At 49.0% G+C, this 115,343-nt stretch carries 99 protein-coding genes, 3 tRNA genes and 1 other RNA gene (1 of these 103 running past the window's edge); 90 read left to right on the top strand and 13 right to left on the bottom strand.

Annotation, left to right across the window (positions count from 1 at the left end; genetic code table 11):
- Both DWY89_RS08890 and brnQ read right to left on the bottom strand, forming a co-directional pair.
- On the bottom strand, positions 1–186 hold the 5' portion of the coding sequence (locus DWY89_RS08890; protein ID WP_118524596.1) for an ABC transporter substrate-binding protein. Its footprint begins 831 nt before the window's first position; the window shows 186 of its 1,017 coding nt (coding positions 1–186); its start codon is at positions 184–186; its stop codon lies beyond the left edge, outside the window.
- A 28-nt stretch (positions 187–214) separates the two neighbouring features.
- Positions 215–1,600 (bottom strand): branched-chain amino acid transport system II carrier protein, encoded by a 1,386-nt coding sequence (gene brnQ / locus DWY89_RS08885; protein WP_118523516.1) that lies wholly within the window; start codon positions 1,598–1,600, stop codon positions 215–217.
- Positions 1,601–1,875: 275 nt separating this feature from the next.
- Between brnQ and DWY89_RS08880 the strand changes: the two genes are divergently transcribed.
- The 9 genes from DWY89_RS08880 (at position 1,876) to DWY89_RS08840 (ending at position 13,910) form a co-directional block, all read left to right on the top strand.
- A complete protein-coding gene (locus DWY89_RS08880) occupies positions 1,876–2,778 on the top strand; it encodes a LysR family transcriptional regulator (RefSeq protein WP_022359822.1) in 903 nt (300 codons plus the stop codon).
- A gap of 92 nt (positions 2,779–2,870) precedes the next feature.
- Positions 2,871–4,286, top strand: coding sequence for a Wadjet anti-phage system protein JetA family protein (locus tag DWY89_RS08875; RefSeq protein ID WP_118524595.1), 1,416 nt, complete (start codon positions 2,871–2,873; stop codon positions 4,284–4,286).
- A gap of 3 nt (positions 4,287–4,289) precedes the next feature.
- Positions 4,290–4,976 carry a DUF4194 domain-containing protein gene (locus tag DWY89_RS08870; RefSeq protein WP_022359826.1) on the top strand — a complete coding sequence of 229 codons (687 nt, stop codon included), beginning with the start codon at positions 4,290–4,292 and terminating at the stop codon, positions 4,974–4,976.
- Entirely contained in the window at positions 4,951–8,211 is a 3,261-nt protein-coding gene (locus tag DWY89_RS08865; protein ID WP_118524594.1) for an SbcC/MukB-like Walker B domain-containing protein, read from the top strand. Before DWY89_RS08870 ends, DWY89_RS08865 begins: the two co-directional genes overlap by 26 nt.
- Before the next feature lie 16 nt (positions 8,212–8,227).
- Positions 8,228–9,505, top strand: coding sequence for a Wadjet anti-phage system protein JetD domain-containing protein (locus DWY89_RS08860; protein ID WP_118524593.1), 1,278 nt, complete (start codon positions 8,228–8,230; stop codon positions 9,503–9,505).
- Positions 9,506–9,579: 74 nt separating this feature from the next.
- Complete coding sequence (locus tag DWY89_RS08855) at positions 9,580–10,284, top strand: FCD domain-containing protein (RefSeq protein WP_118522137.1); 705 nt, start codon at positions 9,580–9,582, stop codon at positions 10,282–10,284.
- 203 nt (positions 10,285–10,487) lie between these two features.
- On the top strand, positions 10,488–11,276 hold the full coding sequence (locus DWY89_RS08850) for an electron transfer flavoprotein subunit beta/FixA family protein (RefSeq protein WP_022359830.1): 789 nt from the start codon (positions 10,488–10,490) through the stop codon (positions 11,274–11,276).
- Positions 11,277–11,287: 11 nt separating this feature from the next.
- Complete coding sequence (locus tag DWY89_RS08845) at positions 11,288–12,475, top strand: electron transfer flavoprotein subunit alpha/FixB family protein (protein ID WP_118491963.1); 1,188 nt, start codon at positions 11,288–11,290, stop codon at positions 12,473–12,475.
- Positions 12,476–12,503: 28 nt separating this feature from the next.
- On the top strand, positions 12,504–13,910 hold the full coding sequence (locus DWY89_RS08840) for an FAD-linked oxidase C-terminal domain-containing protein (RefSeq protein ID WP_107000143.1): 1,407 nt from the start codon (positions 12,504–12,506) through the stop codon (positions 13,908–13,910).
- A gap of 213 nt (positions 13,911–14,123) precedes the next feature.
- Here DWY89_RS08840 and DWY89_RS08835 read toward each other — a convergent pair whose 3' ends face one another.
- Positions 14,124–14,726: a YcxB family protein gene (locus DWY89_RS08835; protein ID WP_182427276.1), complete on the bottom strand. Its 603-nt coding sequence runs from the start codon at positions 14,724–14,726 to the stop codon at positions 14,124–14,126.
- A 455-nt stretch (positions 14,727–15,181) separates the two neighbouring features.
- On the opposite strand from DWY89_RS08835, the gene dctP reads away from it, so the two are divergent.
- The 14 genes from dctP to nadA all read left to right on the top strand — a co-directional run bounded on the left by dctP (position 15,182) and on the right by nadA (position 31,222).
- Positions 15,182–16,270, top strand: a complete 1,089-nt coding sequence (gene dctP, locus DWY89_RS08830) for a TRAP transporter substrate-binding protein DctP (protein WP_118524592.1) — start codon at positions 15,182–15,184, stop codon at positions 16,268–16,270.
- A 397-nt stretch (positions 16,271–16,667) separates the two neighbouring features.
- Positions 16,668–17,168: a TRAP transporter small permease gene (locus DWY89_RS08825; RefSeq protein ID WP_107000140.1), complete on the top strand. Its 501-nt coding sequence runs from the start codon at positions 16,668–16,670 to the stop codon at positions 17,166–17,168.
- Entirely contained in the window at positions 17,168–18,478 is a 1,311-nt protein-coding gene (locus DWY89_RS08820) for a TRAP transporter large permease (RefSeq protein WP_181357154.1), read from the top strand. Before DWY89_RS08825 ends, DWY89_RS08820 begins: the two co-directional genes overlap by 1 nt.
- Before the next feature lie 198 nt (positions 18,479–18,676).
- The gene (locus DWY89_RS08815) at positions 18,677–19,378 is read left to right on the top strand and encodes an MgtC/SapB family protein (RefSeq protein ID WP_107000139.1); all 702 of its coding nucleotides are present in this window, start codon (positions 18,677–18,679) and stop codon (positions 19,376–19,378) included.
- 125 nt (positions 19,379–19,503) lie between these two features.
- Positions 19,504–20,943, top strand: a complete 1,440-nt coding sequence (locus DWY89_RS08810) for an NAD(P)/FAD-dependent oxidoreductase (RefSeq protein WP_117796434.1) — start codon at positions 19,504–19,506, stop codon at positions 20,941–20,943.
- Between the two features lie 2 nt (positions 20,944–20,945).
- Positions 20,946–22,211, top strand: coding sequence for an FAD-dependent oxidoreductase (locus DWY89_RS08805; protein WP_118522139.1), 1,266 nt, complete (start codon positions 20,946–20,948; stop codon positions 22,209–22,211).
- Positions 22,211–22,573 (top strand): DUF1667 domain-containing protein, encoded by a 363-nt coding sequence (locus DWY89_RS08800; RefSeq protein WP_117796435.1) that lies wholly within the window; start codon positions 22,211–22,213, stop codon positions 22,571–22,573. Before DWY89_RS08805 ends, DWY89_RS08800 begins: the two co-directional genes overlap by 1 nt.
- Positions 22,574–22,793: 220 nt before the next feature.
- Positions 22,794–23,606 (top strand): HAD-IIA family hydrolase, encoded by an 813-nt coding sequence (locus DWY89_RS08795; RefSeq protein ID WP_022359841.1) that lies wholly within the window; start codon positions 22,794–22,796, stop codon positions 23,604–23,606.
- Position 23,607: 1 nt separating this feature from the next.
- Entirely contained in the window at positions 23,608–24,168 is a 561-nt protein-coding gene (locus DWY89_RS08790; RefSeq protein WP_107000135.1) for a glycerol-3-phosphate responsive antiterminator, read from the top strand.
- Between the two features lie 388 nt (positions 24,169–24,556).
- Positions 24,557–26,161 carry a phosphoenolpyruvate carboxykinase (ATP) gene (gene pckA, locus DWY89_RS08785; protein ID WP_118524591.1) on the top strand — a complete coding sequence of 535 codons (1,605 nt, stop codon included), beginning with the start codon at positions 24,557–24,559 and terminating at the stop codon, positions 26,159–26,161.
- Between the two features lie 429 nt (positions 26,162–26,590).
- Positions 26,591–28,135, top strand: coding sequence for a DNA methylase (locus tag DWY89_RS08780; protein ID WP_118524590.1), 1,545 nt, complete (start codon positions 26,591–26,593; stop codon positions 28,133–28,135).
- Positions 28,136–28,684 carry a hypothetical protein gene (locus tag DWY89_RS08775; RefSeq protein ID WP_118524589.1) on the top strand — a complete coding sequence of 183 codons (549 nt, stop codon included), beginning with the start codon at positions 28,136–28,138 and terminating at the stop codon, positions 28,682–28,684.
- Positions 28,685–29,111: 427 nt separating this feature from the next.
- On the top strand, positions 29,112–29,843 hold the full coding sequence (locus tag DWY89_RS08765) for a hypothetical protein (protein ID WP_117796440.1): 732 nt from the start codon (positions 29,112–29,114) through the stop codon (positions 29,841–29,843).
- Positions 29,844–30,310: 467 nt separating this feature from the next.
- A complete protein-coding gene (gene nadA / locus DWY89_RS08760) occupies positions 30,311–31,222 on the top strand; it encodes a quinolinate synthase NadA (protein ID WP_117796479.1) in 912 nt (303 codons plus the stop codon).
- A gap of 123 nt (positions 31,223–31,345) precedes the next feature.
- Here the strand turns inward: nadA and DWY89_RS08755 are convergent, their stop codons facing one another.
- Positions 31,346–31,852 carry a flavin reductase gene (locus DWY89_RS08755; protein WP_107000129.1) on the bottom strand — a complete coding sequence of 169 codons (507 nt, stop codon included), beginning with the start codon at positions 31,850–31,852 and terminating at the stop codon, positions 31,346–31,348.
- A 431-nt stretch (positions 31,853–32,283) separates the two neighbouring features.
- On the opposite strand from DWY89_RS08755, the gene DWY89_RS08750 reads away from it, so the two are divergent.
- The 18 genes from DWY89_RS08750 to DWY89_RS08665 all read left to right on the top strand — a co-directional run bounded on the left by DWY89_RS08750 (position 32,284) and on the right by DWY89_RS08665 (position 52,991).
- Entirely contained in the window at positions 32,284–32,559 is a 276-nt protein-coding gene (locus tag DWY89_RS08750; protein ID WP_107000128.1) for a transcriptional repressor, read from the top strand.
- Positions 32,560–32,736: 177 nt separating this feature from the next.
- A complete protein-coding gene (locus tag DWY89_RS08745; protein WP_022359851.1) occupies positions 32,737–33,051 on the top strand; it encodes a DUF6110 family protein in 315 nt (104 codons plus the stop codon).
- Between the two features lie 105 nt (positions 33,052–33,156).
- The gene (locus DWY89_RS08740; protein WP_118468044.1) at positions 33,157–35,256 is read left to right on the top strand and encodes a heavy metal translocating P-type ATPase; all 2,100 of its coding nucleotides are present in this window, start codon (positions 33,157–33,159) and stop codon (positions 35,254–35,256) included.
- Positions 35,257–35,583: 327 nt separating this feature from the next.
- Positions 35,584–36,525: an aminotransferase class IV gene (locus DWY89_RS08735; protein WP_118468046.1), complete on the top strand. Its 942-nt coding sequence runs from the start codon at positions 35,584–35,586 to the stop codon at positions 36,523–36,525.
- A 127-nt stretch (positions 36,526–36,652) separates the two neighbouring features.
- Entirely contained in the window at positions 36,653–38,062 is a 1,410-nt protein-coding gene (gene nhaC / locus DWY89_RS08730; RefSeq protein WP_118468048.1) for a Na+/H+ antiporter NhaC, read from the top strand.
- Positions 38,063–38,180: 118 nt separating this feature from the next.
- A complete protein-coding gene (locus DWY89_RS08725) occupies positions 38,181–39,521 on the top strand; it encodes a Na+/H+ antiporter NhaC family protein (protein WP_118468049.1) in 1,341 nt (446 codons plus the stop codon).
- A gap of 53 nt (positions 39,522–39,574) precedes the next feature.
- Entirely contained in the window at positions 39,575–40,273 is a 699-nt protein-coding gene (locus DWY89_RS08720) for a FadR/GntR family transcriptional regulator (RefSeq protein WP_118468051.1), read from the top strand.
- A 39-nt stretch (positions 40,274–40,312) separates the two neighbouring features.
- Positions 40,313–41,080: a prolipoprotein diacylglyceryl transferase gene (locus DWY89_RS08715; protein ID WP_117796442.1), complete on the top strand. Its 768-nt coding sequence runs from the start codon at positions 40,313–40,315 to the stop codon at positions 41,078–41,080.
- Between the two features lie 659 nt (positions 41,081–41,739).
- Positions 41,740–42,507, top strand: coding sequence for an adenosylmethionine decarboxylase (gene speD, locus DWY89_RS08710; RefSeq protein WP_118482030.1), 768 nt, complete (start codon positions 41,740–41,742; stop codon positions 42,505–42,507).
- 81 nt (positions 42,508–42,588) lie between these two features.
- Positions 42,589–44,166, top strand: a complete 1,578-nt coding sequence (locus tag DWY89_RS08705; RefSeq protein ID WP_270224102.1) for an aminotransferase class I/II-fold pyridoxal phosphate-dependent enzyme — start codon at positions 42,589–42,591, stop codon at positions 44,164–44,166.
- A 28-nt stretch (positions 44,167–44,194) separates the two neighbouring features.
- Positions 44,195–45,055: a polyamine aminopropyltransferase gene (gene speE, locus DWY89_RS08700; RefSeq protein ID WP_118482031.1), complete on the top strand. Its 861-nt coding sequence runs from the start codon at positions 44,195–44,197 to the stop codon at positions 45,053–45,055.
- A complete protein-coding gene (gene speB, locus DWY89_RS08695; protein ID WP_118524588.1) occupies positions 45,036–45,911 on the top strand; it encodes an agmatinase in 876 nt (291 codons plus the stop codon). The genes speE and speB overlap by 20 nt, the downstream gene beginning before the upstream one ends.
- A gap of 206 nt (positions 45,912–46,117) precedes the next feature.
- Positions 46,118–47,320: a saccharopine dehydrogenase family protein gene (locus DWY89_RS08690; protein ID WP_022360539.1), complete on the top strand. Its 1,203-nt coding sequence runs from the start codon at positions 46,118–46,120 to the stop codon at positions 47,318–47,320.
- A gap of 102 nt (positions 47,321–47,422) precedes the next feature.
- Positions 47,423–48,595, top strand: coding sequence for a carboxynorspermidine decarboxylase (gene nspC, locus DWY89_RS08685; RefSeq protein WP_118523571.1), 1,173 nt, complete (start codon positions 47,423–47,425; stop codon positions 48,593–48,595).
- A gap of 160 nt (positions 48,596–48,755) precedes the next feature.
- Positions 48,756–49,754, top strand: a complete 999-nt coding sequence (gene nudC / locus DWY89_RS08680; protein WP_117796448.1) for an NAD(+) diphosphatase — start codon at positions 48,756–48,758, stop codon at positions 49,752–49,754.
- Positions 49,755–50,014: 260 nt separating this feature from the next.
- On the top strand, positions 50,015–50,515 hold the full coding sequence (gene ilvN, locus DWY89_RS08675; RefSeq protein WP_022360536.1) for an acetolactate synthase small subunit: 501 nt from the start codon (positions 50,015–50,017) through the stop codon (positions 50,513–50,515).
- Between the two features lie 136 nt (positions 50,516–50,651).
- On the top strand, positions 50,652–51,674 hold the full coding sequence (ilvC, locus tag DWY89_RS08670; RefSeq protein WP_107000119.1) for a ketol-acid reductoisomerase: 1,023 nt from the start codon (positions 50,652–50,654) through the stop codon (positions 51,672–51,674).
- Between the two features lie 144 nt (positions 51,675–51,818).
- Positions 51,819–52,991, top strand: a complete 1,173-nt coding sequence (locus DWY89_RS08665) for an acyltransferase family protein (RefSeq protein ID WP_182434545.1) — start codon at positions 51,819–51,821, stop codon at positions 52,989–52,991.
- Between the two features lie 245 nt (positions 52,992–53,236).
- Here DWY89_RS08665 and DWY89_RS08660 read toward each other — a convergent pair whose 3' ends face one another.
- On the bottom strand, positions 53,237–54,121 hold the full coding sequence (locus tag DWY89_RS08660) for a LysR family transcriptional regulator (protein ID WP_118472024.1): 885 nt from the start codon (positions 54,119–54,121) through the stop codon (positions 53,237–53,239).
- Positions 54,122–54,459: 338 nt separating this feature from the next.
- Between DWY89_RS08660 and leuC the strand changes: the two genes are divergently transcribed.
- The 8 genes from leuC to DWY89_RS08620 all read left to right on the top strand — a co-directional run bounded on the left by leuC (position 54,460) and on the right by DWY89_RS08620 (position 63,378).
- The gene (gene leuC, locus DWY89_RS08655) at positions 54,460–55,725 is read left to right on the top strand and encodes a 3-isopropylmalate dehydratase large subunit (protein WP_022359392.1); all 1,266 of its coding nucleotides are present in this window, start codon (positions 54,460–54,462) and stop codon (positions 55,723–55,725) included.
- 183 nt (positions 55,726–55,908) lie between these two features.
- Positions 55,909–56,394, top strand: coding sequence for a 3-isopropylmalate dehydratase small subunit (gene leuD / locus DWY89_RS08650; protein WP_022359393.1), 486 nt, complete (start codon positions 55,909–55,911; stop codon positions 56,392–56,394).
- Between the two features lie 40 nt (positions 56,395–56,434).
- Entirely contained in the window at positions 56,435–56,902 is a 468-nt protein-coding gene (gene ybaK, locus DWY89_RS08645; protein ID WP_117796452.1) for a Cys-tRNA(Pro) deacylase, read from the top strand.
- A 642-nt stretch (positions 56,903–57,544) separates the two neighbouring features.
- Positions 57,545–58,366 carry a cell wall hydrolase gene (locus tag DWY89_RS08640; RefSeq protein ID WP_022359395.1) on the top strand — a complete coding sequence of 274 codons (822 nt, stop codon included), beginning with the start codon at positions 57,545–57,547 and terminating at the stop codon, positions 58,364–58,366.
- A 299-nt stretch (positions 58,367–58,665) separates the two neighbouring features.
- On the top strand, positions 58,666–59,328 hold the full coding sequence (locus DWY89_RS08635) for an HAD family hydrolase (protein WP_118523499.1): 663 nt from the start codon (positions 58,666–58,668) through the stop codon (positions 59,326–59,328).
- Between the two features lie 138 nt (positions 59,329–59,466).
- Positions 59,467–59,647, top strand: a non-coding RNA gene (ssrS, locus tag DWY89_RS08630) — 6S RNA.
- 120 nt (positions 59,648–59,767) lie between these two features.
- Entirely contained in the window at positions 59,768–61,024 is a 1,257-nt protein-coding gene (locus DWY89_RS08625; RefSeq protein ID WP_107000114.1) for an AI-2E family transporter, read from the top strand.
- A 47-nt stretch (positions 61,025–61,071) separates the two neighbouring features.
- Positions 61,072–63,378, top strand: a complete 2,307-nt coding sequence (locus DWY89_RS08620) for a SpoIID/LytB domain-containing protein (protein WP_243022804.1) — start codon at positions 61,072–61,074, stop codon at positions 63,376–63,378.
- Positions 63,379–63,581: 203 nt separating this feature from the next.
- On the opposite strand, the gene DWY89_RS08615 is transcribed toward DWY89_RS08620, so the two are convergent.
- Complete coding sequence (locus tag DWY89_RS08615; RefSeq protein WP_118523498.1) at positions 63,582–64,898, bottom strand: 6-phosphofructokinase; 1,317 nt, start codon at positions 64,896–64,898, stop codon at positions 63,582–63,584.
- A gap of 524 nt (positions 64,899–65,422) precedes the next feature.
- Complete coding sequence (locus tag DWY89_RS08610; protein WP_022358438.1) at positions 65,423–65,875, bottom strand: NUDIX hydrolase; 453 nt, start codon at positions 65,873–65,875, stop codon at positions 65,423–65,425.
- A 358-nt stretch (positions 65,876–66,233) separates the two neighbouring features.
- Between DWY89_RS08610 and DWY89_RS08605 the strand changes: the two genes are divergently transcribed.
- A complete protein-coding gene (locus DWY89_RS08605) occupies positions 66,234–67,775 on the top strand; it encodes a carboxypeptidase M32 (RefSeq protein WP_118524586.1) in 1,542 nt (513 codons plus the stop codon).
- Here DWY89_RS08605 and DWY89_RS08600 read toward each other — a convergent pair.
- Positions 67,711–68,700: a site-specific integrase gene (locus DWY89_RS08600; protein WP_118523497.1), complete on the bottom strand. Its 990-nt coding sequence runs from the start codon at positions 68,698–68,700 to the stop codon at positions 67,711–67,713. The genes DWY89_RS08605 and DWY89_RS08600 overlap by 65 nt on opposite strands.
- A 388-nt stretch (positions 68,701–69,088) precedes the next feature.
- Here DWY89_RS08600 and glmS point away from each other — a divergent pair, with 388 nt between their 5' ends.
- Entirely contained in the window at positions 69,089–70,930 is a 1,842-nt protein-coding gene (glmS, locus tag DWY89_RS08595) for a glutamine--fructose-6-phosphate transaminase (isomerizing) (protein WP_107000109.1), read from the top strand.
- A 203-nt stretch (positions 70,931–71,133) separates the two neighbouring features.
- Here the strand turns inward: glmS and DWY89_RS08590 are convergent, their stop codons facing one another.
- On the bottom strand, positions 71,134–71,673 hold the full coding sequence (locus DWY89_RS08590; protein ID WP_118490586.1) for a DUF4364 family protein: 540 nt from the start codon (positions 71,671–71,673) through the stop codon (positions 71,134–71,136).
- 87 nt (positions 71,674–71,760) lie between these two features.
- Positions 71,761–72,915, bottom strand: a complete 1,155-nt coding sequence (locus tag DWY89_RS08585) for an NADP-dependent malic enzyme (RefSeq protein ID WP_118490588.1) — start codon at positions 72,913–72,915, stop codon at positions 71,761–71,763.
- Between the two features lie 400 nt (positions 72,916–73,315).
- Between DWY89_RS08585 and DWY89_RS08580 the strand changes: the two genes are divergently transcribed.
- The 8 genes from DWY89_RS08580 to DWY89_RS08545 all read left to right on the top strand — a co-directional run bounded on the left by DWY89_RS08580 (position 73,316) and on the right by DWY89_RS08545 (position 82,333).
- Entirely contained in the window at positions 73,316–74,566 is a 1,251-nt protein-coding gene (locus tag DWY89_RS08580; RefSeq protein ID WP_118523496.1) for an argininosuccinate synthase, read from the top strand.
- 129 nt (positions 74,567–74,695) lie between these two features.
- A complete protein-coding gene (argH, locus tag DWY89_RS08575) occupies positions 74,696–76,084 on the top strand; it encodes an argininosuccinate lyase (protein ID WP_107000435.1) in 1,389 nt (462 codons plus the stop codon).
- Between the two features lie 104 nt (positions 76,085–76,188).
- Positions 76,189–77,127, top strand: coding sequence for an N-acetyl-gamma-glutamyl-phosphate reductase (gene argC / locus DWY89_RS08570; RefSeq protein ID WP_118472017.1), 939 nt, complete (start codon positions 76,189–76,191; stop codon positions 77,125–77,127).
- A 249-nt stretch (positions 77,128–77,376) separates the two neighbouring features.
- Positions 77,377–78,585 carry a bifunctional ornithine acetyltransferase/N-acetylglutamate synthase gene (gene argJ / locus DWY89_RS08565; RefSeq protein WP_107000104.1) on the top strand — a complete coding sequence of 403 codons (1,209 nt, stop codon included), beginning with the start codon at positions 77,377–77,379 and terminating at the stop codon, positions 78,583–78,585.
- 17 nt (positions 78,586–78,602) lie between these two features.
- Complete coding sequence (gene argB / locus DWY89_RS08560; protein WP_233430166.1) at positions 78,603–79,451, top strand: acetylglutamate kinase; 849 nt, start codon at positions 78,603–78,605, stop codon at positions 79,449–79,451.
- 31 nt (positions 79,452–79,482) lie between these two features.
- Entirely contained in the window at positions 79,483–80,661 is a 1,179-nt protein-coding gene (locus tag DWY89_RS08555; RefSeq protein WP_118523483.1) for an aspartate aminotransferase family protein, read from the top strand.
- Positions 80,662–80,663: 2 nt separating this feature from the next.
- On the top strand, positions 80,664–81,566 hold the full coding sequence (argF, locus tag DWY89_RS08550) for an ornithine carbamoyltransferase (RefSeq protein WP_022358782.1): 903 nt from the start codon (positions 80,664–80,666) through the stop codon (positions 81,564–81,566).
- A 347-nt stretch (positions 81,567–81,913) separates the two neighbouring features.
- Complete coding sequence (locus tag DWY89_RS08545; RefSeq protein ID WP_107000101.1) at positions 81,914–82,333, top strand: C-GCAxxG-C-C family protein; 420 nt, start codon at positions 81,914–81,916, stop codon at positions 82,331–82,333.
- 184 nt (positions 82,334–82,517) lie between these two features.
- On the opposite strand, the gene DWY89_RS08540 is transcribed toward DWY89_RS08545, so the two are convergent.
- Complete coding sequence (locus tag DWY89_RS08540; RefSeq protein ID WP_022358555.1) at positions 82,518–83,396, bottom strand: MBL fold metallo-hydrolase; 879 nt, start codon at positions 83,394–83,396, stop codon at positions 82,518–82,520.
- A 155-nt stretch (positions 83,397–83,551) separates the two neighbouring features.
- A complete protein-coding gene (gene nhaC, locus DWY89_RS08535) occupies positions 83,552–84,940 on the bottom strand; it encodes a Na+/H+ antiporter NhaC (RefSeq protein ID WP_118523484.1) in 1,389 nt (462 codons plus the stop codon).
- 476 nt (positions 84,941–85,416) lie between these two features.
- Between nhaC (DWY89_RS08535) and DWY89_RS08530 the strand changes: the two genes are divergently transcribed.
- The gene (locus tag DWY89_RS08530) at positions 85,417–86,754 is read left to right on the top strand and encodes an MATE family efflux transporter (RefSeq protein WP_118524162.1); all 1,338 of its coding nucleotides are present in this window, start codon (positions 85,417–85,419) and stop codon (positions 86,752–86,754) included.
- Between the two features lie 133 nt (positions 86,755–86,887).
- A complete protein-coding gene (sigK, locus tag DWY89_RS08525) occupies positions 86,888–87,517 on the top strand; it encodes an RNA polymerase sporulation sigma factor SigK (RefSeq protein WP_022358454.1) in 630 nt (209 codons plus the stop codon).
- Positions 87,518–87,716: 199 nt separating this feature from the next.
- Here sigK and galE read toward each other — a convergent pair whose 3' ends face one another.
- Positions 87,717–88,742 carry a UDP-glucose 4-epimerase GalE gene (gene galE, locus DWY89_RS08520; RefSeq protein ID WP_117795725.1) on the bottom strand — a complete coding sequence of 342 codons (1,026 nt, stop codon included), beginning with the start codon at positions 88,740–88,742 and terminating at the stop codon, positions 87,717–87,719.
- Positions 88,743–89,030: 288 nt separating this feature from the next.
- Between galE and DWY89_RS08515 the strand changes: the two genes are divergently transcribed.
- From DWY89_RS08515 to DWY89_RS08375, 29 genes are all read left to right on the top strand, one after another.
- Positions 89,031–90,653 (top strand): putative DNA modification/repair radical SAM protein, encoded by a 1,623-nt coding sequence (locus DWY89_RS08515; RefSeq protein ID WP_118524585.1) that lies wholly within the window; start codon positions 89,031–89,033, stop codon positions 90,651–90,653.
- 20 nt (positions 90,654–90,673) lie between these two features.
- The gene (locus DWY89_RS08510; RefSeq protein WP_118524164.1) at positions 90,674–91,471 is read left to right on the top strand and encodes a TIGR03915 family putative DNA repair protein; all 798 of its coding nucleotides are present in this window, start codon (positions 90,674–90,676) and stop codon (positions 91,469–91,471) included.
- 329 nt (positions 91,472–91,800) lie between these two features.
- Positions 91,801–92,094, top strand: a complete 294-nt coding sequence (locus DWY89_RS08505) for a hypothetical protein (protein ID WP_107000077.1) — start codon at positions 91,801–91,803, stop codon at positions 92,092–92,094.
- 183 nt (positions 92,095–92,277) lie between these two features.
- Positions 92,278–92,670: a GntR family transcriptional regulator gene (locus tag DWY89_RS08500; protein ID WP_107000076.1), complete on the top strand. Its 393-nt coding sequence runs from the start codon at positions 92,278–92,280 to the stop codon at positions 92,668–92,670.
- Positions 92,657–93,556: an ABC transporter ATP-binding protein gene (locus tag DWY89_RS08495; RefSeq protein ID WP_117795722.1), complete on the top strand. Its 900-nt coding sequence runs from the start codon at positions 92,657–92,659 to the stop codon at positions 93,554–93,556. Before DWY89_RS08500 ends, DWY89_RS08495 begins: the two co-directional genes overlap by 14 nt.
- Positions 93,531–95,948: a DUF6449 domain-containing protein gene (locus DWY89_RS08490; RefSeq protein ID WP_118524584.1), complete on the top strand. Its 2,418-nt coding sequence runs from the start codon at positions 93,531–93,533 to the stop codon at positions 95,946–95,948. The genes DWY89_RS08495 and DWY89_RS08490 overlap by 26 nt, the downstream gene beginning before the upstream one ends.
- Before the next feature lie 249 nt (positions 95,949–96,197).
- Positions 96,198–96,773, top strand: a complete 576-nt coding sequence (locus DWY89_RS08485) for a zinc ribbon domain-containing protein (RefSeq protein ID WP_118468795.1) — start codon at positions 96,198–96,200, stop codon at positions 96,771–96,773.
- Positions 96,774–96,776: 3 nt separating this feature from the next.
- On the top strand, positions 96,777–97,283 hold the full coding sequence (locus tag DWY89_RS08480) for a small multi-drug export protein (protein WP_022358562.1): 507 nt from the start codon (positions 96,777–96,779) through the stop codon (positions 97,281–97,283).
- A gap of 211 nt (positions 97,284–97,494) precedes the next feature.
- Positions 97,495–100,167, top strand: a complete 2,673-nt coding sequence (locus tag DWY89_RS08475; RefSeq protein WP_118468793.1) for a heavy metal translocating P-type ATPase — start codon at positions 97,495–97,497, stop codon at positions 100,165–100,167.
- A 73-nt stretch (positions 100,168–100,240) separates the two neighbouring features.
- Complete coding sequence (locus DWY89_RS08470) at positions 100,241–100,576, top strand: metal-sensing transcriptional repressor (RefSeq protein WP_022358560.1); 336 nt, start codon at positions 100,241–100,243, stop codon at positions 100,574–100,576.
- 130 nt (positions 100,577–100,706) lie between these two features.
- Positions 100,707–100,780: transfer RNA gene (locus tag DWY89_RS08465), tRNA-Pro, on the top strand.
- Between the two features lie 18 nt (positions 100,781–100,798).
- A tRNA-Glu gene (locus tag DWY89_RS08460) sits at positions 100,799–100,870 on the top strand.
- 45 nt (positions 100,871–100,915) lie between these two features.
- A tRNA-Thr gene (locus DWY89_RS08455) sits at positions 100,916–100,988 on the top strand.
- A 297-nt stretch (positions 100,989–101,285) separates the two neighbouring features.
- A complete protein-coding gene (locus tag DWY89_RS08450) occupies positions 101,286–102,629 on the top strand; it encodes a Mur ligase family protein (protein ID WP_118522701.1) in 1,344 nt (447 codons plus the stop codon).
- A gap of 54 nt (positions 102,630–102,683) precedes the next feature.
- The gene (locus DWY89_RS14385) at positions 102,684–102,839 is read left to right on the top strand and encodes a hypothetical protein (RefSeq protein ID WP_022358683.1); all 156 of its coding nucleotides are present in this window, start codon (positions 102,684–102,686) and stop codon (positions 102,837–102,839) included.
- A gap of 6 nt (positions 102,840–102,845) precedes the next feature.
- Positions 102,846–104,267 carry a tetratricopeptide repeat protein gene (locus DWY89_RS08445; RefSeq protein ID WP_243021992.1) on the top strand — a complete coding sequence of 474 codons (1,422 nt, stop codon included), beginning with the start codon at positions 102,846–102,848 and terminating at the stop codon, positions 104,265–104,267.
- A 247-nt stretch (positions 104,268–104,514) separates the two neighbouring features.
- Complete coding sequence (locus tag DWY89_RS08440; protein WP_022358681.1) at positions 104,515–104,862, top strand: anti-sigma factor antagonist; 348 nt, start codon at positions 104,515–104,517, stop codon at positions 104,860–104,862.
- A 142-nt stretch (positions 104,863–105,004) separates the two neighbouring features.
- Complete coding sequence (gene spoIIAB, locus DWY89_RS08435) at positions 105,005–105,463, top strand: anti-sigma F factor (RefSeq protein ID WP_182430738.1); 459 nt, start codon at positions 105,005–105,007, stop codon at positions 105,461–105,463.
- On the top strand, positions 105,456–106,178 hold the full coding sequence (locus tag DWY89_RS08430) for a SigB/SigF/SigG family RNA polymerase sigma factor (protein WP_118468787.1): 723 nt from the start codon (positions 105,456–105,458) through the stop codon (positions 106,176–106,178). Before spoIIAB ends, DWY89_RS08430 begins: the two co-directional genes overlap by 8 nt.
- Positions 106,179–106,298: 120 nt before the next feature.
- Positions 106,299–106,511, top strand: a complete 213-nt coding sequence (locus DWY89_RS08425; RefSeq protein WP_022358678.1) for a hypothetical protein — start codon at positions 106,299–106,301, stop codon at positions 106,509–106,511.
- On the top strand, positions 106,508–107,143 hold the full coding sequence (locus DWY89_RS08420) for a stage V sporulation protein AA (protein WP_118468785.1): 636 nt from the start codon (positions 106,508–106,510) through the stop codon (positions 107,141–107,143). Before DWY89_RS08425 ends, DWY89_RS08420 begins: the two co-directional genes overlap by 4 nt.
- Entirely contained in the window at positions 107,133–107,696 is a 564-nt protein-coding gene (locus DWY89_RS14620) for a stage V sporulation protein AB (RefSeq protein WP_243022803.1), read from the top strand. Before DWY89_RS08420 ends, DWY89_RS14620 begins: the two co-directional genes overlap by 11 nt.
- 15 nt (positions 107,697–107,711) lie before the next feature.
- Positions 107,712–108,161 carry a SpoVA/SpoVAEb family sporulation membrane protein gene (locus tag DWY89_RS08405; protein ID WP_118524111.1) on the top strand — a complete coding sequence of 150 codons (450 nt, stop codon included), beginning with the start codon at positions 107,712–107,714 and terminating at the stop codon, positions 108,159–108,161.
- A gap of 259 nt (positions 108,162–108,420) precedes the next feature.
- Complete coding sequence (gene sufC, locus DWY89_RS08400) at positions 108,421–109,191, top strand: Fe-S cluster assembly ATPase SufC (RefSeq protein WP_107000429.1); 771 nt, start codon at positions 108,421–108,423, stop codon at positions 109,189–109,191.
- A 99-nt stretch (positions 109,192–109,290) separates the two neighbouring features.
- The gene (sufB, locus tag DWY89_RS08395; RefSeq protein WP_118524112.1) at positions 109,291–110,697 is read left to right on the top strand and encodes a Fe-S cluster assembly protein SufB; all 1,407 of its coding nucleotides are present in this window, start codon (positions 109,291–109,293) and stop codon (positions 110,695–110,697) included.
- A gap of 91 nt (positions 110,698–110,788) precedes the next feature.
- Positions 110,789–111,931: a SufD family Fe-S cluster assembly protein gene (locus DWY89_RS08390; protein WP_118524113.1), complete on the top strand. Its 1,143-nt coding sequence runs from the start codon at positions 110,789–110,791 to the stop codon at positions 111,929–111,931.
- A 79-nt stretch (positions 111,932–112,010) separates the two neighbouring features.
- On the top strand, positions 112,011–113,222 hold the full coding sequence (locus DWY89_RS08385; RefSeq protein ID WP_118524114.1) for a SufS family cysteine desulfurase: 1,212 nt from the start codon (positions 112,011–112,013) through the stop codon (positions 113,220–113,222).
- On the top strand, positions 113,212–113,646 hold the full coding sequence (gene sufU, locus DWY89_RS08380) for a Fe-S cluster assembly sulfur transfer protein SufU (protein WP_107000051.1): 435 nt from the start codon (positions 113,212–113,214) through the stop codon (positions 113,644–113,646). The genes DWY89_RS08385 and sufU overlap by 11 nt, the downstream gene beginning before the upstream one ends.
- A 345-nt stretch (positions 113,647–113,991) precedes the next feature.
- On the top strand, positions 113,992–115,215 hold the full coding sequence (locus tag DWY89_RS08375) for a type II secretion system F family protein (RefSeq protein ID WP_118524115.1): 1,224 nt from the start codon (positions 113,992–113,994) through the stop codon (positions 115,213–115,215).
- Positions 115,216–115,343: the final 128 nt, after the last annotated feature.

The raw sequence follows: 115,343 nt of genomic DNA, 5'->3' as shown, positions 1-115,343 counted from the left end.
GCCTTCATCCTTAAAATAGCCCAGCTCGATCGCGGCGTACTGTGGCGCATAAAAAATCGAGTGGGCTACCTCATTGAGTGTGACCGGTTCAAGCGCCCCGTCCGCCTCCTTCGCCTGTCCACACCCGGTCAGGGTGGTAAGCAGAGTGAGCACAGCCAGGGCAGCTGCAAATTTAGTTCGTTTCATGGTTGCCTCCTGCGGTTCGTTCATACTATTAAGATATGGGGAATACAGGAAGGTGTGAGTGGTCTGCTGATTTTTCTTTCTGTCTCCAGAGAAGTCCAATACAAAGCCCGACAAGCGACGGCAGAATCCATCCGAGGTTCAAATCAAACAGCGGAAGCGTATGTCTGGCAAATGCGATGACGGGTTCCAGATGTAGGGCAGACTGCATTTCGTCCGGCAGAGCTGCTAAAAAGTCAAAGATGGAAGCTGCCCAGGAACAAATGGTAACGCAGACATAGACTTTTTTGTTATGCTGGAATGCATTTCCAAGCAGCGCGAGGAGAATCAGCGTGATGGCTGGCGGGTAAATCAGCATCAAAACAGGAACCGAGTAAGTGATGATAGCGGACAGTCCTATATTTGACACAATGAGTGAAAAAAGGGTAAAAACGACCGCCCATGCACGGTAGGAAAGGGCATGGGGAAACAGTTTCACAAAGGTTTCCGCACAGCTCGTTACAAGCCCGATGGAGGTCTTGAGGCAGGCGAACGTGATCGCGATGGCAAGGATCCAGGTGCCCATCCGTCCAAGGTAGTAGTCTGCAATCTGGGAGAGGGCGATGCCGCCGTTTTCTGAAAGTTCGAATTGTCCCAGTGACTGTACTCCAATCAGGATGGTAAGCAGATAGATAAATGCCATCAGAAGCCCAGCCAGCATACCGGAATGCAGAACCTCTTTTGCAATGGTTGAATCTTCCCGCACGCCCATCTGGCGGATAACCGAAATGACCACGATCCCGAATGCGAGTCCGGCAATCGCATCCATGGTTTCATAGCCCTGGGAGAGCGCGGAAAAGAAAGCTCCATTCTGATAAGAGGCATCGGGAACTGCCGCTGAAACCTCGATGCTCGGATGAAGCAGGGCAGTCACAATCAGAACGCCTAGAAACAGAAGAAACAGCGGATTGATGATTTTTCCGATCCAGAGCGTGATGCTGCCTGGACGAATGGAAAATACAAACACCAGCGCAAAGAAGATCAGCGAAAACAAAAACAGCATAGTCTGTTCGGAAAGCTGTGTTCCTAAAAGGGGTCTGATTCCGGCGGTAAAGGAGGTCGTAGCGCACCGCGGAATAGCGAAAAACGGTCCGATTGTCAGGTAGAGCAGACAGGTAAAGAAATAGCTATATCTGTGTCCGACGCGGCGGGACAGATCCTGAAGTCCCTCCGAATGCGTGCTTCCGATCGCGGCAACACCCAGGATCGGAATGCCGACGGCAGTCAGAATAAATCCAATCGCTGCCGGGAGAAACTGGCGTCCGGCAAGCTGACCGAGATGTACCGGAAAAATCAGATTTCCGGCGCCGAAGAACATACCGAATAATGTTCCGGCAACTAAAAGCCGCTGCTTATGGGAAAGACAGGTCTGCGTCATAGATATTCACTCCTTTTACATGAGAATTGAAAGTTACTGTTCACGCATACGTGTCCAGTAACGGAATTTGCCGTGGCTTCGCATTTAAATACGGCAAATTCCTGCTGCCACCACGTTTTCTTACGGCACTTTCGGTTCCAAAAGTGCCTACCCGTGAACAGTAACAATTGAAAACTCTTTTCTAATCATCATTATAAAGCCTTCCTTGTGGTTTGTGAAAATCTAGTTTATAATAGAAATATGACAAAATGTAATATTCTAAAAGGAGGTGCGGCATGGATGCCAAAAAACTGGAAATATTGATGACGGCGGTAGATCTTGGAAGTTTTTCGAAAGCATCCGAGGTAGTTGGCTACACGCAGTCGGGGCTGACCCATCTGGTGGACAGCCTGGAGCGGGAGATTGGATTTCCGTTGATCCGCCGCAGTTACAGCGGCATCGCGCTGACGGAGGCGGGAGAAAACCTGTTGCCGGATATCCGCCAGTTTTTGCAGGCAAATGCCACCCTGGAAAATAAGATTCAGGCGGTGCGGGAACAGCAGGAGGAGTCGATCCGTGTGGCGGCATATGCGAGCATCGCGATGTACTGGATGCCGGAGATTTTATACCGGTTCCGCCGCCTCTGCCCGAAGGTGGACGTTGATCTCCGCATGGTCGATCATGCGCTGGAACCATTTGAATTATTACAGAGCGGAAAGACGGATGTCATTTTTGCGAGCAGACAGAAAGAACCGAAATGCGAGTGGATTCCGCTGTATCATGAACTTTTGTATGCGATTCTGCCAAAGCAGTATCCCTTAAATGGGCGCAAAGAATTTCCGCTGCGTGAATTTGAAGGAAAAGATTTCCTGATGCCTTACGGGCGGTTTGACATCGATGTACACGCCGCATTTGCAAAAGAGGGAGTCAGGGCAAAGGAGCAGTCCGTCTATGTGGATGACGAGACGGTGATCCGCATGGTGGGAAAAGGACTGGGCATTTCAATGATGTCTGAACTGATGATCCGCGGAAATACGGAAGATGTCTACTGCGTTCCGGTTTCCCCGACCTGCATCCGGGAAATAGGAATGGGTATGAAGCCGGGGACGGAGGAGAATGGGAGCATTGCAAAGCTGAGAGAATGTGTGATGCAGTTTGTGAGCACGTTAAACAAAGGCGGAAACGTCTCTTTGAAATAACCGGAATCACAGACCAAACAGTCCCAGCCTTGCCATTTTCCCAGTATAGAGTATATAATTAAATACAGATAAATATATGGAAGGAATACACCGTGAACATAAATAAAAACCTTTTTGACGCTCTCCCAATCGGCTTTTTCAACTGCCTGGCAAGCGGCAGCAGCAACCGCATTTATTCGGACTGTCTTCTGCTCATTTATCATGAGTATGACCGGGAGATCACCTACCGCATTGCCCGCAGCCGCATCCGGGATGCGCTTGCCATCTATCTTCTGGAAAATCACATTGATTATTTGGACGATGAGATGACAACCGACCGGAATTACAACCAGCTTGCCAATTCCGTGATCCGCAAATTCTGCTCGAAAGAGGTCGGATGGCTGGAGGAGGACACGGACGATGCGACGTATGAGAAGCATATCATGATGACGGAGCAGGGCGTCTTTCTGGCAGAATTTCTCCAGAAGATGATGAAGCCGGAGTGGGAAGAATTTTCAAGTTATATTTTCAATATTTATAATATTTTGCAGAATCCCGACCAGTGGGAACCGGATATCTATGTCAATGCGCTGCGCTCGGTCTACCGCAACGCGAAACAGCTCTCCGGTGCGCTCAAGCGCCTGGCGACCTTTATCAAAAAAATCATCGAGCGGATGGTGCGCGAGGAAAGCCTGGAAAGTCTGACCGAGAATGTCCTCGAATACTGTGAGGGCGATTTTATCCGCGAGTACGCGCGTCTGACGAAACAGCAGAATATTCATATGTACCGTTCCTTTATCCGGTCAAAGCTGGAAGCGATGCAGAACCGGCAGGAGCTGTTTGAGGGCCTGGTGGCGGGATGCGCGAAGGAAGAAGAACTGGAACACATTGAGGCGGAGAATAAGGTGCTGGATATGCTCCAGACGATTCTGCAGTTTTTCTCAGTCGATTACGACCAGATCATGCGGGATATCAAGCATAAAATTAATATCTATTTACAGATTGCGATTGGACGGGCGAGATTTCTTCAAAACCGGGACAGCGATGTGCGCGGGCATGTCGAGCAGACGATCCGCGTGATTGCAGCGGAGATGAACACACTCGGTTGGAAGGAAGAACTGCCGGAGTCGATGAACGGGTTGTTTTTGCTGGAAAATAATGAGTTTATCGATACCGACTCGATCCGCTATCCGCGACGGGAGCAGATGATCCGCGAGGCAACCTATGCGGAGCTGGAAGAAATGACACAGGAGGACATCGATCGTGCGAGGGAGGCACAGGAGAGGGAGGCAGAGAACCCGTATTCGAAGGATAAGATGAAGAATTATCTGGAGGCGCTTTTAGGAGATCGGACGGAGATATCCAGCGAGGAGGTTCCGATGAAGAGCAAGCGGGATCTTTTAAGCGCGCTCTCGGCGGTTGCATATGGTTCGGAAAATGGGTATGAGATACAGGCGGAGGATGGTTATCTGGAAACGCAGCAGATGCTTCTGCGGCGCTTTAAAATCGAACGCCGGAAGGAGAAATAAAACATGGGATTTGAAGAAATATGGAATGAATATACATCCTCTGAGAAGGACATGTTCCAGAAAAGTGTCAGGCGTCTTCTGAAGCAGACCTTTATCGTGCGCGATCGTGACGAGGACAGCAAAAAGGCGTACTATTTTGTCTCCAAGCGTTCGGAACCATTTTCAGCGTACCTGGGATATATCGGATACGATATTGTGATTGACCGGGAAAATGGCGTGATTATGCTGCAGAACTGCCGGGATCTCGGCGAGAATGGAAAACTGCAGATCAACCATGTGACACTCAAAAAGATGGAGAGTGTGGTTTTATGCTGCCTCTGGACTCTCTATGCGGACCGAGTGCGTTCTGGAAATCTTTCGAAAAATATTGAGATTTCGGTGACCGATCTGCGCTATGAGATGGAAAAATACGGCATTCGGGATCAGATTGACAAGAGCAGTTTTGCATCGATTCTGACGCTGTTTACCAAATATCAGCTTCTGCAGGTGATTGGAAAGCTCGGCGAGGAGGACTGCCGGATCTGTCTTTATCCGTCGATGCAGTTTGTGCTGGAACCACAGGAGTTTGGCAAATTTGTGGAAAATGTCAACCGGCGGATGCAGGAAAAGTGGAGCCGTGAGGACGAATGGGAAACGGAGCTGACAAAAGAGGAGGAAGACGGCGATGAAGAATCAGACGATCATGAATAGGAAATCGGCGAAAAAACTTTTGATGGTCCAGTGGTCGCGTTTCCAGAATGTCTGTATCGAGCTGGAAGGTTCGACCCTGGTGACCGGTGTCAACGGAAGCGGAAAATCGACGGTGCTTGATGCGATGACCTATCTCCTGACGGGCAACACGCAGTTTAACAAGGCGGCGAAGGACCGAGACCGGACGGTGCTTGGCTATGTGCGCGGCGACACGCGCAGTAATGGCGAGGCGCGTTATTTGAGAAATGGCAGCGTTGTCAGCTATATTGCGATGGAATTTTCCGATCCGACGCTGGGAGTGCCGCTCACGGTCGGAGTATGCATTGAGTCTCCAAGTGAGTCTGGCAAGCCGGTCAGCAGTTGGTTTATCTGTCCTGGGGCGGCGATTGACGATATCGATTTTACACGGATTGAGGGAAATGCACTCCGCATCACGCCGAAAAATGAGCTGACAGTGAATGGCGAGGCGATGAAGCTTTCCTCTTTTATGGGACGGGACCGCGGCACGGAGGCGGTACTCCGGGCACTGGGACTCCGCGTGGACGCAGTCAAATACCGGACAAAGCTTCTGAAAATGATGGCATTTAACCCGGAAAATAATATCGACCAGTTTATTCAGGACTGTGTCCTGGAACCGGGAAAAGTTCAGTCGCTGGAGGAACTGCGCGAGCAGAAGCGCCAGTTTGAGCGCCTGCGGGAACTCTATGAGAGTCTCAGACAGGGCAAAATCCAGCTCGAAGAGGTGCTTCGCCAGAGTGATGAATACGAGAAGAAAAAGCGGGTACTCCGCATCCGGGAGCTGATGCTTTCGTATCAGGCGCTCCGGGAGAAGGAAGAGGAAGAAAAGCAGACGAAAAACCGTTATCAGGCTTTAAAAGACCAGTACGGGCGCCTGACCGAGCGGGCGGGAGAGCTCGCAAGACAGCAGGAAGCCGCACAGGAACGCCTGCGAATTGCAGAAAATAACGATATGGTCAAGGGAATGCAGGAAAGCCTGGATTCCCTGAAACGCCAGATCGAGGAAGCGGATCGTGAGAAAAAGAACTGGGAGGACAAGCTGGCGCAGATTTTGAAATTGAAGAAGAAGATAAGCGCGCTTATCAAGCTTCTGGAAGCAGATCTTCCGTCCTTATCCTCGGAAAACACCTATCTGGAGACACTGGAACAGGCGGATGGGGAGACGGCGAAGAAGCGGGAGGCGTTTGACGCATTCCGCGAGAAGGTGCACCGTCAGGACGGCATCTATGAGGAAAATAAGATCCACCTGCAGGATCAGTGTAAAGAGCGCGAAAAAGAGATAGGGGCGCTGCAGGAGAAGATCCGCCGTCTGGAATCGAATATCCTTGTGTTCCCGGCGGAGGTGGAAAATGCCCGGAATAAGATTCAGAGAGGGTTGGAAAAACAGGGTATCCAGACCGAGGTCCACATTTTTGCCGAATTGGTCCAGGAGGTGACCGCTCCGGAGTGGAGAAAGGCGGTTGAGACATTTCTGGGAAGAAAGCGTTTCTATATCATCGTGGACGGCGCGCACTGCCATAAGGCGATGCAGATTTTACAGAAAGAGCGGATCTATGATGGAAATGTCGTGATCACGGATAAGCTTCCGGAAACAGAGGCGGTGGAAGGTTCCGCGGCGGAGATTCTGCGGATCCCGAACGTCTATGCGAGACGTTACGCCAATTATCTGTTAAACGGCATTCATCTCTGTGAAAACCTGGAAGAGCTGCATGAATACCCGAAGGGCGGACTCATGCGGGATGGCATGCTGGCGAAGAGCTATGCGGTTGCGATGATGGATATGAGACGGACCGAGCTGTGTCTCGGCGCAGACGCGATCCGCTGCCAGCTGGAACAGTCCAGAAAAGAACTGGAAGAATTACAGGTGGTTCAGCGGGCCGATAAAGAGGCACTTTCACAGGTTATCAAATACCGTGATGCGATCAAGGAGATCGACTGGGACGGCGGACACTACGATTTCGGCGCGGCATATGGGCTGAAGGACTGCAAAAAGCGCAGGGACAGCCTGGTAAAGGATCGCGAGGAGATCGAGGCAAATCCGGACTTTACCGCAGTCCTGAAAGAGCTGGAGACGGCGGGACGGCTGGCACGCGAGGCAAATGAGAGTGTGAACCAGAACCAGAGTGAGCTTGGCGGCTGTAAGAATGATTTAAAGGGCTGCGAAGGAACACTGAGCCGTATCAGCACGGAGATCTATTTATGCCAGAAGGCATATGAGGAAAAATGCCTTGTCAACATGGAACTCAAAGAGGCGATGCTGGAGGAATATAACCGCGAAAGCGAGAAGCGCGGCACGATCCGCGTGACGACACAGCTTTCCATCGACAAGAGCAAAAATATGCTGGCAGAGCGGGAGCGCCAGCTGGAGGACGCACAGCTGGCGTATTGCCGCCTGGCGGGAATCGACGTCGGAAAGCGCGGCATCGGTTACATCCCGTGGTACCGGGAAGAATACCGGAACCTGGCGCACGTCAAGGTGGAGGAAGCCCAGCAGAAGCTGCAGGAGCAGGCAAGACGGCTGGAGAGCGCGTTTATGAACGATTTCGTGGCGGAGATTGACGAGAATGTCCGCGAGGCAAAACGTGAGATGGACGCGATCAACCGCGAACTGCGCCATATGCCGTTTGGCAACGATACCTACAAGTTTGTGATGAAAGAAAAGCCAGACCGCGCTCTCTTCTTCCGCATCTGCAGGCGTCTGGAAAAATATATGAGTTCCCCGCAGGTCTATATGAATTCGGCGCGCGACGACGAGGAGATGGAGAATGATATTCAGGAGTTTATGAGTATCATTCTGGCGGAAGAAGATGAGTGGGAATACACGGATTACAGGAGATATTTCTCTTACGATATGGAGATCAGCAGCCGTCAGGGGCAGACCGAGATCACGGCAGAGTTATCGAAAAAACAGGGTTCCGCCAGCAACGGAGAGAAGCAGACCCCGTATTTCATCATTCTGGCGGCGAGTCTTTTGCAGTGCTATCCGGCAAACACCTGCTGCGCCCGTCTGGCATTCATCGACGAGGCATTCTCGGCGCTGTCGAGAGAGCGGATCGAGCAGATGGTCCGTTATTTCGAAGAGAATCACTTCCAGGTATTCTATGCAGCCCCGCCGGAGAAGATCAACAGTATCGGTCAGTTCATCGATTCAACCGTCAGCCTCATCGTGACAGGACGGTATACGAATGCGGTAGAAGGATTGGTGAAGCAGGCATAGGGAAAGAGGAGAAAAAATGGCGGATCGGAAAGAGTGGAAAGAACAGCTTTTAAGTAAATTGCTGGATCAATACGAAAAAAGCGTCACCTATGTCGGTGAAAATAAGGTAAAACAAGTGTTTTCGGTCAAACCATCCGATATTTTCAAGGGCTACAACAAAGATTTTCTCCCGCCGGAACAGCTTTTCCAGGAAAAAGAATTTGAACGACTGATCCGTCAGATGGAATCGGAGGGACTTATTCATGTAGTTCCTCCGAATACTGGTATTCTCCGTCAGATCTGTGCTGTCCCGGAACGTTGGGAAGATTACTATGCCTGCCTGAACCGGACAGAAAAGAATATTCTAAAAAAACGGCTGGAAGAGGTTTATCATCGCTTCTGCCAATGCGATTTATTGGAGGCATATGGAAAAGAAAAGCTTCAGACACTGAAAAACAGCCGTGCGAGAAAGCTGGATGAAAAGAAGGTAGAAAAAGAGATAACCGAGGCAGAAGCTATCTGGAATCTGGTGCAATTTTTAAAAGAAAATCAGGAAAAGCATAGAACTACGCTGGAGCGGGAAATGTCAGAGGCAGTTCTGCATGACAGTAAACAGTGGGAAAAGATATACCGGAAAAAGGTGTGTGGAATTTTGGAGCACACGGGGCGGTATGATGAACCGCTTGCGGAGCTGGAAGAAGAACGGGAGCGGCAAACGGCGCTTCTGGAGGAATTTTACATTTATTCCAATCCGGCGTATATCTATCTGAAAGGGGATGCGCGGATCTGCCTTGAAGACGGACGCGAACTTCGGATTTATCACGATCTGCCGATGTCGATCCCTTTTGAGACATTCCAGAAGGCAAAAAGCATCCAGATCCGGGATGCGGCGCTGATGACGGTGGAAAATCTGACCTCGTTTCATCGGCTGGAGCGGGAACATATATTTTACCTGTTTCTGAGTGGTTACCATACCCGCACGAAACAGGCGCTTTTGCAGCGGATCGCCAGAGAAAATCCGGGACTTTCCTGGTATCATTTTGGAGATCTCGATCCAGACGGTCTGGCGATCGCGGGGCATCTGATCCGAAAGACGGGACTGCCGTTTCAGCTGTGCGCGATGGGTGTGCAGGAATTGCAGCGGTTTCAGACATATGCGAAGCCATTGGAAGCACCCGATCGGGCGAAGGCGGAAGCAATGATAAAACAGGGCAGCAGCTATGCGGGAATATTGCGGTATATGCTGGAGCACAACTGTAAATTGGAGCAGGAGATTATAAGCTGGCAGGAGACGAGATTGGAGAGTTTTCTGTAAAAAGAATCTTTTCGGTTCAATCCGGATTTTTATATATGATATGATAAAGACAAAGTGAAAGGAATGCAGCGTCTATGGAAAAACAGGAAAAAGCCTACAAAGGCGTCATCGAATATTTCAAGAACCGCATCATGGCGGGCGAGCTGCGTCCGGGGGAGAAGCTTCCTCCGGAGCGGGAGATTGCGCAGATGCTGGAAGTCAGCCGCAATTCCGTCCGGGAAGCGCTGCGGATCATGGATATGACGGGAGTGATTTCCTCCCAGCAGGGCTCGGGGAATTACATCACTTGTGAATTTCAGAAAAGCATTGCGGAGACGATGGGGATGATGTTTGCTATGTCCCAGATTAATTATCAGCAGATCAGCCAGATCCGCTATGCGCTGGAACAGCAGGCGTTTGCCCTGGCGGTTGAACATGCGTCGGAGAGCCAGATGGACGCGCTGGAAGAACTGGTAAAGCGTCTTGACCGGAGCATGGACGAGCAGGAAAACGCCCGGATTGACAAACAGATCCATTTTACACTGGCGCTGGCGTCGGGAAATGTGCTGCTGCTCAATATTTTAGAGGCGTGTTCCGGCGTGATCGATACCTTCATCCGGAATATGCGCGCGGAAATTCTGCGGACAAAAGAGGCGAAAGAAGCACTGAATCTCTGTCACCGGCAGATTGCGGAAGCGCTGCGGAACAAAGATAATGCAGCGGGGAAGGATGCACTGGACCGGCATTTCCGGATGATAGATGAAATTTTGGAAAAAAATGAAAAAACACATTCTATGTGAAAAGATAAACAATCGTTGACAACCAGAACGCAGCCCACTATACTAACGAATAAAGAAAATTGGTTCTACCAAAATTCTTTTTCTTTTCAATAAATTGGTAGAACCAATATGCGGATTAAAAATTCTTTAAAATTTGTGAGGACCTGAAGAGCATCCATCATTTAAAGATTTTTACAAAGCATCCATATGAAGGAGGAAACAGAATGAAGATTCTTGTCTGTATCAAACAGGTACCGGAAAGCAATAAAGTAGAAGTCGATCCGGTTACCGGCGTGCTGAAACGAGACGGCGCGGCTTCGAAGATGAACCCATACGATCTGTACGCGCTGGAGACGGCGTTCCGGATCCGGGAAGAAGTGGGCGGAAGTGTTCACGTCATTTCCATGGGACCGCCGCAGGCGCAGCAGGTGATCCGCGAGGCATTTGCGATGGGCGCGGACGGCGGAACGCTTTTATCGGATCGCAAATTTGGCGGTGCGGATGTACTGGCGACCAGCTATACACTTGCGCAGGGCATCAAGAGCTGCGGCGATTTTGACCTGATCCTCTGCGGCAAACAGACAACGGACGGCGACACCGCGCAGGTTGGTCCGGAGATCTCCGAGTGGCTGAATATCCCGAGTGTGGCAGATGTTGTCAAGATCAATCAGATTGATGAGGACGGCATCACCGTCAGCATGGATCTGCCGGAAGAGGTCGAAGTGGCGAAAGTGCAGTTTCCGTGTCTCTTAGCCGTTGACAAGGACATTTTTCAGCCAAGACTTCCTTCGTATGTCCGGAAAATGAACACGAAAGACCGTGAAATCCGGATTCTTTCCCTGGCGGATATGGACGATAAAGACGCGATGCACTATGGACTCAATGGTTCCCCGACGCAGGTTCAGCGCATTTTTCCACCGGCTGTCAATGACAAAAAGGAAATGTGGGACGGAAGCGGCGAAGAGCTGGCAGACCGGCTGTATCAGAAGATCGTGGATATGAAATTCGTGTAGGAGGTGGAAGCATGGCTGAGTTAATCATACATCAGGACAAAATCCCGGATAATCAGGAACTTATCAAGCTCTGTCCGTTCGGGGCGATGGAAGAAAAGGACGGAAAGGTGACGATCAGCGCCGCCTGTAAAATGTGCCGTCTCTGCGTGAGAAAAGGTCCGAAGGGCGCGGTTGAATATGTAGAAGACGCGGTAAAACCAAGCGTCGATAAGAGTGCATGGAAGGGCATTGCCGTTTACGTAGATCACGTGGATGGAAAGGTGCATCCGGTTACATTGGAACTTCTTGGAAAAGCGAGAGAACTTTCCAAGGTAACGGGACATCCGGTTTACGCCCTGTTTATGGGAAATGGAATCGAAGCGGCTGCACACGAACTGCTTCATTATAATGTAGATAAAGTATTCGTCTATGATGCACCGGAACTGGCACGTTTCCAGATCGAGCCGTACACGGCTGTTTTTGAAAACTTCATCCAGACAGTAAAACCATCGTCTATTCTCGTCGGTGCGACCACGGTCGGCAGACAGCTGGCGCCGCGTGTGGCTGCCCGTATGAAGACAGGTCTGACCGCGGATTGTACGATCCTGGAAATGGATGAAAATACTGATTTATCCCAGATCCGACCGGCTTTTGGCGGCAATATCATGGCGCACATCAAGACCCCGAACCACCGTCCGCAGATGGCGACCGTGCGCTATAAGATCATGAACGCACCGGAGCGTGCCGAGAAAGAGAGCGGTGAGATTGTGGTCTGTACAATTGAGAAGGAAAAACTGCTTTCCCACGTGAGGGTTCTGGATATCGTAGAAAAGCCGAAGGAAACCTTTATCGAAAATGCTGATGTCCTGGTGGTAGCCGGACGAGGCGTGAAGAAGCCGGAAGATTTGAAAATGCTGGAAAAACTGGCAGATCTGCTGGGAGGTCAGCTTGCCTGCACCCGTCCAATGGTGGAAGCCGGATGGCTGGATGCCAAGTGCCAGATCGGTCTGAGTGGCCGTACGGTCCGCCCAAAACTCATCATCACCTGCGGCGTGTCCGGTGCGGTCCAGTTTACTGCCGGCATGAATCACGCGGAGACGATCGTCGCGATCAATAAAGATCCGAAAGCGCCGATTTTCAAGACGGCACATTACTGCCTGACTGGTGATCTCTATGAGATTCTCCCGAGACTGATTGAGAAGATTGAGATGGGAAGATAAAGATTCACAGGAAGGAGAGCAGGATATCATGGGAAATTACAAGAAAATAGATAAAGATGATATTTTATATATAAAAAACACAATTCAGGATGACGAGCGTGTCCTCGTAGGTGAAAATATCAATGAAGAGTACAGCCACGATGAGCTGAGCGGCACCAGCAGTTATCCGGATGTGGTGGTAAAGGCAAAATCAGCCGAAGAGATCGCGGCGATCATGAAATATGCATACGAAAATACGATTCCGGTGACACCGAGGGGCGCCGGAACGGGTCTGGTTGGTTCTTCGGTTCCGATGGAACATGGCATCATGATCGATACCACCCTGATGAACCAGATTCTCGAATTGGACGAGGAAAACCTGACGGTCACGGTGGAACCGGGCGTCCTTTTGATGGAATTGTCCGCCTATGTAGAAGATCACGATTTCTTCTACCCGCCGGATCCGGGTGAGAAATCAGCGACCATCGGCGGCAACATCAGCACGAATGCGGGCGGTATGCGTGCGGTCAAATACGGTGTGACGAGAGACTATGTCATGGGGCTGGAAGTGGTTCTGCCGGATGGCACGATCACTCAGTTTGGAGGCAAAGTCGTAAAGAATAGTTCAGGCTATGACTTGAAAGATCTGATTATTGGTTCCGAGGGAACGCTTGGCTTTATTACCAAGGCGATCTTAAAGCTTCTGCCGCTTCCGAAGCGTGTCATCAGCCTTCTGATTCCGTTCCCAACACTGAAACAGGCGATCGACACCGTCCCGGTTATCATCAAATCTAAGACGATCCCGACCGCGATCGAGTTCATGCAGCGGGAAGTGATTGAAGACGCCGAGGAGTATTTAGGAAAAGCGTTCCCGGATAAACAGTCGGATGCGTATCTGCTTTTGAAATTTGATGGTAATTCCACCCAGGAGATCGAAGAAGCGTATGACAAGGTGGCCAAACTCTGCCTGGAACAGGGCGCACTGGACGTGCTGATTTCCGATACCCAGGAGCGTGAGGAATCCATCTGGAAAGCCAGAGGCGCTTTCCTGGAGGCAATCAAGGGATCCACGACTTACATGGATGAGGTCGATATGGTTGTTCCGAGAAGTCGCGTCAATGAGATGGTAACGTATCTGCACGATCTCCACAATGAGATTGATATCCGTATCAAGAGCTTCGGTCATGCGGGCGACGGAAATCTGCACGCGTACATCCTGAAAGACGATTTGAGTGATGAAGAGTGGGAAAAACGGATGTCTGCTGCAATGGAGAAGATCTATCAGAAAGCCCATGAACTCGAAGGTCAGGTGTCCGGCGAGCACGGCATCGGATATGCGAAAAAGCCGTATTTAAGAGAATCCCTGCCGGAGAAGAACCTGGATCTGATGAACGGAATCAAGAAAGTGTTTGATCCGAAGAATATTCTGAATCCGCATAAGGTGGCGCAGAGATAGAAGAAAATAACTGCATTGATATTTTTTAGCCACAAGTGTTGCAAAAACGTTTGAGCACCACGCGGTAAGGCTGATTCTAGGAACTGCAGAAGATTTTTGGCAGAAAAACAGAATAGAACAGCAGGTTTTTGAGAAAGCCACGATCTGAATCAAAGAGTTCAAATCGTGGCTTTTTATAGTTGTTGAACTATTTTATAGTTTATATCTATCGACCTATCTTTTCTTCTTCAACGCCTGCATCACCCGAACCAGCGGAATCGTCTTCCTGTAAATCCGTTTCCCACTCTTATTTTCCAAAAATTCCCGAAACGCGCCAATTGCTTTCAAATTCTGGCTCTCATCCGAATTTGAACGGGACCCCGCGCTTGCGTCAATCCCCTTTTTCGGCACCATATACCCGCCGTAGGAATCGCGGAACAGATAGAAATAATCGCGGTCCTCACCCAGCTTTTCAAATTCATTGTAAGCCAGTGTGCTTTCGCGGGTGTTTTTCGGAAGAGAATAGACTTCCAGATGATTTTCACGGAATTCATAGCGGGACGCCGGGAACGGCATGCCGCTTTTTTTGATCTGTTCGGCGAGCTTGTGGGCGGTGTGGTTGGCGGAGCTGTAGGTGCTGGTCGTCAGATAGCAGCCGTAGGCGGCTAAGAGGATGCCCCACCACTCGCTTAGATTGATGATACCTCCGGCGATGAACAGGATGCTTAAAATTGTCCGCGTGATCCGGTTGGAAGCGCAGAAGAGATCGTACTGCATCCGGGACAGGGATTCGAAGGTTTTTTCGTTGTGGTGCATTTCTATCTTATAGTAAATCATGGTAAGCCCTTTCATATAAAAAATCAATCATCACCTATATAAAAACAGTATATAGAAGCATAGAAAATATCTTAAGAAGTAGTATACTGTTTCTTCCCTGTTTCCGCAACTGGATCTGTTAAATCTGTAATGTTGATAAAAAATAAACAAGATTGTTACAAAAATATCACACAAAAATCGACTAAAATCGAGAAAAAATTATATAATTTCGACAAAATAGCTTGCCTAATCGTAAAATAAGTGTTAAAATTAGGTAAAAGATGAATAAAGGACCAAAAGCAGAGACGAAGAGATGCGCCATGGTTAGAAACAGCTGGAAAAGACTGTTTTTTAAAAATGGTGCTATTTTTTTGCCTAAATGCTGAAATGGTAATTTATTTAGAAAGTAGTAGAAACTGTTGATGAACCGGTCAGAAAGATGACTGGGGGAGGTTAAGAAGAAGGAGAGAAAACGTATGAGAAAAGTATTATCAGTAGTACTGGCAGCGACGATGGCGATGAGCCTGGCGGCCTGCGGCGGCAGCGGCGCAAAGACTGACACAAAGACTGACACAAAGGCAGCAGACGCAGGAACGGCAGCAGGTGACGAGGCATCTGCAGATGATTACTACATCACCATCAAGTTTTCCAACGTATTTCAGCCGGCAGAGTGGAACTACAAAGCCAGCGAATATCTGGCAGACCTGGTAAAAGAGAAGACCGATGGTCATATCACTCTGGAGTATTACGGACAGAACCAGCTTGACTGCTACGCGGAGTCTGTAGCACAGGCACACAACGGCGCTGTCTGGATGGGTCTGGAGGAGCCGTCCTACTTTGCTGATTACATCGGCGATTACAACGTATTAGTTGGACCGATGCTTTACAAGAACAATGCAGAGTACAATGCAGTGATGGATTCTGATATTGTAAAAGATCTGAATGCAAAACTGGCAAGCGAGCACAACATCCACGTTCTGGATACACATTATTCGTTCGGATTCAGAAGCGTATGTACGAACAAGGTAGTTGAGAAACCGGCTGACTTAAATGGTCTGATCATGCGTTCGACCGAGTCTCCGCTGTTTGTTAAGACGATTACCTGTCTGGGTGCTACCCCGTCTGCAATGAGCTTTACGGAGTGCTTATCTGCTATGTCCAGTGGTGTTGTTGATGGTTTCGAAGGTTCCATCTCCACCCTGAAGGATACAGGTGCTTATGAGTACACCAAGAAAGTTGCAAACACGAACCACTTCATCGCAACCCGTTGGTTATTCATGGCTGAGGACGTATATCAGTCCATCCCGGAAAAATGGAGAAACATCCTGGATGAGTGCTGTGTAGAAGCTGGTAAGTGGGAGCAGGAAAATGCTGAGAACGACGAAGCTTCCATGATCGAGTTCCTGAAAGACAAAGGCGTTGAGTGGAACGATGTAGATATTGACGCATTCACAGAGGCTTGTGCTCCGGTTTATGACTGGATCGTAGACGAGTACGGCGCAGATCCGGAACTTCATCAGAAACTGGTTGATTTCCTGAATGACTACCGTGCAAAGAACGAATAATGTAGATTGTTCCGAACAAATACAGTATTTTAAAGCAATTATGAAATGGTAAAACGTAACGGTTATCAGAACCGCTGCGGAGAAGAAAGTATATCTGCCCGGGCTGTCAGAACAAAGAAGATTGTCTGAGGTCCGGGCAGACTTCCGACAAACGTATAGTGCCGGAAATATGAAACTGCTGGTAACTGTTCAGTAGGTCTGCGCATTTACTGCGCTGACCGTACGAAAACATGGGCCAGCAGGCAAAAATCCCATTGCCGTAGGCAATTTTTAATGGATTTTTGCGCGTGACTGTGAAGGTACTGAACAGTTACAACTGCTGGAAAGATGGCTGTATGACAGAACAGTCGTCGGTTATGCAAAACTGACTGCCATTATGAATGCATGAGGATAGACTATGGAAAAGAAAAAAATCACACTGGGGTCGGTGCTGGTAAACCTGGATGCAATTATTACCTGCGTGACACTGACACTCTGTACAATCGTTGTAAACGCAAACGTCCTTATGCGCTATTTCCTGAAAAGACCGTTGTATTGGTCGGAAGAGGTCGCTACGGGGCTCTTCGTCTGGACCGTCTTTATTGGAAGCGCATATGCGTACCGTAAGCACGCACATCTGGGCGTAGACATCCTGATCAACATTCTTCCGGAGAAGATAAGAAAAGTTGTTAAGGTTATTATGGATCTTCTGGAGCTTGTTACTCTGATTATGCTGACCAGAACAAGCGTCCAGTATGTGATGAACACGATGGATAAGCTGACGAATACGCTGCGTGTTCCGAGCTGGTATATTTCCGGCGCGGTTCCGATCGGATTTGGGCTTTCACTGATTTTCTGTATTTACTTTTTGGTTAAGGATATTATCAAGGTATTTAAAGGGAAAGGGGGAAATAACTGATGGGACTCGAATTAATTGAACTCGTTCCGATTTTTATGGTATTTATTCTCTATTTCCTGGGAATGCCGATTGTATATGCACTGTTTGGTTCAACCTTCTTTTATTTTACATTTATTGATACAACCAGTAAAAACTGGCTGATCTTACAGAAGGTTATGACCTCTACACAGTCGTTCTCGATGTTAGCGATTCCATTTTTCGTTATGGCTGGTTCCGTCATGAACTACGGCGGCATCAGTGACAAGATGATGGATTTCGCGGAAGTGCTGACCGGTCATATGAAAGGCGGTCTGGCACAGGTAAACGTAGTACTTAGTATGCTGATGGGCGGATGCTCCGGTTCGGCCAACGCAGATTGTGCGATGCAGTCCAAGATGCTGGTTCCGGAGATGGAGAAGAGAGGTTACTCCAAGGCGTTCTCCGCAGCGATCACAGCGGCTTCCTCGGCTGCTACACCGGTTATTCCGCCGGGAGTAAACCTGATCGTTTTTACACTGATTGCACAGATTTCCCTGGGTCGTACGTTTGCGGCTGGTTATATTCCGGGTATTCTGATGGCAATCTCGATGATGATCGTTGTTTCGATTATTGCACATAAGAGAAACTACCCGACCACCCGTGAAAAATTCCCGTCTCTGAAAGAGATCGTGAAACAGGGTATTACCTCTTTCTGGGGTCTGTTCTTCCCATTTGGTATCATCCTGGGAATGCGTTTTGGCATGTTTACCCCGTCTGAGGGCGGTGCGGTAGCCGTTCTTTACTGTATTATTATCGGACGTTTCGTTTACAAGAAACTATCCCTGAAAGAGCATCTGGTTCCGATCCTGCTTGACAGTATCGCCGGTACTTCCAGCGTTGTCCTGATCATGGTTGCAGCGAATGTATTCGGTTACTACATGACCTGGATTAACCTGCCGAGAGTCGTGGCAACTGGTATGTTAAGCCTGACAACCAACAAGTGGCTGTTCCTTATGGCATGCAACGTAATTCTTCTGATTATGGGTATGTTCCTGGAAGGCGGCGCGGCGCTGATGATTATTACACCTCTGCTGCTTCCGGTTGCAAGACAGCTTGGAATCAATGATTACCACTTTGGACTGGTAGCGATCGTTAACATCATGATCGGTGGTATTACACCTCCGTTCGGTTCGATGATGTTCACGACCTGTGGTATCACGGGATGTCCGATCAGTGAGTTCCTGAAGGAAGTATGGCCATTTATCGTGTCCCTTCTGGTTGTTCTTCTGCTTCTGACCTTCTGCCCGTTCTTAATTACATGTGTACCGGATCTTCTGTACGGCGCAGCATAGAAACAGATTGACAAAACGTTAATAAATTGGATATAATAAAGCCTGTGAGATTAAGAGCAGAAAGGCAAACGTAGAAATACGGATGCTTTCTGCTCTTTTTTGTTCCATAAAAGATACCGGTATCGGTCATGGAAGAGTCTTGTGGAGCGAAAAAGAGCTGTGTTCTAGAAGCTTTACGGGCTTGCAGAGGGAGAAAAAATGGCAGTTTGGAAATGGATTGTGGAGACGGCGGCGACCTGGACAGCGGTCGGCATCTGGATTCGCCTGCTGTTTTCGCTGGCGGTGGGAATGTTCATTGGAATTGACCGTGGCCTGAAACGGCGCGGTGCGGGCATCAAGACGCATGTGCTGGTCTGCCTGGGTTCAGCGCTTGTCATGTTGACGAGTGAATATATGTTCCGGACATTTCCATCTGCAAAAGCGGACATGGCGCGGATGGGCGCGCAGGTTATCAGCGGTGTCGGATTTTTAGGGGTTGGCACGATCATGGTAACCGGGCGTAATCAGGTGCGTGGATTGACTACAGCGGCGTGTCTCTGGGTCTGCGCCTGTGAAGGACTGGCAGCCGGTATCGGATTTGTGGACGGTGCGGTTTACGGTCTGATTCTGATTGCGGTTACCTTGAAGCTCCTGACACGTGTGGATACAATGATTCATGAGCATGCAAAGGTGTTCGATTTCTATCTGGAATTTACCAGCAGCCGGTGTGTTGGGGCGTTCATGGATACCATGCGTTCTAAGAATGTGAAAATCGTGTCTTTTGATATTGCCAAGAATAAGTTAAAGGGCGAGGGTCCCTCCGCGACGATGTCGGTGGAAGTGCAGGACAAGTCGCTTCGAAAAACACTTCTGAGCGATATTCAGGCGATGGAGGAGATCCGGTTTGCAGAGGAGCTGTAGCAGCTAAAGGGTTCAGATGGGCTTACGCACGAAATGCAGCAGAAATAGGATGAATTGTCTAAACAAACAGGATAGTTGAAACGAGAGCAAGAAAACATTTAGTATAAATAATGGAGGATCACAGTATGAACGGAAATACATACGACGTAGTGATTATCGGAGGTGGCGTCATCGGCAGCAGCATCGCCAGAGCGCTTTCGAAATATGAGTGCCGCACCGTGCTTCTGGAAAAAGAAGAGGATGTCTGCTCCGGCACATCGAAGGCAAACAGTGCTATCGTCCATGCGGGCTATGACGCAAAGACAGGTTCTTTAAAAGCAAAGCTCAATGTAAAAGGCAACGCCATGATGGGAGATTTATCCAAAGAACTCGATTTTGATTTCAAGCGGAATTCCTCCCTGGTACTCTGCTTCGCGCAGGAGGACCTCCCGGCGCTGCAGGCACTCTATGAGAGAGGCGTGGCAAACGGTGTGCCGGATATTTCCATTCTGACCGGCGATGAGGTCCGCAAGATGGAGCCGAACGTCAGCGGGGAGGTTGTGGCAGCGCTCTATGCACCGACTGGCGGCATCGTATGTCCATTTGGTCTGACGATCGCGCTGGCAGAGAATGCCTGTGATAACGGCGTTGAATTTGTATTCAACACAAAAGCAGAAAAAGTTGAAAAAACGACAGAAGGATACCGTGTGATAACCAACAACGGTGTCTTCGAGACAAAATATGTCGTGAACGCAGCCGGCGTGTATTCTGACGAGATCCACAACATGGTTTCGGAAAAGAAGCTTCACATTGTGCCGCGCCGCGGCGAGTACTGCCTGCTCGATAAAGAGGCAGGCAACCACGTATCAGCGACTGTCTTCCAGCTTCCGGGCAAGTATGGCAAGGGAATCCTCGTCAGCCCGACGATTCACGGAAATCTCTTAGTCGGACCGACCGCGGTGGATCAGGAAGATAAGGACGGAACCTACACGACCGCCGAGGGACTGGCAGAGGCATGTGAGAAGGCAGCCAAGAGTGTCAACAACATTCCGTTCCGTCAGGTCATCACTTCCTTCTCCGGCCTGCGTGCCCATGAGGACGGCGATGATTTCATCATCGGTGAGGCGGAGGACGCACCGGGCTTCTTTGATGCAGCCGGAATCGAGTCTCCGGGACTTTCCTGCGCACCGGCGATCGGTGAATATCTGGCTGGGATGATCGAGGAAAAAGCTGGATTTGGCAAGAATCCGAATTTCAATCCGATCCGCAAGGGCATCGTGAAAGCAGCACGTTTAAATACGGAAGAACGCGCAGAACTGATCCGCAAGAACCCGGCATACGGCGCAATCGTCTGCCGCTGCGAGACAATCAGCGAGGGGGAGATCGTGGATGCGATCACCCGTACACTCGGCGCACGCTCGATGGATGGCATCAAACGGCGCGTCCGTCAGGGTATGGGACGGTGTCAGGCAGGCTTCTGCACTCCGAGAGCGATGGAAATTCTCTCCCGTGAGACGGGAATCCCGATCACAGAGATCTGCAAAAACCGCAAAGGTTCTGAAATGATAAAAGGTGAGGAGGCATAACCATGATTCAGCGTGACATTGTAATTATCGGCGGAGGTCCGGCTGGACTGGCAGCGGCAGCAGCGGCAAAGAAAAGCGGCGCAGAGGATATTCTGATTCTGGAGCGCGACAGCGTGCTGGGCGGTATCTTAAATCAGTGTATCCACAATGGTTTTGGTCTTCATACCTTTAAAGAAGAACTGACCGGACCGGAGTATGCGGCACGTTATGAGGAAGAAGTGAAAAAGCTGGAAATTCCGTACCGCTTAAACAGCATGGTACTGGATATCAATAAAGACAAAGAGATCACAGTCGTAAGCCGCAGCGAGGGACTGGAGCTCATCAAGGCAAAAGCGATTATCCTGGCGATGGGATGCCGCGAACGTCCGAGAGGCGCCCTGAACATTCCGGGGTATCGTCCGGCAGGTATCTACACTGCTGGTACGGCACAGCGTCTCATGAACATCGAGGGACATATGGTCGGTAAAGAGGTTGTCATCCTCGGTTCCGGCGATATCGGACTGATCATGGCGAGACGTATGACACTGGAGGGCGCAAAGGTTAAGGTTGTAGCGGAGCTGATGCCGTATTCGGGCGGTCTGAAGAGAAATATCGTACAGTGCTTAAATGACTTTGATATTCCGTTGAAGTTAAGCCATACGGTTGTGAATATCGAGGGAAAAGAGCGCGTGAAAGGCATTACGCTGGCACAGGTCGGACCGGACCGCAAACCGATTCCGGGTACCGAAGAGCACTATGACTGTGATACGCTTCTGTTATCCTGTGGTCTGATTCCGGAGAATGAGCTGACGAGAAATATGGGCGTGGCGATGAACCCGGTTACCTCCGGCCCAATGGTCAATGACCGTCTGGAAACAGGCATCGAGGGTGTATTTGCCTGCGGCAACGTGCTTCATGTACATGATCTGGTTGACTATGTATCCGAGGAGGCAGCGCTGGCAGGACAGAACGCAGCGAAATATGTGAAATCCGGCGAGACGAAGAAAGGTCACAGCGTGACACTCAAGGCAGAAAATGGCGTCCGCTACACGGTACCGCAGTCGATCGATACCGAGGCGATGGCAGACAAGCTGACGGTTCGTTTCCGTGTGGCAGATGTTTATAAAAACCGCAGCATTTCCGTTTATTTTGACGGAGAGCGTGTGAGCAGCCGCAAAAAACGCGTGCTGGCACCGGGTGAGATGGAGCAGGTAATCCTGACGAAGGAAAGTCTGGAGAAATATCCGGATCTGAAAGAAATAACCATTTGCACGGAGGTGGATGAGTGATGGAAGTAAGAGAACTGACCTGTATCGGATGTCCGCTGGGCTGTCAGCTCACTGTGACGATGGGAAATGACGAGATCAAGGTAGAAGGAAATACATGCCCGCGCGGCGAGGCGTATGCAAAGAAAGAGGTAACCAATCCGACGAGAATCGTTACCTCAACGGTACGCGTCGAGGGCGGCACGATCGAGAGAACAGCGGTCAAGACGGCTTCGGATATCCCGAAGGGCAAAATCTTTGATTGCATGAAGGAGATCCGCGCCGTGAAGGTGGCTGCTCCGGTGCATATCGGGGATGTGATCATTGATGACTGCGCTGGAACTGGGATTGCAGTTGTGGCGAGCAAGAATGTAGAGCGGGCGTAAGGAATCGTGAAGGTGACACCGACAGCCCCGACACAGAATATAGGATGAGAGATGGGAGGTTGTACAGACTCATAGAAAAAGTTTGTGCAGCTTCCCATTTTTGAAATTGAAATATATGAAAAACCTGCTTGCATATTTGGGCAGGATTGGATAAAGTTGTTTTGAAGAAAATCTTTTTTACAGGTACATATTTACAGAGATAAATTACAAGGAGAGAGGCATGGAAAAACGTGAAATTTTAAAGGAGACAGAGCTGTTTGTCCTCGATATGGACGGGACGTTTTATCTGGATACGGATGTGCTCGACGGGGCGTTGGATTTCCTGGAGGAAGTGAAGAAAGCAGGGAAGAGATATGTGTTTTTTACGAATAATTCGTCGAAATCTCCGAAAACATATATTGACAAACTGGCAAAAATGGGGTGTTATATTAAAAGAAATCAGATCATTACATCCGGGGATGTGATGATTCAGTATCTGAAAGAGTATTATCCTGAAAAGAAAGTCTATCTGGTGGGAACGCCGGACCTGGAGGAGAATTTCCGTGAAAATGGCATTCTTCTGACAAGGGAGATGCCGGATGTGGTCGTGATTGGCTTTGATATGACATTGACCTATGAGAAGTTGGAGCGCGCCTGCACGTATATCCGCAACGGCGCTGTGTTCCTGGCAACGCATCTGGATATCAACTGCCCGACGAAGGATGGTTTTATCCCGGACTGCGGCGCAATGTGCGCGGCAATCTCCTTATCGACCGGAAAGGAGCCGAAGTATGTCGGAAAACCATTCAAGGAGACCGTGGATATGGTTCTGGAGATGACCGGGGCAAAGCGCGAGGCAATGTCGTTTGTCGGCGACCGGATCTACACGGATGTGAAAACCGGCGTGGTAAATGGGGCACACGGAATCCTGGTGCTGACCGGCGAGACGAAGCTGGAGGATGTACCGAAGGCGGATGTCGTGCCGGATGCGATTTTCACAGGGCTGAAAGAGATGGGAGAAATACTCAAGACTATGAGAGAAGAGGAAGCATAGAATGACAATGCTTGAATTACTGGAGGAATCTCCGATAATCGCAGCGATTAAGAGCTGGGAAGGGCTGGAAAAAAGTCTTAAATCTGAATGTAAGGTAGTATTTGTGCTGTTTGGCACGATCTGTGATATTGATCAGATTGTAGCGCGCATCAAGGACGCCGGGAAGGTGGCGATCGTCCACGTGGATATGATCCAGGGACTGAGCACCAAGAGGGTGGCGGTCGATTTTATCGCCCACAATACGCGGGCGGACGGTATTATCAGCACAAAAAATACACTGGTGGAGCGCGCGAAGGAGATGGGACTTTATGCGATCCAGAGAACCTTTGTTGTGGATTCGATCGCACTCGATACATTGAAAAAACAGATCGAAATGTTCCGACCGGATGCAGTCGAGATCATGCCGGGGGTGATGCCGAAGATTCTTAAGATCATGCGCGAGTACACCGATATTCCGCTGATCGCCGGGGGACTGCTGTCTGACAAAAAAGATGTGATGGCGGCCTTTGAGGCGGGTACGGATGCCATTTCAGCGACGAATGAAGCGGTGTGGTACGTGTGATTTTAAAACTTAAACGATTTAGACGCTGTGAGTGACAGATATATTTGAAATAATGAAATTGATAAAAAAATATCAATCATTTCGCGATTTCGCTTGATTTTTTACCATGAATGCATTAGAATGATGAAGTAATCTCTTTTGGTAAAAATAGATAAAGAGAAGAAAAGGCGAGTTTTCGCATTGTACAAAATATAAGAACCGTGAAAAGGTAAAGCGGTTGCAAACTATACACATGTACAGTGGGGGACACTGAAATCCCCGGTTCGGTGAGAAATGTCAGACAAAATTTAAGTCGAACGTCCGTGAGACTTGGCGCATGATTCTGGTCAGCGAAGCTGACAATTTCACACAGACGGGAGCCGCCGGATAACAGGAAAGGGGTATTAAGATGGCTAAGATCGATTTAAGCAAGTACGGAATCACAGGAACAACGGAGATTGTTTACAACCCTTCTTATGAGATGCTGTTTGAAGAAGAAACCAAACCGGAGCTGGAGGGCTATGAAAAAGGTCAGGTCAGCGAGCTTGGTGCAGTAAACGTTATGACAGGTATTTATACCGGACGTTCCCCGAAAGACAAATTCATCGTTATGGATGAGAACTCTAAGGACACAGTATGGTGGACTTCAGACGAGTACAAGAACGACAACCATGTAGCATCCAAAGAGACCTGGAACGCAGTAAAGGATATCGCTTTAAATGAGCTCTCCAACAAGAGACTGTTTGTAGTAGATGCTTTCTGTGGCGCAAATAAAGACACCCGTATGGCGATCCGTTTTATTGTGGAGGTTGCTTGGCAGGCTCATTTCGTAAAGAATATGTTCATCGTTCCGACCGACGAAGAACTGGCTAATTTCGAACCGGACTTCGTAGTATACAACGCTTCCAAGGCTAAAGTTGAGAACTACAAAGAGCTTGGATTAAACTCTGAGACAGCTGTTGTCTTCAATATCACAAGCCGCGAGCAGGTTATCATCAACACCTGGTACGGTGGAGAGATGAAGAAAGGTATGTTCTCCATGATGAACTACTACCTTCCGTTAAAGGGCATCGCTGCTATGCACTGCTCCGCTAACACCGACTTAAATGGCGAGAACACCGCTATCTTCTTCGGACTTTCCGGAACTGGCAAGACTACCCTTTCTACCGACCCGAAACGTCTTCTCATCGGTGATGACGAGCACGGCTGGGATGACAACGGTGTATTCAACTTCGAGGGCGGCTGCTATGCGAAGGTTATCAACCTGGATAAAGAGTCTGAGCCGGATATCTACAACGCTATCAGACGTGATGCGCTGCTTGAGAACGTTACCCTGGATGAGAACGGCAAGATCGATTTCGCTGATAAGAGCGTAACCGAGAACACCCGTGTATCCTACCCGATCGATCATATTCAGAATATTGTACGTCCGGTATCCTCTGCACCGGCAGCTAAGAACGTTATCTTCCTGTCTGCAGACGCATTCGGAGTACTTCCGCCGGTATCTATCCTGACACCGGAGCAGACACAGTACTACTTCTTATCCGGATTTACAGCAAAACTGGCTGGTACCGAGCGCGGCATTACCGAGCCGACCCCGACCTTCTCCGCTTGCTTCGGACAGGCTTTCCTGGAGCTGCATCCGACCAAATACGCAGAAGAGCTGGTTAAGAGAATGGAGAAGAGCGGAGCAAAAGCTTACCTCGTAAATACAGGCTGGAACGGAACCGGCAAACGTATCTCCATCAAAGATACCCGTGGTATTATCGACGCTATCTTAAACGGAGATATCCAGAAGGCTCCGACCAAGAAGATCCCGTACTTCAACTTCGAAGTACCGACCGAGCTTCCGGGCGTAGATCCGACTATCCTGGATACCCGCGATACCTATGCAAACGAGGCTGAGTGGGAAGAGAAAGCAAAAGACCTGGCAAGCCGCTTTATCAAGAACTTTGTTAAATACGAAGGCAACGAAGCTGGCAAGGCTCTGGTAAAGGCTGGTCCGCAGTTATAATGCCAGAAATAAATGGTAAATAAATCCAAGAGGTAAACTTGGTAAGATAGAAAACCTCCGGTTTGTTTGGATGAGAAATGTGATTCTCATTCGAATGGACTGGAGGTTTTTTGTTTCATAGGAAATACGTCCTATGAAACCCAAAATGCTCCGCGAGGATGCACACTCGCGCGAAGCAGAAACATGTCGCAAGCGACCGCGCGAGACGCCCGGATGTGCCAAGGCACATTTTTTATTGCTGCTGCAAAACGCATGTTTGGATTTGAGTATTTCGTGAAGCTGATGGTTATGCTATAATAGAAGCACTTAGTGAGTTTTTAACTGGATTTTCATGTGTACGCTCGGAATCTTTCTGTGCTTGATTTTGTGAGATGATTTTTTACCAGTGGCGCTCAAATTTTAAATTCATAGAGAAGGGAGGATCCTGCCATGCAGAAAACAGTTTCCAGGCGCGCGTACATTGCCATTGATTTAAAATCGTTCTACGCATCGGTCGAGTGCATCGAGCGAGGTCTGGATCCGTTGACGACGAATCTGGTCGTGGCGAATCCATCGCGGACGGAGAAAACGATCTGTCTGGCGGTATCGCCGCCGCTGAAATCCTATGGTGTGCCGGGGCGTCCCAGGTTATTTGAGGTGATTCAGCGGATTAGGGAAGTCAATGAGGAACGCCGCAGACGGGCGCCGGGACGCCAGTTCCGGGATAAATCGTGGAGAAATGAAGAATTAAAGGCGGATCCGTCTCTGGCGGTCAGCTATCTGGTTGCGCCGCCGAGAATGGCGCACTATATGAAATGGAGCACGCAGATCTACCAGATTTATCTCCGGTATGTGGCACCGGAGGACATCCATGTGTATTCGATCGACGAGGTATTCATGGATGTTACGGAATATCTGGGAATTTACAAGGTTTCGCCGCGCGAGCTGGCAAAGCGCATCATCCGCACGGTGTTAGAGGAAACGGGCATCACGGCGACGGCGGGGATCGGGACGAATCTGTATCTGTGCAAGGTGGCGATGGATATTGTGGCGAAGCACGTGGAAGCGGACGAGGACGGCGTGCGGATTGCCGAGCTGGATGAGCAAAGCTATCGGGAACTTTTGTGGACGCATGAGCCGCTGACCGATTTCTGGCGGGTTGGACCAGGATATCAGAAGAAACTCTGGCAGGCGGGACTTCGGACGATGGGCGATATTGCGCGTTGTTCACTGGGAAAACCGGGCGAGTTTTACAGCGAGGAACTGCTGTACCAGATGTTCGGCGTCAATGCTGAGCTTCTGATTGACCATGCGTGGGGCTACGAGCCGTGCACGATCGCACAGATACGGGCATACAAGCCGCAGAGCAGCAGCCTGGGCTGCGGGCAGGTGCTTCCCTGTCCGTACACGGCGGATAAGGCGCGGATCGTGGTACAGGAGATGGTTGACGGGATCTCGCTGGAGCTGGTGGAAAAACGGCTGGTGACCGCTCAGCTCGTTCTAACGGTCGGATATGACATCGAAAACCTGACCCGCCCGGAGATACGGAAAGTATACAAGGGACCGGTAACAACCGATCGCTACGGGCGGCGTGTGCCGAAGCATGCACATGGAACGTGGAATCTGCCGCGTGCGACTTCGTCCTCAAGCGAGCTTCTGGAGGCGATGGCGGCTCTGTATGATAAGATTGTCAACCCGGCGCTTCTCATCCGCCGGATGTCGCTCTCGGCATGCCATGTGGTAAATGAGAAAATGGCGAAAGAGCGTGAACAGAAGGAAACATTTGAACAGCTTGATTTGTTTACCGATTACGCAAAAAAGGAAGCAAAAGAGAAGGAAGAACAGAAAAAACGCGAGCGGGAGCGCCGGATGCAGGAAGCGCTTCTGACGATCAAGAAAAAATATGGAAAAAATGCGGTGCTGCGCGGGATGAACTTTGAGGAAGGCGCGACCGCCAAGGAGCGGAACGGGCAGATCGGGGGGCATCAGGCATAGATGGAAGATCAATATAGAGTGAATGAATTTGAAAACTTAAAAAGTGGACGAAGCCAAACCCCAGAAGGGCAGGAAAGTGACGCTCAGCGCCGCTACGGCGATATCCTCGGTCATTCTTACCCATTTCCCTTGCGCCATACACGGATGCCGGTGGAGGACCGGGCGGCGCAGTTCGCCTCGTTTGCGGCACTGAATGGCTATGAGGAGGCGGTAGAGGAGGAAGCGCGCCTGACCGAGCGGGAGATCGATCTGGATGACAGCGTGCGCGAGATGATCAATCAGACGCTTGTAGAAGCGGAGGAGCAGCTGATGCGTGGCGAGACGGTTCGGCTTTCTGTGACCTGGTTTCAGCCGGACGTGCACAAGGAGGGCGGTACTTATCGAACGGCAGCAGGACGATTGAAGAAAATCGACTATTACCAGCAGGTTTTGTGGTTGGCGGAAATAAGGAGTGGAAATCAGCCTGGACTTGAAAATATAGGCGGGGAGATCGCGGTAAATTTTCCACAGATCTGCCGTGTGGAGCTGATAGAAGAGGAAGTGGAGTGAAATGTTACATGGCAGCACAGTTGCTGAAGCTTTGTATGGACCTCCTGACCGGCAAAGGAAAATATCGTTACTGTTTACGGGTAGGCACTTTTGGAACCGAAAGTGCCGTAAGAAAACGTGGTGGCAGCAGGAATTTGCCGTATTTAAATGCGAAGCCACGGCAAATTCCGTTACTGGGCACGTATGCGTGAACAGTAATAAAATATCAGAAATCCGTAAGAAAAAAGCACTTTTACTTTTGAATGAAATAGGGTAGACTGTTAGAACAGAGAAAACCAGATAGAAGAGCTGAATACAGAGTATAAAGAAAAATATTTCACTGGTTTTAGAAACTAAAAAGTGCCTGGGAAGTTTTGAAAAATTTCAGAGAAGTCCCTGGGAACAGATAGGGAGCAGGCATAAGAACAGTCGGAAGGAGATTCAAATTATGAAAAAAAAATCGTTATATATTGCGGGGATTTGTGCAGCACTGTCGGTAGGTGCGCTTGGGTGCGCTTCCAGTGCAAAAGCGGGCGATGAGGAGAATAAGACGGCTGTCGAAGATACGAAGGCAGCTGGGGAGACTACTGCAGCGGAAACCAGCGAGAGTAATACGGTTATCGAGAAAAACGCCCCGTCCGGTCCGGCATCCGGTACAGGAAAGAAGGTTTCATCCGAATTTATTTGTGTTTATGGTCCGGTTTCGGAGGTTACCAGTGATTCCGTCACGATTGACAATCAGTCGGGAATCAGCAGTGCCGGCGAGATGGTGATCACATTTTCACCGGAAACGCCGATTTTTGACGCAGAGACAGGCAATCCGGTCGATATGACCGAGGCGGAGACGGGAACCGTTGTATATGCCTACATCGGGGAGGCGATGACGATGAGCGAGCCGCCTATCACGAACGGACAGCTCTTCTTCGTCCATGTAACCGATGTGAGCGCCGTGCCGGTTTACACAGAGATCGAGTCGGTGAAAAAGAGTGCCGAGAATGATGATACCGTCTATGTGAAAGCAGAGGATGGCGTGACTTATACTATCAGCGCTGAGACACATATTCTGCCGTATTTAACCCGGAACATCGTGACCGCAGACGATCTGGAATCGGGAAAGAAATGCGCGATCTGGGCGGACGCGGAAGGAAAGGTATCGAGACTGGTGCTGTTTCAGCAATAAGGGCGGATGTGCATAAAGCGATAAAATTATAAATATGTCATGTAGATCGGACGGTTTGAACAGTGAAAAACACAGCGAAAAACCGTCCGATTTTTGGTTTGACTTTTTGTTGCACAGTAAAATACATTTGTGAAACAAAAAAATTGCATAAATGCATATTGGCTGCTCTGGTTGAAGCGCCGGAAAAGCAGACGTTCAGTCTGTATGTAGATGAATTGCTATATGACAAGACAGATGTAATAAAAAGTGTCAAAATTTCATTGACACAGCTTTTCTCTTAGAGGTATAATCACAGAAGTTTACCGTGTGGAAGCTATATGGACAGAGAAATATGGCGTGGCAAAGATGTCGGATACATAGTAAAGAAGAAAATGAACCGCAGCTGTCGGAAAAATGGTATGGTTTCTGTCAATCGATGGGGATTCGGAAGCGTGAACAGAGCGGTGAAAAAAGGAGAGGGAAAAGAGATGGATCAGGAGATAAAGCAGCGGATCGAGACATTAAAAAAAGAGAAGGATGCCGTGATTCTGGCACATTATTACGTAGATGGAGAAGTGCAGGAGATTGCCGATTATGTGGGCGATTCGTATTATCTGGCGGAGCTGGCGACGACGGTGCCGCAGAAGACGATCATTTTCTGTGGCGTGTCATTTATGGGCGAGAGTGCGAAGATTTTAAGCCCGGAGAAGACGGTTATCATGGCAGACCGGAGCGCGGACTGTCCGATGGCTCACATGGTTGAGGTGGAGAAGATCCGCGAAGTACGCAAAGAGTATCCGGATGTAGCCGTTGTCTGTTATGTGAACTCGATGGCGGAGATCAAGGCAGAATCGGATGTCTGTGTTACCTCATCGAATGCACTCAAAATCGTGAAAAAACTGCCGAACAAGGATATTTTCTTTATTCCGGATGAGAATCTGGGACGTTTTATCGCAAAAAAAGTGCCGGAGAAACATTTTATTTTCAATGACGGTTTCTGCCATGTACATAAGAGTATTCATGCGGAAGATGTAAAGAAAGCAAAAGAGCTGCATCCGGAGGCAGTTGTGCTGGCGCATCCGGAGTGTACCGGCGATGTGCTGGAGCTGGCAGATTTTGTCGGAAGTACCTCCCAGATTATTGATTATGCGACGAATTCGGATGAGAAAGTCTTCCTGATCTGCACCGAGATGGGCGTGTTCTATGAACTGCTGCAGAAGAACCCGGAGAAGAAGTTTTTCTCCGTAGGTCACCGTCAGTTTTGCCCGAATATGAAGAAGATTCATCTGGACAGCGTACTGCGGGCGCTGGAAAATCCGGAAGAGGAAGTGGAGATGGATGAGGCGATGCGGCAGAGGGCGGTTGGTCCGCTGGCGCGGATGCTGGAATTGGCAAAATAAAGGAATAAATAAAGACACAATATAAACAAATAGACCCAAAAGGATCATTCAAAGGATTCCCACAGAAAATGCTGCAAATCAGCGTTTCCTGTGGGATTTAAATTTTAAATGGAGCGGCTCTGCTTATTCAGCCACAACCGCTTTCACAATCTCCGCAATATACATATCATGATAGTCCTTCTCCGGATAGAACTTGCTGTCAGCGTCCTTATCGATAAAATCTGCCGGATTCATGGATGTGCGGTACATTTTGCGGCAGATGAGGATGGTGTCAGCTTCTTCAAATGCCGGTACGCCGTCGATGAAGACCGGGGTCAGGCCGGCTTCCTTGATTTTGTCGTGGTCACGGCCGGATACGGAGCCGCAGAGTTTGAGGGCATCGCGGTGTCCGTCTTTTAAAAAGCTGACGGAGAAGAGTTCTTCTTTGTCTATAAATTCTTTGGTGTAGCGCTGGGGACGGATATAGCAGGTAACAGCCGGTTTGCCCCAGAATACGCCTGCGCCGCCCCAGCTGGCAGTCATGGTGTTGAATTTATCCTCGGTGCCGGCGGTTAAAAGCATCCAGTCGGAACCGATGCGGGTAAACGGGTTAAAATTTAATTCTTCTGGCTTTATTTCTTTGAAGCTCATCGAAAAATCCTTCCTTTCCTGTCTGAATTGATTATTCTGTGAGTACCTTACCATTATCAGAGAAGAAAATCAAATATATTTTCGAAAATTCATTGACAGATGAGAAAAAAAGAGGTAGTCTTTAAATTAAGGTTAGAGACATCTAACTTGAGTTGCGGCATTCTAACCTGAGTTTGTTCATGCTAATTATGTTTTGTTTTTGATGAAACACAATATAATATGAGCACTTAGTGCGAGTCGTATCTAAGGACTTAATGAGGCTGAGCCAGAGGCAAAAGCGGAATTTAGTACTTGCAAAAAGAGTGGCAAGCAGAGTATGCTATATATTTTAAACGAACAGTTAGTCTGCGCTAATAAAAAGCCGGGTTGTGGACGGAAACGGCAGATGTGCGGAAAAATAATTTAGAAGATATGGAAAGAGAGATGATACGATGCAGCAGAGAGAGCAGATTATCAGCGAACTGAAGAGACGGGGGAAACGGATGACCGATCAAAGAAAGATCATGTTGGATGTGATCCTGGAGGGAAGATGGAGCAGTTGTAAGGAGATCTACTACGAGGCATCCAAGCGCGACCCGGGGATCGGCAAGGCAACGGTGTACCGGATGATTGCAGTGCTGGAAGAAATCGGCGTTTTAAACCGTTGCCGCCAGTATTCTCTGCGGAATGAGGATGAGCTGTCAAGTATAACTTCGGATGCCAGTTGATAAAAAATCTCAATAAGGAAAGTTAGGTTTGACTATCATGGGGGTAAGCTGTTACCATCTACTTGTACCTCAGAAATGAGTCATTAAACGCAGCTATATTCGCATTTGAAATGGAATAAATAGTTTTCAAAAATCATATGTGAATATAATTTAGATAATATCAGAGGAGGAGTAATCATGATGGACATTTTCAAATTAAAAAAATTAGGTTTATTTGCAGGCGGCGTTTTGTTCGGAACAGCAGGTGTTAAGATTCTTGGCAGCGAGGATGCAAAGAAATTTTACGTAAACTGCGTAGCAGCCGGACTTCGTGCACGTGATTGTGTGATGACCACCGCTACCAATATTCAGGAGAACGCTGAGGACATCCTGGCTGAGGCAAAGCAGATCAACGAGGCTCGCGGCTATGAGAGCTTTGGTGAGGATGAGGATTTCAACGAGACTGCTGAGGCAACCGAGGCCGCACCGGAGGCTGAGAAGGCAGAGCAGTAATAGCAACTCCAAGAATACATGAATCTAAATAACAGGGGGGCTGCCGCAAGATAGCATGGGATGCTGTCTCGCGGCAGCTCTTCTATAACCGGAGGAAGATGAATCATGAAATTCATTATAAAGCATGAAATCAAAGGAAGAATCCGTATCAGCCTTGCCCGGAAATTCCATACCGTGCGCGAAGCGGATGTTCTGGAACAGTATCTGCTTGGTCTGGACGGCGTGACGGCGGCTAAGGTGTATGAGCGGACAGCAGATGCGGTTATCTATTATAAGGAGGATCGGGAGGCGGTACTCGTACAGGTAGCGGCGTTTGATGGTCAGATTACCGAAAAACAGGAGATGGCAGTTAAAAGCAGCGGACGCGCCCTGAATCAGGAGTACAAAGAAAAGCTGATTCAGAAGGTACTGACCCGCTTTGCGACGAAGACATTTCTCCCGGCGCCGGTCCGTGCGGTATACACGTCCGTGCAGGCGATCCGTTATATCGTGAAAGGTATCCACTGCCTCGTATTTAAGCGCAAGCTGCATGTGGAGGTGCTGGATGCGACGGCGATCAGTGTTTCCCTTCTGCGCCGCGATTTCAATACGGCTGGCTCCGTTATGTTCCTGCTCGGCGTCGGTGAGCTTCTGGAGGAGTGGACACATAAGAAATCCGTTGGGGATCTGGCGCGGAGCATGTCCTTGAACGTGGAGAAGGTCTGGAAAAAAGTGGACGGGACCGAAGTCCTTGTACCGCTTTCGGATGTTACCGCGGGCGACGAGCTGACCGTCCATATGGGTACAGTGATTCCACTGGATGGTGTCGTAGTAAGCGGCGAGGCGATGGTAAACCAGGCTTCGATGACCGGCGAATCCCAGCCGGTCAGAAAAGAGCCGGGCAGCTATGTTTACGCAGGAACCGCGCTGGAAGAGGGAGAGATTACCTTCAAGGTAGAAAAATCCGCCGGTTCCACCCGTTATGAGCGTATCGTACAGATGATCGAGGATTCGGAGAAGCTCAAATCATCCGTTGAAGGCAAGGCGTCGAACCTGGCAGATGCACTCGTTCCGTGGAGTCTGGGCGGTACCGCGCTTACCTATCTGCTGACCCGCAATGCGACGAAAGCACTGTCGATCCTGATGGTTGATTTCTCCTGTGCACTGAAACTGGCAATGCCGCTTGCAGTCCTGTCTGCGATGCGTGAGGCAAGCCAGCATCACATTACGGTCAAGGGCGGCAAGTTTCTGGAGGCTGTTGCCGAGGCGGAGACGATCGTATTTGACAAGACCGGAACCCTGACCAAGGCAAAACCGGTTGTATCCGATGTAGTATCTTTCAACGGCATGGAGAAGGAAGAACTGCTTCGTATCGCAGCCTGCCTGGAAGAACATTTCCCGCATTCGATGGCAAACGCGGTCGTACAGGAAGCGAAAAAACGTCATCTGGTACATGAGGAGATGCACTCGAGAGTGGATTACATCGTAGCGCACGGTATCGCTACCTATGTGGGCGAAGAACGCGTCGTGATTGGAAGCCACCATTTCGTATTTGAGGATGAGAAGTGCACACTGCCGGAGGATGGAAAAGAGAAGTTTGAGAACCTTCCGGAAAATTGTTCCCATCTTTACATGGCAATCGGCGGACAGCTTGCAGCCGTTATCTGCATCGAGGATCCGCTGCGTGAGGAAGCACCGTCTGTCATCCGCCAGTTAAAAGAGGCTGGATTTAAGCGCATTGTCATGATGACCGGCGACAGCGAGCGGACCGCAGCGGCGATCGCGAAGAGGGTCGGCGTGGATGATTATTTCTCCGAGGTACTTCCGGAGGATAAGGCGCGCTTTGTTGAGGAGGAGAAGGCGAAAGGCCACAAAGTTATCATGATCGGTGACGGCATCAACGATTCACCGGCCCTGTCAGCGGCAGACGCGGGCATCGCAGTCAGCGAGGGCGCGGAGATTGCCAGAGAGATCGCGGATATCACGATCAAGAAAGATTCCCTGGATGAAGTCGTGCTTCTGCGTCATCTGAGCATGGATCTGATGAAACGTGTCCATGGAAACTACCGTTTCGTCATCAGCTTCAACCTAGGTCTGATTCTCTTGGGGGTGGCTGGTATCATCACACCGTCTATGTCGGCGCTGCTGCACAACAGCTCGACACTGGCGATCAGCTTAAAGAGCATGACGAACCTGCTGCCGGAGGAAGAGCGGGAAGAGGCATAAAAATGCGCCCTGCTTAGTTGGCTTTTAATAAAATATAATAAAAATAGACGGGCAGAAAGAATGGAGAGGAAATTTTATTCTTTCTGTCTGTTTTTTTGCGTTGAATTGCGAAAAAGTAAAACTAAATACTAGACTATATTCTGTAAAAATCCAACAATGAATCAAATAACATTAGACACATAAATATGTGTTTATAACAGTTATAAATTTTAATATTGACATACAGGAGAAATGTGATATGATCATAGTGTAAATGGACTTACCAATTTACCATTATACCAAAATGACAATCAGAGAAATAAAAAGATAATTGAAGGAGGAACGGATATGTATAAGTTATCACAGTTGACAGAAGATGGTTCTATTATGTTACACGGACAGAAAATTGCAGATACAATCCTTTATGTAAATGGAGATTTTGTTAAAAAATCAGAAGCCGTTATCTCCGTATATGACAGTGGTTTTCAGCATGGAGATGGCGTATATGAAGGAATCCGTGCATATGGACGAAAAGTATACCGTCTGGATGAGCATATCAAACGTCTGTATGAGTCCTGCTACACGCTGGGAATCGATATAGGAAAGACCAAAGATGAGATGAAGGAAATTGTAAAAGAGCTGATTCGTCGAAATCTGGATGCAGGATTTACTGATTTACATATGCGTTTACAGGTGACGCGCGGATTTAAAGCACAGACAGGTATGCATCCGACTTTAAATGTGACGAATGCGTCGATCGTTATCTGTGTGGATCAGAAACCCCCTATTTTCAATAAAGAGGGAATTACGCTGGTAACAACCTGGCTGAAACGCTATTCCCCGTCTTACATGGATCCGAAGATTCATTGCTGTAACCAGCTGAACCAGATTATGGCGGCGTGTGAGGCAATCCGTCAGGGAGCGGATGAAGCAATTATGCTTGACCAGAATGGTTATGTGGCGGAGACAAACTCTACGAACTTACAGATGATTAAAGATGGAGTATTAATACTTCCGACTTTAGATTCACAGCTTCCGGGAATTACGAGAAAAACAATGATTCAGATAGCAAAAGAGATGGGAATGGAAGTACAGGTAAGAAACGTATCTGTTTCAGAGTATTATAATGCGGATGAGGTATTTATCTGTGGTACAGTCGGAGAAGTGGTTCCGGTTAAAATGATCGATGGAAAGAAGATTGGTACACAGATTCCTGGTCCGATAACAGAAAAGTTTTCACAGGAATATAAGAAGATGACAGAAACGCTGGGAGTGTCGATTGATGATTGAACATCATAAAAGAAAGTGCACTCTGTGAGGGAACGGGTAAAACCGTAAGCGTGAGATTCATATAGGGGTTTATAAAGAGGGATGGTAGAAGAGAAACATATGATTCGAGCGAAAGGACGGAATGAATATGAAAGAGAAAAGAAAACCGGGTTTTGGGGCTGCGATGCTTCCAATATTGGTGATGGCGTTCGTGTTGGGAATTGGTTTTGGAAAGTTCAGACTAAGTGTGGAAGTACTCTTACTTGTTTGTTCCTTCTTTACGGTGCTTTTAGGATTGTTTTATGGAACAACCTGGAATGAGATTGCAGATGCGGTTTCGGAAAAGATAGGAAAGTCATTTATGGCGATTTTTATCTTTGTATTTGTTGGAATGATTATCGGAACCTGGATGTTATCAGGAACAATTCCTATGTTGATTTATTATGGCCTGAAGCTCTTAAATCCACAGCTGTTTCTGATATCGGCTTTTGTGATTACAGTAATTGTTTCTGTGTGTACGGGAACCAGTTTTGGCTCAGTTGGAACCGTCGGGCTGGCACTTATCGGAGTAGCTCAGGGATTGGGCGTTAATCTTCCGGCAGCAGCGGGCGCAATTATTTCAGGTGCTTATTTTGGAGATAAAATGTCACCGCTTTCAGATACGACAAATCTGGCTCCGGTAGCAGCCGGAACCACATTGTTTGAACACATCCGGCATATGTTTTATACGACGGTCCCGGCGGCGCTTGTCTGTTTAGTGGTATATTTTATAGCTGGACGTACTGGAATGGTGGTTTCATCGGTCGATGCATCTGCGGCAAATGAGATGACGGAGGGACTCGCTTCTATTTATCATTTTAATGTGTTTTTATTGCTTCCTCTGGTGGTTGTGCTGGTTGGTTCAGCGATGGGAAAACCAACGATTCCGGTTATGTTTACAGCATCGGTTCTGGCAGGAGTGTTAGCGATTGTATTTCAGGGAGCGACGGTTGCAAAGGTAATTTCGGCAGCATATAGCGGATTTTCTTTATCGATGCTGGGGATTGATCCGGAAACAGTGACAGGAAGCATTAAAATGCTGGTAGAGCGGGGCGGAATGACAAGCATGATGGCAACGGTGCTGAAAGTGCTCTGCGCATTTCTATTTGCAGGTGCTATGAGTGCGGCTGGTTTTATGAATGCAATCTTGGAAAAATTGAAAACATTCGTACACAGTGACGGAACTTTGATTCTGGTAACGGTTATTTCAGTCTTGATTATTGCGCTGATTGTTGGAAATGCATATATTCCGATTTTGATGGGCGGAGAATTGTTCAGTGAGTCCTTTAAGGAAAGAAATCTGGCACCGCAGAATCTTTCCAGAACACTGGAAGATGCAGGAACCTGTTCCATTCCTCTGGTTCCGTGGTCAGCGGGCGGCGCGTATATGTCGGGAACGCTGGGAGTCTCTACGTTCGCATATGCTCCGTGGGCAATCTTTTGTTACGCAGGTTTTTGTTTTGCGGTTCTCTGGGGCTTTACCGGGTTTGGAATCAAGAAATTAAACAAGGATAAATAAGACATTTCATTAAGTAAGTCAAACAGATGTAGGATGGGGAGAGAAAAACTGTTCTACATCTGTTTTTCTAATTAAAAGGGTTATTTGAACATTGCAGTGGAAAAAAGAAACAGGAGGAATGATGGGGGCGGAAAAATTAGATAAAAAACGATCGGGAGCTTTGGTGGGAGGAATTTTCCTGATTCTGGCAGTTCCAGTATGCGGAATCCAAGTACCGGTGCAGGCATTCTTTTTTCTTGCATGGATCTACGTGATTCTGTTTTTAGAAGCAAATTCTTATTCTTGGAATGAGCTTCAGGAAGCAATGGTTCATTCTTGCACAAGGGCAGTTTCACCTATCTTTTTTCTTTTATGTGCAGGAGCGATGACAGGAATATGGAATCTGTCAGGTACGATTCCAGGACTGACGTATACAGGAATTTTGTGGATTCGTCCGGAATGGTATCCGGTCACCGCGTATGCAGGATGCTTTCTGTTTAGTTTTCTGACTGGCAGTGTGTTTAGTTCCTGTGGAACCATGGGAATCCTATTTTTAAATATTGGAACAAGTATGGGATATGAAGAGAAAATAGCAGCAGCTGTTATAATAGCCGGAGCATTTTGCGGCTATGGGATTTCTCCGATGTCGGATTTTGTGAATTTACTTTCATCCAGTGTTGAAATAGAACTGGCGAAAACCTTGAAAGCAGAACGAAATAGTATCATTCCAACTATATGCGTTTGTCTGGCAGGCTGTTTTTATGCGGGATGGAAGAATGCAGAACTGGCAGGAATATCGATACAGGAAAGCAGTAAAATGATTCAAATATTCGGGGAAATGTGCCTGGGAATGCCCGTGTATATACCGGCTGCAGTGGTTCTTATATTTATGTTAATGAGAAAAAACGCCATCCATGCGTTGATGGCAGGCTGCGTGTCCGGGATGGCAGTGGCATTTTTTTACCAGAAATATCGATGGCAGACAATTTTGAATGTTTTATGGAATGGACCGGACCAAGGATCCTATTTTCACAGCGGAGGTATCAGCAGCATGGCTGGGACGGTTCTTTTGTTCCTTTTAGCGTTTAGTTTGTTTGGAATGCTTGAAAAAAGCGGGGCGATCCGATGCATGATGCAGCCGTTGTTTAAGTGGGCAGATACAGAGAAAAAAGGAAATATAGCAGCAATTTTATTTGCTTTTGTAGTAAATGTTTTTTCAGCATCGGCGATGTGTTCCCTGGTGATATCCGTCTCCTGCCTGATGCCGGTGTATGATGAAAAAGGCTGTAAACGGGAGAAAATGATTCATTCGCTCTTTCTGGGCGCTTTATACATGAGTCTTCTGGTCCCGTGGCATTCCAATGTTGTAACGCCGATGGGACTGTTGGGAGTAGCACAGGGAGGCGCTTGTATTTTTTGGATTGTGCCGGTGCTGGAGGTTGTCTGCTATCTATTAACATTTGTTTTTTCACATAAATAATGATATAATCGATAGGCGTTAGGGAACGTAAATCAGCAGGAGGGAGACTGAGAATGTTTCAGCCAATCGAAGAAAATGTTTCAGTATATAAGAAGGTAGTCGCACAGATCCAGGAAATGATCATGCACGGCGAATTAAAAAAAGGTGACCGGCTTCCGCCGGAGCGCCAGTTAGCCGAGATGCTCGGAGTTGGGCGACCGGCGCTCAAGCAGGCGATCAGTGCGCTGGAAGTGCTGGGGATTATCCGCAGCCGTCAGGGAGACGGCAATTATATTACGGCGGACACGGTCGAGGTGATCAATCCGCTGGCAATGCAGTTTTACTTAAAAAACGGCAAGATGGATGATATTCTGGAATTCCGCTATATCATGGAGGTGCAGATGGCGTCGCTTGCGGCCGCCAAGATCACGGAAGAGGAGATAGGGGAGTTTCAGGCGCTGATGGATTCGATGAAAGAGGCGATTGCGGGCGGAGCCGATCTGAAGACGCGCCAGTATTACAATAACCTGTTCCATTTCCGGGTGGTGAACCTTTCTGGAAACCAGCTGATCCGCCTGATTTATTCGAGCATCATGGATCTGGTGTCGGATCAGATCCGCCAGACGGACGGCATGTATTTCTATGAGAGCCATCTGAAGATTTTCGAGGCAATCAAGAACCGGAACCCGAAAGAAGCGGCGTACTATATGGCAGAACACTTCCAGAATAAGTTCCCAAATTATCAGTATTATATGGATGTTCATGCGTTGTAGGAAATTGTAGGAAAGAAGAGAACGGAGGACAAGTATTTCATGAAAAATGACTTATTCACAATCGGCAGCATCACGATCCACGGCTACGGTCTGATGATTGGCATCGGCATTATCGCTGCGTATTACCTGGCAGAGTACCGGGCAAACAAGCGGGGGATGGATGTCGATATGATCCTCTCGATCGCGATCTGCGGTGTTGTATGTGGAATTTTAGGTGCAAAACTTCTGTACTATGTCACAATCTTTGACGAAATTCTGGCAAACCCGAAGAAATTGTTAGATATCAGCGATGGATTTGTTGTGTATGGCGGCATCATCGGCGGCGTGCTGGGCGGCTATGTGCTGAGCCGGATCAAGCATATTTCCTTTTTCCAGTACGCAGATCTGGTCATGCCGTCGGTTGCGCTCGCGCAGGGCTTTGGACGGATCGGCTGTTTTCTGGCTGGCTGCTGCTACGGTATGCCGACCCACAGCCATTTTGCGATCGTGTTCCACGATTCGGACTTTGCTCCGAACAACATTCCCCTGGTTCCGACCCAGCTCATCTCAAGCGGTCTGGATTTTCTGCACTGCCTGCTGCTTCTTTATGCGGCGAAAAAGTGCAAAAAACAGGGGCAGGTGGTATCCCTGTATCTGATCTGCTACAGTCTGGGACGCTTCGTGCTGGAATTCTTCCGGGGGGATTTGAACCGGGGATCGGTCGGATCCCTATCAACTTCACAGTTTATCTCACTGTTTATCTTTGCGGCGGGCGTGGCGATGTTTGTGGTTTGTGGGAAGAGGACAGAAGTACCGTTAGAAAAGTAAAAATTTTTAAATGTCAACCCAAATAAAAATCATTCTTGACATTTTGCCAAAATTGCTGTATGATACCTCTGATATGGAAAATCTTAACATTTTAAGAGTCATCCATGCAAATATATCTGACCACCTGTGAAACAGGGAATGGCCATACGGACAGCCGGGTCAAATGCCGATTGGCAGTGCGAACTGCCCTATTGATTGAGTTAAAAGCTCAATTTTATAAGTTGGTTACTTTACAACCAGTGCTCATGCACATCAACTTGTAAAACGGTCAATAAGAGTGGTAAAAGTAGATATTTGCTATATAGACTCTGAATGTGAGATTTCTGTGGATAAAAAGGTTTTGCAGTATATGCGGTAAATAGAGACAAGGGAAGATTTCGTAGCTATACGGCAGATTTGTAAAAATAGAGTGAAGCAGAAAAAGAACGTTTTGCGGATGATGTGGAGACACGTCATCCGCTTTTTTTCATAGGAAATTACGTCCTATGAAAAAAACGCTCCGCGAGGATGCGCACTCGCGCGAAGCAGAAACATGTCGCAAGCGACCGCGCTCGGCGCGAGAATGTGCCAAGGCACATTCTTTTTTATGTGTAATAGGAAATTCCTTGGAATTTCCTATTACATGATCAACACCATTTATATTTCAGGAGAAGGAAGATATGGATCACAGCGAAAAATTAAAATTATACGGCTTTAATAACCTTACAAAGGCGCTTAGCTTTAATATCTATGATGTCTGTTATGCCAAGACACCGAGGGAGCAGAAGGATTATATTGCCTACATTGATCAGCAGTACAATTCGGAACGTCTGACCCGGATCCTAACGTCGCTGACAGATATGATCGGGGCGCGGGTATTGAGTATTTCCCAGCAGGACTACGATCCGCAGGGGGCTTCGGTCACGCTTCTGATTGCGGAAGGCTCTATGGTGCCGGTGCAGGGGGAGACGCAGGTGGCGCATCTGGACAAGAGCCATGTGACCGTCCATACCTATCCGGAATACCATCCGGAGACCTGTCTGGCGACCTTCCGGGTGGATATCGATGTGGCGACCTGCGGGGAGATCACGCCGCTTTCGACTCTCGATTATCTGATCGGTTCGTTTGATTCGGACATCATCACGATGGACTACCGGGTGCGCGGGTTCACTCGGGATGTGGACGGAAAAAAGCTGTTTATGGATCGTGAGATCCGCTCAATTCAGGATTATATCTCCAAGGAAACGCTGCGGCGCTACGATGTGGTCGATATCAATGTGTACGAGGCGAATCTGTTCCATACCAAGATGATGCTGAAAGAGATCGATCTGCAGAATTATCTGTTTAAGACAGATGTCTATGAACTTCCGCCGACCACCAGGCTCAGTATTATGGACAGCCTGCGGCGGGAGATGATTGAAATTTTCAGCGGAAGAAATGTGTTTTAAAAGAAATGCTTTTTGAGAGGAAAGAGAATGGTTTGACTGGAAAATACCGCGAAAACCAGGGAAATTCGATAGAAGAAACGAATGAGTGATTTTCAGGAGGGACGGCAGATGGAAGAAGAGAGAAGGAATCTGGAGCCGGGCGTCGGACGGAGTGCACGGCGCAGAAAGGAAGCTTCAGGACCGAAAGAAACGGGGGGAGGCAGTCGAAGAGATGACGCGCTGACCCAGGAGCGCGCGCCGATCTATGAGGCGCTGGAAGCATTTCAGAAGATGCGCGTGGTGCCGTTTGATGTGCCGGGGCACAAGAGGGGGCGCGGCAACCCGGAGCTGACGAAACTTTTAGGAGAGACCTGCATGCGGCTGGACGTCAATTCCATGAAGCCGCTCGATAACCTCTGCCATCCGGTGTCCGTCATCGCGGATGCGGAGCAGCTGGCGGCTGAGGCATTCGGGGCGGCACACGCATTCCTGATGGTCGGCGGTACGACATCGGCGGTTCAGAGCATGGTGCTGACGGCAGTCAAGCGGGGCGAGAAGATTATATTGCCGCGAAATGTCCACCGCAGCGTCATGGGCGCCATGGTGCTTGGAGGCGCGGTTCCGGTCTATGTGAATCCGGCGGGTGATAAGAGACTGGGGATTCCTCTTGGAATGCGTGTGGAAGATGTGCGCCGGGCGATCAAGGAAAATCCAGATGCTAAGGCGGTGTTTGTGAATAATCCGACGTATTACGGCATTTGTTCGGATCTGCGCTCGATCGTAAAGCTGGCACATGAGCATGGGATGTTGTGTTTAGCTGATGAGGCACATGGAACCCATTTTTATTTCGGGGAAAATATGCCGGTTTCCGCGATGGCAGCTGGGGCGGATATGGCGGCGGTTTCGATGCACAAATCGGGTGGAAGCCTGACGCAGAGCTCGATTCTTCTGACGGGGCCGGGTATGTCCGCCGGGTATGTCCGCCAGATTATCAATCTGACGCAGACGACGAGCGGTTCCTACCTGCTCCTTTCCAGCCTCGATATCTCCAGACGGAACCTGGCGCTTCGCGGGCGTGAGGCATTTAAGCAGGTGGTGGAGCTGGCGGAGTATGCGAGAACAGAAATCAACCGGATTGGCGGTTATTATGCCTATTCGAAGGAGCTGGTAAACGGCGACAGCATTTATGATTTCGATGTGACCAAACTTTCAATTCACACGCGCGATATCGGGCTGGCGGGGATCGAGGTTTATGATCTTCTCCGGGACGAGTACGATATCCAGGCGGAATTTGGTGATCTGGGAAATATTCTGGCATATCTGTCCATCGGTGACCGGCAGCGGGAGGTAGAGCGCCTGGTCAGCGCACTGGCGGAGATCAAGCGCCGGTTCAGCCGGGATAAATCGACGCTGATGGATTTTGACTATATTGACCCGATCGTGGCGATGTCGCCGCAGGAGGCATTTTATGGAGAAAAAGAATCCCTTCCGATTCGCGAGACAGCCGGGCGTGTGTGCAGTGAGTTTGTCATGTGCTATCCGCCGGGCATCCCGATTCTGACGCCGGGCGAACAGATCACGGAAGAGATCATTGACTACATTGCGTATGCGCTGGAAAAAGGATGTTCAATGACTGGACCGGAGGATCCGGGGATTGAGCGCCTGAATGTGCTGAAATAGATAAGCAGTAGATAGAAAGGGGAAAATTATGAATTTCTGGTTTTCAGAGAATCATACGCCAAATGTAAAACTTTCCATCCGGGTGGATCGCCAGCTTTACAGCGGAAAGAGCGAGTTTCAGCGGATCGATGTCTTTGACTCGCCGGAATTTGGGCGGTTTCTGACTTTGGATGGATATATGATGCTGACGGAAAAGGATGAATTTATCTATCATGAAATGATCACGCATGTGCCGATGGCAGTGCATCCGTTGGTCAAAAAGGTACTGGTAATTGGAGCCGGGGATGGAGGCGTGATCCGGGAGCTGACCCGCTATCCGGAGATCGAGCACATCGACATGGTGGAGATCGACCCGCTGGTGCTGGAGGTCTGCCGGAAATATCTGCCAAAGACAGCGTGCCGTCTCGATGATCCGAGACTCTCGATCCACTATGAGGATGGGCTGAAATATGTCCGCTTTAAGGAAAATGAATACGATCTGATCATCGTGGATTCGACCGACCCGTTTGGACCGGGCGAGGGGCTTTTTACCCGGGAATTTTACGGGAACTGCTATAAGGCATTAAAAGAGGACGGCATCATGGTCAATCAGCATGAAAGCCCGTTTTATGCCGAAGACGCGGAGGCGTGCAAGCGGGCTCATAAGAGGATCGTGGAGTCATTTCCGATCAGCCGCGTCTATCAGGCGCATATCCCGACCTACCCGTCCGGGCACTGGCTGTTTGGATTTGCGTCGAAGAAATACCATCCGTTAAAGAATTTGGATGAGACAAGATGGAACCTGCGGGGACTGGATTGCCGGTATTATACGACGACCCTGCATAAAGGGGCATTTTACCTGCCGGCATATGTGGAGGAGATGTTAGAAGATGTTGAAGGCAAATATTGAGACGTTTCTGGCGTGTGACGCCAGCTATGAGAAGGCGGGGATCGTGCTCTACGGCGCGCCGTTTGACTCGACCACTTCGTACCGCCCGGGCACCCGGTTCGGCTCACGGGCGATCCGCTCGGAATCCTATGGGCTGGAATCGTATTCGCCGTACCAGGATCGTGATCTGACCGATTACGCCGTGTTTGACGCGGGCGATCAGGAGCTCTGCTTTGGCGATGCATCGTTAGCGTTAAAGGATCTGCGGGAGCGGGCGGCGGAGATAGCCGGGGATGGCAAGATCCCATTTATGCTGGGCGGCGAGCACCTGGTGACGCTGGCACCGGTGCAGGCACTGGCAGAGAAATATCCGGATCTGCATATCATCCATTTTGATGCACATACCGATCTGCGGGACGATTATCTGGGCGCGAAACTTTCGCACGCCTGTGTGCTGCGCCGCTGCTGGGAGGTTCTGGGAGATGGCAGGATCACGCAGTTTGGTATCCGCTCCGGCGACCGGGAGGAATGGCGCTGGGGAAAAGAACACGTGACGACGCATCCATTTATCGTGGATATGGAAGTCCTTCAGGAAACTCTTCGGAAACTGGAAGGAAAACCGGTGTATTTTACCCTGGATTTGGATGTGCTGGATCCGAGTGTGTTTCCGGGAACAGGAACGCCGGAACCGGGCGGAATCAGTTTTGAGGAACTTCGACGGGCAGTCACGCAGATCTGCAGTGCAGCTTGGATTGTTGGATGTGATGTGAATGAATTATCCCCGGCGCTGGATGCGTCCGGTGCATCGACGGCGGTGGCGTGCAAGATTGTAAGGGAGATGCTGCTGGCGCTGTTGGGAAATCCAAAGATTAAGTAAGAAATGTTTTTGGCGGGTCCCAAGGTCAAAAATTCTCCTGCAAGCAAGCTTGCGTCGAACTTCTGACCTTTTGACCCTGGTATCATCAAATAAAAGTGTGTGTTTGAGACATGAACTGAAAAGTGTTTGAACAAAAGTAAATGTGAAATTTGGATTATAAAATGGAACAAAAATAGAGTACATTTCAGAATACAGGAGGAAAAAAGATGGGAAAAGCGTTAATTATCGGATGTGGAGGCGTAGCTTCCGTAGCAATTCACAAGTGCTGCCAGAACAGCGAGGCATTTGAGGAGATCTGCATTGCAAGCCGGACGAAGTCCAAATGCGATGCGCTGAAAGAAAAATTAGAGGGAACCACCAAGACGAAGATCCAGACCGCACAGGTGGATGCAAACAACGTGGACGAGCTGATTGCCCTGATTGAGAAATTTAACCCGGATGTGGTGCTGAACCTGGCGCTTCCGTACCAGGATCTGACAATCATGGATGCCTGCCTGGCGACGAAGACCCATTATATCGATACTGCGAACTATGAGCCGGAGGACACGGCAAAATTTGAGTACAAATGGCAGTGGGCATATCGTGAGAAATTTAAAGAGGCGGGCATTACCGCACTGCTGGGAAGCGGCTTTGATCCGGGTGTAACCGGCGTATTTTCAGCGTATGCGCTGAAACATGAGTTTGACGAAATCAACTACATCGACATTCTGGATTGCAACGGCGGCGACCACGGCTATCCGTTTGCAACCAATTTTAACCCGGAGATCAATATCCGGGAGGTGTCGGCAAACGGTTCTTACTGGGAAGATGGACACTGGGTAGAGACGAAACCGATGGAGATCAAGAGAGAGTATGATTTTGACGGCGTCGGCATGAAGGATATGTACCTGCTTCACCATGAGGAGATCGAATCGTTGGCGCTCAATATGCCGGGAATCAAGCGGATCCGCTTCTTCATGACCTTCGGTCAGAGCTACCTGACCCATTTAAAGTGCCTGGAGAATGTCGGCATGACCTCGATCGAGCCGATTATGTACGAAGGAAAAGAGATCGTACCGCTGCAGTTCTTAAAGGCAGTTCTTCCGGATCCGGCATCCCTTGGTCCGCGTACCGTTGGAAAAACAAATATCGGATGCATTTTCCAGGGTAAGAAGGATGGAAAAGAGAAGAAGTATTACTTATATAATATCTGCGATCATCAGGAGTGCTACAAAGAGGTTGGTTCCCAGGCGATCTCCTACACAACCGGTGTACCGGCGATGATCGGCGCGATGCTGGTGATGAATGGAACCTGGCAGAAACCGGGCGTTTATAATATTGAAGAATTTGATCCGGATCCATTTATGGATGCGTTAAATAAATGGGGACTTCCGTGGAAGGAATCCTGGGATCCGGCACTGGTGGATTAAGGTAAAAATGCTTCCATTAAGAAAATGGTTTTATTTTGCGTTTTTTTAGGCGCAGGAAGAGAACGGACACGGAAGATGGAAGAAAGAAAGGAAGGAAAACAGATGCAGGAACGGGAGGCGGCTGGGGTTCTCTGGGACACGGCGGCGATCCGCACACCATTTTATGTGGTGGATGAGACGCTTTTAAAGAAAAATCTGGAAATTTTGAAGGATACGGCAGAGCGGGCTGGATGCCGGATTCTGCTGGCACAGAAAGCATTTTCCATGTATTCGGTCTACCCGCTGATTCGCCAGTATCTGTCGGGAACCGCGGCGAGCGGGCTTTATGAGGCACGGCTTGGAAAAACGGAGTTTGGCGGGGAGACCCATGTGTTTTCTGCCGCCTACCGCCCGGATGAGTTTGATGAGATTTTAAATTATGCCGACCACATCGTTTTTAACACGCCGGGGCAGGTGCTGAAATTCGGTGAAAAAGTAAAAAAAGCCGGAAAACAGGCGGGACTCCGGCTGAACCCGGAGTGTTCCACGCAGGAGGGGCACGCGATCTATGATCCGTGTGCGCCAGGATCCCGCATGGGGACGACTCTTTCGATGCTTTCGGAGGCTGGAAGCTTTGAAGAAACTATCCTTCCGTATCTGGATGGATTCCATATGCATACGCTCTGCGAGCAGAATTCAGATGACCTGGAGACGACGCTGCGGGCAGCGGAGGAGAAGTTTGGAGCCTGGTTTTCAAAGGTAAAATGGTTGAACCTGGGCGGCGGACACCACATTACGAGAGAAGATTATGATCGGGAACGCCTGATCCGTCTGGTGCGCGGGCTGCGCGAAAAATATGGGGTAGAAGTATACCTGGAACCGGGCGAGGCAGTTGTCTTAAACGCAGGATTTCTTGTGACTTCCGTGCTGGAGACGATGGAAAACGGCATGCAGATTGCAATTCTGGATACCTCGGCGGCCTGTCATATGCCGGATGTGCTGGAAATGCCGTACCGTCCGCCGCTTATCGGAGCGGGAGAAGCGGGCGAAAAGCCGTATACGTTCCGCCTGGGCGGACCAACCTGTCTTTCGGGGGACTGCATCGGGGATTATTCGTTTGATGCACCGCTAAAAGAGGGTGGACGGCTGGTGTTTGGCGATATGGCGCTCTATACGATGGTCAAAAATAATACCTTTAATGGAATGCCGCTTCCGTCGATCGTATACCGGCATGAAGATGGGACAGCGGAAGTGGTGCGGGCGTTTGGATATGAGGATTTTGTGGGACGGTTGTAAGTCTGGGGCGAGCCGAGGGATTGTATTTTTTTAATAAAAAGAGTAAAATGAAGAGACTTGCAGAAAGATTACAAAGAATGTCTGCGAGGACAGCCGTTACACAGTATGGAAATAACGGTTGCACAAGTTTTGGAGAATAAAAGGATAGAGAGATAAAGTTATGATACAGGATATCGCACCACATCGCTATGACAATACATACCACATTCAGAAACCTGGAGCACAGGACTACGTCTTCTGCATCCAGAAAAGCCGGATTCTTCTGCGTGAGACCGTGGAGGAACATGTGCTTACTATCCCGCGCCGGGAGGAAATTGAGGCGGCAGTTCCGGAACTGATGGATCGGGCGGTTTATCTCTTTTCGGTTGATGAGAAGCCGTATTTTCTGGTCAGTGTGCCGGAGAAAGAAGCGGAAGAGATTCTGGCAAAGCTAAAAGAAGGTGTTGGTCAGATGCCTGTTTCAGACAAAAATCATATGGAAGCTGGGAAGATGGCTTCTGGTGCACTGGAAGGGGCAGAAAAAGAGCCGGAGCAGCTTTGCTATGCATGGAAAACGTCAACCGACATCCGTGCGATGGAGCCAATGCACCAGGCATTTGCAGCGATCACGGCGGTGCAGCTGTGGCGCTGGAGACAGAGCCGTCAGTTTTGCGGACGCTGCGGGGCAAAGACGCAGGACAGCAAGAACGAGCGGGCGCTCGTCTGCCCGGTCTGCGGTCAGACGGAATATCCAAAGATTTCCCCGGCAGTCATCGTGGCGATCACGAACGGGAACAAACTTCTTATGTCGCGCTACCGCGTCAACCACAGTACCTACCGTGGGTATGCGCTGATCGCTGGATTTGTCGAGATCGGGGAGACATTTGAAGAGACCGTCCGCCGCGAAGTGATGGAGGAAGTCGGGCTGAAAGTTAAAAATATCCGCTATTTCAAGAGTCAGCCGTGGGCGTTTACTGATACGGAGATGATCGGATTTTTTGCAGAACTGGATGGGGATGATAAGATCCGGCTGCAGGAGGATGAGCTTTCTGAGGCAGGCTGGTATACGCGAGAGGAGATCCCGGACGATGCACGCCTCATCAGTGTCGGAACCGAGATGAAGATGTATTTTAAATACGGTCCGGACTGGGAGAAAAAGTGGCAGGAACACCAGAAATGATGTGTTGATATATCGTTAATGTACACAGGTAGGCACTTTTGGAACCGAAAGTGCCGTAAGAAAACGTGGTGGCAGCAGGAATTTGCCGTATTTAAATGCGGAGCCACGGCAAATTCCGTTACTGGGCACGTATGCGTGAACAGTAATGATATAGCTCTGGGGAATACTAGGCATTCCTTTTAATTAGTTGACAAACTGAGAATTGGTTGCTATCATTAAGGCAATACGAACAAGACAGAAGATCAAGGTGGGAAGATTGCATGAGCAGAATTGTGTTATCACTGCTGGTAGATAATACTGCCGGCGTTTTAAGCCGTGTGGCTGGACTTTTCAGCCGCCGCGGATATAATATCGAAAGTCTTACAGTTGGCGTGACCGCGGATCCGAGATACTCCCGTATGACGGTTGTATCGCTGGGCGATCATCAGGTTCTGGAGCAGATTCAGAAGCAGCTTGGAAAACTGGAAGATGTACACGACATAAAGGAACTGCGGGAAGGTCATTCCGTATACCGTGAGCTGATGCTCGTCAAGGTGAGAGCAAATGCAAACCAGCGGATGGCGATTAATGCAATTTCCGAGATTTTCCGTGCGTCGATTGTCGATGTGGGAAAAGATTCTGTCACTGTTATGCTGACAGGCGACCAGTCCAAACAGGACGCGCTGATTAATCTTCTGGAAGATTATGAGATTCTGGAATTAGCCAGAACAGGTCTTACAGGTCTTTCCAGAGGTGCCGATGATATCCGCTATCTGCCATAGTACATCAGTCGATAGACTGGATACAAGGCATTCAACAGGTTTACAAAGTTTGGTCCAAAGACGCACAGAGAGGCGCCGGTCTATGCTTTATAATAAATTTATTTTATTTTTGTTAGATCCAAGGAGGAAATGAAAAATGGCAGCAAAGATTTACTATCAGGAAGATTGTAATTTATCCTTATTAGAAGGACAGAAGATTGCTATTATCGGTTACGGCAGCCAGGGTCATGCACATGCCTTGAACTTAAAAGAGTCCGGATGTGATGTTATCATTGGTCTTTACGAGGGCAGCAAGTCTTGGGCAAAAGCAGAGGCACAGGGATTTAAAGTATACACCGCAGCAGAGGCTGCAAAACAGGCTGATATCATCATGGTCCTGATCAACGATGAGCTTCAGGCAGATATGTACAAGAAAGACATCGAGCCAAACCTGGAAGAGGGCAATATGCTTATGTTCGCTCATGGCTTTAACATCCACTTCGGATGCATCAAACCGCCGAAGAATGTCGATGTAACCATGATCGCTCCGAAGGCACCGGGTCACACTGTAAGAAGTGAGTATCAGGCTGGTAAAGGTACACCGTGCCTGGTAGCAGTAGAGCAGGATTACACAGGCAAGGCACTTGACCGCGCATTGGCTTATGGTCTTGGCATTGGCGGCGCTAGAGCTGGTCTTCTGGAGACTACATTCCGTACCGAGACTGAGACAGACCTCTTCGGTGAGCAGGCAGTTCTTTGCGGCGGTGTTTGCGCTCTGATGCAGGCTGGTTTCGAGACTCTGTGTGAGGCTGGTTATGACCCGAGAAATGCTTACTTCGAGTGTATCCACGAGATGAAGCTGATCGTAGACCTGATTTATCAGTCTGGTTTCGCTGGTATGAGATACTCCATCTCCAACACAGCTGAGTACGGCGATTATGTAACCGGACCGAAGATCGTTACCGCTGAGACAAAGAAAGCTATGAAGAAAATTCTGTCTGATATCCAGGACGGTACCTTTGCAAAAGAGTTCTTACTGGATATGTCCCCGGCAGGTCGTCAGGTACACTTCCAGGCTATGAGAAAGCTTGCTTCCGAGCATCCGTCTGAGAAAGTCGGCGCAGAGATCCGTAAGCTTTACAGCTGGAACAACGAGAACGATAAGCTGATCAACAACTAATCGTTTTTCGAATATAGGAAATCTTATACAGGGCTGCTGCAGGTTTGCAGCGGTCCTGTTTTTTTGTTTCATAGGAAATTCTTTGGAATGTTCTATTACACAAAAAGGCACATTCTTTTTATATGAATGGGAAAGGAAACGCGGATGAAACGCTATGATGACGTAAATATAATCAAGGCATACGCCTGTCTGGCGGTCTTTGGAAGTCACTGGTTCGGTACATTCGGGAGTTGGGGCAGCAATAAGGTAAATGCGCTGATGGAAATAGGACCGCTTCCCCTGCTCCGCTATGGAACCTTCGGGGTTAGTCTTTTTTTGATGATCAGCGGAATGCTGATAGCCGATAAGGTATATTCCGGGCGATTTACTTCGTGGAGTTTAGAGATCCTGCGCCGCTATCTGAAACTGACCTGCCCGTTGACGGTCACATTTCTGCTGGCATATCTATTTTACCGGAGCGGTCTCTTCTACACAGTGCGGGTTGCGCCGCGTCTGGAAAATGAGTGGCTGAGCAACTTTTACAGCTATCTGCCAGGCGGTCTGAAGGCGCTCCGCTATGCCTGGTTTGATACAATCTTCAAGGCTGATTCAACGTACTATGGTCCGTCCTGGATGCTGACCTACACTTTCATGGGAAGTATTCTGACTCTTGTACTTTCATCCGCCCTCCGGGAAGTAGGAACCCGCCAGAAAATTCTGATTCTGGCAGGCGTCGCGGCAGTGCTGATCGGAATGAACAGCTTTTATATCTGCCTGCTTCTGGGAAATGGGATCTGTCTGCTGATGCGGGCAGTTGAGAAGTCCATGAAAGAAAGAGAGCGAAAAGAGAATCTGCTTAAAGATGGAGAAGAAAAATATGGCATTTTTGGTGCTGCCCTCTGGATTTTCAGCATCTGGTTCGTTCGAAAATCTTTCTGGATCGGAACCACATTGGGAGCGCATGGATTTCCAGGCGGACTCGGAACCATGGAATTCTATGGTCATGTTGCTGCATTCCTGATGATTTTAGGCTTCCGTCTCTTCTGGCTCGGCGGTCTGGAGACCTGGCTCCCGGAGACCCTCAAAAAAATTATTCTGTGGATCGGCGAGTATAGCATGGGAATCTTCCTGACACACTGGCTTGTGATTGCCAGCTTTTCCTGTTGGTTTTATAGCATTTATTCTGAGGCGGGAGAGAAGCTGGCGATCGGGGTGAATCTGGTTCTGAGCTGTATTTTAATAGGAATTTGTTCGAAAGTGTATGTCTGGCTGGTAGATGGGAAAATATTTCCATGTGTGTGGAAATGTGCGAAGAATATTTTAAAAGAAAATCGGTAACTGCTCAGTAGGTCTGCGCATTTACTGCGCTGACCGTACGAAAACATGGGCTAGCAGGCAAAAATTCCATTGCCGCAGGCAATTTTTAATGAATTTTTGCGCGTGACTGTGAAGGTACTGAACAGTTACGAAAATTGATAAAAATAGGAACTAAACAGAAAAAGTCCGGCATATGGCAGCTTGACCGCCATGCGCCGGACTTTTTCGTTTCATAGGAAATGACGTCCGTGTTGCCAATTATTTCATTATTCCGAACAAAATTGCACAAAATCATTCATCGTCCGCGTCATCGCCGTCGGATGATAAGCAAATCCAATCGTTCGGTTTCGGATTGGCACTTCCAGCGGGAGTTCGATCAGCGAACCATCCTTTAATTCTTCCCGCACGAACTCGCGGATCACACATCCGATTCCGAGTCCCGTTTTGGCAAATTCAATCAGAAGATCCATCGTCGTCGCCTCTAAAATCTGCTTCGGTTCAATTCCGTGCTCTGCAAAGTACGCGTCAATGTGCGTGCGCGTCATATTGCTACGGTCGAGCAGCAGGATTGTCCCGGATTCGAATGGATCGACATCGGCACCTTCGCGGATCCGCAGATTTTCCAGATACGACCGGGTACAGACAAAGGTGTCCTCGATTCGCATGACTGGGAGAAATGAAAGGCTGCGGCGGTTTTTCGGCTCGGCGATCAGACCGATGTCGAGTTTCTGCTGTTCCAGCATCGAGATTGTGCGTGCAGTGTCCTGACTTTCAATCAAAATGCGGACATGCGGGTACTGCGCGATAAATCCCTTTAAATAAGGAAGAAGAATATATTTGCACAGCGTGTTGCTGACGCCGATCTTGAGCTGTCCGATGTGGAGGTTCTGGATCTGTTTCAGCTCATTTTCACCGCGCTCCAGTGCTTCAAAGGCGGCTTCCACATGCTGAAATAAGACCTGTCCCTCTGCGGTCAGGGAGACACCGCGGGAATTGCGGATAAAAAGTGCCATGCCGAGGCTTTCTTCCAGCTTGCTGATTGATTTGCTGATCGCGGGCTGACTGATAAAAAGTTCCTTGGCGGCGCGGGAAATATTACCGGCGCGTGCAACGGCGTAGAAAATACGGTACTGGGTTAAATGCTGTTCCATAATACTCCTTTATATCTATAAAGTTACTGTTCACGCATACGTGCCCAGTAATGGAATTTGCCGCGGCTTCGCATTTAAATACGGCAAATTCCTGCTGCCACCACGTTTTTTTATGGCACTTTCGGTTCCAAAAGTGCCTACTCGTGAACAGTAACAATATAACTTCGACTCATAGTATCTATTAATAATATATATTTGTATTATAACAGAACCGGTGCTATAATACAAACATAAAAAAGCAAAAGATGGCAGCGGCACCGTTGGAACAGAGTTTTTTCCTATAACAGTAAGGGCATCGGAGCCGTTACCAAGTATGTATATGCAGGAGGAAATAAATCATGGGAATGACAATGACACAGAAGATCCTGGCAGCGCACGCGGGTCTTGCAGAGGTAAAAGCAGGACAGTTGATCGAAGCAGATCTGGATCTGGTTCTTGGAAATGATATCACAACGCCGGTAGCGGTCAATGAGATGAAGAAGATGGACAACCAGACGGTATTCAATCATGACAAAATTGCGCTGGTTATGGATCATTTTATCCCGAATAAGGATATCAAGTCGGCGGAAAACTGCAAATGCTGTCGTGAATTTGCCTGTCGTCATGATATCACCAACTATTTTGACGTAGGAGAGATGGGAATCGAGCATGCACTCCTTCCGGAAAAAGGTCTGGTTGTAGCAGGTGACGCAGTCATCGGTGCGGATTCCCATACCTGTACATACGGCGCACTTGGCGCATTCTCTACAGGTGTCGGCAGTACCGATATGGCAGCTGGCATGGTAACCGGTAAGGCTTGGTTCAAGGTACCGTCCGCGATCAAGTTCAACCTGATCGGCAAACCGGCAAAATGGGTCAGTGGTAAAGATGTCATTCTTCACATTATCGGTATGATCGGCGTAGATGGCGCGCTGTACCGTTCCATGGAGTTTGTTGGCGAGGGCATCAAGAACCTTTCCATGGATGACCGTTTCACGATCTGCAACATGGCGATCGAGGCAGGCGGCAAGAACGGTATCTTTCCGGTTGATGAGAAGACCATCGAGTACTTAAAAGAGCATTCTAAACGTGATTTCAAGGTATATGAGGCAGATCCGGATGCAGAGTATGACGAAGAGTACACCATAGATTTATCCGAGTTAAAGCCGACCGTATCCTTCCCGCACCTTCCGGAGAATACGAGAACGATCGATGAAGTGGGTGACATTGCGATCGATCAGGTTGTCATTGGCTCCTGTACGAACGGACGTATCGAGGATATGCGTATCGCAGCTGAGATCTTAAAGGGCAGAAAAGTGAAAAAAGGTCTGCGCTGCATCGTGATTCCGGCGACACAGGCGATCTATTTACAGTCCATGAAAGAGGGACTTTTAGAGACCTTCATCGAGGCTGGTGCCGTTGTCAGCACTCCGACCTGCGGTCCGTGCCTGGGCGGTTATATGGGTATCCTGGCAGAAGGCGAGAGATGTGTATCCACGACCAACCGTAACTTCGTTGGACGTATGGGACACGTGGATTCTGAGATTTATCTGGCAAGCCCGGCAGTGGCAGCAGCCAGCGCCATTACCGGAAAAGTGAGCGGACCGGCGGAACTGGGACTGTAATAGGCATAAAAGTTTAGGAATAAGTAAAACGGATGTAACTGTTCAGTAGATCTGCGGGTGACTGTGAAGGTGCTGAACAGTTACAAACGGATATTACGGTTCGGGGAAGGGGTTCCTGCAATCGCAGGTGCCGTCTCGTGAATTGGAATAAAATAACAGGATAAATCGCAGGAGGATATAGAAATGAAAGCAAATGGACATGTATTTAAATATGGAGACAATGTAGATACAGACGTTATCATCCCGGCAAGATACTTAAACTCTCCGGATGGCAACGAGCTGGCAAAACATTGTATGGAAGATATTGATAAAGAGTTTGTAAATAAAGTACAGAAGGGTGATATCATCGTAGCAAATAAGAACTTTGGCTGCGGTTCTTCCCGCGAGCATGCGCCGCTGGCAATCAAATGTGCAGGAGTAAGCTGTGTTATTGCTGAGACGTTTGCACGTATTTTCTACCGCAACTCTATTAATATCGGTCTGCCGATCATCGAGTGCCCGGAGGCTGCAAAAGCAATCGCGGCTGGTGATGAGGTAGAGGTTGATTTTGACAGCGGTGTGATTACCGATAAAACCACCGGCCAGAGCTTCCAGGGGCAGGCGTTCCCGGAGTTCATGCAGAAGATCATCACAGCCGGTGGACTGGTAAACTATATCAACCAGAAATAAGAGGAGTGCACTAAATCTGTCTCCAGAAAGGGTTTAGCTTATGACAAAAACAAACGTAATGCGTCTTTTAGACGCGGCTGGAATCGATTATGAAGCAGGCGAGTATGAAGTAGATGAGGACGACTTATCCGGCAGCCATGCGGCGGATATGATGGGGATGGACCATGACACGATGTTCAAAACGCTCGTTTTAAAGGGCGATAAGAACGGCTATCTGGTCTGCTGTATCCCGGTCGATGAGGAGCTGGACCTGAAAAAGGTGGCAAAGGCTTCCAAGGACAAGAAAGTGGAGATGATCCATATGAAGGAACTTCTTCCGCTGACTGGCTATATGCGAGGTGGTTGTTCCCCGATCGGCATGAAAAAGAAGTTCCCTACTTATATAGAAGAAACAGCGCAGATTTTCGACAAAATCAGCATCAGCGCGGGTCAGAGAGGTGTTCAGGTCATTCTGAATCCGGAGGAACTTGCAAAATATGTGGATGCACAGTTTGTAGCGCTGATCTAGAGTGGTAAGAAGTTTGAGTGGCAGTGATCGGACACCGGACAGTGGATTATATGTGTTGGTTTCACATAATCGGAGTCTGTCTGACACCTTTACAGATACCATAATTGTTCTATTACAGTTGACATAAAAAACAGGCGACTTGATTCGCCTGTTTTTTTGACGGGCAGAATTTAACAGAATTGTAAAAAATTAAAAATTTTATACCAGCCAAAGTTTATAAAAATTGGGAAGAAAAAGCAAAAAAGTTTATAAAATGCTCACATAAATATTAAGGAAAAGTTAAATGAGAACGTGATTTGTCACAAAAATGTAAAAAAGACGTTGACTTTGAAGCCGGAAACCACATATAATGTCTCCCGTCACTTGAAGGAAGCGGCACAGGCAGAGAGGATCTGTCGTAACTGTTCACAGGTAGGAATTTTCTGAACTGAAAATTCCGTACGATACAGTTCTGGCAGCAGATTTTGCCGATTTGGAATGCGCAGCATCGGCAAAATCCCGTTGCTGGGCACACGTGTGTGAACAGTAACGATCTGTCCTTAGCTGTCAGAAAAAATCAGACAGCCAAAGAAGATGCCGCAGATGTTAAATGGCAGTCAGACCGGTTTTGGGAGGACTGCACTGATAGAAAGAGGAGAGTGTATGCCAAGCATTGACACATTTCTTCAGACTGCTTATCAGTTTATAAAGGCATTATTTGTCCGTGTGACAAAAAGGATGTACCGGACCGCAGCCGTATTGATGACGGGGGCAGCGGTTGTGACGGTGATAGCATTTAATTCGGTCAGTTTTGGCGGCGTTGGCAAAAATGCAGCCTCGGCACACCGGGAATATCCGGATGATGTGGAACTGACAGAAATGCTGCAGTCAGAAGAAACGACAGAGACAGAGAGCTTATCAGAATTTACGATTCTCGCCTCCAACGAGGAAAGTCAGCATCTACTTGGACAGAGACTGGAGCAGGGGATTCAGGATGAACTTGCGAAGGAAGCTCTGGAAGTAGAGGTAATCGAACGAGAAGTACGAATGCAGACCCAGCAGGCGGCGCAGGAAGCAGAAGAACGGGAGCGCCGGGAACGCGCAGTCATCTCTTACAGCGATGAAGATTACAGTGTTCTGCAGAAAATTGTTCAGGCGGAGGCGGGTGTGTGCGACGACAGGGGAAAGATACTGGTTGCAAATGTAATCATCAACCGGGTGAAAAACAAGAAATTCCCGAACAGCGTTAAAGCCGTTGTGTACGAACCATCCCAGTTCTCACCGGTACTGGATGGAACGATCAACAGCTGTAAGGTAACGCAGCAGACAATTGACTGCGTCAACCGTGCACTGGAAGGCGAGGATTACTCGGGCGGCGCCCTGTACTTCATGAACCGCGGAATCTCTGCTTCCTCCAATGTACGCTGGTTCGATGGCAAGCTGACCTATGTCATGCAGCATGGTGGACATGAATTTTACAAATAAAGAGTGAAACACGTTACTGTTCACGGGTAGGCACTTTTGGAACCGAAAGTGCCGTAAGAAAACGTGGTGGCAGCAGAAATTTGCCGTATTTAAATGCGAAGCCACGACAAATTCCGTTGCTGGGCACGTATGCGTGAACAGTAACTGAAACGCAGAAAAGAAAGATGGCTGGAGAAAAGTTGTCTTTCTTTTTTGCGTAAAATGTATTAGAATGGTCGTAAGCAATGAAAACGTAGTTTTTTCAAGCTGGTGTGCTGCGGAGTAATGCACCGCGGACTACAATAAGGAGAACGAACCATATGAACCATATCATACTATTTGACCTCGACGGAACCCTTACAGATCCGAAGGAAGGCATCACAAAGTCTGTCCAGCATGCGCTGCAGGCATACGGGATCGATGAGCCGGATCTGGATAAACTGTGTCCGTTCATCGGACCGCCGCTGTCGGACAGTTTTAAAGAATATTACGGATTCAGCGAAGCGCAGGCGCGCGAAGCGATTGACCATTTCCACGAATATTTTACGAAACAGGGAATGTTTGAAAACAAAGTCTATCCGGGAATCCGGGAGATGCTGGCACGTTTAAAGGATGCCGGTCTTACGCTGGCGGTGGCAACCTCGAAGCCGGAACCGTTTGCTATTCAGATTCTGGAGCATTTTGATCTGCTTTCCTACTTTACCCTGGTTGGCGGGGCGGATATGGAGGAGATCCGGGTCGGCAAAGGCGATGTGATTGCCTACACGCTGGACCATCTGGGAACAACACCGGAGGAATCGAAGGTTATCATGGTGGGCGACCGGAAACACGATATTATCGGGGCGCATGAAAATCAGCTCCCATGTGCGGCAGTGCTGTATGGATATGGTTCCCGGGAAGAGTTTACGGAAAATGGGGCAGACTACCAGATTGAGACGGTGGAAGAGCTGGGAGATTTTCTGATGAAGTGGGGAGAAGTATAAAAGACAAAAAGGAGTTTCTTAAAAAAGATAGAGAGATGGATAACCTGAACAGTAACAACCTGACCGCATTATCAGAAAATGGAACTTGAAAAAACATCCGACTTGCGGTATAATAGCCGTATCAAAAGAGAATATTTGTAATTCCTGGGATGCTCGACAACTCTTGCTTTTTTTGAACCTACATTTTGACTAACGGGATTCCGATATTTTTAGATGGATGTCAGGCCTCCTCTCGAGTGGAAGACAGAAATCTAAGTGAGGTTGCCCACCTAGCAGCGCTAGGCGTCAATATGGTAAGAGCCGGCATTTTGGGGTTACAAAGGATAAAAGCAGCGAGCAATCGCTGCTTTCTCTGTAAAAGAAAGTGTGTAAAGAAAATGTAACATTTTCCAGAAGCACATTGTAAAATCAGAAAAGAGGAATGGATAAGAACATAAGTATGGAAAAAAGAGATTTCAAAGAATACATTTATATGGGGATGACGGCAGTTTCGGTGATTGCGGTCTGCATACTGCTCTGGTTCAGCATCCAACACTGGGATGTGGTGTCGGCGGGCACCCGCAAGGTTGTGAAAATCCTCGCGCCGATTCTCTGCGGTGCGGTGCTGACGTATCTGACCGCCCCGGCATATAACTGGGTAGCAGGGATCGTGGAAAAGACCCTTGGCTCTGTCACTAAGAATTCCAAATACGTTCGTGGTGCAGCCCGGATGCTTGCGACGGCAGCCTGTCTGGGGCTGGTTATTGTGCTTGTGGTAGGGATGTTCCAGCTTATGATCCCGCAGCTGATCGAGAGTTTGATCGGCATTCAGGATTCATTTCCGCTGTATGTGCAGAATGTGTATGAATGGATTCAGCGTATTTTGAAAAATAATCCGGAGATCGAAAATATGGTTCTGAGCAGTTTTGAAAATAATCTGGCAGTTTTTCAGAACTGGGCGGAGAAATCGTTTACCAACATTGATATGCACCGGATTGGACAGATCGTGACAGGCCTTTCCAGCAGCGTGCTGGGTGTCCTGGAATTTATCAAAAACTGGCTGATCGGTCTGATCGTCATGGTGTATCTGCTAAATATCAAAGATACACTGGCAGCACAGGGAAAGAAGATTGTTTATGGCTGCCTGAATCTAAGACAGGCGAATCTGGTAATCGAGGAGCTCCGGTTTATCAATCAGATGTTCGGCGGCTTCATCATCGGCAAGCTGGTGGATTCCCTCATTATCGGTATTATCTGTTTCATCGGTGTGACGATCTTAAATATGCCGTTCCCGATGCTTTTGAGCGTCATTATCGGTGTGACGAATGTGATACCTTTTTTTGGACCGTTCATCGGTGCGATACCTGCAGCGTTCCTGGTATTCTTAGTCAGTCCGCTCCAGTGTGTGTATTTCCTCATCTGGATTCTGCTTCTGCAGCAGTTTGACGGCAATATTCTGGGACCGAAGATCCTGGGCAATTCGACAGGACTTTCGAGTTTCTGGGTACTGTTTTCGATTCTCTTCTTTGGCGGACTCTTTGGTTTCGTCGGCATGATTATCGCAGTACCGGCATTTGCGGTTATTTATGACTTGATCTCCCGCGCGGTGCACCGGTCGCTGCGGCTTCGGAAATTGCCGATGGAGACAGACGAATACCGGAAGTTAGACCACATTGATGAGAAAACAGGAACGTTTATGGAGTTAAATAAAAAGTGACTGTGAATGAGAAAGGACAGTTAAAAAATAAAGGCGGCTGGAGAAATATGGAAAAGAAAACAGGCAGATCGCGAAAGGCAGTACAGTCTCTGAAACCTAAAAAGCTGGTTTACTGGGCAGTGGCGATTCCGGCTTTTCTGGCACTCCTGCTCTTTGCAATTGTATTTTTGGATCACTCGGATAATGATATTTCACGCGCCATGGCATCGAAAGCTATGGCGTTATCATTTGCAGACCGGGACGACATCGTTGCGTCGCAGGGAGAACACGGAAGCCATTTTGGAACGCCGGATCAGGATGAATGGTATGCCAAATATATTGACTATATGATTGAGGAAGGCTATCTGGAGCCGGGAGACGAGAAGATAAGTAAAAGCTACGCGATGGGCGCACTGACCTATGGCGAAGCGGCATATGCGGCAGATCGCGTTTCAAAAGGGCTTTCGAGTGCCCTGAATGTATCTAAAAATAAATATAAAAAGGCAATGCCGAAGGAAGAATGGTGGCTGTTTTATGAGTCATTCTTAAAAAAGGCAGATTCGGAAAACGCGGTCAAAAAACAGAAGCTGGTGCTTTATGGAACACCGAAAAATGTGAAGGAAGCAGCGGCATGGACGGCATATACGGATCAGGGAACGATGAATTTTGAGGGCGTGTCGCTGGATGCCTGCATCGATCGGAAGATCGAGGTCTATGAGCGTGATGGTTCGATCATCACGCTGTGCGGCGTACAGTCTGAAAAAGTTACATATAAGAATGTCTGGATCGTTCCGGGAGAATCGGGTGGGATGGATGTGTATATTGGCACGATCGTCCGGACATTTCCAGAGGAAGAAAAGCTCAAGGATCGTACCGATGGCGTGCTGGCGGATGTCGAGCTGGATAAGGGCAAGATCCGCAAGCTGTCGCTCAAGGAAGACATGATCGAAGGAAAGGTACTCTCGGTCAAGGATGATACGATCGAGATTGACGGGTACGGAACGCTGAAACTGGACGATGATTTTAAAGTATATAAAACATATGGAGTCGTCAAGGAGCAGAAAAAGCGGGATGTGCTGGTCGGCTATGATCTGGGAAAATTTGTCGTGGCTGGCAAAAAGGTTTGCGCAGCGCTCTTAAATCATGATTTTTCAGCGACGAACATCCGCGTGCTGATCATGAATGATGATTATTCCTCCTTGTTTCACACGAAGGTGGTACTCCAGTCGGACAGCACGATGCATGTGACCTGGGGCGAATCAGAGGAAACTTTGAGCCCGGGAACGAAATTGTCCGTGAGTCCTGGCGATGACCGTCTGAAAGAAGGGCGCATGACGATCACGCTGGAAGACCCGCAGAAGGAGATCCGCATCCTGAGTACCAAGCGGGCGCAGGGAACGCCGTCGTATTTCGGCAGCTTCGAGTTGAGCGAGGAGTCGGATGGACTGCTTCTGATCAATGAGCTGGACGTCGAAGATTACCTGACACGCGTAGTGCCGAGCGAGATGCCATCTAATTATGAGCTGGAGGCGCTCAAGGCGCAGGCAGTTTGCGCACGGACGTATGCCTACCGGCAGATCAAGGCGAATGCCTACAGCCGTTACGGCGCACACGTTGATGACAGCACGAACTATCAGGTGTACAATAATACAGAGAGCAGTGAGCGGACGAATCTGGCAGTCAAGGAGACGGACGGGAAGATTGTATATTACAACGATACCCCGGCGGAAACGTATTATTTTTCAACTTCCTGCGGATATTCGACCGATGGAACGATCTGGGGCGCCAGCAAAGACGAGGTTCCGTATCTGAAAGGGATCGGTTTGACGGAAAAGAAGAAGATTCCGGATTTGACGGACAACGACACATTTCTCAAGTTTATCCAGGGACAGGGTGAGCAGAATTATGATTCCTCGTTCCCGATGTACCGCTGGAAAACAACGATCACGAATAAGAAGCTGCAGCAGAAGGTAGATACCATCGGCGAGATTCAGGGTATTTTTGTGACTTCCCGCGGTACGGGTGGCATCGCCCAGACGGTGCAGATCGTCGGAAGCGAGGGAACCAAGACACTGAAAGGTCAGAGTCAGATCCGGAGTGTCCTCGGCTCGGAATCACTCGTTTATAAGAAAAATGACGGAACCGAATTGACAGGATGGAGTACGCTACCGAGTGCCTTTTTCTCGGTGGATGAAACTGCCAGGGATGAGGAAAAAGACATCCGCACATTTACCATCTGGGGCGGCGGCTACGGTCACGGAGTCGGCATGAGCCAGAACGGCGCACAGGAGATGGCGCGCGAAGGCAAGAATTATGAAGAGATTCTGATGTTCTTTTATGATGGGGTTGAAATTCGGGATTGTGAGGAAGATTAGATTTAGAAGATGGCTGCGCTGAAAGGGCACGGTCAGGATTCCTCCCCAAATGATAAGAGTGTGTGATTGGGGTAAATTAGAAAAAATTCAGGTATTATGTATTATTAAGTAGAAAAGAGACGCATTCGTAAAATGAAAGAAGCGTCTCTTTTTCTGTTGCTTGTATGGATTTCAAGGATGAAGCAGTTATACTGTGTGACGGACTATTTGCGGTACAAATATTTTGGAAGTCCGTTTTCCATAATATGGGAAACGTCCCCTTGGATCAGCGGCTGCGAGTAAGCCAGGAAATCATCGCTGACATCGGTACCGTTTTTCGTGATCCACTCAGCAGGTACTTTCTTTTCCTGATTGCAGATCAGATTGACATCCTTGAGAACTGGATGAATTTTATATACAGTGTTACGATGTTTTACGCATGAAGCGGATGCTGCGCCTAAGTCCGTAGCGTTTGAAACGGCAGCAGCTGCATGAACAGGTTCAGAAGCAGCTGTATCAGTCTCACGCTCAAATGCGACCATCTGTCCAGTGTGACCGTCCAGGGCTGCCTGGACGCCGAAACGACCTGCCATTTCAGCCTCGTTTAAATCAGTACCGGAAACGGTGAGACCGGAGCAGCGCTGGTTGACGTTGAGCTCGACCGAGCGGACCTTGACGCCGAACTGGTTGCGGACATAATTTTCCAGAATTTTTCCGCATCCGGCTAACATTTTGTGACCGAAGGTGTCGACCTGGGCTTCGGTTGAATATTCGCAGATAAAACGACCGCCGTGGTCGCGGATGCCCTCGGAGACGCAGACGATGACATTCGCTGTCTTTTCAAACGCTTTCTTTAAGTCGTCATTAAATTGTGCCAGCTCAAATGGAGCTTCCGGCAGATAGATTAAGAGCGGATTGTCACCGGCTTCCTTGCGTGCTAAGGCAGAGGCAGCCGTCAGCCATCCGGCATGGCGTCCCATGATCTCAACGATGGTGACCGATTTCTGCTGATAGACAGAGGCGTCCAGCGCAATTTCACGGACGGATGCAGCGACATAGCGGGCAGCGCTGCCGTATCCCGGCGTGTGATCGGTCAGGACGAGATCGTTGTCGATCGTCTTGGGAATGCCGATAAAGCGGATCGGGCTTTTGATCTGCGCCGCATAGCGGGAAAGCTTGCTGACGGTGTCCATCGAGTCGTTGCCGCCGATGTAAAAGAAATAGCCGATGTCCAGCCGCTCCAGTTTTTCAAAGAGGACGCGGTAGAAGCTGTCGGAGAGGTTCTCAGGGAGTTTAAAACGGCAGGAACCCAGATACGCCGCCGGAGTCAGGCGAAGAAGTTCCAGATCGTCATCGGAGAGTGTTTCTGAAAGGTTCATATAAGAATCCGCGAGAAAGCCCTCGATTCCATTGATCATACCGTAGACGCAGCCAACAGCATCGCTGTGGCGCGCACCTTCGCAGATAACGCCGTAAAGGCTCCCGTTGATAACCGCGGTCGGTCCGCCGGACTGTCCGACTAAGATGTTTTTCTTGTTCATAAGGTAAATCTCCTTTTTGTGAGGTAAGTACAAGGTTTATGGTATAAAAAGTTTTAGATCAATATAAAAATGTACATAAAATGATTTGCTGGAGTTGTATTTTTCATAGAGGTAAAAATAAATTAAAAAGTACAACTCAAAACGTATCTATTGTAGCGGAAAGAGAGGAAGAAAGCAAGAGAAAAAGGCATATATGATAAATAATATGAAAAGCGGATACTCGGGAAGTAGATAAAGGGCTTATAAAAATTAGGAGATTGATGTATAGAATAGCAGAAACGGGTCATACTGTTAGTATCACAAAAGAGAAATTTTTGAATACTTATCCTCCCCTTTTTAATACCCTGTTCGTTGGCTTTGTGCAGCGGACGGGGTGTTTTTTGTTTCATAGGAAATTACCGAAAAGCCTTTTTTAACAGGAAAACCGCGAATTTTAACCCAGATTAGCTTGCAGAGAAATGGAAGCTGCCGCTCAATCATCTATTTTTGATAATGATTTTGCAACAGCCTCTTTGTTCTTGTGATTAAAAGTATTTCCGATTCCCCCACAAATTTGCCTTTTTCAGATCCAGATACTCATTGTAGGCTTTTTCCAGGATCTGTTTTTCGTTGGAAAATTTCAGAAGGTGGTAGGCTTCGTAAAATTTGTAGTAGCCGGAATCGACGAAGTATTCTTCGCGCTGCGGCTTGCTGTAGTAGCTGTCCGCCATCATCAGATACCAGTGCACGGTCTTTTCGATGGTATCCTGAGGGGTGTTGAAGGTGTACTGGCTTTTGCCAATGTACTTGATGATGGAGGCGGCGACGCCAGTCTCCTCATGAACCTCCCGGAGGGCGGTCTGCTTGAAGTCTTCGCCCGGTTCTACGGTTCCTTTGGGAAGAACCCAGCCTTCGTATTTGTTCCGGTAGTTTTTGTAAAGAACGAGTAATTTTCCCCGAAATATAACCACACCGCCGCAGCTCGTTGCTTCGATCATCTGCAATCCCTCCTGTCCTGGTGTGTGCATGGAAGTTGATTCGTGGCGTATATCCGTGTGCCGGGAACCAGCTTTATGCATATGATTTATACTGGTTTTAGTATACCGCGTTTTGCATGATTATGCAAGATTGGAAAGTCACATAAGGCATCATGAGAAAATCCTGTTACAGTTTGCACAATGTGTGAACTGTAAAAAATCATAAGAAAGATATAAGAAACAGAAGAAAGAAAATCTGGTATGATGAAGATGGAAATGGCTCATATTACAAAAGAATGCAGGCATATGTGCAGCGGAACCTAAAAAATACACAGAATTTGGATGATAGAATTACGAAAAAAAGACAGGAGGCAGGAAAATGGCACAGACAGAACAGAAGAATCAGAATGTAAAAAAACAGTTTGAGGAGCTGCAGTCTCTTTTGGAGCGGGCGATGGCGCTTCAGACGTCGATGGTTTTGTTTGAGTGGGATGATGAGACGCTGGCACCGAAGGGTGCAGCGGAGCATACCGCGCGGGTGATAGGTTCACTTTCGGAGCAGTATCAGGAGATTCTGGCGTCAATGCGTTTTAAGGAGCTGCTGGATGCCTGCCAGAAAGCAGAAAAAGAGAATGCGGGCGTATTTGATGAGGTGCAGTCGGCAATTCTCCGGGAAGCAGCCGAGGAGCAGGAGCGGCTTTCCTGCATTCCGCCGGAGGAATACCGTGCGTATGCAGAACTTACGGCGCGTGCGACGGGAATCTGGACGCGTGCGCGAGAGAAAAATGATTTTGCTTCATTTGCCCCTGTTTTGAAGGAGATTATTTCCTATCAGAAGAAATTTGCGGCGTACCGGGCAAAGCCGGGACAGAAGCTTTACGATGTGATGCTGGATACCTACGAAAAAGGTTTTAATATGGAGATGTTAGATCCATTTTTTGAGCTGATGAAAGGGAAAATCGTGCCGCTTTTGAAAGAATCGGCAGAGCGCTCGAAGACGGTTCCGGACGCCTTTTTATCCGCAGATTATCCGGAGGCGGCGCAGGCAGAGGCGGCGCGTTTCCTAGCAGAGTATGAGGGCTTTGATTTTGACCGGGGAGTACTGGCACTCAGCGCCCATCCGTTTACGACGAATCTGCACAATCATGATGTACGGATCACGACGCATTATCAGAAACGGATTGATTCTTCGATTTTTTCCGTGCTGCATGAGACGGGACATGCTATCTATGAATTTGGCATCCGGGATGACCTGACACAGACGCTGGTGGGGCAGGGAACTTCGATGGGAATGCATGAATGCCAGTCCCGTTTCTTTGAAAATATCGTGGGGCGCAGCCATGCATTCTGGAAACCGATTTATGGAAAAGTGGCGCAGATGTTTGGAAGCCCGCTGACGGAGACGAGTCTGGAGGATTTTCTGGCGGCGGTTAATAGAACCGTTCGGGGGCTGATCCGGACGGAAGCGGATGAGCTTTCTTATCCGCTGCATGTGCTGGTGCGCTATGAAATTGAGAAAATGCTGATTGAGGAGGATCTGGAGGTGGAGAAACTGCCGCAGATCTGGAATGATAAGTATGAAGAATACCTGGGAGTACGCCCGTCCACGGATCGGGAGGGCGTACTGCAGGATATTCACTGGTCACAGGGATCGATCGGCTATTTTCCGTCCTATGCATTAGGAAATGCCTTTGGCGCGCAGATTTATCACCAGATGAAGAAGGAATTGCCGGTAGAAAAACTACTGGAGGCTGGAAACCTGGGAGAAATCCGCGAATATCTGCGGAAAAATATTCACCAGTATGGCAAATTGAAGGACAGCCGTCAGATCCTGCGCGATATGACGGGGGAAGATTTTAATCCGTCATATTATGTGGCATATCTGGAAGAGAAGTATGGACGGCCGGAAAAAGAGCAGTAAGGCGGTCGATCTGTTCTTTCTTGAATTCCAGAGAGGAATGAAAATAGTATTCAAGCGTGACTTTCAAATCGGAGTGTCCCAGAATTTCGCTGAGCGTTTTGGGATCCATGCCATTTGTGATACAGCGGGTGGCAAACGTGTGCCGGATTGCATGAAAATTCAGATAGCGCAGTCCGGCTTGTGATAGAATGCGCTGGTAGTGATTCTGGAAGGTTCGCGGATCCATCGGGGAGCTGGCAGATTGTGACAGCAGAAAATAATCCGGGTGTTCCGGATGAGAATATGGCTGTAGGATCGGCAGAAGGAAAGCGGGCAGGGGAACCAAACGGTTGGAGGAGATGCTTTTGGGACCGGATAAAATGAGTTCTGATTTATGGGTTGTGTCAAGGCGCGTCAGGCGCTGCACCGTGTGTCGGACATGGAGATAGCGATCGGAAAAATGAATATTTTCCCAACGCAGGGCGCAGAGTTCTCCAACCCGCAGCCCTGTATAGAGTCCCAGATAGATGACGGCTTCGGAGACTCCTGTATGGGCAGTTAGATAGTGTTCGAGCTGTTCCTGTTCCTGAAGGGTAAAAACAGGTACTTCAGGGCGCTTTTTTGGAAGACGGGGCGGGAGATAGAGAATGCCGTTTGTCTGCCCGGTTTCATAGGAAAGACGCAGAATGGAGTTGACGAGCAGAAGAATACAGCGGATAGTTCCGTTCCCAAGCGGATGCAGGGAATCCGGGGATAAAAGGGAATTGCGGAATGTCTGAAGCATAGGCAGATCGACCTTTGAAAGCTGGATGGATCTAAAATAAGGGGAGATATAACGGTCTGCCAGATGCCGGTATTTCACATAGGTAGACAGGGCTCGCGCCTGTTTCTGCTTTTCCAGCCAGATGGAAAGAAGATCGTTAAAGTACATTGTTTCGTTTTTCATGATGAAACCTCCTGTATAAAAAATAGTTGTCGTGGACAATCGTTATTTTACAGGCAGATATGCAGAAGAAATATGTGACTGCTTATAGCGGAGGGTTTTAAAATGAGATGTGTCTATATGATGACTGACGAAAATATTACAGCAAATGCTGACAAGAAGATTCTTTTTTGGTATAATGAGACAGAATATGTACATGACTGAGAAGAAAGTCTATATCGAAGGTGCCGGTCAGGCGCTATTTAGGGATAAACGACATATTTTATAGAAGATTCTATTTTGAAGAATCAATAGATTTATCATATTCTTGAGATAGAGATACGAAGGCGGGAGTGTCTGAGGCGATATGATGGCAGCGGCTCGCCTGGTTGGAAAAAGGAGGAATAATTGTATGTGTGGTATCGTAGGATATACAGGAGACCAGCAGGCGGCTCCGATCTTATTAGCGGGTCTGGAGAAGCTTGAATATCGTGGATACGATTCAGCAGGTCTGGCAGTCAGAGACGGAGAACGTGTACCGGAGGTTGTAAAGGCGAAGGGACGTCTGCGCGCGCTGGCAGAGAAAACAGACAATGGACGCGCAATGCGGGGCAACTGCGGTATCGGTCATACCCGCTGGGCGACACACGGGGAGCCGTCTGAGAACAATGCACATCCGCACTGCACGGATGACCGCAGCGTGGTAGCGGTTCACAATGGTATTATCGAAAACTATCAGGAAATTCGCGAAAAACTGATTAAAAATGGATATACGTTTTATTCAGATACTGATACAGAGGTGGCTGTAAAGCTGATCGATCATTATTATAAGAAATACAACGAGGGACCGCTCGATGCGATGGCGCGTGCGATGATGCGTATCCGTGGCACGTATGCACTGGCGGTTATGTTTAAGGATTATCCGGAGGAGATCTTTGTAGCCCGTCAGGATAACCCGATGATCATCGGAGTAGGCGAGGGTGAATCCTTTATCGCGTCGGATGTTCCGCCCCTGCTTCCATATACCCGCAAGGTATACTATATCGGCAATCAGGAATTGGGACGCTTACATAAGGGAGAGGTTACTTTCTATAATATTGATCAGGAAGAGATTCAGAAAGAACTTGTGACGATTGAGTGGGATGCAGAAGCTGCTGAAAAGGGAGGTTATGAGCATTTCATGATTAAGGAGATCCATGAACAGCCGCGTGCGGTTCGGGATACATTAAATTCAGTCATTCGCGATGGTCATATTGACCTGACCGAGGCGGGACTTTCCGATGATGTCATTCGTTCGTTAAAGCGTATTTATATCGTAGCGTGTGGTTCTGCTTACCATGCAGGCGTGGCAGCGCAGTATGTGATCGAAGATCTGGCGCGTATTCCGGTCCGCGTCGAGCTGGCTTCCGAGTTCCGTTACCGGAACCCGATTCTGGAAGAGAACAGTCTGGTTATCATCATCAGCCAGTCGGGCGAGACAGCCGACAGCCTGGCAGCCCTGCGTCTGGCAAAGAGCCAGGGCGTTCCTACGATGGCGATTGTCAATGTAGTAGGTTCCACGATTGCGCGTGAGGCAGATCATATTTTCTACACATTGGCAGGTCCGGAGATTGCGGTGGCGACCACCAAGGCATATAGCACACAGCTGGTTGCCGGATATCTTCTGGGCGTGCAGTTTGCCCATGTGCGCGGTACGATCACAGAAGAAAAATATGAAGAACTCCTTGCAGCCCTGCAGGAACTGCCGGATCAGATCGCGAAGCTGCTCGAAGATGACAAAGAACGCATCCAGTGGTTCGCAGCGAAATATGCCAATGCAAAAGACGTGTTCTTCATCGGCCGCGGCATCGACTACGCAGTCAGCATGGAAGGCAGCCTGAAATTAAAAGAGATCAGCTACATCCATTCCGAAGCGTATGCAGCCGGAGAATTAAAACACGGAACCATCAGCCTGATTGAGGATGGTATCCTCGTAGTCAGCATCCTGACCCAGGAAGCCCTGTATGAGAAGATGATCAGCAACATGGTAGAAGTAAAATGCCGCGGCGCCTACCTCATGGGACTCACAACTGCAGGCAACTACAATATTGAAGACACCGTCGATTTCGCAGTCTATATACCGAAGACTGACGAGCACTTCACACCGAGCTTAGCGGTTGTGCCGCTGCAGCTGCTGGGATATTATGTAAGTGTATCGAAGGGACTGGATGTAGATAAGCCTAGAAACCTGGCGAAGAGTGTTACGGTAGAGTAATAGAGCTTTTTATGGTGTTGTTATAGATCTAGAAAAAGTAATATAAATGGAAAGAAAAGACAAGGTTTGCAAAAAGGCATAAAATGTCAGACGCAGACCTTGTTTTTTGCTTGAAACTAAACAGAAAAAGAGAGTCCTCCGTGTGATTTTGCAATCACGCGGAGGACTCTCTTTTTCGTCTCGTATGCGATTTTTTATCGTCTTTATTTTTTCTCCACCCCATGCTCACTCATCAAAGATTTCATCACATAAGCATAAATCTCTTGGCTTCGATCCTTCCAGTGATTGCACATGATTTCCGCCTGCTCCTTATCCGGAACGGAGATATCGAGATTGACAAGAACGGCTTTTCCTTCCCGCACCTCGCAGTGAACGATGTAGTCCTGATTGGTCGATTTATAGAAATCGGAGATCAGTCCTACCTCGTTTCGCATGCGGAAGCGGTTCTGTTTCAGGTATTCATCCATGTCGCTGACGATGGCAGGAGAGATGTTTTTGCCGAAAAATTCCAGCGTTTCCTCGCCCTCCTTAGTGATCTCATAGCGGGAGCTGTTCCGCATCGTCTCCTTTTTTACCAGACCTGCATCCAGAAGCTCGTTCAAGGCCTTCTGGAGTGTGAAATACGTGGTGTACTCACGATCCAGGAAAAAATTGGAGAGCTGCGCGTTGGTCAGCGGAAAATTGACCTGGTGCAGCATATAGAGATTCATCAGTTTGTAAAGTGTCATCGGTTCAGCCAGCATGGAAAAACTCCTTTATTATTATTTCGTAACTGTGCAAATTTTGTGCGGTTCTTACGGTAAATGCGAGAATCGCTTGAATTGTTACGTTTATTTCTTAATGTGTTCCTTCACAGCCTTGGAAACAGCGTCAGCTACACGCGGATCAAATGCTGCCGGAAGAATGTTCTCGTCGCTCAATTCGCTGTCATCAACCAGAGCAGCAATTGCGTTGGCAGCAGCCAGTTTCATTTCTTCGGTGATAGCGGTTGCGCGTCCTTCCAGAGCGCCGCGGAAGATGCCTGGGAAGATGAGAACGTTGTTGACCTGGTTCGGGAAATCGGAACGTCCGGTTCCTACGACTCTTGCACCAGCAGCTTTTGCCAGATCCGGCATGATCTCCGGTACCGGGTTTGCCATTGCGAAGAGAATGGAATCCTTATTCATGGAAGCAACCATCTCCTGGGAAACGATGCCCGGAGCAGACACGCCTACGAAGATGTCAGCGCCTTTTAATGCATCGGCAAGTGTGCCCGTCTTGTGCTCTAAGTTGGTAACTTCGACCATCTTTTCCTGCATCCAGTTAAGCCCTTCCATGCCCTTGCAGAGCATACCGGTCTTATCACACATGGTGATATGCGGGAATCCGTAGTTTAAGAGCAGTTTGGTAATGGCAACGCCTGCGCTTCCGGCGCCGTTGACAACGACGCGGCAGTCTTCCTTCTTCTTGCCGGTTACTTTCAGGGCGTTGATGATGCCTGCCAGTACGACGATGGCGGTTCCGTGCTGATCATCGTGGAAAACCGGAATGTTTAACAGTTTCTTTAAACGTTCCTCGATCTCAAAGCAGCGCGGTGCGGAGATGTCCTCCAGGTTGATACCGCCGAATGCCGGGGCAATGCGGACAACTGTCTCGATGATCTCCTCGGTGTCCTGTGTGTCGAGGCAGATCGGGAATGCATTGATGCCGCCGAACTCTTTAAACAGAACGGCTTTTCCTTCCATAACCGGCATAGCTGCTAACGGTCCGATATTGCCAAGTCCCAGAACGGCGCTTCCGTCGGAGACAACGGCTACAGTGTTGGACTTGATGGTGTAGCGGTATGCAGCTTCCGGATCTTTTGCAATTACCTTACATGGTTCTGCAACGCCCGGTGTGTATGCCAGAGCCAGATCCTCTCTGGTTTTTACCTGTACTTTGGAGACGGTATCGAGCTTGCCGTTCCATTTTTCATGAAGTTCGAGTGCTTTTTCATTGATCGTCATGGTTTTTATCCTTTCGAATGCTTTCATTTTATTCTTACATTATAATAGCAATTTTGACATTTTAAATCAAGATGCATATTTTAGAATGCAGGAAGGGCAGTACCATGTTACTGTACACACACAGTACCACTTATTTATAATACTTATACCTATCATGTAGCATAGCATATAAATGAAGTTCGTAAATGTTATTTTTATGCATAAAACACATGAAAAATGCATAAAACACGTTTTTATACAAAAATTATTCATAAAAATGCAAAAAAAGTATTGCATAATTAGGATCAAGGAGGTATAATCTGGGTAATTTCACGTGAGGCATATAAATCTGCCGGTCTTAGTTGACTGGATGGACAAAGAAAAAAGCATCACGCAGGCAAATGATTGGAGGAAATGAAAAATGGCTAAGAAATATAATAAAATTGTTCTTGCATATTCAGGCGGTCTGGACACATCGGTTTTAATCCCGTGGCTGAAAGAAAACTATGGCTGTGAGGTTATCGCAGTTTCCGCTGACGTAGGTCAGGGTGCGGAGCTGGATGGTCTGGAAGAGAAGGCATTAAAGACAGGTGCTTCCAAGCTGTACATCGAGGATCTGAAGAAAGAGTTCGTAGATGAGTACATCATCCCGACCATGAAGGCTGGCGCTACTTATGAGCATTACCTGTTAGGTACTTCCTTCGCTCGTCCGATTATCGCTAAGAGAATCGTTGAAATTGCGAAGAAAGAGGGCGCAGACGCTATCTGCCACGGCTGTACCGGTAAAGGAAACGATCAGGTTCGTTTCGAACTGGCTATCAAGGCATTTGCTCCGCAGATGGATGTTATCGCTCCGTGGCGTTTCTGGGAACTGAATTCCCGTGAAAAAGAGATCGAGTACGCAGAGGCTCACAACATTCCGTTAAAGATTACGAAAGAGACCAACTACTCAAAGGATAAGAACCTGTGGCATTTGTCCCATGAGGGTCTGGATCTGGAGGATCCGGCAAACGAGGCTCCGATCAACAAACCTGGATTCCTTGAGTTGGGCGTATCTCCGGAGAATGCACCGGATAAAGCTGCTTATGTAACCATCCACTTCGAGAAGGGTGTTCCGACCAGTGTAAATGGCGAGGAGATGGATGCAGAGAAGGTAATCGAGACTCTGAACAAATTAGGCGGTGAGAATGGCTGTGGTCTGCTGGATATCGTAGAGAACCGTCTGGTTGGCATGAAGAGCCGCGGTGTTTATGAGACTCCTGGCGGAGCTATTCTTTACAAGGCACATGAGAAACTGGAAGAAATCACTCTGGACAAAGAGACACAGCACTACAAACAGCAGCTGGCTCTCAAGTTCGCTGAGTTAGTATACAACGGTCAGTGGTACACACCGCTTCGCAAGGCGATGAGCGCATTTGTTGATTCCACACAGGAGACCGTAACCGGTGATGTAAAACTGAAACTCTACAAGGGCAACATTATTCCGGCATCTGTTACATCCCCGTACAGCCTGTATTCCGCAGGTATGGCTACCTTCGATGAGGATGACTGCTACGATCAGGCAGATTCCGCTGGATTCATCAACCTGTTTGGACTTCCGATCAAGGTTCGCGCCCTGAACGACGAAGTTCTGGCAGCAAAGACCGGCGAGCATTTTCCAGGCGTAGAGTAATTTAGGAAAATAATAAATAATCTGCAGGCGACAAGCCCGCAGCCGATGGTGACCATTGGTTTTCCGGTATCTGCCGGTTCCAATGGTCGCATTGGTTCTAAATCAGAGAATAAAAAGGAGTTTACACTTATGGCAAAGTTATGGGCAGGACGATTCGGAAAAGAGACGGATCTGGAGGTGAATGATTTTAACTCATCGATTTCCTTTGACTGTCGTCTTTATAAGGAAGATATCACAGGCTCCATGGCCCATGCGGCTATGCTGGGCAAGCAGGGCATCATTGCGAAGGAAGAATCAGACAAGATTATCGAAGGACTGAAAGGTATCTTAGCGGATATCGAGGCAGGCAAGATTCATTTCTCACAGGATTATGAGGATATTCATATGAATGTAGAGCAGATTCTGACCGAGCGCATCGGCGATGCCGGAAAACGTCTTCATACGGCGAGATCCAGAAATGATCAGGTTGCACTGGATATGCGTCTTTACGTGAAGAAAGAGATCGTGGCAATCAAGAAAGAAATCATCGATTTCATGGAAGCACTCTGTGAGAGCGCGAAAAATAATCTGGAGACTGTTATGCCGGGGTATACGCACCTGCAGCGGGCACAGCCGGTTACATTTGGACATTATATGATGGCATACGCCAATATGATGCGCCGCGATGTGATCCGTCTGGAAAACTGCTTAGAGGGCATGGATGATATGCCGCTCGGCTCAGGCGCACTGGCTTCCACCACATATCCGATTGACCGTGATTTTGTACGCCAGCAGCTTGGTTTTGCCAGAGTGACCAACAACTCCCTGGATGGTGTTTCTGACCGCGATTACTGCGTGGAGCTGACAGCCGCTTTATCCATCCTGATGATGCATCTGTCCCGTTTCTCTGAGGAAATTATTTCCTGGTGCTCCTGGGAGTTCAAGTTTGTAGAGCTGGATGATGCATTCTCCACCGGTTCTTCCATTATGCCCCAGAAGAAAAATCCGGATGTATGCGAGCTGGTCCGCGGCAAGACAGGACGTGTCTACGGCGATTTATTTACTCTTCTTACAATGTTAAAGGGCATTCCGCTGGCATACAACAAAGATATGCAGGAAGACAAAGAGGCTGTCTTTGATGCGATTGACACCGTAAAACAGTGCCTGCGTGTGCTGACACCGATGTTCTCCACGATGCAGATTCTGAAAGACAATATGAAGAAAGCCGCTCTGAAGGGCTTTATCAATGCAACGGACTGTGCAGATTACCTGACCAAGAAGGGAATGCCGTTCCGTGATGCATACAAGACAGTCGGACAGCTGGTTGCACAGTGTGTACGTGAGGACAAGTCTTTAGCCGATCTGACTCTGGAAGAGTACAAGACGCATTCGGATGCCTTTGAGAATGACGTATATGAAGCGATAGACTTAAAGACCTGTGTACGTGGACGTAAGGTGATTGGTGGACCGGCTCCGGAGGAAGTAACCCGTCAGATTTTGGTGATTGAGAAGTTTGTGAGCGAGCACGAAACGGTTTAGTGCATTCTGGTCAGCGCCGGATGCGGATGGTGATGGCTGCGTAAGCAATGACGGGCGTTGGAAATGTGACATAAGAAAGACGGATAGGAAACGGGGGACGAACAATGGCGAAACCGAAGATTTATATAGACGGAAAAGAAGGAACAACCGGACTGCAGATTTATGATCGTCTGGCCGGGAGAGAGGATATCGAACTGCTTCTGATTGATGAAGAAAAGCGGAAAGACAGTGAAGAACGGCGGAAACTGATTCACGCAGCAGATATTGTATTCTTGTGTCTGCCGGATATGGCGGCGATCGATGCGGTTGCGCTGGCAGAAGGTTCCAAGGCACGTATCATCGATGCCTCTACCGCACACCGGACGGCAGCCGGATGGACGTATGGTATGGCAGAGCTTTCGAATGCACATCGCGAGGCAATTCAGAAATCGAACCGCGTAGCGAATCCAGGCTGTCATGCGACCGGATTTATCACTTCAACGTATCCGCTGGTTGCACAGGGCGTGATTCCGAAGGATTATCCGATGACGGTATTTTCGCTGACTGGCTATTCGGGCGGCGGCAAAAAGATGATTGCCGAGTATGAATCCCCAGAGAAGCCGCAGAGTTATTTTGCACCCCGTATCTATGGCCTGACTCTGAAACATAAACATCTGCCGGAAATGCAGAAAATCTGCGGACTGGACTTCCCGCCGGTATTCAGTCCGATCGTGGATGATTACTATAAAGGAATGGCCGTCACGATTCAGCTTCAGAACCGTCTGCTTCCGGGGAAGCCGACCGCGGAAGATATCTACGAGAAGCTGGCTGGCTGGTATGACGGACAGAAGCTCATTAAGGTACATCCGTTTGGATATGACGGTATGATCGCGGCGGCAGATATGGCAGGCCGAGACAGTCTGGAGCTGATTGTCAATGGTCACGGGGAACAGACCATGGTGACGGCGCTCTTTGATAATCTTGGAAAGGGTGCTTCAGGCGCAGCCGTTCAGAACATGAACCTGATGCTCGGATTTGAGGAGACAACTGGACTGGCACTATAGAGGGGTTGAGAGATAAAATCATAAAATAGCTGCGGGGGACTATAAACATGAAGTTATATAAAAATGTACTCTCGGAGTCTTTCTGCACTTGCTTTTGTGGCTGATTTTCCGCCAGCCGCACCCGAATTTCATCAACGTACGCACCGCGTACGCCTCAGAAATTTGGGCACAACTGACAAAAAAACATCTCACAAAATCAAGCACAGAAAGATTCCGAGAGTACATTAAAAATGACAGGAGGAATGTCATATGAAGATAATCGAAGGCGGTGTTTGTGCTGCAAAAGGATTTAAAGCGGGCGCGATGCGCTGTGGAATCCGCAAATCTCATACAAAAAAGGATCTGGCGATGATCCTTTCGGACTGTGTCTGCAACGCATCGGCGGTTTATACGACCAACCGCGTCAAGGCATCACCGATTTTACTGACAAAGGAACATCTGGCCGACGGAAAGGCACAGGCGGTTATTGTCAATTCCGGAAATGCGAACGCGTGCGCTCCGTTTGGCATGGAGAATGCAAGAAGACAGGCAAAGGCAGGCGCGCGAGCGCTGGGCGTTTCGGAGGAAAATGTAATCGTAGCATCGACCGGCGTCATCGGTCAGACGCTTCCGGTTGAGGCGATCGAGGCTCATGCAGGCGAGATGGAGATGAAATATGACAACTCCCTGGTAGCTGCAGAAGCGATCATGACGACCGATACAAAAGTGAAGACGATCGCTGTTGAATTTGATGTAGATGGAACAACCTGCCACATCGGCGGTATCTGTAAGGGTTCCGGCATGATTCACCCGAATATGGGAACGATGCTGTGCTTCATCACAACCGATTGTGCAGTCAGCAGCGAGATGATCCGCAAGGCGCTGTTATTCAATGTAAAACGTACCTTCAACCGTGTGACTGTTGACGGCGATACTTCCACCAACGATATGTGTACCGTTCTGGCAAATGGTATGGCTGGCAATGCGGAGATTACTGCAGAAGATCCGGCATACGAGGCATTCCGCGAGGCATTGCAGACGGTTATGCAGGATCTGGCTCGTAAGATTGCGGCAGACGGCGAGGGCGCAAGCAAGCTGATGACCTGTACCGTGAAGGGAGCGAAGGACGAGGAGACAGCCGAGGTACTGGCAAAATCCATCGCCGGTTCTTCCCTGACCAAAGCAGCAATGTTCGGTTCCGATGCGAACTGGGGACGCGTTCTCTGCGCGATGGGCTATTCCGGAGCTGAGTTTAACACGGAGAAAGTGTTAGTCGAGTTTGCTTCCAAAGAGGGCAGCATTGCGGTCTGTGAGGACGGCAGAGGACTTGATTTTGATGAAGATCTGGCAAAGAAAATCTTAAGCCAGGATGAAGTGGAGATCAATGTAACGCTTCAGGAAGGCAGCGGAAGCGCTACCTGCTGGGGATGCGATTTGACCTATGATTATGTGAAGATTAATGGAGATTATCGGACGTGATGAAAACAGGATCAAAAATGAGCGCAGAAGTCCTGGTAGAGGCACTGCCTTATATTCAGGAATATGCAGGTAAAATTATCGTTGTAAAATACGGCGGAAACGCCATGATTAATGAAGATTTAAAGCAGGCGGTGATCGAGGATATCGTCCTTTTAAATCTGGTAGGAATCAAGGTCGTGCTGGTACACGGCGGCGGTCCGGAGATTTCGGAGATGCTCAAAAAAACCGGAAAAGAGTCTAAATTTGTCAAAGGTCTGCGCTACACAGACCGCGAGACGATGGATATTGTCCAGATGATTCTCTGCGGCAAGGTTAACAAAAACCTTGTTTCCCTGTTTGAGAAAGCAGGCGGACATGCCGTTGGTCTGGGCGGCATGGACGGCGGACTCTTCAAGGCGATCCAGTTAGTCGATCCGGATGGAACGGAATACGGCTATGTGGGAGATATTAAAGAAGTCAATGAGAAAGTCGTTCTCGATGTTTTAAATGAGGGCTTTATCCCGGTTGTTTCCTCCGTGGCAGCAGGCATGGACGAGGAGACAAACTATAACATCAATGCAGATACGGCAGCGGAGAAGCTGGCGGTGGCACTGAAAGCAAAAAAACTGATTCTTCTGACGGATGTATGCGGTCTGATGCGCGATCCGAAAGACGATTCGACATTGATTCCGAGACTGAAAGTTTCCGAGGTTCCGGCACTCATCAAAGAGGGCGTGATCTCCGGCGGCATGATTCCGAAGGTAGATTGCTGCGTTGAGGCAGTGCGCCAGGGTGTAGAACGTGCCAATATCCAGGATGGTCGTGTGCCGCACTCGATTCTGGTCGAGCTTTTGAGCGATGACGGTGTAGGAACCATGTTCTCGTAAACAAAGTTTGAAAGATGCATGGAGGATTTTTATGACATTTGAAGAAATCAAACAGGGCGAAGAAACTTATATTATGCACACATACGGACGTTTCCCGATTGCGCTGGATCACGGAAAAGGCGCGACGCTGTGGGATACGGAGGGAAAGAAATACATTGATCTGACCTCCGGCATCGGTGTCAACAGTCTTGGCCATGACAACGAGGCGCTGACGACTGCGGTATCGGAGCAGGCACATAAGCTGATGCACGCCTGTAACCTGTATTACACCGAGCCTATGGTGCAGGCAGCAAAGAAGTTGGTCGATGCAGCCGGAATGGGAAAAATCTTTTTTGCAAACTCCGGTGCGGAAGCCAACGAGGGCATGATCAAACTGGCAAGAAAGTATTCCTTTGACAAATACGGCGAGGGAAGAAATAAGATTATCACGCTGAAACAGTCTTTCCACGGACGTACCGTGACGACATTAAAGGCAACCGGACAGGACAAGTTCCATCAGTATTTCTTCCCATTTACGGAAGGATTTGATTATGCGGCAGCCAATGATATCGAAGACATGAAGCGCAAGATTGATGATACGACCTGCGCTGTCATGATGGAGATGATTCAGGGCGAGGGCGGCGTCCTTCCGCTTGATAAGGAATTTGTACAGGCAACTGCCGAGCTCTGCAAGGAGAAGGACATCCTGCTTCTGATTGACGAGGTTCAGACGGGCATCGGACGTACCGGAAGCCTGTTCTGCTATGAGCAGTACGGCGTTCAGCCGAACATCATCAGTATGGCCAAGGGACTCGGCGGCGGTGTTCCGATCGGTGCTGTCATGGCGGATAAGAAATGCCAGGATGTACTGGGCGCCGGTACGCACGGTACAACCTTCGGCGGCAATCCGCTCTGCTGTGCGGCTGCCAATACCGTATTAGATATCGTAAATAAGCCGGAATTCCTGAAATCGGTTCAGGAAAAGGGCGAGTACTTGAAAAAGGGGATTTTAGCGATCGGTTCTCCGAAGGTAAAAACCGTTCGCGGCATGGGACTGATGTTAGGCATCGTAGTGGACAAAGACGAGAGAGCTGCGATGGTCAGTCAGCTGATGGAGAAAGGCGTCCTGGTCCTGACAGCCGGTACAGAGGCGATCCGTCTGCTTCCGCCGCTTGTTATCACGAAAGAGGAGATGGACGAGGCAATCGCTGCTATGAGGGAGGTATTTTAGAAATGAAGCATTTATTAAAGCTGTTGGACTGCACACCGGAGGAGATTACCTCGATTCTGGATCTGGCAGATCAGTTAAAATATGAGCGTAAACATCACATTTCACATCGTCTTCTGGAGGGCAAATCCATCGGTCTGATTTTCCAGAAGTCATCCACCCGTACCAGAGTTTCCTTTGAGACAGGTATGTTCCAGCTCGGCGGACAGGCACTGTTCCTTTCCTCCCGAGACTTACAGATCGGACGCGGTGAGCCGGTACAGGATACCGCACGCGTACTGTCCCGTTATCTGGACGGCATCATGATCCGTACCTACGAGCAGAAAGAGGTGGAGGATCTGGCAAAATACGGTTCTATCCCGATCATCAACGGTCTGACCGATTTCTGCCATCCGTGCCAGGTGCTGGCTGACCTGATGACGATCCGTGAGAAATACGGCGTACTGAAAGGACTCAAGATGTGTTACATCGGCGACGGCAACAACATGGCGAACTCCCTGATCGTAGGCGGTCTGAAATCGGATATGCAGGTATCTATCGCAACTCCGGATAATTACCGTCCGGCGAAAGAAGTGCTGGATTTCGCAGCTGGCAATGACGCATTTACACTGGTAAATGATCCGATCAAGGCAGTGGAAAATGCAGACGTTGTCATCACAGATACATGGACTTCCATGGGTCAGGAAGAAGAGAAGAAGATCCGCCAGCAGGCATTCCAGGGATATCAGATCAATGATGAACTGATGGCTGCGGCTAAACCGGGGGCGATGGTAATGCACTGTCTGCCGGCTTACCGTGGACAGGAGATTACCGAGAAGATCTTTGAAGAACATGCGTCTGAGATCTTTGAAGAGGCGGAAAACCGGTTGCATGCCCAGAAGGCGGTTATGGTTACGCTGATGAAATAGAAATATATAGAAATGCATAAAAATGGCAAGGTGACGCGCCAGAAGCCAAATGCCCTCCGTTGCGGTTTCGGAGCCGGTAACACTAGGCTTGCATAGATTTGTTAAAAGCAGAGTCCAAAATACAAACTCGCTTCGCTCAGACAGGTGTATTTTGAACTCTAACACAAATCTCTGCGAGCCAAGAGTTACCAAGACTCCTGCAAATGCAACGGAGGGCATTTGGCTTCTGGCGCTGTATGTTGTATGCTTTTTGGGGTGTTTAAAAAGTGGAAATGTATGTTATAATTGGCATAAATAGTATAATATAAAAAATTTAGCAGATTAAGAAAATTTTAGGAGGTATCAGTATGACGAAAGAAGAGATTTCAGCGCGTCAGCAGCAGGCGGCTCAGTTTCATGCAATGGGGTATAATTGTGCCCAGTCGGTGGCGTGTGCGTTTGCGGATAAGGTGGATTTGGACAAGGTGGCGTTGTTTAAGGTGACGGAGGGGCTTGGTCTTGGCATGGGCGGCATGAATGGTACCTGCGGGGCCATTTCGGCGGCGGCTGTGCTGGCGGGGCTGAAGGATAGTACCGGGGATCTGGAGCTGGCGAATTCGAAGGCGGTTTCTTATAAGGATGCCAGAGAGTGCATCGCGCGTTTCCTTGAGAAGAACCAGAGCGTGGTCTGTAGGGATTTGAAGGGTGTAGAAACAGGAAATGTGCTGCGTGCCTGTCCGGACTGCATCAGCGATGCGGTGGAGATTATCGGAGAAGTATTGTTCTAATACATCCTCACAAATTGGCACGCTTGAAACTTCAGGTCTATGTTTTCCGTACCGTAGAATGAGTCAGACTGGATGGCAGATATTCTCCATTGTGTGAGAATATCTGCTTTTTATATATAAGGCTTGAAGATCTGAGAACAGGGGTGGCAGCGACTGACTTAATGCGCATCCCCTTAAATTTTTCTTAGAATACATCTAAATCCTGTCCATTTACAACGGCACCTTCATATCCGGCATCACGGATTTCCTGCAAAATGGCGGTGTTTCTGCGCGCCATCTCAGCCTCGACATCGCGGGTGTTGTCCTGGATTTCCATGTGATAGATACGGTGGTAGGTAACCAGAAGCCGCGGGTGCGCTTTGGCGGCAATCTTTGCCAGATCAACGCTGAGAGTGTGAACTTCCTGGTGGTATTTCTGCCATTTTGGCTCTCTGGCGGAGAGTCCGGCGGTGTACTCGACCTCATGGAGGAGAATATCGCAGCCTTCCGCTTTCTGCGCCACGATCTCAAGCGGAGCCGTGTCACCGCTGATCACGATCACCTTATCCGGTGTTGTAAACTTAAATCCGTAGCTTTCAAGCGTACCGTGGCTGACTGGAAATGCCTCAACCGTCACGCGGTCATCCTGATAAATGATACCAGGCTGGATATCGGTAGTTTCGACTTTGTAGCCATTTTCGTTGGCTTTTTCAAAGCCGTGGATACGGAAGTCGATGTCCGTCTCATATGCTTTTAAAATATGTTCGGTCATGTTCTGGATGCCTTTTGGACCGAATACTTTCAGCGGCTTCGGGCGTTCCAGCACCCACGGGGTAAAAATGAGATCCGGATAGCCGGCCGTGTGGTCGGTGTGCAGATGTGTGCAGAATGCGATCATCAGCCGGTCCGGGCGCAGGGCATCAATTCCCTGTTGGTATGCTTTCGCCGCCTGACGGACAACGCCAGGACCAAAATCTACAAGATAAGCGCGGTCGCCTACGACAACTGCAGAAGAAGGACCGCTGGCATTCGGGCAGGCGTTCGGGGTACCGGTTCCGAGAAGTACAAGCTTTGTTTCCATCATAAATATTCATCTCCTAAATTCATATGTAATATATTTTGCGCGAAATCATGAAAAAAGTTCGGGCAAATTAGATGTGTTCAGCCTTTGCACAGGTAAACACTGTGTCAAAGGCTGCATATATGTTTCGATCCTTTTGTTTTCATCAAGAGAAAGGTTTAATTTTGAGCGCCGTCTGTATGCCGGATGGAGATTCCCGTAAATCCATAGAAAATACTGAACAAAGGTGTTAAGTACAGTAAGAACAGGTATGGGAAGAATACTGACCAGGCAACGCCGAGGGTTCCAGACATGTATACACAGTAACCGTGCCACGGAATCATCGGACCGGATAAAGTACCTGCGTCCTCAAGGGTACGAGAAAGGATTTCTGGTGCGATTTTTCTGGATTTGAACAGCGGTTTCATCATATTTCCAGTCAGGACGTGGGACATCGGCTGGGAACAGCTGATTAAGCTGGTTACATAGCCGACTAAAAGGCTTGCTGCAATCAGGCTGCCATCGCTGTTGATGTGATTTACGATGGCGTTTAAGAGATTGCCGAGAACGCCGAGGCGATCCAGCATACCGCCCATACCAACTGCAAAGCAGATGATTGCCACATACTGAAGCATGCTGCTCATACCGCCGCGGTTTAAGATGGTCTGTAAAATACCTTCCTCAATGCTGGTACTGTATCCGTTGTAAGCAACACGGATGATACTCTGCAGAGTTGCGCCCTGATAGAAGAAAGAGACAGCTCCGGCGCAGATGGCGGAAAGACCAAGGGAGACAACCGCGTTTACTTTGCATAAAAGCAGAATAATGATTGCGATGGCTGGCAGCAGAGTGATGAAGCCAAGTTTAAACTCACCTTGCAGGGCATCGATGTATGTCAGAAGATTTCCAGTTTCATAGTTCCCTGAAGTCTGGCTGATGCCAAGAATTACAAAGAGAACCAGGCTGATGACAAAGGTCGGAAGCGTGGTCCAGAGCATGGAACGCACGTGGTCGTTTAATTTAGAGCCAGCAACCGCTGGAGCCAGGTTGGTTGTGTCGGAAAGCGGGCTTAATTTGTCACCGAACATCGCGCCGCAGATGACAGCACCTGCCACCATGCCAGGATGGATGCCCATCGCGTTGCCGATTGCCATCATGGCAACACCGGCACTGCCGACGGAACCGTAGGAGGTTCCGGTCACAAGGCTTAATACGGCACAGAAAATCAAGGTCAGAGGCAGCAGCCAGGTCGGGTTGATCAGTTTTAAACCGCCGACAATGATGGTTGCAATCGTGCCGCTTTGCAGCCAGGTACCGATCATGACGCCGATTGCCATGAGCAGGCACAGGGTAGGAACGACAACCCGGATCGCGTCGTAAGCGCCGTTTACAACATGCTCATAATTTATGCGTAATACCTTACAAAACAGATAGATGATGATCCAGCTCATAAATAGTCCAATCATCGGTCCGCCCGTTTTCAGCCGGATGCAGACTGCAACCGCTCCGATGATTAGGAGCAGAAGCAGAAGCGACTGAGGCATGTTTAATTTTTTGTCTTCGCTCATAACATAGTTCCTCCCTAATGTGAAAGTCGTGCTTTTTTTGAATTTAATGCGTTGAGGTTTAACGCGTTAAATTGTAAATTTATTTTCATTATACAGAATAATTCCGAAAAAATCAACCGTAGGAATAATATTTATTTGGCTCAAGGGGGGAGTATTCACGGGTAGGCACTTTTGGAACCGAAAGTGCCGTAAGAAAACGTGGTGGCAGCAGGAATTTGCCGTATTTAACTGCGAAGCCACGGCAAATTCCGTTACTGGGCACGTATGCGTGAACAGTAACGGAGAAGAGGTGCAGGTGATGTTCCGTGATGTGAAGAATTATGATATAATGAGCGCAAGTGAGCCAGAAAGCTGCTTGCAGATTTATGGCGAACGGCGAATGGCGATCACGATAGCTGCGTCAGCAGCGGTAAGCATCGAAGATGCGAATCGTGATATAATGGCAGAATTACTTAAAAATTTGACAGGAGAATGTTATGGAACAGAGGATTCAGTTATCAGATCATTTCGGTTTTGGGAGGTTGATCCGGTTTACAATTCCATCTATTTTAATGATGATTTTTACCTCCATTTACGGAGTGGTAGATGGATATTTTGTATCGAATTTTGTAGGAAAAACGCCGTTTGCGGCGGTCAATTTCATTATGCCGTTTCTGATGGTCGTAGGTGCCATGGGATTTATGTTCGGCACGGGTGGAAGTGCCCTGATTGCCCGGATTATGGGCGAGGGCAGGCGTGAGAAGGCCCAGGAGATTTTTTCCCTTCTGATCGCTGCGACCGTTGTTTCTGGTCTGGTAATTGCGGTTATCAGTATTCTGTTTTTACCGCAGATCGCTGCCTTTCTTGGCGCGAAGGGAGGGATGCTGGCGGACTGCATCCGGTATGGACGGATCATTCTGGTGGCGCTTCCGTTTTTAATGCTGCAGTATGCGTTTGGCAGCCTTTCCGTGACGGCGGAGAAGCCGAAGCTGGGGCTGATTGTAACGATCATTTCGGGTGTGCTCAATATGACGGGAGATGTTCTGTTCATGGGGGTGTTCCATTGGGGAATTGCCGGAGCGGCGATGGCGACTGCGATGGGACAGATCATAGGCGGAACGATACCGCTGGTTTATTTCCTGCGGAAGAACAGCAGCAGCCTCCGCCTTCGCAGACCAAAGTGGGATGGAGGAGCGCTCAGACGTGCCTGCACCAACGGTGTATCGGAATTGATGAGCAGTATTTCCATGTCCATTGTCGGCATGCTGTATAACGCGCAGCTGATGCGCTACGCGGGAGAAAACGGAGTCGCAGCTTACGGAACCATCATGTATGTGGACTTTATTTTCCTTGCGATTTTCATCGGTTATGCGACCGGCGTAGCTCCGGTTATCAGCTATCACTACGGCGCAGGAAATAAAAAGGAGTTAAATAACCTGCTAAAGCGCAGTGTGGTTCTGATCGCGGCAGCGTCTCTGAGCATGCTGCTGCTGTCCGAGGTGATGGCGGCACCGTTGGCAGCTATTTTCGTAGGATATGATGCCGGGCTTCTGGACATGACGGTACATGCGTATTCCATTTATGCGGTTTCGTTCTTATTCTGCGGTTTCTCCATTTTCAGTTCCGCCTTTTTTACGGCGCTGGGAGATGGACTGACCTCGGCGCTGATAGCTTTTTTGCGTACTCTTGTGTTTGAAAGTGCATCGGTTATCATTCTGCCACTGCTCCTGGGCCTGAACGGAATCTGGGGCGCAATTATCGTGGCGGAATGTATGTCCGTGACGGTGTCAGTTATCTTTTTGGCGGCGAAGAGAAGGAGGTATCAATATTTTTAGATGCAGCGGATTTATAACCGGCTGGATGGTATGATTTTTAGCGCCCTTTCTAAAATCGGAAAAGCAAGTGGTGCACTGGAAAAGCCACCGAAGCATAAACTATCAGTAAGTAAGCTTCAGGGTGGCTTTTTCTTTGCATACATTTCCAAAGCCTTTGACACCTGGAGAGGAACGGTCCTGTCTGGAACGCATGAAAGAGGGAGACCATGAGGCACGCAATACTCTGATAGAGCGAAATTTACGGCTGGTGGCGCATGTGACCAGAAAATATCAGGGTACAGATTATGAAATGGAAGATCTCCTGTCGATTGGCACCATCGGGCTCATTAAAGCGGTCAATACGTTTCATCCGGAGCGGGGATCGCGGTTGGCGACATATGCGGCGAAATGTATCGAGAATGAGATTCTGATGACCTTCCGTGCTGGTAAAAAATATGCAAAGGATATCTCGTTATATGACCCGATCGGGGTAGATAAAGACGGAGAAACCGTCAGCCGGATGGATGTGCTGGAGGCAGAAGGAAAAGAAGTTCTGGAAACCATTATTTTAAAGCAGGAAATTGAACAGCTTTACCGCGCCTATGAAGCGTGTTTAAAAGAAACAGAGAAAATCGTCTTACGCAGCCGGTACGGGCTGTTTGGCGGAAAGGAACAGACGCAGCGGGAGATTGCCGCCAGACTTGGGATTTCGCGTTCTTATGTAAGCCGGATCGAGAAGCGGGCGCTGGAAAAAATGCGGCGGGGATTTGCGGAACACAAATAAAGAACAGAAAAAGCGGCTGGCAGATGTTAGGATGGACATCTGTCAGCCGCTTTTGTCATGTAATAGGAAATTTTCTGGAATTCCCTATTACACAAAAAGGCACTAACGTGCCAATGATGCGCACTCGCGCGAAGCAGAAACATGTCGCAAGCGACCGCGCTCGGCGCGAGAATGTGCCAAGCACATTCTTTTTCATCTCTTAGTCCTCAGCGTCCCGATATCCGTTCGGGTTCATCGACTGCCATTTCCAGGAGTCAGCGCACATCTCCTCAATGCCGTACTGAGCTTCCCAGCCGAGTTCATTTTTCGCTTTGGTAGCATCGGAGTAGCAGGTTGCGATATCGCCGGCGCGGCGTGGCTTGATTTCATAAGGAATTGTTTTGCCGCAGGCTTTTTCGTAAGCCTTGACAACATCGAGTACGCTGTAGCCTTTGCCGGTGCCGAGGTTGTAGATATATACGTCTGGCTTATCGTTAAATTTTTGGAGTGCTTTTACATGACCGACTGCAAGGTCAACTACGTGGATGTAATCGCGCACACCGGTTCCGTCCGGAGTCGGGTAGTCATTGCCGAAGACACCGAGGCATTTCAGCTTGCCGACAGCAACCTGTGCGATATAAGGAACCAGGTTGTTCGGGATTCCCTTCGGATCCTCGCCGATCAGACCGCTCTTGTGTGCACCGATTGGGTTGAAGTAGCGGAGCAGAACGACATTCCATTCCGGATCTGCCACGTGCAGGTCAGTTAAAATCTGCTCAAGCATTCCCTTTGTCTGACCGTAAGGGTTTGTGATTTTGCCTTTCGGGCATTCTTCGGTGATCGGGACGAATGCCGGATCTCCGTATACGGTAGCGGAGGAACTGAAAATGATTTTCTTGACGCCATGATTGCGCATTACGTCGCAGAGAATCAGGGTTCCGGTGATATTGTTGTGGTAATATTCCAGTGGCTTCGCAACGGATTCTCCGACTGCCTTTAAGCCTGCAAAATGAATGACCGAATCGATGGATTCTTTCTCAAAAATCTCATTGACTGCCTCGCGATCCAGCATATCTGCCTTGTAAAAGGTTACATGCTTGCCGGTGATTTTCTCCACGCGGCGCAGCGCTTCCTCACTGGCATTGTAAAGGTTGTCCATGACAACGACCTCATATCCGGCGTTTAAAAGTTCGATGCAGGTATGACTGCCGATGTAACCGGCGCCTCCAGTAACTAAAATAGCCATTGTAAACTCCTCCTTCATCCTACCTATAAGAATAATTCATTTTATACCTTCAATCTTTCTTTATTATAAACGCGGCTTGCGAGGAAAACAATCGGAAATATTGTCATGTGTTATCGAAATTATATTTTAAGAGGAAGTTTAACAACGCTTTGCGTAGAATTGGAAAGACTCGGATACAGTGTGCGTGATGATAGAATGTGCGTTCGAAAAACAGCTTGCATTTAAAAAGAGGGTGTGATATGATAAATACAGAACGGATGTTCGAGAAACGGGAGGAGGCAGAACCTCATGCTGATACAGGAAAATCTTTCAATCGAAGAAAAGTTAAGAATTTTATCGGATGCGGCGAAGTATGACGCCGCCTGCACATCCAGCGGCGTGGGTAGAAAGGGAAAGGAAGGCTTTCTTGGAAACAGCCGGGTGGACGGCATCTGCCACAGTTTTGCCTCGGATGGGCGCTGTATCTCCCTGCTGAAAATTTTATTTACGAACCAGTGCATCTATGACTGTCATTACTGTGTCAACCGTCGGAGCAATGACACGGTCCGTACCTCCTTTACGCCGGAGGAGGTCTGCCGTCTGACGATGGAATTTTACCGGCGCAACTATATAGAAGGATTGTTTTTAAGTTCCGGTGTGCTGGAGACACCGGATCACACGATGGAACTGCTGTATCAGACCTTGTACCGCCTTCGGCGCGTCCATCGATTTAACGGTTACATCCATGTGAAAGCAATTCCGGGGGCAGATCCGGAGCTGATTGAGAGAGTGGGCTTTCTGGCGGACCGGATGAGTGTGAATCTGGAGCTTCCGACGGCTGATGGTCTGGCGCGCCTGGCACCGGGAAAGACGCGGGACAAGATACTGCGCCCGATGCGCCAGATCCAGACTGGGATCGCGAGACAGCTGGAGCAGGAAGGGCGTCTGGAGAGCAGAGGGGCATGGCTTCCGCAGAAAGAGCGCGGAGAAATTCAGATTCCGGGAGACGGGAGAAATGGAATTGGTGGTAAAGCGATAGGAAAAGGGGAAAGGGAATGTCTGCAGGCTGACAAGGGAATTCTGAGTCCGAATCAGACAGAGACAAAGATGGATTGGGGGCGGAATGGAGACAAGGTAAAAGGATTTATGAGGTCGAAAGAGCCGGGGGAAATGGATGAAAGGGTTGGAAGGACACATACACCGGAGATCCCCCGTGTCATCCCAGGACGATCGATCTATGGCAGTTTCGGACTGGGAAATATCTCAAACCGCAAGAATTATTTCGTCCCCGGCGGTCAGAGCACACAGCTCATTGTCGGGGCGACTCCGGAGAGTGATTATCAGATGGTTGCGGTCGCGGAAGCGCTGTATCGGAATTTTGGATTAAAGAGGGTCTTTTATTCGGCGTTTATCAAGGTGAATGAGGACAGCCTGCTTCCGGATCTTCCGGACGGACCGCCGCTTCTGCGGGAACACCGTCTGTACCAGGCGGACTGGCTGATGCGCTACTATGGCTTCCGGGCATCGGAACTTCTGAGTGAAAAGCACCCTAATTTTAATGTGTTTCTGGATCCGAAGTGCGACTGGGCGCTGCAGAATCTGGGTGAGTTTCCGGTGGAGATAAACCGGGCACCGTATGAGACACTTCTGCGGGTTCCGGGCATCGGGGTAAAGTCTGCGATGCGGATTGTCGCAGCGAGAAAACAGGCGGCGCTTCGGTTTGAAGATTTGAAGAAGATGGGAGTTGTGCTGAAGCGGGCAGTATACTTCATTACCTGTTCAGGGCGGATGATGTACCCGGTGCAGATCCATGAGGATGCGATCGCGGCACAGCTAATCAGTGAAGAGAAGCGGAAGCAGTGGCAGCTGTCACAGAGCGGGCTGTACCGCCAGATGTCGCTGTTTGATGATTTTCACATGGCGCAGGCATGAAGCAGACGGAGGAGAGAACAATGGTTGTATTTGTATGCGAAGACAGTCCGGAAGGTATATTCACAGGAGTATATGATGCCTGGAACAGCCGCTTAGGGCATGAGAACGTGCGGCTGGAAGTACAGGGCGAATATAATTACAGCCTGTTTTCGGAGTATCGAGAGGTAGCGGTGGATCGGCTCAAGGCACAGAAAGTCGTGCGCTCGGTGCGCCGATCCCTGTCAGAACTGGCGTACAGCTGGATTTACCGCACGGCGCTGAGTGAGCGGGAGGATCGGGCAGAGGCGGTCTACCGCTTTCTGGTCTGTGGGTTTAGCGCAGGGGCAGCAGGGAGGCGTATCACGGAAAATTTACAGATACCGGCGGTGCAGACAGTCTTTCAGATCAACCGCGCGGTTGCCAATGAAGCGCATTTGCAGACAGAATTTTTGCGGTTTGCAGAATATTCCGATCAGGTACTATTTTCTGAGATTGGTCCGAAAAACCGGGTGACGGCATTGCTGATGCCGTATTTTACAGATCGCCTGCCCTCGGAACCATTTATTATCTATGATAAAAATCACCAGGAAGCGGGAGTCTGGACAGGAAAGGGGCGGTGGTATATGATGCGTGGGGCTGAGACAGAACCCCTGCGGGCGCTTTCCGGGAGAACCGATCAGAGCGAATATGCGGCGCTCTGGAGTGCATTTTTTCATCAGATAGGAATTAAGGAGCGGGAAAATCCAGCCTGTCAGCGGATGCACCTGCCGCTTCGCTACCGGAAATATATGACGGAATTTCAGTTCGGTTCCAACCGTTCAAATTTGGCTAAATTGTGAACAAATCGTAAACACAAAATCGAGAACCTTGTTCATAAAGAAACGAAAAAAGAATAAAAATAAGCCGGAAATCGGGAAAAAACAGCATTGAAACGAGAAAACTGCTACATATATATTAAGATTTAAAGACCTTAAAAAACAATGTAAAGTCAACAGAAACAAGGATTTTTCTTACGAAAACTTTCGATTTTTGTAAGAAATACGGGATTTATTTAGTGAATGTTAATTATCTGTTCATATTTTGGACATAATTTGTTTTTATTATAGGTCACGTACCGATGAGGTACAAGAAAACATAAATCGTATGTTTTAAAGAGGAGAGAATAATTATGAGAAAGAATCTTACAAAAACAGCAGCAATCTTAGTTATGAGTGCAATGGTAGCAGCATCTGCTCTGACCGCTTGCGGCAGCAAAGCAGAGGAGACAACTGCAGCAGCAGAGGAGACTGTAGAGGCAGAAGAGACTGAGGCAGCTGAGGAGACCGAGGCTGAAACAGAAGAGACTGAGGAAGTTTCCGAGGAAGAGACCGAAGAGGCATCTGAGGAAGAGACTGAGGCAGCTGAGGAGACTGAGGCTGAAGCAGAAGAGACTGAGGCAGCTGAGGAGACACAGGCTCAGTAATCAATCTTTGATTGTAGAAGTTTGTTTCTATTCGGATATAACCGAAAAGGTTGTTAAGAAAATCGTAAGAGGGCAGTCGGTTGACAATCGGCTGCCCTTTTTGTATACTATAACTGTATTAAATGAACTAATACACTTATGATTTTTGATACAGGGCAGAATGGAGGAAAGGAGAATGTGAGCATGATTCTGATTGATTATAAAGATCGACGACCTCTCTATGAGCAGATTGTTGAGAAGCTGTCGGATCTGATGGTCCGGGGGATTTTGGAGCAGGACAGTCAGCTTCCATCCGTGCGGAGTCTGGCAACGGAGCTGTCGATGAATCCGAATACGATCCAGCGGGCGTATGCAGAGCTGGAACGCCAGGGATATATTTATTCGGTTAAGGGCAGGGGCAGTTTTGTGGCGGATAACCGGCAGATTCGGGAGAGGAAGCGGCAGGAGATCTGGGATCAGCTGGAACTTCTGATCCGGGATGCAAAAGGAACCGGCATCACGATGCTGGAGTTCCAGGAGCAGGTCATCCAGAGCTATGGAAGTGAGGAAGGAGGAAACAGGAATGATAAAGGCTGAGAATCTGACGAAGCGTTTTTATGATACAGTGGCAGTCGATCATATCCATGCGGAGATTCACAATGGAAGTGTCTTTGGTCTGATCGGAACTAACGGCGCCGGAAAAAGTACCTTTTTGCGGATGGCAGCCGGTATTTTAAAGCCGGACGAAGGAAGCATTACGGTTGATGATGAGACAGTATTTGAGAATACAAAGGTAAAGGCACGGTGCTTTTATATCCCGGATGAGCCGTATTTCTTAAGCAATGGAACGGCGGAAGACATGAAAGTATTTTATCAGGGGATTTATCCGAAGTTTGATGCAGCCCGGTTTGATAAACTGCTAAAGAATTTTGAACTGGAAAGCCGGCGGAAGGTGCAGACCTTTTCGAAGGGTATGAAAAAACAGCTCGCTGTGCTGCTGGGCATCTGCGCGGGAACCGATTATCTGTTCTGCGACGAGACGTTTGACGGGCTGGATCCGGTCATGCGGCAGACGGTCAAGAGTCTTTTTGCCAATGATATCGAGGAGCGGAACCTCACGCCGGTCATCGCCTCCCATAATCTGCGGGAGCTGGAAGATATCTGCGACCATGTAGGTCTGCTTCACAAGGGAGGAATGCTTCTCTCAAAGGATCTGGACGATATGAAGTTAAATATTCACAAGATTCAGTGTGTGCTTCCGGCGGGAGTGGGGAGCAGCGATTTGCAGGGAATCGATATTATAAAGACGGAACAGAGGGGAAGTCTCCTGACGCTTACTGTGCGCGGAAAACGGGAAGAGATTCAGACAATTTTACAGGCGTATCATCCGGTGTTTTTTGAAATGATACCGCTTTCCCTGGAAGAGATCTTTATCAGTGAAACGGAGGTGGCTGGTTATGACATCAAAAGGCTTGTTTTTTAAATATATGAGAGAAAATACGAAGCAGCGTCTCTGGAGCGTGGCGCTTACCGCACTTTTGTGCTTCTTTCTGTTTCCAGTCCTGACAGCGCTGGAAACCAGCATAATGCTGCGTCCGGATAACTTGTCTAAAGATCTGAGCGTCGAAGCGGCGTTAGCAGAAGCAAAATTAAAGCTGACCAATGAGATGCTGCATATGTATTCGATCCAGAATGCAATGCTGGTATTTATCCTGATTGTGACGGCGGTGGTGCTGGCAGCGTCCGGTTTTTCGTATCTCCATTCGAAAAAGAAAACGGATTTTTTTCACAGCCTTCCGATCAGCCGTGAAATGCTTTATACTGTGACCTGCCTGGACGGTATCCTGTATCTGGCGGTTCCGTATCTGGTGTTTTTGCTGGTGGCAGGTGTGATGCTGCAGGTGAAGGGCGCGCCATTTTCATGGGGAACCCTGCTGATTGGGTATGTACAGCATATGTGCTTTTTTACCCTGGTGTACATGACGGTGGTGCTGGCAGTGATTCTGACAGGCAATCTGATCGTAGGATTACTTGGAACCGGCGTATTTTTTAGCTGGGGACCGGGTGTGGCTGCAGTGGTATCGACGTATTTTTCCGAATACTTCATGACGTTTTATGACAATGGCAATTTCCTGCTGCGCTGGTGCGAGCGGACCTCACCGGTTTTCTGGTACGGCACGGCAACTGGTTCGGATCATCCCACCCGGATGGCAGTCATTGCATTGGCAGTGGCAGCCCTGCTCTTTGGTCTGGGAATGTTCCTGTACCGGAAACGCCCGTCTGAGGCGGCTGGAAGAGCGATGGCATTTAAGGTAAGTGAGCCGGTGATCCGTTTCCTTCTGGTTGTGCCGATCACGCTGTTTTCCGGAATGATTTTCCGGTCAATCCTGAATGATGATATCTGGACCGTGTTTGGCTTGATCTGCGGACTGCTCATCACCAGCTGCCTGATCGAAATTATCTATCATTTCGATTTTAAGAGCTTGTTTGCGCATAAGAGACAGCTTGCCATTAGTGCGGTGGCAGTGGCAGCCATTTTCTTAGGGTTCCGCCTGGATGTGGCAGGATATGACAGCTATCTGCCGGATGCTGACAAGGTTGCATACGCGGGTATTTACTGTGATGCGCTGGACAACAATGCGGCAGGGGCTTACCATGTGACTCCGAGAATGTATAGGGATGGCTACAGTGTTGGAATGGAATGGGCGTCCCAGGGAGATGTGGCAGATAAAATGCAGATCTCGGATGAGGATGGAATCCGTGTCCTGCGGGAAATTGGCGCGCAGGGCATCGAGACAGCTTTCAGACAGCGGAAGCATTTGAACGGCGGACAGGATTGGATGAGTGAGGCGGATCTGGATTCACGCTATGATTCGATCGTGCTGTCCTGGCATCTGAACAATGGAAAAACCGTTTACCGTAATTACCGCACGATCAATGTATCGGAGCTGCGGGAACAGCTAGATTCCATTTATGAAAATCAGAGCTATAAACTGGGAATGTACCCGGTGCTGTCCCTACAGGCAGACGATGTCGCAGGCATCAATTACAAAGAGGAAGAGGACTGCAGCCATGTGAAGCTTCCGGATGAGCAGACGAAGGCGGCGCTTCTTGCTGCATACCAGAAAGAGCTGATGGCTCTGACGCCGGATATGCGCCGGGAGGAGATGCCGATCGCGGAGATTCAGTTTAAGACAAATGAGATGCAGGCGATGATTGATGTGATTCGTAAAAATGGCGGCTATTATGACACATTTAACCAGTTTGATTATTACCCGATTTATCCGTCCTTCCAGGAGACGATCGCGATTCTGAAACAGTGTGGTACCGAGGTCGGCAGCAAGGTGACGCCGGAAAATACAGAAAAAATCGTGCTTCAGTATCAGGGCGGCAAGATTCCGGAGGATCAGCTGGCACCGGCAGATACAGAGCTTGGAAAACGCCAGCGGGAGTATCTTCAGAATAACAGCAGACGCGAGGTAACGATTACAGATCCGGAACAGATTGCAGAAATTCTTGCAAACTCCGCTTCGGATGATATGGTGCAGATCAATCAAATGGCGGAGGCATATCAGGGGATCAATATTGCAGTATATGTGTCCGGTACAGAGGACACAGGGGCAGTTTCAGAGGATGATTTGAGGGATTCGGTAAATTCAATGGAGGAAAATGAGATAGGTCAGACATATACGGTGGATGCCGGTCAGAATGTCCTGTATGATGGGGAATATGCGGCGGACTATGAAATGGATGAATCGGGTCAGTATGGCATCTACCAGCGCTCGTTCCGCTATGGCAAGGTTCCGGAGTTTGTGAAATCGACCTTCGGTCTGACACCGGAATTGATGCGGTTGAACCGGGTGTTTGCGTATTAAAAAAGTTGCCTGGAGTTGATTCGGGGATGCAAAAGATTGACTTTCTCCCCTGTAGGGGCTAAAATAAGGAGAAACGTAGCGGTTCAGCCGGTTTATGTATTTGATGCAAAAACCGGCTGAATCGTTATGAGAAAATATCAGATGCCTTGGTTTTGCATGAACCTGCCGTTGCATTTAGAACAGCGATGCACTGTCCCATCAGGCAGAACAAAATTTGAGGCGTACATATCCCGCAGAGGAGGAAGAAATATGGCATTTTTCGATGAACTTGGAAAGGTGATCAGCGATAAGAGCAAGGAAGCTGCGAACCGGGTAAAGGACATTACAGGCGTATTACAGCTGAAATCGAAGTTGTCCGCCGAGAAAGATAAGATTAATAAGGCATATATCACACTGGGAAAAGCATACTATGACAGACATGAGGGCGAGCTGGAAGGGAAATTTGCAGATGAGTTCCACACTATCCAGGCAGGGCTTGTGAAGATTGCGTCCCTGGAGGATGAGATTGCCGAGTTAGAGGGCACAAGAGTCTGCGCGGAGTGCGGCGCAAAGGTGGAGAAAAATGCGGCATTCTGCAGCCGGTGCGGTGCGCCGATGGATTCAACGACATCTGCAGATGTGCATGAGCCGGAAGAACCGGAGGAGATGCAGGAGACTATCTTTGAAGAGAAGGATGAAGCTGCAGCAGATAAGGCGGTTGACAACGCAGAAACAGAAGGCGCGGCTGGTCCAGACGCGGATTCCGCGGATGTTTCGGACTCTGTTTCGGAGAACACCACCGATACTGCGGCACAGAATGAAAATAACAGCGGGGAGCAGGCATAATTTATGGATTCACTGGTACAATGGTTTACAGCTAATTTATCCGGAGTCATATCGAAGGAGGCAATTATCTTCATTATCTCGATGATTCCGATTCTGGAACTTCGAGGCGGGCTTCTGGCTGCGTCACCGGCACTCTTAAACGTGCCGATCCTGCGGGCGATCCCGATCTGTATCGTGGGAAATATCCTGCCGATCCCGTTTATCCTGCTTCTGATCCGCCATGTGCTGGAGTGGATGAAGAAGGTTCCGTGTTTCCGTGGTATTGCGCTGTGGCTGGAACGCAAAGCGATGAGCAAAAAAGGGCAGATCGAGAAATATGAGTTCTGGGGGCTGATGCTCTTTGTCGGCATCCCGCTTCCGGGAACCGGCGCATGGACAGGCGCGCTGGTGGCATCCCTGCTCCACATGAAATTTGGCAAGGCATTTGGCGCGATTTTAGTCGGTATCGCGCTGGCGACGGTGATTATGTCGATTCTGTCCTACGGCGTGCTGGGCGTGCTGTTTGGATGATGCGCAGATAAAAATGGAATAATGTCTATGCCCGCAAAAGGGCGGCATGGATGCGAATGTATAAAAGACTCTGTAAGGGGAAATTCTCCGGACAGAGTCTTTTTGCGTCCATTATTATTTTGTTGAGAAAAAGAGATCATAAATGAAATTGGGGTTGACATATACCCTATGGGGGTATATTATAAAGGCAGTTAAGAGATAGGAGGAGACCATGAAGCAATATACAGTAACCGGCATGAGCTGCGCGGCATGCAGCAGCCGGGTTGAAAAGGCAGTATCGAAAGTGCCGGGTGTCACGGCATGCTCGGTCAGCCTGCTGACAAATTCGATGGGCGTCGAGGGCGATGTGCCCCCGGAGACCGTGATTCATGCGGTGGAAGATGCCGGATATGGCGCATCCCTGAAAGGACAGGGCACTGCAGCGCAGGCGCAGAGCGCGTCGGAGGCAGAGGACGCCTTAAAAGATCGGGAGACGCCGGTCTTAAAACACCGTCTGATCGCATCGCTGGGATTCTTAGCAGTCCTTATGTATATGTCGATGGGACATATGATGTGGGGCTGGCCGCTGCCGCACTTTATGGATGGCAACCATGTGGCGATGGGACTTTTGCAGCTCCTTTTGGCCGGAATTATCATGGTGATTAACCAGAAATTCTTTATCAGCGGTTTCAAGGGACTTTTACACCGCGCCCCGAACATGGACACGTTGGTAGCACTTGGTTCCGGCGCGTCGTTTATCTACAGCACATATGCGTTGTTTGCGATGACGGACGCACAGTTAAAGGGCAACGACACGGCAGTCATGTCCTACATGCATGAATTTTACTTTGAGTCGGCGGCAATGATTCTGGCGCTGATCACAGTCGGAAAAATGCTGGAGGCGCGTTCCAAGGGAAAAACGACGGATGCCTTAAAGGGACTGATGAAACTGGCACCGAAGACAGCTGTTATCATCCGGGATGGAGTGGAAACAAAGGTTCCGATTGAAGAGGTAAAGAAGGGTAATGTATTTGTTGTACGCCCAGGTGAAAATATCCCGGTGGACGGTGTGGTCCTGGAAGGAACAAGCGCGGTCAACGAGGCAGCACTGACCGGCGAGAGTATTCCGGTGGATAAGGCACAGGGTGACCCGGTTTCGGCGGCAACGGTCAACCAGTCTGGTTATCTGCGCTGTGAGGCGACCAGAGTCGGTGAAGATACCTCCCTGTCGCAGATCATCCGCATGGTCAGCGACGCGGCGGCGACGAAAGCGCCGATCGCCAAGATTGCAGACCGGGTTTCCGGCGTGTTTGTCCCGGCGGTTATCACGATCGCAGTGGTGACAACGATTATCTGGCTGCTGGCAGGACAGACGTTTGGATTCGCACTGGCGCGAGGTATTTCCGTACTGGTTATCAGCTGCCCGTGTGCACTGGGACTGGCTACGCCGGTTGCGATTATGGTCGGCAACGGCATGGGCGCGAAAAACGGAATCTTGTTCAAGACAGCTGTTTCGCTGGAAGAAACCGGAAAAATGGACATTGTAGCGCTTGATAAGACGGGTACGATCACCAGCGGCGAGCCGCGTGTGACCGACGTCATCCCGTCTGGAGGTGTGACTGAGAAGGAGCTGGTAAGCCTGGCGCTTTCCCTGGAAAAGAAGAGTGAGCACCCATTGGCGAAAGCGGTTCTTCTTTATGCAAAAGAACAGCAGATTGACGCGCCGGAGGCGGCTGATTTCCAGGCGCTGCCGGGTAATGGACTTTCTGGTACGTTAGACGGCGCTTCACTGGCAGGCGGAAGCTTTTCCTATATCAGCGGACATACGACGGTGTCCGCACAGGAACAGGCATCCTTTGAGCGCCTGGCATCGGAAGGCAAGACACCGCTGTGCTTTATGAAAAATGGTCGTCTGGCTGGTATGATTGCCGTGGCAGATGTCATCAAGGAAGACAGCCCGCAGGCGGTCAGGGAACTGCAGAACATGGGAATCCGTGTGGTCATGCTGACCGGAGATAATGAGCGGACCGCCCGTGCGATTGGGGCACAGGCTGGTGTGGATGAAGTCATTGCCGGAGTACTTCCGGATGGGAAAGAGAGTGTCATCCGCAGCCTGAAAGAACAGGGCAAGGTGGCAATGGTCGGTGATGGTATCAATGATGCCCCGGCGCTCACGCGTGCCGATATAGGTATCGCGATCGGAGCCGGTACAGATATCGCGATTGATGCCGCGGATGTGGTGCTGATGAAGAGCCGTTTGAGTGATGTTCCGGCGGCAATCCGTCTAAGCCGTGCGACGCTTCGAAATATTCACGAAAACCTGTTCTGGGCATTCTTTTACAATGTTGTGGGTATTCCACTTGCAGCCGGTTTGTGGTATCCTATCTTTGGATGGAAATTAAATCCGATGTTCGGCGCTGCAGCGATGAGCTTATCCAGCTTCTGCGTAGTGACGAACGCGCTGCGGCTGAATCTGTTTAAGATGCACGATGCATCGAAGGATCATCCGATGCGGAAGAGGGCTGAGAAGGCTGCTAATAAAGGTGGAGAAAAGGCAGAAAATGCAGGTGCAGTTAGGATGGGGGCAGAAGACACCCGGTCAATTGGGCAAACAGCAAATGAAAATGAAACTGTTTCAAAAGAAATGCAAAAAAGTGAGAATCAAAAAAATAATATAAATATGGAGGGAATAACGATGATAAAGACAATGAATATCGAAGGAATGATGTGTGGACACTGTGAGGCACGCGTAAAGAAGGCGTTGGAGGCACTGGCAGGCGTGGAGAGCGCAGAGGTCAGCCATGAGAAAGGAACCGCGGTCGTAAGCATGAGTGCGGATGTGGCGGACGATACATTGAAAGAGGCGGTTGAGGCACAGGATTATAAGGTGAACTCGATTCAGTAGGATGAAAAAAGCTGCGAAATGGTGGAATTAATATGCCATTTCGCAGCATTTTGATAAAAGATAGGAGAAAAGCATGGGCTGTTGTAAATGTGAATCACAAGCGCAGGTCTGTCAGGGAGGAGAGACGGAACGCCACAAACACAGAAATCTGACCGAAGAAAAAGATCTGCTGAAACGTTTAAACCGGATCGAGGGACAGGTGCGCGGTGTGAAGGCGATGGTGGAAGACGAGCGATACTGCGTCGATATATTAAACCAGGTATCAGCGGTTCAGGCGGCGCTGAACAGTTTTTCCAAAGTCCTGCTGTCCAACCATATCAAAACCTGTGTGGTTGATGATATAGAGGCGGGAAATGGGGAAGAAGCGGTTGAGGAGCTGTGCAAGACGATTCAGAAGCTGATGAAGTAAATATAAATTTATCGAATTGAGCAAACACAAGCAACTATAGCGAAATATTAAACATAATAAATATTTTTAAAAATTCTTCAAAAAAAGTGTTGACATTCTCCTGGATTTATATTATACTACGTCATGTAATCGAGGCGTGGCTCAGTTTGGTAGAGCGCTGCGTTCGGGACGCAGAGGTCGCGTGTTCGAATCACGTCGCCTCGATTCTATTATAAAACATACGGCCTGTTGGTCAAGCGGTCAAGACGACGCCCTCTCACGGCGTAAACCCGGGTTCGATTCCCGGACAGGTCATCGAAAGTTGCTTTGGGTTTTCCAGAGCATTTTTCAAATTAAAATGCTTCCTTGGCTCAGTTGGTAGAGCGACGCATTCGTAATGCGTAGGTCGCCGGTTCAAGTCCGGCAGGGAGCTGATGAGTGGAACCCCTCTTGATTATCAAGAGGGGTTTCTTGTATAATTGGAAATACCTTGGATTTTGCCGATGCTTCACATTTTAAATTGGTAAAATCTGCAATCAGAACTGTGTCGTACGGAAATTTCAGTTCAGAAAATTCCTATCTGTGAACAGTAACGGTACAGCCTTTATTCCATATAACCACTTGCACGATCTCCGCAAATGATATAAAATAATAACATACAAAAGACAAGGCGGCAGACGGCAGAGTTCGTACTGCCGCTTCCGTTTGCCAGGAAAGGATATTTCATGCCATGAGACAAGAAGAATGGACGGTAGAAGCGGCAGATGCATATCTGAATGAGATACCGAAATTTACCAGTGAAAAACATACGGCGGAGGGGCTTCGCAGGATGCTTTCATACCTGAATGCATTGCCGCAGGAGGAAAGAATCGTACATGTGGCCGGAACAAATGGAAAAGGGTCGGTCTGCTCGTTTCTCGATGCGGTTTTGCAGAAAGCCGGGAAGCGGACGGCGCGGTTTACGTCTCCTCATCTGGTGCGCGTGACGGAGCGTTTTTCTTTTGATGGACAGGAAGCAGACGATGCACTGTTCCTGGAGGCATTTGAGGCGGTTAAGGCATCATATGTTCATTTTGAGCAGGAAGGACTGGGGCGTCCGACGTATTTTGAATATCTGTTTTTGATGTTCATGTGGATGGTGCGCCGGAAAAAGCCGGAGTATGTGATTCTGGAAACGGGGCTCGGCGGACGGCTGGATGCAACGAACTGCATCGAGCATCCAGCGCTTACGGTCATCACTTCAATCAGCCTTGACCATATGGAATACCTGGGCGGCACGGTGACACAGATCGCGGGCGAAAAGGCGGGAATCCTGAAAAAAAATATGCCGGTGGTGTACGATGATACGGATGCGGCGGCTTCGGCAGTTATCAGAAATCGGGCGGCGGAACTTTCCTGTCCGGCATATCCGATCAGCCCGGCAGTGTATACGGATCTTCGGCGGGAACATGGCGGGATGATTCTAAGGATAAAAGAGAAAAGCCAGCGTCTGTTTATTCCCTTCGAAGCGGAATATCAGGCGGTCAACGCCTGCATCGCTTACCAGGCGGCGCGGCTTCTTGCAGTGGACGGGGAGACAGCGGCAGCGGGCATTCGGAATGCGGTATGGCACGGACGCATGGAGGAGATCCAGGACGGAGTTTATCTGGATGGCGCTCACAATGAGGGCGGAATCCGTGCGTTTGTGGGCGCGGCGGCAGAGGTGGCAGCGCGCAGAAGAGAAGAGTCCGGGAAAGATGGTCGGATTTTTCTGCTGTTTGCAGCCGTTTCAGATAAAAATTATGAATCGATGCTGGAAACACTGATGCGGAAACTGAAGCCGGATCGATTGGTGCTGACTCATTTATATACATCGCGGGCACTTTCGATGGAGGCGATGGAAAAAGCAGCACACCGGGTGGCAGATGGCTGTGAGGTTCAAAGTATACCAGATGTAAAAACAGCTTATCAGACACTGGTTCAGGAAAAACGTCCGGAGGATACCTGCTTCTGTGTGGGTTCTTTGTATTTAATCGGAGAGCTGGAGAAAAAGATTTCCCGAACTGGATTTGACAGCACCGCCAGAATGGTGTAAGATTAGCGGGAATGTATATCCATGTAATAAAGGAAGAAACTCTGGAGGAAAAACATGAGTGGCGAAGGAATGACAATCAATTTCGAAGAAGAAATCGAACATTTTAAACCGAGTCTGGAGGTCGAGGAGGTCGGCGAGGCGATCGTGAAGAGTGACCTGACAGATATGTCGGATATTATGATGGAACTTTTAAAACATATGAAGGAATAGGCGGACATGATGGATCGAACAAGAAAAATTCGCCTGATTTCCAACAGCTTTTACAATGCCGGGCTGGAACGGGCAAAGAGACGGGATTTAACAGGGGCGGTCGAGTATCTGAAAAAATGCCTGAACCTGAACAAGTATCATATTGATGCCAGAAATCTTCTCGGACTTATCTATTATGAGATGGGTGAGGTGTCGGAGGCGCTGGTGCAGTGGGTTATCAGCATGAACTTTAGGGAGCAGGATAACCGGGCTGATTATTATTTAGACCAGATTCAGCGCAAGCAGGATCGTTTGGATCAGGCGAGCGCGACGATTCAGAAATATAATCAGGCGCTTCTGCAGGCGCAGACCGGAAGCGACGATCTGGCGACCTTACAGCTTACAAGAGTTGTAGAAGCTAATCCGAGATTTGTAAAAGCACATCTTCTGTTGGCTCTTTTGCATATTAGTCATGAGGATTATACGAAAGCGGGCAAATCCCTGTATAAGGTACTCAAGATTGATAAAAACAATCCCAAGGCGAACTGGTATATGGAGATTGTTAAGGAACATACCGGCAAGGCGGATATCGAGCGGAGAAAGCTGAAAAACGCATTTTCCCACCGCCAGATGCAGGATGATGATGTCATTATGCCGCCGACGTACAAGGAGAATACGGGATTGCAGTCGGTGCTCAATATCGGCGCGGGACTGCTTTTGGGCGCGGCAGTTATCTTTTTCCTGGTGATGCCAGCCAAGATTAAGCAGGCAAATAATGCACATACGCAGGAAATGCTCCAGTACAACGAGCAGCTCAATCAGAAAAATGAAGAGATTGACAGTTTAAATGAGAGCATTGAGACCTCGAAAAAGGACAAAGAAGAGGCGGAGAACAAGCTGGATACGATGCTCAACAGCAATGACAGCGTTCTGAACCAGTATGCGAAGCTCGTCAAAATGCTGCAGGCATACCGCAACAATAACCTGGCAGAGGCGGTTACCTATTATGAGGGCTTTGATCCGTCGTTATTTACGGACGAGACGGTCGTTTCCATTGCCAACGGGGTAAAGCAGGACATCGAGACAAATGGCTACCAGACGCTGGAGGATCTGGCATACACGATGTGGTCGGCAGGCCGTATGGCGGAAGCACTGGCAGATTACCAGACCTGTCTGGCGATCCGTCCGGCAAACCCGAAGGTTATCTTCAGCATGGGTATGATTTACCGGGCACAGGGCGAGACAGACAAGGCGGTCGAAATGTTTACGCAGATTGTGACCCAGTATGCGGATTCCGAGCAGGCGGACAAGGCAAGACAGCAGCTCGCCGAGCTTGCGCCGGATAACCAGCAGGCTGCAGTTCCAGGTCAGTCCATCATCAGTCAGGGAGAGACTGCGGCGGATGAAACGGCAGCAGGCAGCGGAGCGGAGACGCAAGCGGCGCAGTAAGTACAAATATAATACGGCAGATAATTAAGAAGAAAAGCACTGTAAAGATAAAAACTTTACGGTGCTTTTTTGTTTCATAGGAAATTACGTCCTATGAAACAAAAAACGCTCCGCGAGGATGCGCACTCGCGCGAAGCAGAAACATGTCGCAAGCGACCGCGCGAGACGCCCGAATGTGCCAAAGCACATTCTTTTTAGGTATATAGGAAAAGGCTGCATAAAAAATCGAAAAAGGGGGAATCCTGATATGGAACGAAATATGTTTACATACGAAGCAATCGATTCGGCGCTGGTGATTCATCTGCCGAAGGAGGTAGATCATCATAACTGCCTGACACTCAAATATGAAACAGACCTGCTTCTGGCGGAAAATTATATTAACCGGATTATTTTTGATTTTTCAGGGACGGAATTTATGGATAGTTCCGGGATCGGTGTAATTCTCAACCGGTATAAGCAGATGGAGGGTAGCAGCGGCACGGTGGCGGTGTACGGGGCAGGCGAGCGGATGCGCCGGATTTTGCGGATCGGCGGCGTGTATCGTTTGGTGCAGTCGTACCGGACGAGAGAGGAGGCACTGGATGGGAGACATTAAAGGAGAGATGAATATGTATGCGGATGATATATCTGTATCAGAAACGGAAGTGAAAGGAAAACTTAAAAAAATAAAAGATTCAGAAGAATACAGAAAATTTAAACAGAATGAACAGAGACAAGCAGAGAAGAATGGCACGTGGATGCACCTGGAGATAGACAGCCATTCATCGAACGAGGAGTTTGCCCGTGTCACAGCGGCAGTCTTTATGAGCCGGATGAATCCGACGATGGAGGAGCTGGAGGATGTGAAAACGGCGGTCTCGGAGGCGGTGACAAATGCGGTGATTCATGGGTATAGCGATGAAATCGGAATTATTTACATAGAAGCGCGGATTGAGGGAGAAGAACTGATAATTTCGGTCCGGGATGAGGGAAAAGGAATCCTGGATGTGGAAAAGGCGATGGAGCCGATGTATACGACAGACACGACCGGCGAGCGCTCGGGGATGGGCTTTTCGTTTATGGAAGCGTTTATGGATGAGGTCGAGGTGGAGTCCAAGGTGGGCTGCGGAACGTGTGTGACGATGAAAAAGCGAATTGGAAGGGGATATATGAATAAAGAACAGGAAGAAAAAGAAACGGCGGAGTTCTATGGATAAAACCATCGAGCAGATCAAACGGGCACACCAGGGCGATAAGACGGCGCGGGAGGCGCTGGTAAAAGACAATCTGGGGCTTGTATGGAGCATCGTCCGCCGCTTTGCGGGGCGGGGGTGTGAGACGGAGGACTTATTTCAGATCGGAAGTATCGGGCTGTTGAAGGCGATTGATAAGTTTGACCTATCATATGAGGTGCGTTTTTCGACGTATGCGGTGCCGATGATTGCGGGGGAGATCAAACGTTTTCTCCGGGATGACGGTATCATCAAGGTCAGCCGTTCCATCAAAGAGCAAAACCAGCGGCTCCGGGCAGCGCGGGAAGCGCTCTGCACGGCGCTTGGGCGGGAGCCGACGCTGGAAGAGCTGGCGGCGCAGATTGGAGTGAGCTGTGAGGAAGCTGCCGCATCGATGGCGGCGGACAGTCCGGTTGAATCGCTCTCTGCACCAGCCAGCGCCGGGGAAGAAACTGGCCTTCTGCTTCAGGACCGGATTGCTGGGGAGACAGCGGAAAATGAGGTTCTGCTTGACCGGATGCTTTTGGGAGATTTACTGAAAATGCTCAATGGACGGCAGCGGGAGATCATTGTGCGGCACTATTTTTATGATCAGACACAGACTCAGATCGCGGCGCAGCTCGGCATTTCACAAGTACAGGTGTCGCGGATCGAGCGGAAAATATTAGGGCAGATGCGCGCAAAGCTGGAAGAAACATGAGAAAAAAGACAGGCTCATAATTCAGAATATATGAATGTGCATACTCCATTGAAAGACAGCCATACTACTGGATACAGGAACTTTTGGAGTTTCCAGAATACACAGGAAGGATGGAAAAAAATGACGGGAAATGTGAAAGTGACAATGAAAAAAAAGATGGGAATCTGTATCTGGGTCGGATGCATGATTCTGATTGTGGCAGCGCTCTGTCTCTGTCTGATGGCAGTGGGGCGGGACAGCGTCTACATTGACGGAACCTTCGTACAGCATTCCGGGGACAGCGCGGAGGCATTTTTGAGACCGGAGGCACAGACGGAGAAGGCAGCATTATGACACAGACGGTCTATCTGAAACTCAGCCAGATCACGCAGGTACATGAGAAAAATGTACCGCTTGCAAGCCTGGGAGAAGTTTATTGCAGTGAAAAAAGCGTGGAAAGCCGCTGCCGTGCGATGATCGTGAAGAGGATCCGCGGCGGCGGGAAACAGCGCGAAAGCCGTCTGGTTGGAAACGTCATGGAGATTATCCAGCAGATTGAACGGGAAATTCCGGGGACATCGGTGCAGAATCTGGGGGAGACGGATTATGTCATTCATTATCAGCCGCCGCACCGTCAGGCGCTTGTCTGGCAGTGGTGCAAGACGCTGTTCGTCTGCCTGATTTGCTTTTTCGGGGCGGCATTTGCGATCATGACATTCAACAACGATGCAAACGTGCTGGATGTATTCAAGAAAATATATGAGATCACGACGGGGCAGGCGTCGGACGGAACAACGGCGCTGGAGATCGGTTATTCGATCGGGCTTCCGGTGGGGATTTTGCTGTTTTTTAATCATTTTACTTCGTGGAAATTCAGTCTCGATCCGACGCCGCTGGAGGTAGAAATGCGCCTGTATGAGGAAAATGTCAATAAAACGCTGATTCAGAACGAGGAGCGGAAGGAGGATGACATCGATGTTTCTTAAAGAAGCGCTGCTTTTGCTGGCGGGGCTGGCGGCGGGAAGCACGGTGGCAGCGGGAGTCTACGCCTTTCTGGTGGTCATCGGCGTTTATCCGCGCCTGATTGGAAAGACGGCGACGGCGTCGAAGGGGAAAATCTTCTTGTATGAGACGATTATCGCGCTGGGAGGATTGTTTGGAAATGTGGTGGATTTATTTACAGAGAAAGTGAAACAGCTGACCGGGAGTTTCCTGAGAATAGCGTGGCCAGCGGCAATGCCGGAGGCAGAGTTGTGGCAGAAGGCAGCAGAAGGCGGTGGCAGAACGGGAGCTGGTGCTGGATTTCTGGTGATGCTTGGAAATGTCTCCGGACAGCTGCTTCTAGTGGCTGCGGGACTTTCCTGTGGTATTTTTGTAGGCTGCCTCGTCATGTCGCTGGCAGAGACATTGAAAGCCCTGCCGGTGCTGAGCCGCCGCCTGCGTCTGGCAGTGGGGCTGCCATATCTCCTTCTCGCGATTGCGGCGGGGAAATGTGCGGGTTCGCTGTATTATTTCTTACATGGAATTGGAAGACAGTAGAAGAGAGGAGAAACCATGGAAGCCAGAAAAGATCAATATGAAGCATATGTCAAATCGGTTACGCCCGTCCACAGTACATGGAAAAATGTGTTGATGGCGGGAATTTCCGGCGGGCTGATCTGCCTGGCGGCGCAGATCAGCACAAATTGTCTGGTTCAGACAGGCATGGAGGAGAAAACGGCGGCGCTCTGGACGATGCTGGGACTGATTCTGCTCAGCGTTATCCTGACAGGGGCAAATGTATTCCAGAAGCTGGCGCGCGTTTTTGGGGCTGGTGTGCTGGTTCCGATCACCGGATTCGCCAATTCAGTTGCATCCCCGGCGCTGGAATACAAGGCGGAAGGGCAGGTGTTTGGTGTCGGATGCAAAATATTTACAATCGCGGGTCCGGTGATCCTGTATGGGATTCTGAGTTCGTGGGGATTAGGGGTTGTGTATTGGGGGTGGATAATGCTGACTCAATAATAAATGAGAAAAAGTTTCAATAATATAATAAGAATCTTTCTTGTTTTGTGAAAAATGAGGGTTTACAATCCGGAAATAAATACCTATAATAGCCATAGGGTAATCTGACCGTCTGAACAGCCAGATTCATTATAGAAAAAAGGAACCAGAGAGATGGACGTTTGCTAAGAAGGATAACCGCTTTCGTGACGAGGCGGCTGTCACAGATCAGACAGACCGAGCATGAATGTCTCAGCCGGTCCCGGAAATGGAGTGCTTTATGGCAGAAAAAGTGTTAGAAGTAAATCAGATAAAGGCAAATATAGAAGAAAAAGAGATTCTGCACGGCGTTGATTTAAGCGTCGGTGCAGGGGAGGTACATGTCCTGATGGGACCGAACGGCGCTGGAAAATCGACGCTCGGCAACGTCCTGATGGGAAACCCGAGATACCAGATCACGGGTGGTCAGATCTTATTTAAGGGTGAGGATATCACACATGAGTCCACGGACAAGCGTTCCAAAGCCGGTATGTTCCTGTCCTTCCAGGAGCCGCTGGAGGTACCGGGACTTTCGCTGGAAAGTTTCCTGCGGAGCGCGATGCGCCAGCAGACTGGCAAGAACTTAAAGATCTGGGAATTTCATAAACAGCTCAAAAAGGCGATGGACATTCTCCAGATGGATGAATCGTATGCACAGAGAAGCTTAAACGTGGGCTTTTCTGGCGGTGAGAAGAAAAAATCTGAGATTTTACAGCTGATGCTCTTAAATCCGAGCCTGGCAATCCTCGATGAGACAGACTCTGGTCTGGATGTTGATGCAGTCCGTCTGGTTTCTAAGGGTGTGGAAGAGTACCAGAAGAACCAGAACGGCGCGCTTCTTATTATCACGCACAGCACCCGGATTCTCGATGCACTGCATGTTGACTATACGCACATCATGGTAGATGGAAAGATCGTGGCAACCGGTGACGGCTCCCTGGTTGATAAGATTAACCAGGAAGGCTACGAATCCTTTATCCGTGAGGCGGGTGTGGCAGACGCCCGGAACTAATCGTTACTGTTCGCAGGCAGGCATTTTGGGAATCGAGAGTGCCGCAGGATAACGCGACAGTAATAACGAATCAGCACGGGTAATATGGAGGCATCAAACATGAAAGAAAAAACGTATGTAGATGATATTGATCGCAGCATCTACGATATAAAAGACAAAGAAAATGACGCATATAAAGTAAAAGCAGGTCTGACTCCGGAGATCGTTGAGAAGATTTCTAAGGAGAAAAATGACCCGGCGTGGATGCAGCAGTTCCGTCTGCAGTCCTTACAGATTTACAATTCCCTGCGGGTTCCGAATTGGGGACCGGATATCGAGGATCTGGACATGGACAACATCGTAACCTATGTCCGTCCGAAATCCAAGATGAGCGCCAAATGGTCCGAGGTTCCGAAGGACATCAAAGATACCTTTGAACGTCTGGGAATCCCGCAGGCGGAGCAGAAATCGCTGGCAGGCGTGGGCGCCCAGTATGACTCGGAGTTAGTATATCATAACGTGCGCGCGGAGGTAGCGGCGCAGGGCGTTGTCTACACCGATCTGGAGAGTGCGATGCACGGCGAATATGCGGACATGATCCGAACGCATTTTATGCATCTGGTCAAACCGCAGGAACATAAATTTGCAGCACTGCACGGGGCAGTCTGGTCCGGTGGCTCTTTTGTGTACGTGCCAAAGGGCGTGTCGGTTACGATCCCGCTTCAGTCATATTTTCGTCTCAATGCACCGGGAGCCGGACAGTTTGAACATACGCTGATCATCGTTGATGAGGGTGCATATCTGCACTTCATAGAGGGCTGTTCTGCGCCGAAATATAACGTGGCAAACCTGCATGCGGGCTGTGTCGAGCTGTATGTCGGCAAAAATGCGAAACTCCGCTATTCGACGATCGAGAACTGGTCGAAAAATATGTACAATTTGAACACCAAGCGCGCGATTGTGGAAGAGGGCGGCACGATCGAGTGGGTATCGGGTTCCTTTGGTTCCCACGTATCGTATCTGTACCCGATGAGTATCTTAAAGGGCGACGATTCAAGAATGGAATTTACCGGCATTACTTTTGCCGGAGAAGGTCAGAACCTCGATACCGGTGCGAAGGTAGTCCACACGGGCAAACGGACTTCTTCCTATATTAATACGAAATCTATTTCCAAGGACGGCGGTGTCAGCACGTTCCGAAGCAGCGTACAGATTGGAAAACAGGCATCCGGTTCTAAGGCATCGGTTTCCTGCCAGTCCCTGATGCTGGATGATATTTCACGTTCCGATACGGTTCCGGCGATGGATATCCGAACCCGCGACGCGAACGTCGGCCATGAGGCAAAGATTGGACGGATCAGCGACGAGGCTGTTTTCTATCTGATGTCACGCGGCATCAGCGAGGAGGACGCGCGCGCAATGATCGTCAGCGGATTTGCGGATGATGTATCGAAGGAGCTGCCGCTTGAGTACGCGGTTGAGATGAATAACCTGATTCAGCTTGAGATGAAAGGCAGTATCGGATAATAGATGGTTACTGTTTGCAGCGGGGATTTTGAAATAACAGATTCTGCTGCGGGGCATGCAAGTGCATGAATGGTAACGACAGGAGGAAACAATGGGACAGAAAGAAATGATAGTAAACATTCTTCCGACCCGAACCTGGAACCGGCTGGGAATGAACGAAAGCCAGATACAGATTGAGTGGCCGGAGGAAAGTGTTTTGATAAAACCGGAGCGCCTGGCAGCAGGTGTGACCTGGGAAAAAGAAATTTCCGGAAAAGAGTGGGACGAGATCCAGACCGGCATGGGACGCGAGTACGATGCGATGGCGGCGGAATGCGGAACGGCTGGCGCAAATAAAACGGACACTGTAAATGGAACGGCTGTTGCAGAAGAAAATGCCGGTGCGGGAAGTATCTACCGGCTGACAGCGGAAGCGGCAGCTGTGCTTCAGAATGAAAATACAGAATGGACGGTTCTCTGCGTCGATTACAAAAACGGCAGTTACCAGAACCGCCTCTGCCTGGATGCAAAGGAAAACAGCCGCTTAAACGTGCTGATCGTATTCCGCTCCGGGGAGGACGCACAGGGAACATCCTCGTTCCAGGTAAAGGTTCATGCGGAAAAGAATGCAAAGGTACAGCTTCAGGAAGTGCAGCTTCTCGGCGCAGGATATACCTGCCTGAGTGATATCGGTGCGTCCTGCGGGGAAAATGCCACATTTGAGCTTTTGAAACTGGAGCTGGGCGCAGGCAAGGTCTACGCGGGCTGCCTGACCGAGCTGGAAGGAAAAAAGAGCGCATTTGACGCGAAGATCGGCTATTACACCAGTGTAAACCAGAAGCTGGATATGAACTATACAGTACGCCATCGCGGCAAAAAGACAGAGAGTATGATGGAAGTCTCTGGCGTTTTGCAGGACGGTTCCTCCAAGCTGTTCCGCGGAACCATCGATTTCGTGCCGGGATGCGCCGGGGCAAAGGGAACTGAGCGCGAGGATGTGCTGCTGCTCGGCGATGACATCGTAAACCAGACGATTCCGCTGATTCTGTGTGCGGAAGAAGATGTCGAAGGAAATCACGGCGCTTCGATGGGCGATCTGGACGATGCAACGCTGTTTTATCTGTGCTCCCGCGGACTGTCGAGAGAGGAAGCTGAGCGCATGGTAGCGCGGGCGAGAATCGACGCGCTGAATGAGCTGGTAGCTGACGAGGCAGTACAGAAGCAGGTTCAGGAGTTCATGAACCAGAAGCGATAATAAAATGAAAAAACTGTAAGTTGGCTGCGGTTTGTTTTTGCAGCAAGTATACAAACAAATATATAAGAAGGAACAGAACATGACAGATTACAAGAAAGATTTTCCCCTGCTTGCGGGTTCGGATATCGCATATCTGGACAATGCGGCAACGGCACAGCGCCCGGAGGCGGTATTAAAGGCAGTGGAAGATTTCTATACAAAGAAAAATGCCAATCCGCTCCGCGGGCTCTATGAGCTGGGAATCGAGGCGACGGAGGCATATGAAGCGGCAAGAGAGCGCGTGCGGGAATTTATCAATGCTGGAAAGACGAGCGAGGTCGTGTTTACACGCAACAGCACCGAGAGCCTGAATTTGATCGCGTACAGCTATGGTTTAACCAGTCTGAAAGCAGGCGATGAGATCTTAATCAGCATTGATAACCACCACAGCAATATCCTGCCGTGGCAGATGGTATCCAGACAGACAGGCGCGAAGCTCGTTTATCTGGAATGTCAGCCGGATGGTTCCTACCGGGATGAGGATATGGAAGCCCTGGTGACAGAAAAGACAAAGATCGCAGCCATGCCGCAGATTTCCAATGTCCTTGGCCGCAGAAATCCGGTAGAGAAGCTGACGAAACTGGTGCATGAAAAAGGCGGTGTCATCGTCATCGATGCGGCACAGAGCGCCCCGCATATTCCGGTGGATGTGCAGGCACTGGATGCAGATTTCCTTGTATTTTCCGGTCACAAGCTGATGGCACCGATGGGAATCGGCGTCCTGTACGGAAAAGAGACCCTTCTGGATGCGATGTCGCCGTTCCTGACGGGCGGCGAGATGATCGATTCGGTCAGCCGGGAATCCGCAGTCTTTGCCGAACTGCCGCACAAATTCGAAGCCGGTACCGTCAATGGCGGCGGTGCGGTCGGCTTACAGGCGGCGATCGATTATCTGATGAACGTCGGATTTGACGAGGTGCGGAAGCGTGAGGAGCTGCTGACAACACGGGCAATGACGGCGATGCAGCAGATTCCGGGCGTTCATATCCAGGGAAGTGATAAGCCGGAAGAGCACAACGGAATTATCAGCTTTACCGTGGACGGCGTACATCCGCACGATATCGCGTCGATTCTGGATGCCGCAAATGTCAATGTGCGCGCAGGCCACCATTGCGCCCAGCCGCTTTTAAAACATCTGGGTGTATTTGCAACAGCGCGTGCCAGCTTTGCGTTCTACAATACGGAGGAGGACATCGACCGTTTTGTCCAGAACCTGAAAGAAATCCGGAGGAAAATGGGATATGGAGAATAGAACCTTTTACAATGAAATACTGACGGATCACAATCTGCATCCGTTACATAAAGAAAAGCTGCCGGATGCCAATCTGGTATTAGAGGGCGTCAATCCGAGCTGTGGAGATGACATCATTCTTCAGCTGAAGGTCGAAGATGGACAGGTGGTAGACGGTGCTTTTGAGGGAAGCGGCTGCGCAATCTCCCAGGCATCCGCTGATATCATGCTGGATCTGATCATCGGAAAATCCGAAGAGGAAGCACGCCATCTGGCGGATCTGTTCCTGCGGATGATCAAGGGCGAGGCAGGCGAGAACGAGATCGAAGAACTCGAGGAAGCCGGTGCCCTGGTCGATGTTTCCCATATGCCGGCGCGTGTCAAATGCGCGGTGCTGGGATGGCATACGATGGAAGAGATGCTGGATAAGGAAAACGAGAAATAAGAGAGAAGATAAAAAGAAACGGGAGCTATTCTTTTGGGAGTGTCAGGGCGGGACGTACCATTTCCGCTCTGATGATCTATATACCTGAAATAGTCTGGAAAAGAAAGAAAAGTCAGATGTGTTGGTGAAAATATATACAAAAATAGATTGGCAAAAACAAAACACGTATAGAGAAAATAGCAAAAAAAAGCCGATCTAGATGCGTGTTTCGTATAAAATATCCAAAAGATTGACGGCATATTTACAAAAACAAACAAAGATGTTAAAATAATGATAAAAAGGATGCAGATGGCGATGTACATACGGATGGCGTACAGCTGAATCCTGTGGCTGGAGGTATGAGAGATGCCAAATTTTTCATATAAAGCGCTGGGACGGGATGGAAAAGAAGTCCGGGGAGTGCTCCAGGCTGAGAGTGAAGCGGCAGCCGCTTCCAGAATCCGGGAAAACTATCCGATTCTTTTGAGCATCAGCCAAAAGAAAGAGAAGAAAAGACCTGATGAGGGCAGTCTCCTGGAAATGGAGATCGGAAGCAGGCGGATCAAGACGAAGAAGCTGGCGATCCTGTGTTCACAGTTTGCGCTCACCCTTCATTCGGGCATGACAGTGGCACACGCGATGCGTATGCTGGCAGATCAGAATGAGGACAAGCGGATCCGGAAGATCATGGGGGCTGCGGCAGAGGAAGTAGCTGCAGGAAGTACCGTTGCGTCGGCGCTGGAAAAGTATAGCGACCGTTTTCCGCTCACATTTATCGAGACGATCCGGGCAGGCGAGCAGTCTGGTACGCTGGAACGATCCTTTGACAGGCTTCAGAAGTTTTACGAAAAGTCCTACAAGACGACGGAGAAGATCAAGGGAGCGATGACCTATCCTTTGTTTGTCGTTGCGGTTGCGGTGGTTGTCCTGATTATCGTCATGGCGAAGGTTATCCCGACACTGGCAGATGTATTTGCCGATCTGGGCGGTACGCTGCCGCTGATGACGCGGATGCTGATCGCGACTTCTCATTTCTTCGCGAAGTGGTGGCTGCTGATGCTGGCGGTGCTGGCGTTTTTGAAGATTGGTTCGCAGGTCTACGGCAATACGCCGCAGGGACGGATTGAGAAAGAAAAGATCATGTTATCCCTTCCACTTGTGGGCGCGATCAACCAGATGAACGGCGCAGCGCAGTTTGCCAATACAATGTCGGTGCTTCTGGCAGCGGGTATCACGATCAATCAGGCGGTTGACACGACGGCGAAGGTCATGGACAATGCACTTCTGAGCGAGGATGTTCGCTCCATGCGCGAAGGAATCGAGCGGGGACGCAGTCTGGTGGAATGTCTGCAGGGAAAGAAATATTTCCCGCCGACGATGGTCGATATGTGTTCCGTCGGAGAAGAAACCGGTGAGCTCGAGGAGACACTGGACAATGTTGCCGATTATTACGCCAACGAGGCGGATTATCGAATTCAGCGGCTTCTGGCACTGCTGGAACCGACGATGCTGGTGGTGCTTGCGATTTTTGCGGGTATCATTGTAGTGTCGATTTATCTGCCTATCTTTACGATGTACGATCTGATGTAAGCGTAATTGACTGCACACATGTGAAATGTGATACAGCAGAGGATGGATGGCGCAGAGATAATTCTCTGTTCAGACTGTAGACAAACTTGGTGCTGGGTGTTATGCCCAGTACCATTTTTCTTTAAATT

Origin of the sequence: Clostridium sp. AF27-5AA (genome assembly GCF_003478415.1) — a bacterium.
In the GTDB taxonomy this organism is placed as follows: domain Bacteria; phylum Bacillota; class Clostridia; order Lachnospirales; family Lachnospiraceae; genus Otoolea; species Otoolea fessa.
The sequence above is the reverse complement of the archived record's forward strand: the minus strand, read 5'-3'. Positions and strand labels throughout refer to the sequence as shown.

Excerpts from the sequence above, each read along its gene's own strand:
- DWY89_RS08405 (WP_118524111.1), top strand. The coding sequence starts at position 107,712 with ATGGAAGCCAGAAAAGATCAATATGAAGCATATGTCAAATCGGTTACG.
- DWY89_RS08585 (WP_118490588.1), bottom strand. The coding sequence starts at position 72,915 with ATGACGATCAATGAAAAAGCACTCGAACTTCATGAAAAATGGAACGGC.
- DWY89_RS08805 (WP_118522139.1), top strand. The coding sequence starts at position 20,946 with ATGATTCAGCGTGACATTGTAATTATCGGCGGAGGTCCGGCTGGACTG.
- DWY89_RS14620 (WP_243022803.1), top strand. The coding sequence starts at position 107,133 with ATGTTTCTTAAAGAAGCGCTGCTTTTGCTGGCGGGGCTGGCGGCGGGA.
- DWY89_RS08880 (WP_022359822.1), top strand. The coding sequence starts at position 1,876 with ATGGATGCCAAAAAACTGGAAATATTGATGACGGCGGTAGATCTTGGA.
- nhaC (WP_118468048.1), top strand. The coding sequence starts at position 36,653 with ATGAAAGAGAAAAGAAAACCGGGTTTTGGGGCTGCGATGCTTCCAATA.
- ybaK (WP_117796452.1), top strand. The coding sequence starts at position 56,435 with ATGACAAAAACAAACGTAATGCGTCTTTTAGACGCGGCTGGAATCGAT.
- DWY89_RS08665 (WP_182434545.1), top strand. The coding sequence starts at position 51,819 with ATGAAACGCTATGATGACGTAAATATAATCAAGGCATACGCCTGTCTG.
- DWY89_RS08825 (WP_107000140.1), top strand. The coding sequence starts at position 16,668 with ATGGAAAAGAAAAAAATCACACTGGGGTCGGTGCTGGTAAACCTGGAT.
- sufU (WP_107000051.1), top strand. The coding sequence starts at position 113,212 with ATGGAGAATAGAACCTTTTACAATGAAATACTGACGGATCACAATCTG.
- DWY89_RS08810 (WP_117796434.1), top strand. The coding sequence starts at position 19,504 with ATGAACGGAAATACATACGACGTAGTGATTATCGGAGGTGGCGTCATC.
- argC (WP_118472017.1), top strand. The coding sequence starts at position 76,189 with ATGGCGAAACCGAAGATTTATATAGACGGAAAAGAAGGAACAACCGGA.
- pckA (WP_118524591.1), top strand. The coding sequence starts at position 24,557 with ATGGCTAAGATCGATTTAAGCAAGTACGGAATCACAGGAACAACGGAG.
- DWY89_RS08545 (WP_107000101.1), top strand. The coding sequence starts at position 81,914 with ATGACGAAAGAAGAGATTTCAGCGCGTCAGCAGCAGGCGGCTCAGTTT.
- DWY89_RS14385 (WP_022358683.1), top strand. The coding sequence starts at position 102,684 with ATGAGTGGCGAAGGAATGACAATCAATTTCGAAGAAGAAATCGAACAT.
- DWY89_RS08840 (WP_107000143.1), top strand. The coding sequence starts at position 12,504 with ATGGGAAATTACAAGAAAATAGATAAAGATGATATTTTATATATAAAA.
- DWY89_RS08555 (WP_118523483.1), top strand. The coding sequence starts at position 79,483 with ATGACATTTGAAGAAATCAAACAGGGCGAAGAAACTTATATTATGCAC.
- DWY89_RS08835 (WP_182427276.1), bottom strand. The coding sequence starts at position 14,726 with ATGATTTACTATAAGATAGAAATGCACCACAACGAAAAAACCTTCGAA.
- DWY89_RS08690 (WP_022360539.1), top strand. The coding sequence starts at position 46,118 with ATGGGAAAAGCGTTAATTATCGGATGTGGAGGCGTAGCTTCCGTAGCA.
- DWY89_RS08705 (WP_270224102.1), top strand. The coding sequence starts at position 42,589 with ATGAGTGATTTTCAGGAGGGACGGCAGATGGAAGAAGAGAGAAGGAAT.
- DWY89_RS08610 (WP_022358438.1), bottom strand. The coding sequence starts at position 65,875 with ATGATCGAAGCAACGAGCTGCGGCGGTGTGGTTATATTTCGGGGAAAA.
- DWY89_RS08490 (WP_118524584.1), top strand. The coding sequence starts at position 93,531 with ATGACATCAAAAGGCTTGTTTTTTAAATATATGAGAGAAAATACGAAG.
- DWY89_RS08580 (WP_118523496.1), top strand. The coding sequence starts at position 73,316 with ATGGCTAAGAAATATAATAAAATTGTTCTTGCATATTCAGGCGGTCTG.
- DWY89_RS08420 (WP_118468785.1), top strand. The coding sequence starts at position 106,508 with ATGACACAGACGGTCTATCTGAAACTCAGCCAGATCACGCAGGTACAT.
- spoIIAB (WP_182430738.1), top strand. The coding sequence starts at position 105,005 with ATGCACCTGGAGATAGACAGCCATTCATCGAACGAGGAGTTTGCCCGT.
- DWY89_RS08765 (WP_117796440.1), top strand. The coding sequence starts at position 29,112 with ATGAAAAAAAAATCGTTATATATTGCGGGGATTTGTGCAGCACTGTCG.
- DWY89_RS08865 (WP_118524594.1), top strand. The coding sequence starts at position 4,951 with ATGAAGAATCAGACGATCATGAATAGGAAATCGGCGAAAAAACTTTTG.
- DWY89_RS08660 (WP_118472024.1), bottom strand. The coding sequence starts at position 54,121 with ATGGAACAGCATTTAACCCAGTACCGTATTTTCTACGCCGTTGCACGC.
- galE (WP_117795725.1), bottom strand. The coding sequence starts at position 88,742 with ATGGCTATTTTAGTTACTGGAGGCGCCGGTTACATCGGCAGTCATACC.
- speD (WP_118482030.1), top strand. The coding sequence starts at position 41,740 with ATGGATCACAGCGAAAAATTAAAATTATACGGCTTTAATAACCTTACA.
- DWY89_RS08635 (WP_118523499.1), top strand. The coding sequence starts at position 58,666 with ATGAACCATATCATACTATTTGACCTCGACGGAACCCTTACAGATCCG.
- DWY89_RS08870 (WP_022359826.1), top strand. The coding sequence starts at position 4,290 with ATGGGATTTGAAGAAATATGGAATGAATATACATCCTCTGAGAAGGAC.
- nhaC (WP_118523484.1), bottom strand. The coding sequence starts at position 84,940 with ATGAGCGAAGACAAAAAATTAAACATGCCTCAGTCGCTTCTGCTTCTG.
- DWY89_RS08750 (WP_107000128.1), top strand. The coding sequence starts at position 32,284 with ATGCAGCAGAGAGAGCAGATTATCAGCGAACTGAAGAGACGGGGGAAA.
- sufB (WP_118524112.1), top strand. The coding sequence starts at position 109,291 with ATGAAAGAAAAAACGTATGTAGATGATATTGATCGCAGCATCTACGAT.
- DWY89_RS08515 (WP_118524585.1), top strand. The coding sequence starts at position 89,031 with ATGCTGATACAGGAAAATCTTTCAATCGAAGAAAAGTTAAGAATTTTA.
- DWY89_RS08725 (WP_118468049.1), top strand. The coding sequence starts at position 38,181 with ATGATGGGGGCGGAAAAATTAGATAAAAAACGATCGGGAGCTTTGGTG.
- DWY89_RS08855 (WP_118522137.1), top strand. The coding sequence starts at position 9,580 with ATGGAAAAACAGGAAAAAGCCTACAAAGGCGTCATCGAATATTTCAAG.
- nadA (WP_117796479.1), top strand. The coding sequence starts at position 30,311 with ATGGATCAGGAGATAAAGCAGCGGATCGAGACATTAAAAAAAGAGAAG.
- argF (WP_022358782.1), top strand. The coding sequence starts at position 80,664 with ATGAAGCATTTATTAAAGCTGTTGGACTGCACACCGGAGGAGATTACC.
- DWY89_RS08640 (WP_022359395.1), top strand. The coding sequence starts at position 57,545 with ATGCCAAGCATTGACACATTTCTTCAGACTGCTTATCAGTTTATAAAG.
- leuD (WP_022359393.1), top strand. The coding sequence starts at position 55,909 with ATGAAAGCAAATGGACATGTATTTAAATATGGAGACAATGTAGATACA.
- DWY89_RS08720 (WP_118468051.1), top strand. The coding sequence starts at position 39,575 with ATGTTTCAGCCAATCGAAGAAAATGTTTCAGTATATAAGAAGGTAGTC.
- DWY89_RS08625 (WP_107000114.1), top strand. The coding sequence starts at position 59,768 with ATGGAAAAAAGAGATTTCAAAGAATACATTTATATGGGGATGACGGCA.
- DWY89_RS08800 (WP_117796435.1), top strand. The coding sequence starts at position 22,211 with ATGGAAGTAAGAGAACTGACCTGTATCGGATGTCCGCTGGGCTGTCAG.
- DWY89_RS08510 (WP_118524164.1), top strand. The coding sequence starts at position 90,674 with ATGGTTGTATTTGTATGCGAAGACAGTCCGGAAGGTATATTCACAGGA.
- DWY89_RS08820 (WP_181357154.1), top strand. The coding sequence starts at position 17,168 with ATGGGACTCGAATTAATTGAACTCGTTCCGATTTTTATGGTATTTATT.
- DWY89_RS08860 (WP_118524593.1), top strand. The coding sequence starts at position 8,228 with ATGGCGGATCGGAAAGAGTGGAAAGAACAGCTTTTAAGTAAATTGCTG.
- DWY89_RS08740 (WP_118468044.1), top strand. The coding sequence starts at position 33,157 with ATGAAATTCATTATAAAGCATGAAATCAAAGGAAGAATCCGTATCAGC.
- DWY89_RS08475 (WP_118468793.1), top strand. The coding sequence starts at position 97,495 with ATGAAGCAATATACAGTAACCGGCATGAGCTGCGCGGCATGCAGCAGC.
- nspC (WP_118523571.1), top strand. The coding sequence starts at position 47,423 with ATGCAGGAACGGGAGGCGGCTGGGGTTCTCTGGGACACGGCGGCGATC.
- DWY89_RS08615 (WP_118523498.1), bottom strand. The coding sequence starts at position 64,898 with ATGAACAAGAAAAACATCTTAGTCGGACAGTCCGGCGGACCGACCGCG.
- speE (WP_118482031.1), top strand. The coding sequence starts at position 44,195 with ATGAATTTCTGGTTTTCAGAGAATCATACGCCAAATGTAAAACTTTCC.
- DWY89_RS08540 (WP_022358555.1), bottom strand. The coding sequence starts at position 83,396 with ATGATGGAAACAAAGCTTGTACTTCTCGGAACCGGTACCCCGAACGCC.
- DWY89_RS08500 (WP_107000076.1), top strand. The coding sequence starts at position 92,278 with ATGATTCTGATTGATTATAAAGATCGACGACCTCTCTATGAGCAGATT.
- DWY89_RS08505 (WP_107000077.1), top strand. The coding sequence starts at position 91,801 with ATGAGAAAGAATCTTACAAAAACAGCAGCAATCTTAGTTATGAGTGCA.
- DWY89_RS08425 (WP_022358678.1), top strand. The coding sequence starts at position 106,299 with ATGACGGGAAATGTGAAAGTGACAATGAAAAAAAAGATGGGAATCTGT.
- DWY89_RS08495 (WP_117795722.1), top strand. The coding sequence starts at position 92,657 with ATGATAAAGGCTGAGAATCTGACGAAGCGTTTTTATGATACAGTGGCA.
- DWY89_RS08375 (WP_118524115.1), top strand. The coding sequence starts at position 113,992 with ATGCCAAATTTTTCATATAAAGCGCTGGGACGGGATGGAAAAGAAGTC.
- DWY89_RS08530 (WP_118524162.1), top strand. The coding sequence starts at position 85,417 with ATGGAACAGAGGATTCAGTTATCAGATCATTTCGGTTTTGGGAGGTTG.
- brnQ (WP_118523516.1), bottom strand. The coding sequence starts at position 1,600 with ATGACGCAGACCTGTCTTTCCCATAAGCAGCGGCTTTTAGTTGCCGGA.
- DWY89_RS08780 (WP_118524590.1), top strand. The coding sequence starts at position 26,591 with ATGCAGAAAACAGTTTCCAGGCGCGCGTACATTGCCATTGATTTAAAA.
- leuC (WP_022359392.1), top strand. The coding sequence starts at position 54,460 with ATGGGAATGACAATGACACAGAAGATCCTGGCAGCGCACGCGGGTCTT.
- DWY89_RS08605 (WP_118524586.1), top strand. The coding sequence starts at position 66,234 with ATGGCACAGACAGAACAGAAGAATCAGAATGTAAAAAAACAGTTTGAG.
- DWY89_RS08775 (WP_118524589.1), top strand. The coding sequence starts at position 28,136 with ATGGAAGATCAATATAGAGTGAATGAATTTGAAAACTTAAAAAGTGGA.
- DWY89_RS08390 (WP_118524113.1), top strand. The coding sequence starts at position 110,789 with ATGGGACAGAAAGAAATGATAGTAAACATTCTTCCGACCCGAACCTGG.
- nudC (WP_117796448.1), top strand. The coding sequence starts at position 48,756 with ATGATACAGGATATCGCACCACATCGCTATGACAATACATACCACATT.
- DWY89_RS08790 (WP_107000135.1), top strand. The coding sequence starts at position 23,608 with ATGACAATGCTTGAATTACTGGAGGAATCTCCGATAATCGCAGCGATT.
- ilvN (WP_022360536.1), top strand. The coding sequence starts at position 50,015 with ATGAGCAGAATTGTGTTATCACTGCTGGTAGATAATACTGCCGGCGTT.
- DWY89_RS08470 (WP_022358560.1), top strand. The coding sequence starts at position 100,241 with ATGGGCTGTTGTAAATGTGAATCACAAGCGCAGGTCTGTCAGGGAGGA.
- DWY89_RS08600 (WP_118523497.1), bottom strand. The coding sequence starts at position 68,700 with ATGAAAAACGAAACAATGTACTTTAACGATCTTCTTTCCATCTGGCTG.
- glmS (WP_107000109.1), top strand. The coding sequence starts at position 69,089 with ATGTGTGGTATCGTAGGATATACAGGAGACCAGCAGGCGGCTCCGATC.
- sufC (WP_107000429.1), top strand. The coding sequence starts at position 108,421 with ATGGCAGAAAAAGTGTTAGAAGTAAATCAGATAAAGGCAAATATAGAA.
- DWY89_RS08715 (WP_117796442.1), top strand. The coding sequence starts at position 40,313 with ATGAAAAATGACTTATTCACAATCGGCAGCATCACGATCCACGGCTAC.
- DWY89_RS08590 (WP_118490586.1), bottom strand. The coding sequence starts at position 71,673 with ATGCTGGCTGAACCGATGACACTTTACAAACTGATGAATCTCTATATG.
- argB (WP_233430166.1), top strand. The coding sequence starts at position 78,603 with ATGAGCGCAGAAGTCCTGGTAGAGGCACTGCCTTATATTCAGGAATAT.
- DWY89_RS08445 (WP_243021992.1), top strand. The coding sequence starts at position 102,846 with ATGATGGATCGAACAAGAAAAATTCGCCTGATTTCCAACAGCTTTTAC.
- DWY89_RS08440 (WP_022358681.1), top strand. The coding sequence starts at position 104,515 with ATGGAACGAAATATGTTTACATACGAAGCAATCGATTCGGCGCTGGTG.
- DWY89_RS08845 (WP_118491963.1), top strand. The coding sequence starts at position 11,288 with ATGGCTGAGTTAATCATACATCAGGACAAAATCCCGGATAATCAGGAA.
- DWY89_RS08745 (WP_022359851.1), top strand. The coding sequence starts at position 32,737 with ATGATGGACATTTTCAAATTAAAAAAATTAGGTTTATTTGCAGGCGGC.
- ilvC (WP_107000119.1), top strand. The coding sequence starts at position 50,652 with ATGGCAGCAAAGATTTACTATCAGGAAGATTGTAATTTATCCTTATTA.
- speB (WP_118524588.1), top strand. The coding sequence starts at position 45,036 with ATGTTGAAGGCAAATATTGAGACGTTTCTGGCGTGTGACGCCAGCTAT.
- DWY89_RS08850 (WP_022359830.1), top strand. The coding sequence starts at position 10,488 with ATGAAGATTCTTGTCTGTATCAAACAGGTACCGGAAAGCAATAAAGTA.
- DWY89_RS08485 (WP_118468795.1), top strand. The coding sequence starts at position 96,198 with ATGGCATTTTTCGATGAACTTGGAAAGGTGATCAGCGATAAGAGCAAG.
- dctP (WP_118524592.1), top strand. The coding sequence starts at position 15,182 with ATGAGAAAAGTATTATCAGTAGTACTGGCAGCGACGATGGCGATGAGC.
- argH (WP_107000435.1), top strand. The coding sequence starts at position 74,696 with ATGGCAAAGTTATGGGCAGGACGATTCGGAAAAGAGACGGATCTGGAG.
- DWY89_RS08620 (WP_243022804.1), top strand. The coding sequence starts at position 61,072 with ATGGAAAAGAAAACAGGCAGATCGCGAAAGGCAGTACAGTCTCTGAAA.
- DWY89_RS08795 (WP_022359841.1), top strand. The coding sequence starts at position 22,794 with ATGGAAAAACGTGAAATTTTAAAGGAGACAGAGCTGTTTGTCCTCGAT.
- DWY89_RS08430 (WP_118468787.1), top strand. The coding sequence starts at position 105,456 with ATGGATAAAACCATCGAGCAGATCAAACGGGCACACCAGGGCGATAAG.
- DWY89_RS08755 (WP_107000129.1), bottom strand. The coding sequence starts at position 31,852 with ATGAGCTTCAAAGAAATAAAGCCAGAAGAATTAAATTTTAACCCGTTT.
- DWY89_RS08735 (WP_118468046.1), top strand. The coding sequence starts at position 35,584 with ATGTATAAGTTATCACAGTTGACAGAAGATGGTTCTATTATGTTACAC.
- DWY89_RS08815 (WP_107000139.1), top strand. The coding sequence starts at position 18,677 with ATGGCAGTTTGGAAATGGATTGTGGAGACGGCGGCGACCTGGACAGCG.
- argJ (WP_107000104.1), top strand. The coding sequence starts at position 77,377 with ATGAAGATAATCGAAGGCGGTGTTTGTGCTGCAAAAGGATTTAAAGCG.
- DWY89_RS08480 (WP_022358562.1), top strand. The coding sequence starts at position 96,777 with ATGGATTCACTGGTACAATGGTTTACAGCTAATTTATCCGGAGTCATA.
- DWY89_RS08450 (WP_118522701.1), top strand. The coding sequence starts at position 101,286 with ATGAGACAAGAAGAATGGACGGTAGAAGCGGCAGATGCATATCTGAAT.
- DWY89_RS08385 (WP_118524114.1), top strand. The coding sequence starts at position 112,011 with ATGACAGATTACAAGAAAGATTTTCCCCTGCTTGCGGGTTCGGATATC.